Annotated in this window: 104 protein-coding genes and 2 tRNA genes (1 of these 106 cut by a window edge); 61 read left to right on the forward strand and 45 right to left on the reverse strand. The window is 62.5% G+C overall.

Features of this window, described 5'->3' with window-relative positions; all coding sequences use genetic code 11:
• Positions 1-133: 133 nt before the first annotated feature.
• The 3 genes from ABDB81_RS01570 to ABDB81_RS01580 form a co-directional block, all read right to left on the reverse strand.
• Positions 134-406, reverse strand: a complete 273-nt coding sequence (locus ABDB81_RS01570) for a hypothetical protein (RefSeq protein WP_137923201.1) — start codon at positions 404-406, stop codon at positions 134-136.
• Positions 407-480: 74 nt separating this feature from the next.
• The gene (locus tag ABDB81_RS01575; RefSeq protein WP_137923200.1) at positions 481-750 is read right to left on the reverse strand and encodes a hypothetical protein; all 270 of its coding nucleotides are present in this window, start codon (positions 748-750) and stop codon (positions 481-483) included.
• Positions 751-821: 71 nt separating this feature from the next.
• On the reverse strand, positions 822-1,097 hold the full coding sequence (locus ABDB81_RS01580) for a hypothetical protein (RefSeq protein ID WP_137923199.1): 276 nt from the start codon (positions 1,095-1,097) through the stop codon (positions 822-824).
• 420 nt (positions 1,098-1,517) lie between these two features.
• On the opposite strand from ABDB81_RS01580, the gene ABDB81_RS01585 reads away from it, so the two are divergent.
• Positions 1,518-3,632 (forward strand): serine/threonine protein kinase, encoded by a 2,115-nt coding sequence (locus tag ABDB81_RS01585; RefSeq protein ID WP_137923198.1) that lies wholly within the window; start codon positions 1,518-1,520, stop codon positions 3,630-3,632.
• 22 nt (positions 3,633-3,654) lie between these two features.
• Here ABDB81_RS01585 and ABDB81_RS01590 read toward each other — a convergent pair whose 3' ends face one another.
• Entirely contained in the window at positions 3,655-4,827 is a 1,173-nt protein-coding gene (locus ABDB81_RS01590) for a formylglycine-generating enzyme family protein (RefSeq protein ID WP_346809674.1), read from the reverse strand.
• A gap of 299 nt (positions 4,828-5,126) precedes the next feature.
• Between ABDB81_RS01590 and ABDB81_RS01595 the strand changes: the two genes are divergently transcribed.
• From ABDB81_RS01595 to ABDB81_RS01635, 9 genes are all read left to right on the forward strand, one after another.
• Entirely contained in the window at positions 5,127-5,567 is a 441-nt protein-coding gene (locus ABDB81_RS01595; RefSeq protein ID WP_137923196.1) for a DUF4399 domain-containing protein, read from the forward strand.
• Positions 5,568-5,594: 27 nt separating this feature from the next.
• The gene (locus tag ABDB81_RS01600) at positions 5,595-6,119 is read left to right on the forward strand and encodes a DUF4399 domain-containing protein (protein WP_160472767.1); all 525 of its coding nucleotides are present in this window, start codon (positions 5,595-5,597) and stop codon (positions 6,117-6,119) included.
• Between the two features lie 376 nt (positions 6,120-6,495).
• Positions 6,496-6,762 carry a hypothetical protein gene (locus ABDB81_RS01605; RefSeq protein WP_137923194.1) on the forward strand — a complete coding sequence of 89 codons (267 nt, stop codon included), beginning with the start codon at positions 6,496-6,498 and terminating at the stop codon, positions 6,760-6,762.
• A 275-nt stretch (positions 6,763-7,037) separates the two neighbouring features.
• Positions 7,038-8,489, forward strand: coding sequence for an efflux transporter outer membrane subunit (locus tag ABDB81_RS01610; protein WP_346809676.1), 1,452 nt, complete (start codon positions 7,038-7,040; stop codon positions 8,487-8,489).
• 210 nt (positions 8,490-8,699) lie between these two features.
• Positions 8,700-11,279: an FHA domain-containing protein gene (locus tag ABDB81_RS01615; protein ID WP_346809490.1), complete on the forward strand. Its 2,580-nt coding sequence runs from the start codon at positions 8,700-8,702 to the stop codon at positions 11,277-11,279.
• Complete coding sequence (locus tag ABDB81_RS01620; RefSeq protein ID WP_137923192.1) at positions 11,276-12,658, forward strand: HlyD family efflux transporter periplasmic adaptor subunit; 1,383 nt, start codon at positions 11,276-11,278, stop codon at positions 12,656-12,658. Before ABDB81_RS01615 ends, ABDB81_RS01620 begins: the two co-directional genes overlap by 4 nt.
• A 45-nt stretch (positions 12,659-12,703) precedes the next feature.
• Positions 12,704-13,456: a peptidylprolyl isomerase gene (locus ABDB81_RS01625; protein ID WP_137923191.1), complete on the forward strand. Its 753-nt coding sequence runs from the start codon at positions 12,704-12,706 to the stop codon at positions 13,454-13,456.
• A complete protein-coding gene (locus ABDB81_RS01630; RefSeq protein WP_160472765.1) occupies positions 13,437-16,529 on the forward strand; it encodes a peptidase domain-containing ABC transporter in 3,093 nt (1,030 codons plus the stop codon). Before ABDB81_RS01625 ends, ABDB81_RS01630 begins: the two co-directional genes overlap by 20 nt.
• A gap of 12 nt (positions 16,530-16,541) precedes the next feature.
• Positions 16,542-17,879 carry a sigma 54-interacting transcriptional regulator gene (locus ABDB81_RS01635; RefSeq protein ID WP_346809492.1) on the forward strand — a complete coding sequence of 446 codons (1,338 nt, stop codon included), beginning with the start codon at positions 16,542-16,544 and terminating at the stop codon, positions 17,877-17,879.
• 6 nt (positions 17,880-17,885) lie between these two features.
• Here the strand turns inward: ABDB81_RS01635 and ABDB81_RS01640 are convergent, their stop codons facing one another.
• The 7 genes from ABDB81_RS01640 to ABDB81_RS01670 form a co-directional block, all read right to left on the reverse strand.
• Positions 17,886-18,428, reverse strand: a complete 543-nt coding sequence (locus tag ABDB81_RS01640) for a DUF6714 family protein (RefSeq protein ID WP_346809494.1) — start codon at positions 18,426-18,428, stop codon at positions 17,886-17,888.
• 72 nt (positions 18,429-18,500) lie between these two features.
• On the reverse strand, positions 18,501-19,037 hold the full coding sequence (locus ABDB81_RS01645) for a DUF6714 family protein (protein WP_346809495.1): 537 nt from the start codon (positions 19,035-19,037) through the stop codon (positions 18,501-18,503).
• A 64-nt stretch (positions 19,038-19,101) separates the two neighbouring features.
• Positions 19,102-19,590, reverse strand: coding sequence for a DUF6714 family protein (locus ABDB81_RS01650; protein ID WP_160472763.1), 489 nt, complete (start codon positions 19,588-19,590; stop codon positions 19,102-19,104).
• Between the two features lie 123 nt (positions 19,591-19,713).
• A complete protein-coding gene (locus ABDB81_RS01655) occupies positions 19,714-19,959 on the reverse strand; it encodes a hypothetical protein (protein ID WP_137923187.1) in 246 nt (81 codons plus the stop codon).
• 2 nt (positions 19,960-19,961) lie between these two features.
• Complete coding sequence (locus tag ABDB81_RS01660) at positions 19,962-22,496, reverse strand: DUF6531 domain-containing protein (protein WP_346809497.1); 2,535 nt, start codon at positions 22,494-22,496, stop codon at positions 19,962-19,964.
• Positions 22,497-22,694: 198 nt separating this feature from the next.
• On the reverse strand, positions 22,695-23,471 hold the full coding sequence (locus ABDB81_RS01665) for a protein phosphatase 2C domain-containing protein (RefSeq protein WP_346809499.1): 777 nt from the start codon (positions 23,469-23,471) through the stop codon (positions 22,695-22,697).
• Between the two features lie 105 nt (positions 23,472-23,576).
• The gene (locus ABDB81_RS01670) at positions 23,577-23,867 is read right to left on the reverse strand and encodes a hypothetical protein (RefSeq protein ID WP_160472760.1); all 291 of its coding nucleotides are present in this window, start codon (positions 23,865-23,867) and stop codon (positions 23,577-23,579) included.
• A gap of 412 nt (positions 23,868-24,279) precedes the next feature.
• Here ABDB81_RS01670 and ABDB81_RS01675 point away from each other — a divergent pair, with 412 nt between their 5' ends.
• On the forward strand, positions 24,280-24,744 hold the full coding sequence (locus ABDB81_RS01675) for a lecithin retinol acyltransferase family protein (protein ID WP_346809501.1): 465 nt from the start codon (positions 24,280-24,282) through the stop codon (positions 24,742-24,744).
• A gap of 255 nt (positions 24,745-24,999) precedes the next feature.
• A tRNA-Arg gene (locus ABDB81_RS01680) sits at positions 25,000-25,074 on the forward strand.
• 353 nt (positions 25,075-25,427) lie between these two features.
• On the opposite strand, the gene ABDB81_RS01685 is transcribed toward ABDB81_RS01680, so the two are convergent.
• Positions 25,428-26,855: a hypothetical protein gene (locus ABDB81_RS01685; protein WP_346809503.1), complete on the reverse strand. Its 1,428-nt coding sequence runs from the start codon at positions 26,853-26,855 to the stop codon at positions 25,428-25,430.
• 7 nt (positions 26,856-26,862) lie between these two features.
• Entirely contained in the window at positions 26,863-28,476 is a 1,614-nt protein-coding gene (locus tag ABDB81_RS01690; protein ID WP_346809504.1) for an MBOAT family O-acyltransferase, read from the reverse strand.
• Between the two features lie 537 nt (positions 28,477-29,013).
• Between ABDB81_RS01690 and ABDB81_RS01695 the strand changes: the two genes are divergently transcribed.
• Positions 29,014-30,132: an acyltransferase gene (locus tag ABDB81_RS01695; protein WP_346809506.1), complete on the forward strand. Its 1,119-nt coding sequence runs from the start codon at positions 29,014-29,016 to the stop codon at positions 30,130-30,132.
• Positions 30,133-30,752: 620 nt separating this feature from the next.
• Here ABDB81_RS01695 and ABDB81_RS01700 read toward each other — a convergent pair.
• From ABDB81_RS01700 to ABDB81_RS01710, 3 genes are read right to left on the reverse strand one after another with little or no spacing between them, the layout of a single operon-like run.
• A complete protein-coding gene (locus tag ABDB81_RS01700) occupies positions 30,753-31,682 on the reverse strand; it encodes a glycosyltransferase family 2 protein (protein WP_346809508.1) in 930 nt (309 codons plus the stop codon).
• Positions 31,683-31,702: 20 nt separating this feature from the next.
• Positions 31,703-32,404: an FkbM family methyltransferase gene (locus ABDB81_RS01705; RefSeq protein WP_346809510.1), complete on the reverse strand. Its 702-nt coding sequence runs from the start codon at positions 32,402-32,404 to the stop codon at positions 31,703-31,705.
• On the reverse strand, positions 32,401-33,291 hold the full coding sequence (locus tag ABDB81_RS01710) for a hypothetical protein (protein ID WP_346809512.1): 891 nt from the start codon (positions 33,289-33,291) through the stop codon (positions 32,401-32,403). The genes ABDB81_RS01705 and ABDB81_RS01710 overlap by 4 nt, the downstream gene beginning before the upstream one ends.
• Before the next feature lie 194 nt (positions 33,292-33,485).
• Between ABDB81_RS01710 and ABDB81_RS01715 the strand changes: the two genes are divergently transcribed.
• Positions 33,486-33,797, forward strand: coding sequence for a hypothetical protein (locus tag ABDB81_RS01715; protein WP_346809514.1), 312 nt, complete (start codon positions 33,486-33,488; stop codon positions 33,795-33,797).
• Between the two features lie 21 nt (positions 33,798-33,818).
• Here ABDB81_RS01715 and ABDB81_RS01720 read toward each other — a convergent pair whose 3' ends face one another.
• Positions 33,819-34,148, reverse strand: coding sequence for an SMR family transporter (locus ABDB81_RS01720; RefSeq protein WP_346809516.1), 330 nt, complete (start codon positions 34,146-34,148; stop codon positions 33,819-33,821).
• Positions 34,149-34,508: 360 nt separating this feature from the next.
• Here ABDB81_RS01720 and ABDB81_RS01725 point away from each other — a divergent pair, with 360 nt between their 5' ends.
• The gene (locus tag ABDB81_RS01725; protein WP_346809518.1) at positions 34,509-35,033 is read left to right on the forward strand and encodes a hypothetical protein; all 525 of its coding nucleotides are present in this window, start codon (positions 34,509-34,511) and stop codon (positions 35,031-35,033) included.
• A gap of 20 nt (positions 35,034-35,053) precedes the next feature.
• Here the strand turns inward: ABDB81_RS01725 and ABDB81_RS01730 are convergent, their stop codons facing one another.
• Together ABDB81_RS01730 and ABDB81_RS01735 are read right to left on the reverse strand one after the other, a co-directional pair.
• Positions 35,054-36,244 (reverse strand): benzoate/H(+) symporter BenE family transporter, encoded by a 1,191-nt coding sequence (locus ABDB81_RS01730; RefSeq protein ID WP_137923176.1) that lies wholly within the window; start codon positions 36,242-36,244, stop codon positions 35,054-35,056.
• A gap of 95 nt (positions 36,245-36,339) precedes the next feature.
• Positions 36,340-37,275 carry an amino acid ABC transporter substrate-binding protein gene (locus ABDB81_RS01735; protein WP_160472755.1) on the reverse strand — a complete coding sequence of 312 codons (936 nt, stop codon included), beginning with the start codon at positions 37,273-37,275 and terminating at the stop codon, positions 36,340-36,342.
• On the opposite strand from ABDB81_RS01735, the gene ABDB81_RS01740 reads away from it, so the two are divergent.
• Together ABDB81_RS01740 and ABDB81_RS01745 are read left to right on the forward strand one after the other, a co-directional pair.
• Positions 37,274-37,504 (forward strand): hypothetical protein, encoded by a 231-nt coding sequence (locus tag ABDB81_RS01740; protein WP_137923174.1) that lies wholly within the window; start codon positions 37,274-37,276, stop codon positions 37,502-37,504. The two genes, ABDB81_RS01735 and ABDB81_RS01740, sit on opposite strands and share 2 nt — an antisense overlap.
• Before the next feature lie 294 nt (positions 37,505-37,798).
• The gene (locus ABDB81_RS01745) at positions 37,799-39,721 is read left to right on the forward strand and encodes an ATP-binding cassette domain-containing protein (RefSeq protein WP_346809520.1); all 1,923 of its coding nucleotides are present in this window, start codon (positions 37,799-37,801) and stop codon (positions 39,719-39,721) included.
• A gap of 55 nt (positions 39,722-39,776) precedes the next feature.
• Here the strand turns inward: ABDB81_RS01745 and ABDB81_RS01750 are convergent, their stop codons facing one another.
• On the reverse strand, positions 39,777-39,902 hold the full coding sequence (locus tag ABDB81_RS01750) for a hypothetical protein (RefSeq protein WP_283205132.1): 126 nt from the start codon (positions 39,900-39,902) through the stop codon (positions 39,777-39,779).
• 1 nt (position 39,903) lies between these two features.
• Complete coding sequence (locus ABDB81_RS01755) at positions 39,904-41,112, reverse strand: MFS transporter (RefSeq protein ID WP_346809522.1); 1,209 nt, start codon at positions 41,110-41,112, stop codon at positions 39,904-39,906.
• A 251-nt stretch (positions 41,113-41,363) separates the two neighbouring features.
• Here ABDB81_RS01755 and ABDB81_RS01760 point away from each other — a divergent pair, with 251 nt between their 5' ends.
• The 3 genes from ABDB81_RS01760 to parC all read left to right on the forward strand — a co-directional run bounded on the left by ABDB81_RS01760 (position 41,364) and on the right by parC (position 46,662).
• Complete coding sequence (locus ABDB81_RS01760; protein ID WP_346809678.1) at positions 41,364-43,358, forward strand: DNA topoisomerase IV subunit B; 1,995 nt, start codon at positions 41,364-41,366, stop codon at positions 43,356-43,358.
• An 88-nt stretch (positions 43,359-43,446) separates the two neighbouring features.
• The gene (locus ABDB81_RS01765; RefSeq protein WP_346809680.1) at positions 43,447-44,196 is read left to right on the forward strand and encodes a lytic transglycosylase domain-containing protein; all 750 of its coding nucleotides are present in this window, start codon (positions 43,447-43,449) and stop codon (positions 44,194-44,196) included.
• 138 nt (positions 44,197-44,334) lie between these two features.
• Complete coding sequence (gene parC / locus ABDB81_RS01770) at positions 44,335-46,662, forward strand: DNA topoisomerase IV subunit A (protein ID WP_137923170.1); 2,328 nt, start codon at positions 44,335-44,337, stop codon at positions 46,660-46,662.
• Positions 46,663-46,726: 64 nt separating this feature from the next.
• On the opposite strand, the gene ABDB81_RS01775 is transcribed toward parC, so the two are convergent.
• The 7 genes from ABDB81_RS01775 to ABDB81_RS01805 form a co-directional block, all read right to left on the reverse strand.
• Entirely contained in the window at positions 46,727-47,371 is a 645-nt protein-coding gene (locus tag ABDB81_RS01775; protein WP_137923237.1) for a glutathione S-transferase family protein, read from the reverse strand.
• 42 nt (positions 47,372-47,413) lie between these two features.
• Complete coding sequence (locus ABDB81_RS01780) at positions 47,414-48,601, reverse strand: PLP-dependent aminotransferase family protein (protein ID WP_346809524.1); 1,188 nt, start codon at positions 48,599-48,601, stop codon at positions 47,414-47,416.
• Between the two features lie 130 nt (positions 48,602-48,731).
• Entirely contained in the window at positions 48,732-49,187 is a 456-nt protein-coding gene (locus ABDB81_RS01785) for a RidA family protein (protein WP_346809526.1), read from the reverse strand.
• Between the two features lie 12 nt (positions 49,188-49,199).
• Complete coding sequence (locus ABDB81_RS01790; protein ID WP_346809528.1) at positions 49,200-50,168, reverse strand: DMT family transporter; 969 nt, start codon at positions 50,166-50,168, stop codon at positions 49,200-49,202.
• Positions 50,165-50,800, reverse strand: a complete 636-nt coding sequence (locus ABDB81_RS01795; RefSeq protein ID WP_137923166.1) for a LysE family translocator — start codon at positions 50,798-50,800, stop codon at positions 50,165-50,167. The genes ABDB81_RS01790 and ABDB81_RS01795 overlap by 4 nt, the downstream gene beginning before the upstream one ends.
• 5 nt (positions 50,801-50,805) lie before the next feature.
• Positions 50,806-51,522 carry an alanyl-tRNA editing protein gene (locus tag ABDB81_RS01800; protein WP_137923165.1) on the reverse strand — a complete coding sequence of 239 codons (717 nt, stop codon included), beginning with the start codon at positions 51,520-51,522 and terminating at the stop codon, positions 50,806-50,808.
• A 30-nt stretch (positions 51,523-51,552) separates the two neighbouring features.
• Positions 51,553-52,230, reverse strand: coding sequence for a VOC family protein (locus ABDB81_RS01805; RefSeq protein ID WP_346809530.1), 678 nt, complete (start codon positions 52,228-52,230; stop codon positions 51,553-51,555).
• Between the two features lie 156 nt (positions 52,231-52,386).
• Between ABDB81_RS01805 and ABDB81_RS01810 the strand changes: the two genes are divergently transcribed.
• The 3 genes from ABDB81_RS01810 (at position 52,387) to ABDB81_RS01820 (ending at position 56,465) form a co-directional block, all read left to right on the forward strand.
• Entirely contained in the window at positions 52,387-53,850 is a 1,464-nt protein-coding gene (locus ABDB81_RS01810) for a PLP-dependent aminotransferase family protein (protein ID WP_346809682.1), read from the forward strand.
• A gap of 106 nt (positions 53,851-53,956) precedes the next feature.
• Entirely contained in the window at positions 53,957-55,858 is a 1,902-nt protein-coding gene (gene htpG / locus ABDB81_RS01815) for a molecular chaperone HtpG (protein ID WP_346809532.1), read from the forward strand.
• Between the two features lie 112 nt (positions 55,859-55,970).
• Positions 55,971-56,465: a DNA-deoxyinosine glycosylase gene (locus tag ABDB81_RS01820; RefSeq protein WP_346809533.1), complete on the forward strand. Its 495-nt coding sequence runs from the start codon at positions 55,971-55,973 to the stop codon at positions 56,463-56,465.
• A gap of 68 nt (positions 56,466-56,533) precedes the next feature.
• Here the strand turns inward: ABDB81_RS01820 and ABDB81_RS01825 are convergent, their stop codons facing one another.
• Positions 56,534-57,025: a hypothetical protein gene (locus ABDB81_RS01825; RefSeq protein WP_160472745.1), complete on the reverse strand. Its 492-nt coding sequence runs from the start codon at positions 57,023-57,025 to the stop codon at positions 56,534-56,536.
• A 167-nt stretch (positions 57,026-57,192) separates the two neighbouring features.
• Between ABDB81_RS01825 and ABDB81_RS01830 the strand changes: the two genes are divergently transcribed.
• The gene (locus tag ABDB81_RS01830) at positions 57,193-57,963 is read left to right on the forward strand and encodes a tetratricopeptide repeat protein (protein ID WP_137923159.1); all 771 of its coding nucleotides are present in this window, start codon (positions 57,193-57,195) and stop codon (positions 57,961-57,963) included.
• A 29-nt stretch (positions 57,964-57,992) separates the two neighbouring features.
• Positions 57,993-58,913: a spermidine synthase gene (locus tag ABDB81_RS01835; protein ID WP_171020305.1), complete on the forward strand. Its 921-nt coding sequence runs from the start codon at positions 57,993-57,995 to the stop codon at positions 58,911-58,913.
• A 74-nt stretch (positions 58,914-58,987) separates the two neighbouring features.
• Here the strand turns inward: ABDB81_RS01835 and ABDB81_RS01840 are convergent, their stop codons facing one another.
• Positions 58,988-60,583: an ABC transporter substrate-binding protein gene (locus ABDB81_RS01840; protein ID WP_346809535.1), complete on the reverse strand. Its 1,596-nt coding sequence runs from the start codon at positions 60,581-60,583 to the stop codon at positions 58,988-58,990.
• A gap of 106 nt (positions 60,584-60,689) precedes the next feature.
• Here ABDB81_RS01840 and ABDB81_RS01845 point away from each other — a divergent pair, with 106 nt between their 5' ends.
• Entirely contained in the window at positions 60,690-61,358 is a 669-nt protein-coding gene (locus ABDB81_RS01845) for a methyltransferase domain-containing protein (protein ID WP_171020304.1), read from the forward strand.
• A 73-nt stretch (positions 61,359-61,431) separates the two neighbouring features.
• On the opposite strand, the gene ABDB81_RS01850 is transcribed toward ABDB81_RS01845, so the two are convergent.
• From ABDB81_RS01850 to ABDB81_RS01875, 6 genes are all read right to left on the reverse strand, one after another.
• Positions 61,432-62,634: a DUF2863 family protein gene (locus ABDB81_RS01850; protein WP_137923156.1), complete on the reverse strand. Its 1,203-nt coding sequence runs from the start codon at positions 62,632-62,634 to the stop codon at positions 61,432-61,434.
• 85 nt (positions 62,635-62,719) lie between these two features.
• A complete protein-coding gene (locus ABDB81_RS01855) occupies positions 62,720-62,863 on the reverse strand; it encodes a hypothetical protein (RefSeq protein ID WP_171020303.1) in 144 nt (47 codons plus the stop codon).
• Between the two features lie 184 nt (positions 62,864-63,047).
• Positions 63,048-65,753 (reverse strand): aconitate hydratase AcnA, encoded by a 2,706-nt coding sequence (acnA, locus tag ABDB81_RS01860; protein ID WP_346809538.1) that lies wholly within the window; start codon positions 65,751-65,753, stop codon positions 63,048-63,050.
• A 253-nt stretch (positions 65,754-66,006) separates the two neighbouring features.
• Positions 66,007-66,561, reverse strand: a complete 555-nt coding sequence (locus tag ABDB81_RS01865; protein WP_160472742.1) for a hypothetical protein — start codon at positions 66,559-66,561, stop codon at positions 66,007-66,009.
• A 228-nt stretch (positions 66,562-66,789) separates the two neighbouring features.
• A complete protein-coding gene (locus ABDB81_RS01870; RefSeq protein ID WP_160472741.1) occupies positions 66,790-67,770 on the reverse strand; it encodes a CoA ester lyase in 981 nt (326 codons plus the stop codon).
• 139 nt (positions 67,771-67,909) lie between these two features.
• Entirely contained in the window at positions 67,910-68,893 is a 984-nt protein-coding gene (locus ABDB81_RS01875; protein WP_137923152.1) for a malate dehydrogenase, read from the reverse strand.
• A gap of 420 nt (positions 68,894-69,313) precedes the next feature.
• Here ABDB81_RS01875 and ABDB81_RS01880 point away from each other — a divergent pair, with 420 nt between their 5' ends.
• A complete protein-coding gene (locus ABDB81_RS01880; protein ID WP_137923151.1) occupies positions 69,314-70,183 on the forward strand; it encodes a GntR family transcriptional regulator in 870 nt (289 codons plus the stop codon).
• On the opposite strand, the gene ABDB81_RS01885 is transcribed toward ABDB81_RS01880, so the two are convergent.
• Positions 70,165-70,548: a hypothetical protein gene (locus ABDB81_RS01885; RefSeq protein WP_137923150.1), complete on the reverse strand. Its 384-nt coding sequence runs from the start codon at positions 70,546-70,548 to the stop codon at positions 70,165-70,167. The two genes, ABDB81_RS01880 and ABDB81_RS01885, sit on opposite strands and share 19 nt — an antisense overlap.
• Before the next feature lie 17 nt (positions 70,549-70,565).
• Between ABDB81_RS01885 and sdhC the strand changes: the two genes are divergently transcribed.
• From sdhC to ABDB81_RS02025, 28 genes are all read left to right on the forward strand, one after another.
• A complete protein-coding gene (gene sdhC / locus ABDB81_RS01890) occupies positions 70,566-70,976 on the forward strand; it encodes a succinate dehydrogenase, cytochrome b556 subunit (RefSeq protein ID WP_137923149.1) in 411 nt (136 codons plus the stop codon).
• A gap of 11 nt (positions 70,977-70,987) precedes the next feature.
• Positions 70,988-71,353: a succinate dehydrogenase, hydrophobic membrane anchor protein gene (gene sdhD, locus ABDB81_RS01895; protein WP_124683765.1), complete on the forward strand. Its 366-nt coding sequence runs from the start codon at positions 70,988-70,990 to the stop codon at positions 71,351-71,353.
• A gap of 3 nt (positions 71,354-71,356) precedes the next feature.
• On the forward strand, positions 71,357-73,135 hold the full coding sequence (gene sdhA / locus ABDB81_RS01900) for a succinate dehydrogenase flavoprotein subunit (RefSeq protein WP_137923148.1): 1,779 nt from the start codon (positions 71,357-71,359) through the stop codon (positions 73,133-73,135).
• Positions 73,136-73,169: 34 nt separating this feature from the next.
• Complete coding sequence (locus ABDB81_RS01905) at positions 73,170-73,871, forward strand: succinate dehydrogenase iron-sulfur subunit (RefSeq protein ID WP_137923147.1); 702 nt, start codon at positions 73,170-73,172, stop codon at positions 73,869-73,871.
• Positions 73,872-74,017: 146 nt separating this feature from the next.
• The gene (locus tag ABDB81_RS01910) at positions 74,018-74,305 is read left to right on the forward strand and encodes a succinate dehydrogenase assembly factor 2 (RefSeq protein ID WP_171020309.1); all 288 of its coding nucleotides are present in this window, start codon (positions 74,018-74,020) and stop codon (positions 74,303-74,305) included.
• Between the two features lie 42 nt (positions 74,306-74,347).
• Positions 74,348-75,649, forward strand: a complete 1,302-nt coding sequence (gene gltA / locus ABDB81_RS01915; protein WP_137923145.1) for a citrate synthase — start codon at positions 74,348-74,350, stop codon at positions 75,647-75,649.
• A 530-nt stretch (positions 75,650-76,179) separates the two neighbouring features.
• On the forward strand, positions 76,180-77,307 hold the full coding sequence (locus ABDB81_RS01920; protein WP_137923144.1) for a branched-chain amino acid ABC transporter substrate-binding protein: 1,128 nt from the start codon (positions 76,180-76,182) through the stop codon (positions 77,305-77,307).
• Positions 77,308-77,445: 138 nt separating this feature from the next.
• Positions 77,446-78,372: a high-affinity branched-chain amino acid ABC transporter permease LivH gene (gene livH / locus ABDB81_RS01925; protein WP_137923143.1), complete on the forward strand. Its 927-nt coding sequence runs from the start codon at positions 77,446-77,448 to the stop codon at positions 78,370-78,372.
• Between the two features lie 9 nt (positions 78,373-78,381).
• Positions 78,382-79,635 carry a high-affinity branched-chain amino acid ABC transporter permease LivM gene (locus ABDB81_RS01930; RefSeq protein ID WP_137923142.1) on the forward strand — a complete coding sequence of 418 codons (1,254 nt, stop codon included), beginning with the start codon at positions 78,382-78,384 and terminating at the stop codon, positions 79,633-79,635.
• Positions 79,632-80,399, forward strand: a complete 768-nt coding sequence (livG, locus tag ABDB81_RS01935) for a high-affinity branched-chain amino acid ABC transporter ATP-binding protein LivG (RefSeq protein ID WP_346809543.1) — start codon at positions 79,632-79,634, stop codon at positions 80,397-80,399. The genes ABDB81_RS01930 and livG overlap by 4 nt, the downstream gene beginning before the upstream one ends.
• On the forward strand, positions 80,399-81,100 hold the full coding sequence (locus ABDB81_RS01940) for an ABC transporter ATP-binding protein (RefSeq protein ID WP_137923140.1): 702 nt from the start codon (positions 80,399-80,401) through the stop codon (positions 81,098-81,100). Before livG ends, ABDB81_RS01940 begins: the two co-directional genes overlap by 1 nt.
• Positions 81,101-81,499: 399 nt before the next feature.
• Positions 81,500-82,909: a 3-isopropylmalate dehydratase large subunit gene (gene leuC / locus ABDB81_RS01945; RefSeq protein WP_160472737.1), complete on the forward strand. Its 1,410-nt coding sequence runs from the start codon at positions 81,500-81,502 to the stop codon at positions 82,907-82,909.
• Positions 82,910-82,975: 66 nt separating this feature from the next.
• The gene (locus ABDB81_RS01950; RefSeq protein ID WP_130389614.1) at positions 82,976-83,107 is read left to right on the forward strand and encodes an entericidin A/B family lipoprotein; all 132 of its coding nucleotides are present in this window, start codon (positions 82,976-82,978) and stop codon (positions 83,105-83,107) included.
• Positions 83,108-83,117: 10 nt separating this feature from the next.
• Entirely contained in the window at positions 83,118-83,768 is a 651-nt protein-coding gene (gene leuD, locus ABDB81_RS01955; protein ID WP_160472736.1) for a 3-isopropylmalate dehydratase small subunit, read from the forward strand.
• Positions 83,769-83,802: 34 nt separating this feature from the next.
• Entirely contained in the window at positions 83,803-84,870 is a 1,068-nt protein-coding gene (gene leuB / locus ABDB81_RS01960; RefSeq protein WP_137923137.1) for a 3-isopropylmalate dehydrogenase, read from the forward strand.
• Positions 84,871-85,237: 367 nt separating this feature from the next.
• Entirely contained in the window at positions 85,238-86,374 is a 1,137-nt protein-coding gene (asd, locus tag ABDB81_RS01965) for an aspartate-semialdehyde dehydrogenase (RefSeq protein ID WP_160472734.1), read from the forward strand.
• Between the two features lie 336 nt (positions 86,375-86,710).
• Positions 86,711-89,512 carry a FimV/HubP family polar landmark protein gene (locus ABDB81_RS01970; protein ID WP_346809546.1) on the forward strand — a complete coding sequence of 934 codons (2,802 nt, stop codon included), beginning with the start codon at positions 86,711-86,713 and terminating at the stop codon, positions 89,510-89,512.
• Between the two features lie 168 nt (positions 89,513-89,680).
• On the forward strand, positions 89,681-90,520 hold the full coding sequence (gene truA / locus ABDB81_RS01975) for a tRNA pseudouridine(38-40) synthase TruA (RefSeq protein WP_346809548.1): 840 nt from the start codon (positions 89,681-89,683) through the stop codon (positions 90,518-90,520).
• On the forward strand, positions 90,510-91,220 hold the full coding sequence (locus tag ABDB81_RS01980; RefSeq protein WP_346809550.1) for a phosphoribosylanthranilate isomerase: 711 nt from the start codon (positions 90,510-90,512) through the stop codon (positions 91,218-91,220). The genes truA and ABDB81_RS01980 overlap by 11 nt, the downstream gene beginning before the upstream one ends.
• Positions 91,221-91,329: 109 nt before the next feature.
• Positions 91,330-92,523 carry a tryptophan synthase subunit beta gene (trpB, locus tag ABDB81_RS01985; RefSeq protein ID WP_137923132.1) on the forward strand — a complete coding sequence of 398 codons (1,194 nt, stop codon included), beginning with the start codon at positions 91,330-91,332 and terminating at the stop codon, positions 92,521-92,523.
• The gene (locus ABDB81_RS01990; protein ID WP_346809551.1) at positions 92,523-93,467 is read left to right on the forward strand and encodes a site-specific DNA-methyltransferase; all 945 of its coding nucleotides are present in this window, start codon (positions 92,523-92,525) and stop codon (positions 93,465-93,467) included. Before trpB ends, ABDB81_RS01990 begins: the two co-directional genes overlap by 1 nt.
• 17 nt (positions 93,468-93,484) lie before the next feature.
• Positions 93,485-94,282: a tryptophan synthase subunit alpha gene (gene trpA / locus ABDB81_RS01995; protein ID WP_137923130.1), complete on the forward strand. Its 798-nt coding sequence runs from the start codon at positions 93,485-93,487 to the stop codon at positions 94,280-94,282.
• A gap of 173 nt (positions 94,283-94,455) precedes the next feature.
• Positions 94,456-95,328 (forward strand): acetyl-CoA carboxylase, carboxyltransferase subunit beta, encoded by an 873-nt coding sequence (gene accD, locus ABDB81_RS02000; protein WP_346809553.1) that lies wholly within the window; start codon positions 94,456-94,458, stop codon positions 95,326-95,328.
• A gap of 79 nt (positions 95,329-95,407) precedes the next feature.
• Entirely contained in the window at positions 95,408-96,718 is a 1,311-nt protein-coding gene (folC, locus tag ABDB81_RS02005) for a bifunctional tetrahydrofolate synthase/dihydrofolate synthase (protein WP_137923128.1), read from the forward strand.
• 70 nt (positions 96,719-96,788) lie between these two features.
• Positions 96,789-97,520 (forward strand): SPOR domain-containing protein, encoded by a 732-nt coding sequence (locus ABDB81_RS02010; protein ID WP_346809555.1) that lies wholly within the window; start codon positions 96,789-96,791, stop codon positions 97,518-97,520.
• Between the two features lie 84 nt (positions 97,521-97,604).
• Positions 97,605-98,102 carry a CvpA family protein gene (locus ABDB81_RS02015; RefSeq protein ID WP_137923126.1) on the forward strand — a complete coding sequence of 166 codons (498 nt, stop codon included), beginning with the start codon at positions 97,605-97,607 and terminating at the stop codon, positions 98,100-98,102.
• A gap of 142 nt (positions 98,103-98,244) precedes the next feature.
• The gene (purF, locus tag ABDB81_RS02020; protein ID WP_137923125.1) at positions 98,245-99,771 is read left to right on the forward strand and encodes an amidophosphoribosyltransferase; all 1,527 of its coding nucleotides are present in this window, start codon (positions 98,245-98,247) and stop codon (positions 99,769-99,771) included.
• 36 nt (positions 99,772-99,807) lie between these two features.
• On the forward strand, positions 99,808-101,016 hold the full coding sequence (locus ABDB81_RS02025; RefSeq protein ID WP_346809557.1) for an O-succinylhomoserine sulfhydrylase: 1,209 nt from the start codon (positions 99,808-99,810) through the stop codon (positions 101,014-101,016).
• Between the two features lie 173 nt (positions 101,017-101,189).
• On the opposite strand, the gene ABDB81_RS02030 is transcribed toward ABDB81_RS02025, so the two are convergent.
• The 6 genes from ABDB81_RS02030 to fdxA all read right to left on the reverse strand — a co-directional run bounded on the left by ABDB81_RS02030 (position 101,190) and on the right by fdxA (position 105,680).
• A complete protein-coding gene (locus tag ABDB81_RS02030) occupies positions 101,190-102,041 on the reverse strand; it encodes an ABC transporter permease (protein WP_283205131.1) in 852 nt (283 codons plus the stop codon).
• 33 nt (positions 102,042-102,074) lie between these two features.
• Positions 102,075-103,019 (reverse strand): nodulation factor ABC transporter ATP-binding protein NodI, encoded by a 945-nt coding sequence (nodI, locus tag ABDB81_RS02035; protein WP_346809558.1) that lies wholly within the window; start codon positions 103,017-103,019, stop codon positions 102,075-102,077.
• A gap of 129 nt (positions 103,020-103,148) precedes the next feature.
• On the reverse strand, positions 103,149-103,361 hold the full coding sequence (gene rpsU, locus ABDB81_RS02040) for a 30S ribosomal protein S21 (protein ID WP_008648415.1): 213 nt from the start codon (positions 103,359-103,361) through the stop codon (positions 103,149-103,151).
• A gap of 438 nt (positions 103,362-103,799) precedes the next feature.
• Positions 103,800-103,875, reverse strand: a tRNA-Asn gene (locus ABDB81_RS02045).
• Positions 103,876-104,118: 243 nt separating this feature from the next.
• Entirely contained in the window at positions 104,119-105,222 is a 1,104-nt protein-coding gene (locus tag ABDB81_RS02050; protein WP_137923122.1) for an NAD(P)/FAD-dependent oxidoreductase, read from the reverse strand.
• Between the two features lie 134 nt (positions 105,223-105,356).
• On the reverse strand, positions 105,357-105,680 hold the full coding sequence (gene fdxA / locus ABDB81_RS02055) for a ferredoxin FdxA (protein WP_137923121.1): 324 nt from the start codon (positions 105,678-105,680) through the stop codon (positions 105,357-105,359).
• Between the two features lie 358 nt (positions 105,681-106,038).
• Between fdxA and ABDB81_RS02060 the strand changes: the two genes are divergently transcribed.
• The 6 genes from ABDB81_RS02060 to rmuC all read left to right on the forward strand — a co-directional run bounded on the left by ABDB81_RS02060 (position 106,039) and on the right by rmuC (position 112,655).
• Positions 106,039-106,587: a hypothetical protein gene (locus tag ABDB81_RS02060; RefSeq protein WP_249359044.1), complete on the forward strand. Its 549-nt coding sequence runs from the start codon at positions 106,039-106,041 to the stop codon at positions 106,585-106,587.
• Positions 106,588-106,642: 55 nt separating this feature from the next.
• Positions 106,643-107,821 (forward strand): nicotinate phosphoribosyltransferase, encoded by a 1,179-nt coding sequence (pncB, locus tag ABDB81_RS02065; protein WP_137923120.1) that lies wholly within the window; start codon positions 106,643-106,645, stop codon positions 107,819-107,821.
• Positions 107,822-107,859: 38 nt separating this feature from the next.
• Complete coding sequence (locus tag ABDB81_RS02070) at positions 107,860-108,552, forward strand: lactate utilization protein C (protein WP_346809561.1); 693 nt, start codon at positions 107,860-107,862, stop codon at positions 108,550-108,552.
• Between the two features lie 233 nt (positions 108,553-108,785).
• Entirely contained in the window at positions 108,786-110,216 is a 1,431-nt protein-coding gene (locus ABDB81_RS02075) for a sodium:proton antiporter (RefSeq protein WP_160472725.1), read from the forward strand.
• Between the two features lie 5 nt (positions 110,217-110,221).
• Positions 110,222-111,217 (forward strand): D-glycerate dehydrogenase, encoded by a 996-nt coding sequence (locus ABDB81_RS02080; RefSeq protein ID WP_346809563.1) that lies wholly within the window; start codon positions 110,222-110,224, stop codon positions 111,215-111,217.
• A 49-nt stretch (positions 111,218-111,266) separates the two neighbouring features.
• The gene (rmuC, locus tag ABDB81_RS02085) at positions 111,267-112,655 is read left to right on the forward strand and encodes a DNA recombination protein RmuC (protein ID WP_160472724.1); all 1,389 of its coding nucleotides are present in this window, start codon (positions 111,267-111,269) and stop codon (positions 112,653-112,655) included.
• A 57-nt stretch (positions 112,656-112,712) separates the two neighbouring features.
• Here the strand turns inward: rmuC and ABDB81_RS02090 are convergent, their stop codons facing one another.
• Both ABDB81_RS02090 and glp read right to left on the reverse strand, forming a co-directional pair.
• Complete coding sequence (locus ABDB81_RS02090) at positions 112,713-112,994, reverse strand: hypothetical protein (RefSeq protein WP_137923115.1); 282 nt, start codon at positions 112,992-112,994, stop codon at positions 112,713-112,715.
• 226 nt (positions 112,995-113,220) lie between these two features.
• Positions 113,221-114,345, reverse strand: the 3' portion of a protein-coding gene (gene glp / locus ABDB81_RS02095; protein WP_160472723.1) for a gephyrin-like molybdotransferase Glp. It continues 162 nt past the right edge of the window; only the last 1,125 of its 1,287 coding nucleotides appear in the window; its start codon lies off the right edge, out of view — the gene reads right to left on this strand; the stop codon is at positions 113,221-113,223.

Raw genomic sequence — 114,345 nt, forward strand, 5'->3', positions numbered from 1 at the left:
CTTGCCTCGGCCGGCCGGAACGGCGCCGGTCGGGCGGCGCCAGGGCAGGCGCGGGCCCGATTCAGTATAGGCAAGTGCAGTGGCCGCAGTGGTGCCCGCAATGCGTGGCACCACTGCGGCACGCTGGCCGGGCTCAGACTGCAGCCCAGTTGCCGCCCCATTGCGAGGGCTTCACGTTCAGCGCGATGTTGCCCAGGTCCACGCCGACGATCTTGTTGTTGTTGAACGCGGCGACGTTCACCTGCTGCAACTGCTGAACGTTCTGGTTGATGTTGATATTGACGTTGGCCAGCGGACCCATGTTGCCGGCCTGGCTGAGCCAGCTGTTGCCGCCACGGATGGCGGTAAGCGACTTGCGATCGAGTTCCTTGCTGGCGGCAAGGTCGCGGACGATGATCGATGACATGGTGAACTCCTTCAGGTGCGTGTTGCGGTGGCGCGCGGGGCTGCCGCGCGCCGGTGCGTGTCGATGACGATGTCTTAGCGCCAGACGTTGTTGGTGGCGTTCTGGTTCGTGTCCACCGTGTTGCGCATATGTTCCTGGAACGCCGAGCCGTTGGCGAAGGCGTTGTTCACGCTCTGCATCTGCTGGTTCTGCTGGTCGATCTTCAGGCTGGAGTCGAACGACAGCTTCACGGGGGCGTAGACGCTGGTCCACGGGGCGAAACCGAGGCCGCCGCGTACGGACTTCATGCCGGTGGTGTCGAGGGTGGCGGTGCTGGACAGGTCGAGGATGGTCAGGGTGCTCATGGCAGTCTCCAAATACTCAGGTGCGATGTGGTGTGCGAATTGCGTGTGGTGCGAGTGCGTGCGATGCCGGATCAGACGGCGCCGTAGACGTTGTTCTCGGCGTGCTGGTTCGTCGTCACGTTGTTGTGCATGTTGGCCTGGAACGCCGAGCCGTTGCCGAAGTAGCTCGTCACGTCCTGCATTTGCTGGTTCGACTGGTTGATCTTCACGTCCTTGTCGAAGGACAGCTTGAACGGGCTGTAGACAGTGGTGATGGGGGCGAAGGCAAAGCCACCGCGTACGGCATGCAGTGCGCGGGCGTCGAGGGTTTCGGTCGAGGACAGGTCCTTGATGGTCAGCTTGGTCATGATGGTCTCCAGAAACAGGTAGGTGAGGCTTCGGTGTGATGAGCATCGGGTTGGTGTCGCGCTCGGACCAGATATCGCAGGGAGCGTGCCAGCGCGTGCCACCTGCGCGAATAAATTTTCGAAAGCGTTGTGGCACAAGGCTTTGCGGGCGATGCACACGCGCTGGCATCACTGTGCGAGCGGGGCGGGGAGGGGGAGTGTGATGGCCGCGCGCCAACAGAAAGGTGTTGGGTGTTGGCGCGCCAGCGACGGCTGTGGGCGCCGCGCATCAGTGCGGCATTGCGAATGGCCGGAGTGCGCACTAGTATCCATCGAAGGCCCTGTGCCGTGATGCGACGGATTCGCGGCATGCGCGAGGCCGCAATATAGTCGGCAAGTAGTCAGCAACCCAGTCGGCAACCACTCGTCGGGATGCATCGGATGCCCAGCCTGACCGAACTCATCAGGAACTTTCAGCGCGGCAGCCTCTCGCGCGACGACTTCCTTGCATCGGTAGATCTGGCCCTCAAGGACGATCAAACCGACTCCACCCAGTTTGCCCGCGTGCTCACTGAGGAGCACACGCGCTTTCCCCTGCCTCCGGCGGTCTATGCCGAAGTGATGCACCGCATCGACTCCCATGTGGCCACGCAGTTCGATCCCGTCGACCGTGTCCAGGACATGCATGCTGGCAGTGCAGGCGAAGAGACACGCATCGAACCGGATCATGCGGATCGCAGCGCGCCGGCCACGGGACATCCCTATCAGACGGGCAGCAATACGGGAAGTCAAAGCGGCCACTTCACCGGCGGCCAGATTCCATCGGGTCCCACCAAGGGTGTGGGCGACACGCTCAATGGTCGCTTCGTATTGGAAGAGTGCCTGGGCGTGGGCGGCATGGGCACGGTCTACAAGGCGCTGGACCTGCGCAAGCTCGAAGCGTCGGATCGCAAGCCCTACATTGCGATCAAGGTGCTGAACCTGCAGTTCAGCGGGCATCCCAAATCGCTGATTGCGTTGCAGCGTGAAGCGCGCAAGGCGCAGCAACTGGCGCACCGGAACATCGTCACCGTCTACGACTTCGATCGCGATGGTCCGACTGTTTTCCTTACCATGGAGTATCTGCAGGGCAAGTCTCTCAATCGTGTGTTGCGCGCGCCCGAGTTCACGGGGCTGCCCTATATCAAGGCGATGCCGATCATCGTGGGCATGGGCAGTGCGTTGGCCTATGCGCACGAACGCGGCTTCGTGCATTGCGATTTCAAACCGGCCAATGTGTTTCTCACGGATCGCGGTGAAGTGAAGGTGATCGACTTCGGCATTGCGCGCGGCTTCCAGCAGCCTGCTGACGATGCCGACCAGACCGTCTTCGATCCGGGTTCACTCGGCGGCATGACTCCGGCGTACGCCAGCCCCGAGATGTTCGAGCATCGCGAGCCCGATCCACGCGACGATATCTACGCGCTGGCCTGCGTCAGCTATGAACTGCTGACGGGCAAGCATCCGTACGACCGGGTGTCAGCCACCGAGGCACGCGCACGCAACGTGAAACCCGCGCAGCCCAAGACGTTGTCGCGTACGCAATGGAAGGCGCTGCGCCAGGCGCTGTCGCTCGATCGCGCTACGCGCACGCCAACCGTGACGCGCTTTCTGGCGGGACTCGGCGGACAGCCGGAAAAGGCCAGCCCCGTGGTGCCGCTGCTCGTGGGCGCGGCGATAGCGGGTGTTGCCATCGCCACGGGCGTTGGGTATTACCTGTGGCGGGGCGATGTCAAGGACGGTGGGCAACCAGCGCCTCCGGTGGCGTCCACGCCGGCTACGCAACCTCCGCCTGCACCATCCATCGCCGAACAGGAAGCGCCCAAGCCACCGACAGCGGTGCCGCTCAAGCCAGAAGCCGTGGCCGCCGTGCTCGCTGCCACGCCATGCGCGCTGCTCAATGCCGATATCAAGGGCAATGTGCTGCAGGTGGATGGCTATGTGGCGGAGTCGGCTATCGGCGGATTACGTGACAAGCTCGGCAAGCTGGGCGGCGTGAAGACGCTGAAGCTCGACGCGCAGCCGCTGACAGCGGACAAGTGCGATGTGGTACGCATGATCGCGCCGTACTGGTCAGGCAACCGCAAAGCGGGAGAGAAGGGGGGCGTCGCCTTGCTCCATACGCGCGGCGGCACGCAGTTGACCGAAGGCACACCGCTGGTGCTCGACCTGAAAACGCCGCCGCATGAAAGCTACGTCTATGTGGATTACTTCGTGGCCGATGGCAAGGTGGCGCATCTGGTACCAAGCGCACGCGTGCAAGGGCATCAGGCACCGGCCAGCTACAGCGCGACGATTGGTGATAGCGGCGACTGGGTGATATCGAAACCGTTCGGCACGGAACTGGTGGTGTTGCTGACCACGCCCGAGCCGCTGTTCAAGTCGCGGCGTCCCGATTTCGAGACGCGCCAGGAATATCTGCGCGCACTGGAGAAGCCGCTCGCGCAGATGGCGAGCAAGCATGGGCGCGATCAGGTCAGCGTGGATCTTGTGCAGATCGCCACGCGCGCGAAGTAGCGCACGCGGCATCCATCAGACATCAATTTGCATCGCGCGCCACGCGGAAGCCATTCTGCGATTGCCGCACGCTCGTGCTGTATTTGAAGCGTGTGGAAGAAACCATGTAGCTGGCCCCTTCACGCCATGAACCGCCGCGTATCACGCGGGATGTGCACGCGGGCTCTTCCCAGGCGCGCCCATCGACGGGGGCACCCTTGTACGAGCTGTGCCAGCAATCCGCCACCCATTCCCAGACGCTGCCATTCATATCGTGCAGGCCGAAGGGATTGGCGGTGAACGATCCCACGTTGGCCGGCGCGGCATCGCTCCACGGATCGCCGCAGTCCTTGCAGTTGGCGTTGCCCTTGCTCATCTTGTCGCCCCACCAGAATGCGGAACTGGTGCCGCCACGCGCCGCGTATTCCCATTCGGCTTCGGTCGGCAGACGGTAGGGCTTGCCCGTGGTCTTCGATAGCCATCCTACGTATTGCTGCGCGTCATCCCAACTGATGTCGCGCACGGGTGCGTTCTTCATATCGGCATTGTTGGTGGCGATGCGCGGGCACACGTTCGCATCGGCACACGCGTTCCATTGTTCGATCGTGACTTCGAACTTGCCGATGGCGAATGGCTTGTTCACCACTACGTGATGCGGCGGGCGCTCGGCGGGGTCACTGGTGCTGCTGCCCATCGTGAACGAGCCGGGCCGGATGGTCACCATGACCGGGCACTGCGGACAGTCGCGACTCTCGCCACCGCGTGCTTCGCCGGGTTTGGTTGCAGCAGGTGGTGGAGTCTCCTTGCCTTCGTTCGCCATCGTGACCGTGCCTTGCGAGATCGCGCCGCCCGCGCGCGAACGCGGTTGATTGCTGGCGGCGGGCGGTGTGGATGGCGATGGCGCCGAAGGTGGCGCGGACCGCGCAGCGGGCGGCGGTGTGGGTGCCGGAGCGGGCTTGGCCTCGGCCTTGGGCTCGGGCTTTGCGGCCGGTGCGCTGGGCGCGGCCGATGGCCCTGCCGCGCGGATGCGGTCGAGCCTGGACTTGGCCAGCGCCGCGAACTTGCCGTTCGGATACTGCTTCAGGTAAGCCTCGTAGTCGCCGGCGTAGTTGCTGTTCTTGATCGAATCCCAGAACGAGAGTTCGTACTGCTCGTCGCTGTTCTTGGGCAGGATGCCGGCTTCGGCGGGTGCCACGAGGAAATCGTCGATCCGCATGGCGCCGCCCGCAACGATCGCAACAACGATCGCAGGCAGCGACACCGCTAGTGCTTTCCGCCACATAATCAGCCCCCCTTGAAGCGAATCGGCACGCGGTGTGGAGTTGTCGTGACGTGGTGCCTGCCGTTTCAAGATAGCACAGCGTTTGTGCGGCGAAAGTTCGCTTTTTGCTGGTGGCCGCACTACGCTGAATGACAAATCGAAGCGCGCATCGGAAAGATCGATCAAGAAACCGCTCCCGCGCAACGCATCTCGCGCGGCGTGTGCAGCGGACAGTTCTCCCGGGAGGAGCCGCCATGCCCAGACGATCCCTGTGCCGTGTGCTTGCGGCTGCGCTGCTCGCCACGGGTGCCGCGCTATTCTCCACACTCGCCATTCCGCTGACACCGGCACCCAAGGGTGCCGAGACCTACATCATCTGGCCGGGCGACGGTGCCGTCATCGAGGGCGGAAAACTGTGGGTGCGCATGGGCCTGAAAGGCATGGGCGTGTGTCCCAAGGGCATCGAGCGTCCGAACTGCGGACACCATCACCTGCTGATCGATGTCGAGCTGCCGCCGCTCGACAAGGAAATCCCGAACGACCGCAACCACCTGCACTTCGGCGCGGGGGAGACCGATGCCCGCATCGAACTGCCACCCGGCAAGCACACGTTGCAACTGCTGCTGGGTGACAGCAAGCACGTACCGTTCGATCCGCCGATTTACTCGAAGAAGATCACGATCACCGTGCGCTAGCGCACACGGACTTCAGCGGAGAGCGCCATGACAAAGATCGGACCGAAGCTGTATGGATCGCTGGTGATCGCGACGGTGGCGTGGCTCGGTGCCGGCGCCGTCCACGCGGCCGATGCATCGGCACCTGGCGCCTCAGGTGCGCATGCCGGCCATGCGTCCACGCCCGCCGCCAGTAGCGCGAGCGGAACGGGCCCCACGGCGGCACCGAAGAATGCCTATCTCTATATCGGCTACCCCAACAACAACCAGACGATGCCTGCGGGCAAGCCGATCAAGGTGTGGTTCGGCCTGCGCAACATGGGCGTGGCACCCAAGGACGTGAAGTTTCCGAACACGGGCCACCACCATCTATTGATCGACGTGGACCTGCCGCCGCTGGACAAGGAAATCCCCAACGATCGCAACCACCTGCACTTTGGCGCGGGCGAAACAGAGACCACCATCGAACTGCCACCGGGCAAGCACACGCTGCAATTGTTGATGGGCGACGAGAAACATATCCCGACCAACCCGCCCATCTACTCGAAGAAGATCACCATCTACGTCAAATGACCCGGAGCGATAGAGGCGGGGCGGTCCGCCTGTCTCCGGCGCGGCGCACAGCGATGTGCGCCGTTTTTTTTGTGAGCGTGCCGATGCGCTTTCTATCCCGATTGTTTTCTCCCCTCTCCCGCAACGCGGGAGAGGGGAGAAAACCAGAGGGGAGCAAAAAATGTGGGAAGTAAAACGACACCCCCAACACCACCTGTCTCTCCACACCAAACACCCTGCCGCTCGGCAAACCACCCCCATCACCCGCAATCCCTTACCCCACAACGATTTCCACTTTTTTCAAAGACCTGGCACGCTCCCTGCGATATATGGTCCGAGCGCGACACCAACCCGATGCTCATCACACTGAAGCAACTTTCCTCTCTAGGAGACCATCATGACCACGCTGACCATCAAAGACCTGTCCTCGACCGAAACCCTGAGCGCCTCGTCGCTGCAAGCCGTTCGCGGCGGCACGCTGTTTGCCCCGCGTACGTCGATCTTCACGCCGGTGAGCATTTCGTTCGACAAGGACATCAAGATCAACCAGTCGAATCAACAAATGCAGGACGTGACGAGCTACTTCGGCAACGGCTCGGCCTTCCAGGAACACCTCAGCAACACGGTGCGCACGAACCAGAACGCACACAACAACGTGTACTGATTTGCAGAATGCGCGCGGCACCGGCGTCAAAGTCCGCAAGACGCCGCAAGCCGCACGGGGAGCTTACGCCGGGGAGATTCCTCCACCCCGGCGATTTTTTTGCCCATGCATTGCGTGACGATGCATGCGGGGGTTGCGCTCCGCCAGCGCCGCACCACAATACAGATCGAACGCCAGGACGCACTGCCACGGTCCACTGGCGCTCGGAGCAGGATGCCATCGTGATCGATTTCGCCTTTGCCTCGCGCCGCCCGTTGCCGCATATCGCGGCATCCCTGACCGTGGTGCTGTCCGTGATCGGGATGTCCGGCTGTGCCGACTTCCGTCCTCCCGAATACAAGCGTCCCGATGTGCCCGGCAAGGCCGCGTGGTCACCGAGTGAGTCCGTGACCGTATCGCCTGCCGAGACCATCGTGCCCGACTGGTGGAAGGGTTTTGGCGATCCCTACCTCGACCAACTCGTGGCCCGCGCGTTGAGCGGCAACTACGACATCAAGGTGCTGGCCGCTCGTATCCGCGTGGCCAATACGCAGATTGCCGAAGCTCGCGCGGGTGCGCTGCCGGTATTCGACATCGGCGCGGGTCTCGATGTGAGCAAGACCACCGGCCAGGCTGTCTCGAAGACGTACAACCTGGGTGGCACCGTGAACTGGGACATCGATGTATGGGGCAAGGTGGAGAAGGGCGTGCAGGCGCAGACCGCCGAGTTCCGCGCCACCGAGGCCGACTGGCGTGCGGGATATCTGGCGCTGGCCTCCGATGTATCCATTACGTACTTCACCATCCTGCTGCTCGACGAACAGGTGGAGCAGCAGCGCCGCACGCTGGGCCGCAACAGCGACATCCTCGGCACCTACAAGGCGATGCTGGCCAATGGCCTGCTACCGCAGATCCGCGTGATGCAGCAGCAGGCGGAAATCAATCGGCTGACCACGGATCTGATCGAGCTGCAGCGTTCGCGCAATGTGGCCGAGAATGCGCTGGCCACGCTGGTGGGCACGCCGGCTGGCGAATTGAAAGTACCACCGGGGCGCTTGCAGGACCGCGTGAAGTTGCCTGCCGTACCGGCTGGCCTGCCGTCGCAATTGCTGGCGCGCCGCCCGGACATCATCGCGGCCGAGTACCGCGTGCTGGCCGCGTACAACCTCGTCGGGCAGGCCCGGCTGGCGCAACTGCCGAGCATCAGCCTGACCGCGCGCGGCGGCACGGCCAGCTTTGCGTTATCGGATCTCATGAAATCCTTCACGTTCGGCTTCATGCCGAGCATCAACCTGCCGATGCTCGACCCCAGTGTGAGGGCCCGCGTGAAGACCACCGAGGCCAATGTCGGCGTGGTGGAGAACGAGTACGGCCGCACTGTGATGACCGCGTTCGAGGAAGTGGAAAGCTCGCTCGTGAACGTGGATGCCCACAAGAAGCAGCGCATCGAGTTGCAGCAGCAGGTTGACCAGTTGCGCGTGGTCGGTACGCAGATCGAGGCACAGGCGCGCGAGGGCATTGTTTCGCAACTCGAAGTGTTCGAGTCGGAGCGTTCGCTGCTGAGCGCGCAGCAATCATTGTTGGCCGTCCACCAACAAATCCTGGCCGATACCGTCACGCTCTACAAGGCGCTCGGCGGCGGATGGTCGGACGTCAATGTTCGCAATGCGCCGCCTGCTGATGCTGCAAGCTCGACGGCTGGCCCGGCGACACCCGCCGCCGTCCGCGCGCCGAACGCGGCGCGTTAGCCGCAACACCGCACAAACCGTTTCATCTTTGAAACCCGCACCGTGCGTGCGTTTGCGCAACGCTGCGGCGCAGCGCATTGACTCCCTTCAGGCGTGGCCTACTATGTTCTTACCCGTGACCTGCCGCCTTCGTTCGATGTCTGCCACTGCGCGTGGCGGTGTCGCGTTGCGGATGCGCGCCACGGGCTCCACTGTTGGTTCCGCTGAGACATGACGCGCGACGAAGCACCCTTCCTCGATGTGCCGGTGATGGCGCCGAAAGCGGGTCAGGTGTTCGACGTCCTGCTGATGCCGGTATCGCGCCCCGAGCTCGGCGAGATCCGCATCGACGAGGACCTCTTCGCGATTGGTCGCGGCGAGGCGCCGTTCGCGGCGTATCCCACCGAAGCGGTCTCGGTGCTGTCGCGCCGCCATGCACGCATCTTCTCCGAGGATGGCGCGGTCTATGTGGCTGATCTCGGCAGCAAGAACGGCACGCACGTCAATGGCGATGCCGTGGCGCAGCAGCCCGCCGTGCTGCGTGATGGCGACGAGGTCAGCTTTGGTGCGGGCCTCGCCTATCGCGTGCGCCTATACCCACGGCCCGCAGAACCGGAACCGCCTCGCGTGGCGGTTACCCTGGCGCCGATGCGCGAGGATCTCGGGCTGCAGCCGGTGATCGTGACGGGCTTTCCGTTCATGGTCAGCAAGGCCGATGACACCTTTGCGCGCTATCGCGACGACTATCCGCATCAGGTGAACTACCTGTCGCGCCGCCATGCGCACCTGTTCCTGAAACAAGGCGTGCCGTGGATCGAAGATCTCGGCAGTACCAATGGCACCTTCGTCAATGGTGTGCGGTTGCGCGAGCAGTCGATCCGCCTGGAGCCCGGCGACGTGCTGGCCTTCGGCGGCAGCCATTTCGTCTACCGCGTGCAGATCGAGTACGAAGCGGACGCCGATGCCACGGCCACGAAGACGTCGCTGTTCGTCGCGCCGGTCGCATCGCCCGAGGCGCCCCAGTCGACAGGCGCGGCGGCGCTGCCGGTCGACGTCGATCCCGACAAGACCACGTTCGTGGGTGCGGCGGATTCGTTCCTCGATATTTTCTGCGTGGATTACCGCGCCGCGCAGGAAGACGAGATCAATCCCGAGTCGCCGCCCGATACCTCGGCCGATGCGGCACATCGTCCCGCCCCGCGCGGCAAGGTGACGATGATGCTCGTCGAGGCGATGCGCAGCTTCGGCATTCGGGATCGCCATCAACTGGAACGCGCCGCGCGCGTGGCGATCCTCGTTGTGGCGGTGGTAGTCATTGGCGGTGCATACATCTGGTGGCGCGGAGCACCGGATCGCTCGCTGCAGGAACTTGTCGATCAAGGCAAGTACGTGCGCGCAGCCGAAGTGGCGGACAAGGTACTGTCCCGCCACCCCGACAACGCGCAGTACCAGACGCTCGGCGCCGAAGCGTTGATGCGGGGCTATGTGCCGCAATGGTCGGCACGCCTGCAAGCCAATGATTTCGACGGCGCCGCAACGGTTGCCGGCGAGATGCGCGCGCGCAGCCAGAATAATCGCGATGGGCAGGCATTGATCGCGCAACTGGCATGGGTGAGCGACCTGGAGCGTTATATCGCGGCGCGTGGCGGTGTGGAAGGGCCGGTGAAGATGTACGCCGATGCATCGAAGATTCGGGAACTCGTGCGTTGGTGGGATGAGGACACCGCATCGCATCAGCGCCTGCTTGGCCGCATCGCTAACGATGTGCCCGCCTTCCGAGATGTCTATGCGCGCGCCTTGAGCGATCTGCGCCGGCTGCGCAATGATGATTCGGTGTATCTGGCAGCAATCGATCGACTCGATGCTGCGGTGGCGACCGAACTTGGTCGCGACCAGCCCGAGGCATTGCAGCCGATGCTGGCGGAATACAAGGACAAGTATCCGCGCCTGTCCGGTCTGGATCGCGTGGAATCGGATCTGAAGCAATACACGGGTCTGGTGCAGTCGCTGCGCGCCCGCGCGCCCGGTGCACTCGTGGCGCAGATGCAGAAGCTGAACCTGACCACACCGCCGTTCCAGGCGCAGTACCAGAAGCTCAAGTCGAAGCTGCCCGCCGACGATGTGCAGCGGCAGTACGCGCTGGCGAACAAGGCGTGGGAGCAGGGCGACAGCACGCAGACCATCACGGCGTTGAAGGCCATCGGTAGCGGGCCATGGGCGGACGATGTGGCGAAGGATGCCGCGCACAAGGAACAAGTTGCCACGCAGTTCGCCGCCGTGAAAGCGGCAAAGGGTGCGCCCGGCTACGAGGAGCAGTTGTTGGGCTTCTATGCATCGCTAGATCCCGAAGCCGATGCGTATTACGTGAAGACCATCGACGCCGATGTGCAGGCGATTCGCGATGTGGCGCTGCGGCGCGCCAACCAGTTGCTGAATCGCGCAGCCACAAGCTGGCGCCAGTATCGCAATAACGGATTGATTGCCGGCGAGCAGCGGCTGGATGCAGGTATCTCCGCAAAATTCCGCAGCCAGGCGAAGTTGCTGGCCGATGCGCAGGCCGATGCGCGGCAGGGGCTACGCATCTACGCGCAACTGAAGATCGAGGATTCCACGCAGTGGGACACGATTCGTGACGACATCCAGTCCGAGATCGATTCGCAGCGGCGCTCGCTCAATGATTTGCGCATGGTGCTCGATCCGGCGGTGCTCAAGACCAAGCTGTCATTGGTGGGCGAGGGCAGCAAGGGCGATGGCACCGAGAGCAAGGATGCCAGCAAGGAAGTCAATGTAGGGGCGGGAGGCAAGCCATGAAGGACGACAACCGCGACAGCCAGCTTCGCCCGTTGACCGAGGCACTCGAAGATCACAGTGCAGAAGGCATCGCATTGCTCAGTGCAGAACCGCGCCGGCTCACGCTGCTGACGGTGGTCGCCACCGCCGGGTTGCTGCTCTGCGCATTGATCTGGTCGTTCTTTGGGCATGCCGATGTCATCGTCACTGCGCAGGGAACGCTGGCACCGGAATCCGAGGTGCGGCGCTTCTATGCACCCGTCGATGGCGAACTGGCCGATCTCTATGTGGCCGAGGGACAGCCGGTATCGAAAGACGACGTGGTGGCGCGGCTCAACGCGCGCGGTGCCATCGAAGCGGCGGCCAACGCGTTGCAGGCGCAACTGAAACTCGAAGATGCCGAGCGCGAATGGAAGCAGTTTCCCGAGCGCAAGGCATTGCTGGAGCGTCGCGCGCTGGCGCTGAAGCAACAGATCGAACTGGGCACGCGTCAACACGAAAACCGTTTGGCCGAGGGCACGACGCGGCTCGCGGAGCAGCAGCGCGCGCAACTGGCCGAAGCGCGCAGCAATCTCGACAATGCACGACGCGCGCGCGATTTCGCGCGTCAGGAGCAGGATCGCTACGCACGGTTGTTCGCCCTGCCGGCAGGCGGTGGGGTGTCGCAGTCGCAGGTGGAAGCCAAGCGCGCCACCACGCAGCAAGCCGAGAACGATCTACGTGTGGCGCAATCGCGGTTGAGCGAACTCGACGCACGGCTGGCGCAGCAATACACGCAGGCCAGTGCACAGTTGGAAGGCAGCGGCCAGGAGCTGGCTAGCCTGCGCGTGCAATACGATGCGGCCGCTCGCGAGATCAGCACCACCGAAGACAAGCTGCGGCTGCAGGTGCAGACCGCGAGGCTGGTGGCCGAGGCCGCGGCGCGCATCAAGTTCGAGAACATCGACAAGGACAACTTCCTGCTGATCCTGGCGCCGGTGTCGGGCGTGATCACGGATGTCACGTCGACGCAGCGTGGCGACAAGATCCAGGCGAATGCGCCGCTCGGTGGTATCGCGCCCAAGGATGCGCGGCCAATGTTGCGTATCGAGATCGCCGAGCGCGACCGCGCGTTTCTGCGCGAGGGCTTGCCAGTGAAGCTCAAGTTCAGCGCGTTTCCATACCAGCGCTATGGACTGATCGCGGGCACGCTCGAATATATCTCGCCCGCCACCAAGCCATCGGGCCCGGACAAGCAGCCCGTGTACGAGGGCCGTGTGCGGCTCGCGCAGGACTTCTACAGCGTGGGCAGCAGCAAGTATCCGCTGCGCTACGGCATGACGGCCACGGCGGAAGTCGTCGTGCGCGAGAGGCGCTTGATCGATCTGGGACTGGACCCGTTCCGCCAGGTGGCCGGCTGAAGAGTATCCGAGACATAGCGACAGAAAAAGGAAGAGGAGCGAGCCATGACCGCCATCGTCCGTATCGACGAAGAAGTGATCGGCGTCGATGAATTCGTGAGAGTGCTGAAGCTGACGGGGCAGTTCGAGCCGCTGGTGGAGCAACTGGTGCGAGACAAGCTGACCGCGCACGCGGCGCGGCGCCATGGCATCCAGCTCGCGCCCGAGGATGTGCAGGAGCGCGCCGACCAGTTCCGCCGCGTACACGGCCTGCATCGTGCTACCGACATGAATCACTATCTCGACGCGCTGAACATCACGCTCGATGAATTCGAAACCTTCATCACGGACAGCCTGTATCAGGAGAAGATGCTGGATCAGGTGGGCACCGACGCCGCCGTGGAAACGTACTTCCAGTTGAATTCTCCGAAGTTCGACAGCATCGAGGTCAGCCACATCGTGGTGGATACCGAAGGCAAGGCGCGCGAGCTGGTGTCGTACCTGCAGGATGATCCCGAGAGCTTTGACGAGATGGCACGTGAACATTCGATTGCCGATACGCGCGAGCAGGGTGGCGATATCGGCAAGGTGCTGCGCGGCTCCCTCAAGGGCGATATCGAGGCCAAGGTCTTTAACGCCGAGCCGGGCGATCTGCTCGGGCCGTTCCCCGCACCGGATCGTTCGTTCTTCGAAGTCTTTCTGGTGCGCGCGAAACATCCCGCAAGGCTCGATGCCGATGTGGCCGTGGAGATCAAACGGCTATTGCGTGAGGAATGGCTAATGGCGAGGGCGCAGGAACATGTCATCGAAGCCCGCTAGCGAGCCGGTCAGCCCGGCATCGTCGGTTGCCGCGCTGCCGTTGGCCGACTTCCTCGCGACGGTGGAGATCCTGACGCCACTGACGCGTGACGAGATCGAGCGGCTGGCCGCCAGTGCGCGCACGCTGACGTTTGGCTTCGGTGACACGGTGTGCAATGCGGGCGAACCGGCCGATGGCATCTTCATCGTGCGCAGCGGCTCCGTGCGCGTGTTCAACGAGGAGCACGGCAAGGAAATCAGCATGGGTGTTCGCAAGACCGGCGAGGTGTTCGCCGACATTGCGCTGCTGCGCGAGTATCGGCACGAATCGTCGGTGCGTGCGTCGGGCAAGACTGAACTGATCATGATTCCGCGCGCGGTCTCCGAGCCCGTGGTCGGCGGCAATCCGGCGGCGCTCGCATTTATCACCAGCTATGTGGCCATCAGTTCGGCAGGTGGCTTCGTGGCGCGGTTGTTCGACCTGCGCGGCAAGCTCGACAAGACCGAGCTGGAAGATGCCGTGCGCAGCGTCGGTGTGAAACGCGTGACGGCGGGCAAGCCGATTCTTCAGCAGGATGGCCGCGACGATCGGCGGCTCTATGTGGTGCGGCAGGGCACAGTGCGCATCGAACGCGAAGAAGATGGCGACACGTTCGCACTGGCCACGCTGGGGCAGGGCGATATCTTCGGTGAGCGCGCATGCGTGATGCGGCAGGAGCAGATCGCATCGGCCATCGCCGAGACCGATGTGCGGCTGCTGGTGATCCCGGAGAAGACCGTGCAGTTGATCCTCGAACGCAACGCGCGGTTGCGCGAGGTGCTCGAAGACCGCATCCGCGTGGTGGATCGCGAACTGCATCGGCAGAAGAAACTTGCGGAACGGCGCAAGCGGCCTGTGCTGCTCGACCTGCATTCCAAGCCCGAGATGGGCGAACGGTTGATCCGCCGCTTCGCACTGGTGGAGCAGGCCGAGGAAATGGATTGCGGTGCCGCGTGCCTGGCGATGATCTGTCGCCACTACGGCATTCCGATGACGCTCGGCAAGCTGCGCGAACTGGCGAACGTGACCACCGCGGGCGCCACACTCGACAGCCTGGCGCGTGCAGGCGAATCGCTTGGCTTTACTGCGCGCGGTGTGCAATGCACGCGTGATGCACTCGAAGGATTCGAGCTGCCGTTCATCATCCACTGGGAGGGTTACCACTACGTGGTGGTCTATGGTGTGTCGAAGCGCCATGTCTGGGTGGCCGATCCGGCCATCGGCTTCCGCAAGATGAGCGCCGAGGAATTCGAGCGCGGCTGGAGCGGCACATGCCTGCTGTTCTCACCTGGTGCGCAGATGACCGAGCTGGCGGTGTCGCGCTCGCCGTGGCTGCGCTTCATCAGCTATCTGGCACCGTACAAGCGCATTCTCGCGCATCTGTTCCTCGCCACGTTTGTGATTCAGCTACTGGGCGTGGTGCCGCCGCTGATCATCCAGAACATTCTCGATGGCGTAGTAGTGCATCAGAACGTGGGGCTGCTGCACCTGCTGATACTGGGGCTGATCATCTCGAACCTGTTCACGCAGTTGATGGTGACCATACGTGCGTACCTGGCCAACTTCATGGTGCGCAACATGGATTTCGCGATGATGTCGCACTTCTTCAAGCACACGTTGTCGCTGCCGCTGTCGTTCTTCGCCAAGCGCAAGACCGGCGACATCTTCGCACGTTTCCAGGAGAACCAGACGATCCGCGCCTTCCTCACGGAATCGACGGTGACCACCGCGCTGAACCTGCTGATGGTGTTCATCTACTTCAGCATCATGTTTCTCTACAACGTGAAGCTGACGCTGCTGCTGATTGCGTTCGTGATCCCCATCGCGCTGCTGACCGTGCTGGTGACACCGAAGATCAAGAGCTATGCGCGCGAGGTGTTTGCCGCGTCAACCGATGCCAAGTCGTATCTGATGGAGACGCTCGGCGGTGCAGAGACCGTGAAGGGCATGGGCATCGAACGCCCCGTGCGGCTGCGCTGGGAACGCAAGTACGCCAAGGCGCTCGACAAGCAGTATCAGGCGCAATCGTTCCACATCCTCGTGGGGCTGGCGAGCCAGTTGCTCAATGCCGCTACGACGATCACGATCCTGTGGGTCGGGGCAACGCTGGTGTTGGAGCGTGAACTGACCATCGGGCAGTTGATCGCATTCAACGCCTTCATGGGCAGCGTACTCGCCCCGCTGATGGGATTGGTAGCGCTGTGGGGCCAATTGAACGATGCGGGCGTGGCAATGGAACGGCTGGGCGACGTGCTTGATCTCGAACCCGAACAGAAGCCGCAGGATGTGATGTCGCGCGTATCGCTGCCCGACCTGCAGGGCGAGATCCGCTTCGATGGCGTGTATTTCCGCTATGGCGGCGATGACACCGCGTACGTGCTGGAGAACATCAGCTTCCATATGCGGCCGGGCGAGATGGTGGCGATTGTCGGGCGCAGTGGGTCGGGCAAGACCACGCTCGCCAAGCTGCTCGTGGGCTTCTACAAGCCGAGTGAAGGAACGATGACGGTGGACGGCTACGACATGAACGTGATCGACACCGAGTTCTTCCGTGCGCAAGTGGGCTATGTGATGCAGAGCAACCTGCTGTTCTCGGGCACGGTGGCGGAGAACATTGCATGCGGCGATGACAGCCCCGACCGGCGACGCATCGAGGAAGTGGCGAAGATGGCCGATGCGCACGCGTTCATCTCCAAGCTGCCACTTGGCTACGAGCAGATGGTGGGCGAGCGTGGCATCGGTCTCTCCGGTGGGCAGATTCAGCGGCTATGCATCGCCCGTGCGCTGTATCACGATCCGCGCCTGCTGGTGTTCGACGAGGCCACGTCGGCGCTCGACACGCAATCGGAGAGCAACATCCTGGCGAACATGCAGGACATCCTGCGCGGCCGCACGGCGGTGATCATCGCGCACCGCCTCAGCACGATCATGCAGGCCGACAAGATCCTGGTGCTGTACGAAGGCGCCATCGTGGAGCAGGGTCGGCACGAGGAACTGATCGAGCGCCGGGGCATGTACTACCAGCTGGTGCAGAAGCAATTGAGCGCGGCGTGACGGGATGACACCATGAAGCTCTATAACCCCACCTCGTCTACATCGCCCGTCACGTCCTCCGTCACGTTCGCGGGACTGATCGAGAAGATCGAGATATTGCGCTCGACGCTGCGCTGGTCGTCGCGGCTCGAACGTCCCGAGATCGAGAAGCTGCTCAAGCAGGCCACCACGCTGCGCGACGAGGTGATGGGCCTCTCGCACAAGGAACGTTTCGTAGCGGCGGCCTCTGCCACGGGGGAAGCCGAAGTAGCCGAGGTGGAACCTGTGGAGATGTCGTCGCGCGAACGACGCCAGGCGCTGATGGAACGCAGCTTCATCTTCGAGGGCACCTTCGGCGACAACCCCAAGTTGCTGGAGGCACTGGAAATCGCAGAGAAGGCATCGCCTACCGACTTGCCCGTGTTGATCGACGGAGAAAGCGGCACCGGCAAGGAACTGATGGCGAAGGTGATTCACGCCAATGGCTCGCGCACCGACAAGCCGTTTATCTCGGTCAACTGCGGCGCCATTCCCGACAGCCTGCTCGAATCCGAGCTGTTCGGCCACAAGAAGGGCGCGTTCACGGGCGCCGCCAACGACCGTCGCGGCAAGTTCGAAAGCGCACATACGGGCACCATCTTCCTCGACGAAATCGGCGAGTTGCCGCTGACCGGGCAGGTGAAGTTGCTGCGCGTGCTGGAGGCGCACGAAATACAACGCGTGGGCTCCGACGAAGTGATCGCTGTCGATACGCGTATCGTCGCCGCCACGAACAAGGACCTGCGCAAGATGAGCGAGGAAGGCACGTTCCGCGAAGACCTGTTCTATCGACTCAGCGTAATCCACGTCACACTGCCCGCCCTGCGCGAACGCCGCGACGAAATCCCGCTACTGGTCTCCTACTTCGGCGACGAAGCGGCAGGCATGCTCAAGCGCCGCCCCATCAAACTCACACCACGCCTGCGCGACTTCCTGCTGCACTACGGCTACCCCGGCAACATCCGCGAACTGCGCAACCTGATGTACCGGCTCTCATGCCTGGCCGGAGACACTGCGGATTTCGTCCACCTGCCACAAGACATCCGCCCGAAGCCCGCCGGATTGCAAGCCGCCACCGGACCCGCGATCGCCGGGAAAGCCATCGTGACCGACATCGGCACCGCCCCATCGCTAAGCGAAGCCAAACGCGCCGCCAGCGACGAAGCCGAACGTGCGTTTCTCGAACGTGGTCTACAGGAAGTCGGCGGCACGGTAGCGGAACTGGCGCGCCGCTTCGACATGAACCGTTCGCATGTGCAGATGTTGCTGAAAAAGCACGGGATTCATTCGAAGGATTTCAGGAACAATAGTCGGCAGGTGGAGGGGAAGTAGGGAGGGTCAAACGTCAGGTGATGCACGCACCTGCATATTGCTGCGTGGTAGCCAGAAGTTTCTCAAGGCTTCCCTGATTAGCGGATACTCAAGCGGTTCACGTTTCCGAGGCTTCTCTATCTTGTGGGCAAGAAAATCGGCGATAGCCTTTGCCTGAGGCTTCGTCAGCGTCGAAAACCGGTAGATTGCGTTGTCCCACTCCGTAAGGGCACCATATCTGCGTGGATTGACAAGTTTGTCTCGTTGCTCGTCGGTCATCCCAAGCGTAAGCAGGAGAGTGAGGTCGTTGTTCTTGAAGTGATGTCCATCAAGCTCCCTCAACAGATAGGCGGGCAGGAAGTATAGAAACGACTCTGCAGAGAACAACAAGAGTGCTGGATAGCGATCCAGGTCGTTATCGGAAAGTTCATTCCATAGTTTTCCGATGAAAATTTTCTCCACCAGTGCCGGCTCGGGACCTTCCCCTCTTGCAACGACGCACCAATGGGGTGGAGGTTTGACTTTCCTGAATGCTTCGATGATTGCTGCGGCAACTTCCTGCTTGGTCATTCATTGCTCCGAAATCTGGCTTGATTGGTTGTGACGGAGACGTTCTCAATGACAATGAGAAAAACGGGTGGGTCACAGGCGCCATACAGGCAGTCCTTTGCTTCGGGGAAGCCAGTAATTTTTCATGGCTTCCGACATCAGCTGATGGCCATAGGAGTCATCCTCCCGAGATTCCTCTATCTTGTAGTCAAGGAAGGCGACAACTGCGTTGACTTGTTCTTTCGTCAGCGTTGCAAAGCGATGGATCGCGCGGTCCCAGGACGTCATGGCACCGTACCTGCATGGGTTGACGAGTTTGTCCTGCCAAACTTCGGTTAAGCCGCTCGTAAGAGTAAATGCAAGTTCGTTCTGCTGAAAGTAGTGTCCATCGAGTTCTCTCAGTAAATAGGCCGGCAAAAAATATCGAAAGGCCTCTACTGAGAAAAAACACAGCGCTGGATCGCGATCAAGCTCGTCATCGGTAAGTTCGTTCCACAGCCTGCCAGAGAAAGTTTTTTCAACGAGAGCGGGCTCGAAACCTTCGAGACTGTCGACGATATGCCACTCTGGTGGAGGTTCGACGCTGCTGAAAGCTTCAATGATCGCGACAGAAATATCCTGCTTGCTCATTCAGAAACACTCCAGATTTAGTTGAGTTGCCAATGAAGATCACTCGCCTGCAAACTAGAAATGCTCAGTTCCACAGCCCGCTCAACCCTGCATCTGCGCCATGCCATTCGCCACTCTCTGGGGGGCTGCTTTCCTTTACCCATTCAAGGAAGGCGACAATTGCCTCTGCTTGTTCAACGCTCAGGCTCGTGCGGAAGGCTTTCCATTCGGCGCGAGGCTCGTTCTTCGGGTTCGTGGGAAGCAGGGCGTCAAGTGCCATGTGCAAATAATCATCGCTTTGCATTACCGCGACCAGCAACGACGGTAGATAGTAGTTGAAGAATTCGCTGCTCGTCGCGAAACGAATGAACGATGGCGACACACAGCGATACCAGTGCTCAATCGATATCTCCGTCCACATCCGTCCATGGAATTTTTGAATGTCGTCATCGACTTCGTAGTCGGAGATGCTATCAGGTCGTCGATGTCCTTGAGGGATTGGAAAGATAGGGAAAGCAGAGCGAATGATTGATGCAACCTGAGCGGCTTGGCGATCGGGATCTAAGCGGTTCATGACAATGAGAAGAACGGGCCAGAAAGGTCGTCAGAGTTCATGAGGTGTTCCGGTGTATGGGAACTCGGGGCTCAGGTTAGAAGTAACCCGAGCCTGCAGGTCAATCGTTCGGCGTCTCGGAAGCTAGGATTTCTTCGGAGGCACAGTCCCGTCCTCAGACCACAGATAGTCCTTGAACATTTCATGATAAACAGGGTATTGCAACAGAACCTTCTCACCAATGAAGACAGCGGCTTGCTCGAATGTCATTTGGCTAAGCGTCTCATTTTTAATGGCGTTCGAAGGCGTCGAAAGCCTGTCAGGAAATCGGATAAGAAGGGCTTCCTGTTCCGGGTCGTAAGCGAATTCGATTCTTTTCAGATGGTTCATGGCTATAGCGGAGTATCAAATCCGGCCAAAGGTGTTGTAATACCTGCAGGACCTTTACGGAGACATTCTCCGTATCGCTGGGCTGCAGACGCCAAGCATATTTTGACTCCCGCGATCATGTAGCGAGCTTTCACGACACCTTGGCAGTTGCCGACATCGATATCGTACCGCCTGTCGCAGTCGCCTCCGTCACCGCCATCATCACAGACATTTAGCTTGGAGGCTCCATAGAATGTCCCTCCTATATGCCGGATCGTAGCGAGGACTGCGTCCCCGGCCCTGTTCGCGACTGAATCGATGTAGGACAGCAACGGGTCGTGCTTTGCGGCGTTGCCCTGCTCTAGTACGTCGGCAGGCGCTGGCCTGGGAGCCATACCGGGTCCCGATTGCCCACCCCCACGGTTAACCGGGTTTCTAACAAGAGGGGAACCAGCCTGCGCATTAGCGTCCGCAAACAACGACTCCAACCATGTCTTGAAGATATTCCAGATCGACCTAAGCCAACCAGCTTTTTGCTTCGACTGAGGTGCATTGGAGGGCGCGGCAGCGGCGCGGCCAAACGGATTGTCAGATATAGCGGAAAAGACCTCCGGCGTCACATCTGCAGGCAACCAATACGCTGCCACACGGTGTGCATCGTCGTACTCCAGCTCAAATCGAAACGTACCGGGCCCTGATACTGTCGTTAGGAATCCGACTTGGTTGTAAGCGTAGACGACCACATCGGTACCTCGTTGGTACCGTGTCATGTTGCCCCGGCTGTTGTACTGGATTTCAATCTGCCTGCCGGCCGTATCAATCGCAGTAAGGAGTCTTCCAGCGCCGTCGTAGCTGAGAGCCCTGCCGGTCTGCCCTCGGGGGTTCGTTAAGGTTGCCAGATTTCCTGCTGCGTCATATGTGTACGTCCATCGCGCAGTCTCCGCGTTGTCAACTGTATCCAGTGCTGTCACAGCAAGTCCGCTAGCGTCATACTCCCGGCGCATACCAGTGCGCTGGCCGATTTGGGCTGCACTGAACCCGGCAGCGCCGCTCTGATCGTTCGTCGCATTGGTGGAATAGCTGAGAGTTTGGCCCGAGGAATCGTAGGTGAAGAAGTCCATCCGCCCTGGTGAAGCAATCTTCAGCGGCAGATTCCATGTCGGATGCCACTCGGTGGTTGTGGTCTTAGCCGCCGCAGTCCCATACCCCTCGATGCGTTGTGTCTCACGACCCTGTGCGTCGTGGCTGTATCGGGTCTCATTGCCGTCGAAGCCAACTGTGCCGGAGATGTTGCCTGCGGCATCGTATGCAATGGATTTTGCGCCGCCTTCCTCGGGCACTGGACCTTCGATGGAAGAGGGTAGCAAGCGATTGCCGACGCGTGTCTGCTTGTAGAGCGTAGCGGGTGTGCCACGAGGATATGTGCGCGCGGTGGTGAGTTCATTGCTGTAGACCAGCGTGCGGTTGTTTACCCCTCCGGCCAGTTCTGTGCTGGTTACGCGGCCGTCTCCATCGTAGGTATAGGTCGAGAACCGGACGCCGGCTTCGTCGGTGATCCCTGTCAGGTATTTCGCATTCGTTGTCGAATAGCGCGACATTTCATAGTGATACGTCCGTCGTGTTCCGTCCGGGTGTGTCACGAACTCCAGCATGCCCCACTGGTTGTAGGCGTACTGGGTGGTCTGCTCCGTGGGATCGGTGATTGAGGTAATACGTCCTGCACCGTCGTACTGGAAGCGATAGCGCCGTCCGAAATGACTGACCACCTCTATCAGCTTTCCGCCCGGGTCGTAGCGCAGGTTGGTTGTCTGTCCATTTCGAGCGCTGATCGACAGTAGGCGGCCACGAGCGTCATAGATCTCGATGGAATCATCGTCGGCATGAAAGTATCGCCAGCCGATGGCACCGTTTGTCTGGGGCTCAGGTGTGATGGTGTCGCGCCCGGAGGTTGAAGCCCAGCCCGTCGCAGATTTTCGGAATGTTCTGGCCGAGCCGTCAGGGCGCAGCGCAGCAATCGTTTCGCTAGATGGAGTCGGAACCTGTATCTGCCTGTTCCATTGGTGTACCCAGTTGGGGCCGAAGGAATCTGAGGCGGCGAAGCGCACGTTTGAATGGTAGGAACGCTGAAGTGGCGCGACATGTTCCGTTCCGGGGATATCGATTTCTGTCTGGGCCTTTGCGCCAGTGCCAACCGAGACTGGATTGCCGATCTTGCAGCTGTCATCCTCGATGTCCCTGACAGGAGTGGTGACAGACCAGAAGAATGGTCCGCCACATCGCTCATTTTCCCGCGCGGCGCTGCGGGGCTCAGAGCCATCGGGTGCGCAACGTGGCGTGGAGTGAACGAACGCCCCATAAACACCGTCCCAGCAATCCCGATCGGCTTTGTGGTACTCCCATTTCCGGCTCGTATAGAAGTGACCATTCAGGTTGTCGCAAGCTTCCTCGGGGGTCTTAAAGTAGCCCGGGACTCCGGGGGTATAGAAGTACTCGACAGGCGCATAAGCAAAGGACACGCACGGCAACACCATGACGGCGCAGGCGAACAGACGGGCCATGCGCCGAAGCACACCAGCAAGTGGATGCATAGGGCAGAAGATCGCAGCAAGATTCGGAAACGATGCTGCGCTTGTCCTGCGAACGGACGGCAACACCACCGTCCGCTATTTCTGCTGAATCCGATACTGCTCGCAAGGAAAGACTGGCGTCGAGCCGCTGCAATTCGCAATGGCTTGCGTTCCATCAAACGCAGCCCCTCAAACCTCCGGATTCAACAACGTCATATCCGAGCCACCGCCCATATCCTCGGCGCGGATGACGACGATCGATACGTTGTCGCGTCCGCCATGGGCTAACGCGCTCTTGAGTAACGCATCGGCAGTGGTGACGGGTTCCTGGCCGAGGTCGAGTAGTTCGGCGATCTGCGCGTCTTCGACTTCGTTGCTCAGGCCATCGCTGCAGAGCAGGAACACATCGCCATCCCCGATTTCCAGCGTCAGCAACTCCAGGTCGAGCTTAGGGGCGGCGCCCACGGCGCGTGTGATGGTGTTGTGCGCGGGATGATGGCGGGCTTCCTCGGCCGTGATCAGCCCGCGTGCCTTGAGGCGTTCCACCTGGCTGTGGTCGCGCGTGAGTTGCTTGAGGTGGCCGTCGCGGAACAGGTAGAGGCGGCTGTCGCCCGCCCAGAGGCAACTGCAGCGGCGCTCGCAGGCCATCAGCATGACCACGGTGCTGCCGATCACGCGCACCTTCATGCGCTGCGCTTCGTCGATCAGCAACTGGTTCACGGTCTGAATGGCGATGCGCGCGTGCTCCACGGCGGCGTCGAGGTTCTCGGCCGCAGGCAGCGCCGTGAGCGCCTGGACGATCGCGCGGCTGGCGAATTCGCCGACGGCGTGGCCGCCCATGCCATCGGCTACTGCCCAGATGCCGCGCTCGGGGGCGTCGAGGCAGGCGTCCTCGTTGCGTTCACGCACCAGTCCGACGTCGGTGGACGCGGCGGAGATCCAGCGGAATTGCGATACGCAGGTCACGGTGTGCTCCGGCGCGGACCCATGAGTCGCCGCGCGAATGGCGCCCCCCGGGGCGGCCGTCAGGTGTTGGGGGTACCGCGAAGGTCCTGCTGTTTCATGCAGGACTCAGACCAATCGTCCCTTGTTCCGGGCGTCCATCGCAGCGTCGACTGTGATGGTCGAATTCGGCGCGTTGTTCTGGACGTTGACGTTCTGGAACTGATTGTTCATCTGATCAGCATAGAAGCTGTAATTGATCTCGTAAAAGTTCACGACGGGCAACGTGCTCGGACGCGCCGCGACGTAGGGCTGAATCCAGCCGAATACCCACGGCGCACCGCCGCCCCGGACAGCCGACATGGCGCGGAAATCGAGTGTGCGATGGGCAGCAAGATCGCGGATGGTGAGCGTGGCCATGATGGTCTCCTGAGGGGTTCTGGCGCGGGTATCCACTTAGCGCAAGCGCTGTGCCATGCGGTGCGGTGATGTTCTCGTTGCTTAATCTGGGCTTTGGAGATCAGGCGGCGCATAAACGGTTGGTCAGCGACCAACACCGTGCCAGTCGAAGGTGGATGGCAACCACCACCCCGTTGCAAAGGCGTATTCCATTGCGAGCTGCTGCGGTTTTCACCGCGGCTGGCGCAGGGAAACCAACACAATCGCCCATCATCTGTCGGCGCAATGCCGACGCTCCGCATGGGTCAAATCCGGGCAATCTCCCGCAAAGCGTTGTCCTGCCGTGATTTCCCTCACTGGCACGCTTGATGCGGTTGGTGTGGCAACAACGCAGCGCTGGCTGCCAGCCACAGACACCGAACCGAGAACCGCCATGAACACCCAAGACCAACAACAAGCCGAAAGCCAGGACCTCTATCTGGTGGGCGCCCATCTCGTGACGGAACGTAATGGCTACGTTCACCATGGCATCTACATCGGCAGCGGCCGGGTCATCCACTACGCCGGCTTCTGCCACACCCTGCACGCTGCCCCCGTCGAGGAAACCTCGATCGAGCAGTTCGCCGACGGCCACACGGTGGCGGTCAAGCTCGAACCCTGCGCCCGGTTCGTCGGCACCGAAGCCGTGTCCCGCGCCCGCAGCCGCCTCGGTGAAGACCACTACCACCTGCTGACCAACAACTGTGAGCACTTCTGCACGTGGTGCCTGCTCGGACAAGCCCGCAGCGAACAGGTGGAAACCTGCCTGCGTCACCCGCGCACCGCCGCCATCACCGTGCTGCACATGGTCCGCGCCCTGCTGACCGGCCGTCATGGCGGTGGCATGCAGGCCGCCTGAATCCATCCACATCGAAGAACGAAACCAGGGAGACCATCATGCCAGGACTGATCGATTGGGAAAGCTGCAACGCTCGCCGCGGCCGCGCCTGCCACCGCCTCAGCGCACCGGGCACCCGCAACGCCGCCAGCACCCGTCACGCAGCCGGTGCCGGCACCTCCCGCCGTGGCGGCAGGGTGGTCGAGTTTGCTATACTGCGCCCCGTCTCACCACAAGCCCGCCACCGCGCGGCCACCGTGGCATGCAGACGGTCCGCTCGCCGTAGTTCAATGGATAGAACGAGCGCCTCCTAAGCGCTAGATACAGGTTCGATTCCTGTCGGCGGGACCATAATCAAGTCGGGCCATTTCACCCGGTCCAGCTTGTCGCTCTCCCAGCAGCCCAATGTGGGCAGAGTTTTCTGATCCAGCGTCCTATTTCTCGACGGCCACTTCAATGAACATCGAGATACGGAAAGGGAGAAATTCGATCCCCCAATTTGCTAGAAGAAGCAAGAAGCTAACAGGATCAGGCGTCTGTTTAGGGGGGGCGAATCAGGGAGTTCGCAGGCTCGCAACAAAGTTGATGTTCCGTTGTCTGAGTCTGGTTCTGGCGACCTGCCGAGAGCTATATACCTGCGTTAGCGCGATGCAGAAAAAACACTACGCTTGGTGTGGTGGCGTCAACGCGCGCACGCACCGAGTTCAGTAGGCGACGGCTCGTTGAACCTCCGGTGATAGTGATAACCCCCTGAATAATGCGCTGATCCCCGTCTCGCTTGTTGATGTGGCGCTAGTCCAAATTGTGATTGTGCTTCGTCCACTATCGAGCGGGATCGCAATTGTGACGTTTTTGAACTCATCCGCGTTCCCTAGGTGGCCGGTATAAACCATTCGGCTATTCACGAAGACGGACAACGGCTGCCCATTTAAAATGGGAGCGGCGTCGATATTTAGAAGTCTCTCTCCCGCTTGCTCAGCGTCCACTTGCAAGCGCAGTTGGGGGGACCCCCAGGCTACCGCGGCCAGTTCGCGGTCGGGGTACGGACCCTCGAACGTCCTCAATCCTGCGATGGGCATCCAGCCGTTGAAGTGTCGTAGCACTTCGTCGACAGGGCTGCTGACCGATGCCGTTTGAAATCGGACATTCGTGCGTGCGGGGGGCAATTCACCATCGAGCCAGTTCAGCAGTAATTCGGTGTACTTGCGCTTTCCCACGTGATTGGTGTGATAGTTGGTATCAAAAAAAAGATCACGCTCGAACATCGCATCGTATGGGTCGCCAATATATGGTATGTCTATATCACGATAAATTTTCCGAAGGCGATCGAGACCATTTCGATAATCTGGACTTTGATAAGTGGCGAATCTCATGGTGGCCGGCGGAACCGCTATGAGCTTGATGCCCCTTGATTTGCACCATTCGGAGAACTCCGCCAATAACGACCAGTTATGCTGTTTGCGGGAAATGGCAGGAATCCGTTGCTCGACCAGCGCACCGGTTCGTCCCTTTCTCATGGTTTCGTTAAGAAAAACCAGATTGTTCGCATGAGTGTCGCCAAACGGCGAATAGGCAAAATCCGTGTAGACGCTGAAAGGATATATGCTGGCGTGAGGTAGCCACGACTCTTTCTTCGCGGTCAGCAGCCGCTTCAATGATACGTGACTTAGTATTTCGATTTTTTCGAATGGCTTTCGGGAGCGGAAGTACTCAGGATCCCGGGCGATAAGATAATCAAGGTAGGCGGTACTCAGACGTTCGTCGCTTGCGTAGTAAAGATATTCGAGTGCCAGTATTACGGTATCTCCACGGTGGAGGACCGGTTTTGCAGAATCAAGCATGTATTCCAGTGGAAGAATCGCATGCGTACCGAGGTTGACCGCCGGTACCCCTAGCTTTCCAGACATTAATTCAGCGTCAACGTTAAAGTTGCCGCTGGATCCTGCAATAATCGCGATCTTGTTTCCGCTTGTATTTGTCGCAGCGCTAAGCTTTTGAGTAACGAGCGCGCTGGTCCAATAACTGCTCGCGGTCGGTGAACCCAGTTGGTTGTAAAATAAGGCACACCATGCGGCGATCGCAATGAGACACCCACAAAGCATGGCTGCCAGGTAGTGACGGGCTTTGCTCATGATTCGATCAGAAATTGAAATACATAAACTCGGAAGGAGTGCCCGAGAACAGTCGCGCCAGCGTGAACACAGTGACGATGCCGATGGAAAACCCCACTCGTGGTGTCAGCGCAAAATGCCATCTCACTTTGATATGACTGACGTCGAGTCCGAGTGCAGGGTTGTACTTCCTGAAGATCTCGGTGGTGTTAGGGAAAAACCAGACGACGAGCAGGAGCGCAGTAATATTCGCAAGGGTGCCAACAGTGCCAAAATCAATTTTCTGTGCGGACAGCGTGAAAATAATGCCCCTCTGGAGCCAACTCAGCTCAGCGAGTTTGCTCACTTCCAGTGAGACTTCCTTGAGTGCGGCACTGATCGCGGCAAAATCCGTGGCTACCTGAAGGAACGAGAAGCCATTTTTTCCAAGCATTGCGGCAGCGATACTTGTCGCGGAGTGCAACGTGTCTGCCCTGAAGAAGACCCAGGCAAACACTGTGGCCAGAAAGGTGATGCCGACTGCTGACACCGTAACCAACGGCCGGACCAGTCGTGGCGGTTTGGTGCCGAACAGGTTGTTGCAGAGTGTGCGCCATGCATGATTGCAGACGAGATAGGTCCCGTGAAGCGCTCCCCATACTATGAAATTCAGGCTGGCTCCGTGCCAGGCGCCGCCCAATAGCATGGTCAACCAAAGGTTGATGTAACGGCGAAGAGGGCCTTTCCGATTTCCACCGAGTGCGATGTACAAATAGTCTCGAAGGAAGTTGGACAGGGTAATGTGCCAACGACGCCAGAAATCAATAATATTGTGCGCCTTGTATGGCGAGTTAAAATTGATCGGCAGCTTTACACCGAACAGCAACGACAGGCCAATTGCCATATCGGAGTAGCCGGAGAAATCAAAATAAAGCTGCAGCGTGTAGGATAAAGTGCTTATCCAGGATTGGAAAAAATCCGGATTTTCCATGCCGCTGGTGCCGGAGGTTCCATAAACGTTGGCAACACTTGCGCTCAGACTGTCGGATAGAATGATCTTCTTGAACAATCCGAAGATGAAGATCGCCAGTCCAACCGAGAATAGGTCAATGTTGAATTGCTGCCTTTCCCTTCTGAGAAATTGCGGCAAAAGTTCCTTGTGATGGACAATCGGTCCGGCGATCAGATGCGTAAAGAAAGTGACGAAGAGGCAATAATGGAGAAAATTGTATTCATTTGCCACGCCACGATACGAATCGACCAAAAAGGCGATTTGTGTGAAGGTAAAAAATGAGATGGCGAGCGGGAGGACGATGTGCTGGAGATTGAAGTCAGTGTTCAGGGAAGAATTCAAAGTACTCGCAAAAAAATCGTAATACTTGTAATAACCCAGTGCCGCGAGGTTTGCGATGACGCCAAATACGAGTCCACTTCTGCGAAACTTTCCAGGGTGGCTGATTAGTCGTCCTATTGTATAGTTGAAGGCGATTGATGCGGTAATTAGCCAGAGATGCGCGGGGTTCCACCAGCCATAAAAAACCAGCGAACACCCTGTCAGCCATGCAAGGGATAGCTCAGTGCGCGAGAAATACAATAAAGTATAATACCCTGCTAAAGTAATCGGCAGAAAAGCGAAAATAAATATCGCAGAATTGAAAAGCATCTTGTCTTGTTGTATTGATAGGAGTGCTGTCTTTCCGGCGCTCTTGTGGCCGTGATCGGTACATGCGGGGTCGCCGCATGTTTGTGGCGAAGTGGATAGGCGCCTCGCCAGCGGTGTTTTCCGGGCCGGAATTTACCACATTGGCGTCGTATCGCACTGAATTCCACACGGCCGCCGGCAGCGTGGTTTAGCTGCCGGGCACTGACCCGGGCCGTTGCCTTCGAGGCTCTTAAGCCAGCCGTAGCAGCTCAATAGCGCGCTAGACGGGCGCCATGCTGGGCGAAGGATGCGCCTTGTCCGTTGGCCATGATGCGCGGCGGAACGGATCCACGGTCCCAGTGCTTAGACGATCACTCCGGAGAAGGCGGAACGTCAGCAGGCCAGGCTTACAACCCATGAGGCTTGCCGGTCGTCCGCAGATTCCAACGCCGAATCACAGGCCCGCCCCGGTATCGCCTGATGCAAAAGAAGCAGGGTTGGGCGGTGTGACCCTGTTTGCGGGTAATATTCCGGCCGTCAACAACTCCGGGGTGTCTTTTGGCCACCAGATACAACGAAGAATTACAAGCCATTCGCGCTCTGGCCATTGGCATGGTTCTGATCGCGCATTCCGCTGGCCTGTTTATTTGGAATCAGGAAGGATGGGCGCAGATCGGCAAAGGTTTTCTGGTCGGCGTTGACCTTTTTCTTTGCCTCTCCGGTTATGTCATCACGAAAAGCGTTGCAACGACGCTTCTGAGAGCCGAGGGGATCGATTTCTGGCGGGCGACAGCGGCCTTCTGGGTAAGGCGGCTCTATCGCATCACCCCTTCTGCATGGCTATGGCTGGCCATACCCATGGCCGCATTCACGCTTCAACGAGGCTACTCGAGTGCGGACTTGGCCGACATCATTGCGTCAGTGATGCACATTCAGAATGTCCGCGTCTGGTTCTGCTTTTGGGCCAAGGAAGGCACATGTGGGTCGTTCGGGCTGTACTGGAGTCTTTCACTGGAAGAACAGTTCTATTTGCTGCTTCCGTTTGTTTTCCTGTTCTTCAGGCGCCGTCTCGCCCCGATTCTGGTCGTCCTGGTTGTGATTCAAGTGTTCTACCCGAAGCCCATCGGGCATTTCCTGGGAGCAGTGCGTACAGAGGCGTTGCTGATCGGTGTCCTTCTTGCGATTTGGTCGGACCGCGCAAGCTACGAGGTATTCAACCCGTCCCTGACCGCATCGAGATTGCGATTCATTCTGCCACCGCTGCTGTTGCTGTGTCTCATTGGCGTAGTACGGTACGCTTTCGTCCCGTTCTATTTTGGATTGGCTGCGGTGGTGGCGGGCGCGATCGTCTGGCTCGCCTCATACGACAGAGGCTATTTCATCCCTGCCGGCATTGTGCGGAGCGCGATGGTCTGGGTCGGTGAGCGCTCGTTCGCGATTTACCTGATACATCTGTTCGCATTCTGGCTGACAGCGCGCATCATGGAGCGTATCTATCCAGGCGTGTCTTTTAATGGAACCTTCACGCTTCGGTTCCTGTTGTTGGGAATGTCCCTCACATTCTTCCTTGCCGAGCTTAGTTACCGATTCGTCGAAGTTCCGTTCCGGAAAAAGGGCGCGATCCGTGCGACTCGGATACTGTCTAGGCAGTCAACGGTGAATCCCGCCGCTGCCTGACCGAGGGAAGCTTCCGCCGCGCATGAGCCACCCTGCCAGGGTGGTTCAACTTCGGCCGAAATCGCTTTGCACCGAAGGTGCGATCTTCAACTGAAGTTGGACCAGAACGTTTTGGGGCACGGCTGGGGCGGATTGGCGGTTTGCAGGGAGTCGCAACGATATCTGGCTGCATCGATCCGATCAGCAATGTACCCGTACCCGAGCAGGGCAATCAGCGCGAACGGGAATACGATGCCTGAGCGATCGTAGACTGACTTCAGATAGTTGAGGAGGTGCATGGGCTTGCGGCAAGTTGAGTGGGTAACTTGAAGCACCATCGTCGTGCTCCGCCTGCTGGCTGGGGGATGCAAAGTCCTCATAGGACGATTCAGGCTGTCCTGTCGACTTTCTCCTCCCATGGCGGAGCATGTCATGTGCGGCATGAATGCCGCATCGCCCAAATGGGGCGCAGACTATTCTGCATTGTCTGCCAGTGGCGTGCTCCGCGAAACGCGGCAGCCCATACTACCGTAGCCAGTTCCGCCAAGCGCTCAGACAACCTGTTCCCAATCAACAAGACCGCTTCGCACTGTCACGCAAGAGCGTGCAGGATGCGCATGCGGTCCTGAAACGGCAGCCACTCAGCTCTCGATCTTGTAGATATTCCGGATCACCGATACGGGGCGGTGCTTGGTCTGCAGGAAAATCTTGGCGACATAAATGCCGATGATCCCCAGGAACAGAATGACCAGGCCCCCGATCAGCCAGATGGACACGGCCAGGGTCGTCCAGCCGTCCACAGGAATGCCGAGGACGATTTTCTGGAAGACCAGCAGCAAGGCGTAGGCAAAGGATATTGCCGAGATAAGGAGACCGGAATAGAACACGATCTTCAGGGGCTTTTCGCTGAACGACGTCACGGCCGATGCGAATGCCGAGATCTTACGCTTTAGCGTATAGGTCGTGGTGCCCTTGTGCAGCTTCCGCATGGCAAGTGGCACCTGTCGATACCCAACCGCCGCCATGATGCCACCCAGGAACATGGTTTCTTCCTTGAACTGGATCAGCGACGAAACATAACGGCTGGACATCATGCGGGCAATCGTCCAGTTTTCAGGCACACGGGTGTCCGAGAGGTAATTGAACAGCTTGTAGAACAGTCCGCCGCTCACGCGTTCGAACCATTTTCCCTTCCGGGTTTCCTGGACGCCATACACGACGTCGCAGTCGCCCGCGTTGAAGCGTTCATAGAACTCGCCCAGCGTTTCCGGTGGCTCTTCCAGATCGCAATCGATCAGGAACACCCGTTGGCCACGGGCGTAGGTCAAGCCCTCCATGATGGCCTTGTGGTGCCCGAAGTTGCGCGAGAGATCGATGACCACGACACGGTTATCCGATCGTTGCAGGTCCAGGGCAAGATCGAGAGAGTCGTCGGGGGAGCCATCGTTGACCAGGACGATTTCGTAGCTGACCGCCAGCTTCTCCAGTTCCGCGACGATCCGCTGGTAAAAGCTGACGATATAAGGCGACGATTTGTACAGCGTGGTGACGATGGAGAGTTCGGGATTCAAATCTTTTCCTCCGGCCGTACTTAACGCTGCTTATGCCAGAGGCATTCGCCCCAGGCTGGAAATCGCCCAGTCTGATCGTAAAGCTCGTGGTAGATCGCCAGTTGTTTGGTGAAGCCGGCCGAAGCAAAGACGCGATCGATGTCCTCTTCCAGGGCACAACCCTCGTAGTTGCGGATCAGGTTGACTTCGCAGATCACGGCGTCCACCTGTTGCAGGAAGTCGCTGGCCCCGGATAGCGCCATCATTTCCGCGCCCTGGATGTCGAGCACCAGCAATCCGACGCGTGGTGCCAGGTCAAGCTTCCTGACCAGTTCGTCGATGGTGATCATCGGCACGCGATGGCGCACTTCGGAATCGAAAACCGGAACGATTTCTCCGAGCTTCTCGAGGTTGAGAAGGCCGGATGACTCCATCCCACCCTTCTTCGTCTTGTGCACGACGAATTCCGTTTCGCCTACGGTGTCTCCAACAGCCGTGGCAACGATGTGGATGTTTCCGGCTCCCGCGAATTTGGCTTCAAGGCCAGGGAGAACTTCCGGATTGGCCTCTACCAGGTAGATCGGCGCATAGCCGTGATCCTGGTAAGCCGGGACTTCCTCTCCCATGTGGGCGCCTACATGCAGGACCGCCCTTTTATCGCCCAGCATGCGCTGTTCATCGATCTCTTTCAAAAAGGTCCTGATGCAAAGATCGTGGTCGTCGATGAGGGTCAGCGTTTTCATTGCTTCGTGGTCCTTACAGGCTTGATCGACGGGTCTTTGACGTGGTCGGAATGAATAATGATGGGCATGATGATCCAGCGGCCCTTGGTGCTGTCCCATTGCAGGGGTTCGTCCGGATCGATCGGCGCGACTCCGTGCTTGACGCCCGGGGACGCGAGCACGAGATCCCCCTTCCTGGTCAGCGGGTCAACGCGGATGATGCCGAACTCGGGATCATTGATATAGAGGCCGCCCTCGTGATAATCGACGCCGGGGTCGGCGGCCTGGATGATGGTTTGCACCTTGGCGAATTCGGAAACGGGATCGATATGCTCTTCCTGTCCACCGCCGCCCGGCGGGTATTGATGACAGACGATCCGTGCGATCGGACCTTCCGACGGCAGATTGTTCATGAAATCCCCGGCATTGCCGCCAGCTGCCTTGGCTTTCAGCTCGAAGATTTCCGCAAGGCGCGAGAAGCCATCGAGCTGCCGGAAATGCTCGTTCCACGGGTGAAAATAATAGCCGTGCTGAGTCGATTTAACGTAAGCCTGGGGGTATTGATGGTGAATACGGTGGTAATCCGGGCAGCCATCCAGACATGGATGCCAGCTGGCTTCCTGCGCCTTCGAAAACTTCAGGCAGAAGGCCTTGAATGCATCGACGAGCTCCGGAGCCATGAAATTTCGGACGATGAACACTTCATTTTCAATGCGTCCAATCAAGCGATCCGGTTCAGCTACGAATTGCTTCCATTCCTCAATATTCACCAAGCTGATTTTCATTGTGAATAACCATCCAATAATGCCGTCGGCGCCGTCCCCCGGCACGATCAAGAGGGCGACGAACGCAAAAGTGTCAAGTGTACGGCATTTGTGGTGGTTGGAATCCTGCATGAGACTGCCCATGACACCCGTATCGTACGAGTCTCACTCGGTCTTCCAGCGTGAATCCCCGGCGCCGGTCGGTGTGTCCTCGTTCAGATGTCGCCGGTCGCTCTCAACAAACCGCTATGATGTAGCCCGCACGCCGCAGCGGCGGTGCTGCCTGATTCATATCATTCCAATCCATGCCCTTTTCCCGGACTTCACGGGTGCCCCGGATGCTTTTCCGATGGCTGCCCGCGCTTGCGTTGTTGGCTGCCGCCCCGGTCATGGCGTTGCAGGCCGCGTCCGATCCGGCGTTGGCGGACACGTCGGGCTGTTCGGCGCTGATCGATATCGTGCAGGAAAGCCTGCGTGGCGAGATCGAGGTGGCGTGTCCGAAGGAAGGCGGGGAAGTTTGCGAAGCGAAGAACGGGCAGGTTCGCGCCTTGCTCGACATCATCGAGCAGCGGCGGCGCCAGAAGGTGGACGAGTGCGACACGCTCGCACATGTCAACCGGTTGTTGCGGACGCTGCCGCCGAAGGGCTGAGCGCCGCGCCCCTCAACGCCCTCAGTGGCTCATTTTCGAGAACAGCTGGATCACGGCCACGCCGGCGATGATCAGGCCGATGCCCAGCCAGGCGGCAAGGTCAGGAATCTGACGGTAGAGGATCGACGCGATCAGGGTGACCAACACGATGCCGGCGCCGGACCAGATGGCGTAGGCCACCCCAACCGGCACGGTCTTCATGACCTGCATCAGCAGCCAGAACGCTGCGACATACCCCGACACGACCAGCACGCTAGGCCAGAACCGCGTGAAATTCTCGGCGGCCTTGAGGCTGCTGGTGGCGATGACTTCGGCAACGATGGCGAGGGTGAGGAGTACGTATCCGTTCATGGAATGCGGGGCGAGAGGGCGAAACGAAGGGAGGCACCGTAAAAAGCGACGCACGGGCCGCTTGAAAGAGGACATTATCCGATGCCTTGTTGCGTGGGGCCTGCAAACGCCGCGTCGGAACCGCGCTAACCCAAGCGGGGTAAAGGTTTCCGGCGGATGGATTACCCCTCTTTGCGGTGGTTGCGGTAGTCGCGCAAGCGGGCTTGAATGGTGGGACACACATTAAAACAAGGGCCGCTCGTAATAGTTGGTCGAGACGGCGACAATGCGTCGCGGTGATTTACAGGCCGTGGCCTGACCATGCCGGCATCAAAAAATCGCCGGTGGCGGGTTGTGGTGCAGACGGGTTAGGGGAGCATCATGAACAACGAACCGGACGCGGCCACGCAGTGGCCCGTCACGCGGCTAGCTGGCGTCGAGGGAACGCCGGATGCCCGCGAGGAGCCCCGAGACGGCGTTTGGCAGAACACGATTGCCGCCGCCGATCACGCGCTCGAAGAGGCGTCGCGCATCCAGCGCGGCGTCCAGCAGAACCTCAAGCTGATACAGGAAGTGCGCAGCGTGCGCGAGGAGTTGCGGCGCGCCCATGCCGAGATCGACCGCTACCGGGGAATGCATGCCCGCGTGGTGGTCAGCATGCGCCAGCTCGAAGAGGACCACAGCATGGAGATGGCCCAACTCCACGCCGAGAACGAGATGCTGCTCGTCCGCCATCGGGTCTACAAGCTGCTGGCTGAGCACTACGCCGTGTATGCGCTGCGCTTCGATCCACAAGTGTTTGCCGAACAGCGCGACCGCGTGCTGGAACATGTGCTGTTCCAGCGTCGGCGCGGCGTGCCTGTGTCGCAGATCCCGGCGTCCGAGATCGCCTTCCTGCTGCTGTAGGTTGCCGTTGCAGGGACGGTTCAGCTTGCTCGTTGCTCGCGCGGCTTGAGAATCAGCAGCGCGAGCATTCCGCCCACCACACCCCAGAAAGCCGAGCCGACTCCGGCCAGCGTCATGCCCGATGCCGTGATCATGAACGTCAGCAGCGCCGATTCCCGTTCGGCTGGCGTCTGCATGGCAACAGTCAGGCCATTGGCGATCGACCCCAGCAGCGCGAACGCTGCCACGCCCACCACCAGTGCCTTCGGAAACGCCGCGAATAGCGCTGCGATGCTCGCGGCCATCACGCCCATCACCAGATAGCCGATACCACAGACCACCGCCGCCATATAGCGGCGGCGCGGGTCGGCATCCGCTTGCGGACCGGTGCAGATGGCGGCGGTAATCGCTGCGAGGTTGATGCCATGCGAGCCAAACGGCGCGAGGATGGCCGATGCAACGCCCGTCACCGTAATCAGCGGGCTGGCCGGCACGTGGTAGCCATCGGCGCGCAACACGGCCAGCCCTGGAATATTCTGCGATGCCAGCGCCACGATAAACAGCGGCACGGCGATGCTGATGAATGCCGACAGCGAGAACGCCGGCGTGGTCCAAACCGGCAGCGCGGCGGCGAAGTGAAATTGCTCGAAGTGCAACTGGCCCAGCGCGCCAGCCAGCGCCACGCCAATGGCCAGCACCACCGGCACGGCGTAACGTGGCCACAGGCGGCGGCCCAGCAGGTAGGCGGCGAACATCACGAGCAGCAGCACGGTCTGGTGCTGTGCCTGGATAAAGACATCAACGCTGATCCGGAACAGGATGCCAGCGAGCAGCGCCGACGCGATGCTCGCCGGAAGCGCCTTCATGAGCCGGTCGAACCAGCCGGTCAGGCCAGCCGCCGTCATCAACAGTGCAGCCATCAAGAAGGCGCCGATGGCCTCGGGGTAGGGCACCCCGGGCAAGCTGGCGATCAACAGCGCCGCGCCGGGCGTGGACCATGCCACGACCACCGGCACGCGCATCGCCAGCGACAATCCAAGTGTGGTCACGCCCATTCCCACCGACAATGCCCAGATCCATGAGGCAATCTGTGCATCGCTGAGGTGGGCTGCCTGCCCGGCCTGGATCATCAGCACCAGTGAACTGGTGTAGCCGGTCAGCATGGCGATCAGGCCAGCAACTGCCGTGGAAACAGACAAGTCAGACAGTTTGATGGATGAGGCGGCAGTCATCGTGATCGTGCGAAAGGAGGGCGAAATGCGAGAGTTTGGCCGCTAGTTTCGCATGCCGGCCAGTCCGGCCATCCCGGCCGGACCTTGAGGCAGTCTCAGTCTGCCACCTTGTCGCTCGGGAACTTGAACGAATCGCGCAGCAGGTAGCTCATGGGAATATCGAGCGTGATGCCATTGGGCGGGATCGGCTGCTGGAACCACTTGCGGTAGAGCTTCTGCGTTTCCTGATCGTAGATCGCGGCGATCATTGCGCGGTCCACGATCTTCTTGAACTCGGCATCGTTTTTCGAAAGCATGATGGCGTACGGCTCGATGGTGAGCAGGTCGCCCGTCACTGTCAGGGCCGTCGGGTTCTTGGCGTTAGCGCGCAGGCCGTACAGCAGCACGTCATCCATGACGAAGGCGTCGGCCTTGCCCGCTTCCACCATGGCAAACGCCTCGGCGTGGTCCTTGGCTTCCACCACCTTCCATCCCATCGCGCCCGTTTCGTCCATCTTGCGGAGCATGGCCAGCGGCGTGGTGCCCGTGGTCGAAACCACGGTCTTGCCGCGCAGGTCGTTCCATTTGCGGATACCGGAATCGGACTTCACGATCATGCGGCTGCCTGCAATGTAGTGCGGGATGGTGAAGGCCACCTGGTCGCGCCGTTCGCGGTTATTGGTGGTCGATCCGCATTCAAGATCGGCCTTGCCGTCGACGATGGCGGGAATCCGCGAAGCCGGCGTCACCGGCACCCACTCCACCCGCAGTTGCGGCAGCTTGAGCTGGGAGCGCAGGGCATCGGCCACCTTGAGGCAGAGGTCCACGGCATAACCCATCGGCTTGCCGTCGGCCACGAACGAGAATGGCACCGAGCTTTCGCGGTGGGCAATGCGGATGACACCGCTTTGCTGGATGCGCAGCACCACGGAGTTGGGCGTGGCGGCCTGCACCGGCGGCGAGGCGGGCAGGCAGAGCAGCGCGGCAAAGGAAACTACGACAGACGCCAGACCTCGGATTGAGGCACGGCGCGGCAGGCCCGAATTGGTCATGAAAATACCCGTCGAAAAATTGTCAGGAAATAACCCAGGCGGCATGTTTGCCGCCGATGGCCGGATGGTTCCGGCTCTGATGCTGCTTTCGTACTGGTGCGGCCGTTGCGCGGTCGGAGAAACCGATGGCGCCGATTGTTCCACGGGCCACGTGCAAGGCACAACAGCATCAGCTAGTGGCGATCTTCAACGTTCCCGGCGCGCAACGCTTTGCGCCATCGCAGGTTGACGGGGACTTTCCCTTAAGGATTTGTCCGACTTCTGGCGCAGCGTGCGGCTGGCTATCCTTCAGACGTGCCTTGCGAGCAGGGCACCGAGGAGAGACTCTTGGGGCCCGTTCAACCGAACGGGCCTTTTCTTTTTCGTGGCCGCCACTGCGTAACCAGAGGCGCCCTTCGGTCTGATGCCGCAGCCGCCCACCACACTCGTCTACAATTCGGGCCTGCCTTTCGCGCGTCCGCACCCTGTGCCGGCGCTCCCCGCGCCGCACCCAGGCATCGCGCTCACCCGTCTCCTTCGCACCATGGCCCTGTTTTCCATTACCGATGCCCAACTGGCCTTTGGCCACGTGGCATTGCTTGACCACACCGATTTCTCGCTCGAAGCCGGCGAGCGGGTCGGCCTGATTGGCCGCAACGGCAGCGGCAAGTCCTCGCTGCTGCGGATCATTTCCGGGGCGTCGGCGCCGGATGACGGCCTGATTTCCCGCCAGAGCGGCGTCACCTCGGCCTATGTGGCGCAGGAACCACAGTTCGCGCCGGGCCTGACCGTGTTCGATGCGGTCAGCCTGGGCATGGGCGAGGCACATGACCTGCTACTGCGCTACGACGCCGCGCTGGCCAAGCTCGACACCCATCACGACGAGGCCACGCTGGCCGAGTTGCATGATGTGCAGGCCGAACTCGATGCGGCCAACGCCTGGCACCTGCGCACGCGTGTGGAAACCACGCTGGCCCGGCTCAACCTCGATCCGCATGTGCGGGTAGACGCGCTCTCGGGCGGCCTGCAGAAGCGCGTGGCGCTGGCGCAGGGTCTCGTGGCCGAACCGGACATCCTGCTGCTGGACGAGCCGACCAACCACCTGGACGTCGAGGCAATCGGCTGGCTCGAAGACCTGCTGCTGAACTTCCGCGGCAGCGTGCTGCTGATTACCCACGATCGCGCCTTCCTGGACCGCGTGGCCACGCGCATCGTCGAACTGGATCGTGGCAAGCTGCTGTCGTTCCCGGGCAATTTCGAGGCATACCAGGTGCGCAAGGCCGAACTGCTGGCCAACGAGGCCGTGGAACAGGCCAAGTTCGACAAGCTGCTGGCGCAGGAAGAAGTCTGGATCCGCAAGGGTGTGGAAGCGCGCCGCACGCGCAGCGTGGCCCGCATCCAGCGGCTGGTGACGATGCGCAGCGAGCGTGCCGCGCGCCGTGACGTGCAGGGCAACGTCAAGCTGGAAGTCTCGCAGGCGGACCGCTCGGGCAAGATCGTGGCCGAACTGACCGATGTGTCGAAGTCGTACGGCGAGAAGGTCGTGGTGCGCGACTTCACGGCCACGATCATGCGCGGCGACAAGGTGGGTTTGATCGGTCCCAACGGCGTGGGCAAGACCACGCTGCTGCGCCTGATCCTGGGTGAGCTGGCGCCGGATTCCGGCACCGTGCGCAACGGCAGCAACCTGCAGGTGGCGTACTTCGACCAGATGCGTGCGTCGCTGGACCTGGAGAAATCGCTGGCGGATACCATCAGCCCGGGTAGTGACTGGGTGGAAGTCAACGGCCAGCGCAAACACGTGATGAGCTACCTCGGCGATTTCCTGTTCGCGCCGGAACGCGCGCGTTCACCGGTGAAGTCGCTCTCCGGCGGCGAACGCAACCGCCTGCTGCTGGCGCGGCTGTTTGCGCGGCCGGCCAATGTGCTGGTGCTGGACGAACCGACCAACGACCTCGACATCGACACACTGGAACTGCTTGAGGAACTGCTGGAGGAATACAGCGGTACGGTCTTCCTGGTATCCCACGATCGGGCGTTCCTGGACAACGTGGTGACATCGACTATTGCCGCCGAAGGCGGCGGGAATTGGCGCGAGTCCGTGGGCGGCTATTCGGACTGGCTGGAGCAGACGGCGCGCGCCAAGGCGCTCCAGGCCAAGCAGGCGAAGCAGGCCGAGCAGAAGCCCGTCGAATCGGCGACCAGCAACCGCGATAACCGCAGCGGTGGCCGGACCGTCAAGCTCTCGTACAAGGAACAGCGCGAACTGGACAGCCTGCCTGAGCGTATCGCCGCGCTGGAGACCGAGCAGAAGACGCTCTCCACGCAGTTGGCGGACGGCAGCCTATACGCTTCGGACCCCGCCCGCGCCGCCGAACTGGCCACGCGGCATGACGGCATCGAGATGGAATTGCTCGAAGCGCTGGAGCGGTGGGAAGTGCTGGAGAAGAAGACGAAGGGGGAGTGACCTACCTTTTGTTCGGTTTTCTCCCCTCTCCCGCATGGCGGGAGAGGGGAGAAAACTACCCACACCAGGCCAGCACCATATTCGTCAGATCCACCATGAAACCCGGCCGCAGGTACGCCAGGAATCCCAGCGTCAGCACCACCGCCAGCGCCAGATAGCCCAACCCACGTGCCCAGGCCATGTCAGACCGCCACCGGTTGCGGACGCACCAGCGCCTGTTCGCGGATCGGCAGGTTGACCAGTGCAGCCACCACACCCAGCGCGATAGCGATCAGCCAGACCGTGTTGTACGTGCCGGTGCGGTCGTACAGGAAGCCACCCAGCCACGCGCCCAGGAAGCTGCCGATCTGGTGCGAGAAGAACACCACGCCGGACAGCATCGACAGGTACTTCACGCCAAACACCTGGGCGATGATGCCGTTGGTCAGCGGCACCGTGGACAGCCACAGCAGGCCCATCAGCGCGGCGAAGACCCACGTGCTCCATGCGGTCAGCGGCAGCAGCAAATAGCCGGCGATGACCACAGACCGCGTGATGTAGATCGAGGAAAGCAGGTAGCGCTTGGGCATGCGCTGACCCAGCGCGCCGGCGGTGTACGTGCCGAAGACGTTGAACAGGCCGATCAGGGCCAGCGCCACGGTAGCGACCTTGATATCCACCAGCCCGCGATCCTTCAGGTACGGCGCCAGGTGCACGCCGATAAACACCACCTGGAAGCCGCAGACAAAGTAACCCAGCGTCAGCAACTGGAAGTTGCGATTGCCGAATGCCTCGCGGGCGGCTTCGCCAATGCTCTGCTGGGGGCCTGTGCTCGGCGCCATCTTCGGCTCGCGCAGCGTCAGGGCCAGCGGCAGCATGAAGCAGGCGAGGAAGGCCAGGATCAGCAGCGCGTTCTGCCACTCGACCGTGGAAATCAGCGTCTGCTCCACCGGAATCATCAGGAACTGGCCGAACGACCCGGCTGCGGCGGCGATCCCCATCGCCCAGACCCGTTTCTCGGCACTGGCCACGCGGCCGATCACGCCATAGACCACACTGTACGTCGTGCCCGACTGCGCGATGCCAATCAGCACGCCGGCACCGGTGGCAAAGCCGGTGCCGCTCGTAGCCATGGCCATGACGATCAGGCCGGCCACGTACAGGGCGATGCCGATCAGCATGATACGCATGGCGCCGAACTTGTCGGCCAGCGCGCCGGCGATGGGCTGGCTGGCGCCCCACATCAGGTTCTGCAGCGCCAATGCAAAGGCGAAGGTTTCACGGTTCCAGCCATGCGCCTGGGTGATCGGCATGTTGAACAGGCCGAAACCATGCCGGATGCCCATGGACAACGTGACGAGAAGACCGCCGCATACAAGTACGGTGGTCAGGGAGAGTTTGCGGTCGGTCATGTCGAGGGCTCGTTATTGTCTTGATATTGTCTCTGTAATGTCTCTTTCCGCTCGACGTGGGCACGGTGGGGAGGGGGAGCGTCACGGCGGCTGGCCGACGAGTTTACCCCCGGCCCCGGATTTGTGCCTGACTCCATTCCGCCCCGGCGGGAGCGGTGAACGCCCGGCAACGTCGATCCATTACAATGCAGCGCAAACCGGCCGCCCCTGGCCGCCAGACCTTCTATCCGCCTTACATCCGCATCGACTCCATGGCGAGCAAAACCAGTCAGTACAGCGAATCCTCCATCCGGGTCCTCAAGGGCCTGGAGCCGGTCAAGCAGCGCCCCGGCATGTACACCCGCACCGACAATCCCCTGCATATCGTGCAGGAGGTGATCGATAACGCCTCGGACGAAGCGCTGGGCGGCTATGGCACCGAGATCCTCGTCACGTTGCACCGTGACGGCAGCATCAGCGTGGAAGACGACGGCCGCGGCATTCCGGTGGGTATCCACCCCGAGGAAGGTGTGCCCGTGGTGGAAATCGTCTTCACCCGGCTGCACGCGGGCGGCAAGTTCGACAAGGGCAAGGGCGGCGCCTATGCCTTCTCGGGCGGCCTGCACGGCGTGGGCGTGTCCGTCACCAATGCGCTGGCTACCCGTCTCGACGTCACGGTGTGGCGCGATGGTTCGCAGTCCACGCTGACCTTCGAGCACGGCGGCGAAGTCACCAAGCCGCTGCAAAGCCGCAAGCTCGAACGCGGCGAGAAGAAGAACGGCACGCGCGTGCAGGCGTGGCCCGATCCCAAGTATTTCGATTCGGCCGCGATTCCGATGGCCGAACTCCAGCGCCTGCTGCGCTCCAAGGCCGTGCTGCTGCCGGGCGTCAAGGTGACGCTCGTGATCGAGAAGACCGGCGAGCAACTGGTGTGGCAGTACGAGCAGGGCCTCAAGGGCTATCTGGTCGAGGCGCTGGCGCAAGGCAGCGGCGCAGAACTCGTCATTCCGATGTTCGAAGGCGAGCACTATGCCGATCCGGACAAGGTTGTCGGCGAGGAAGGGTTTGCGGAGGGCGAGGGCGCATCGTGGGTGGTGGCCTGGACCGAAGACGGCGCCCCGGTGCGCGAATCGTATGTGAACCTGATTCCCACGCCCGCTGGCGGCACGCACGAGTCCGGTCTGCGCGAAGGTCTGTTCCTGGCCGTGAAGAGCTTCATCGAGATGCACTCGCTGCAGCCCAAGGGCGTGAAGCTGATGAGCGAAGACGTGTTCGCGCGCGCCTCGTTCGTGCTCTCGGCCAAGGTGCTCGATCCGCAGTTCCAGGGCCAGATCAAGGAACGGCTGAACAGCCGCGACGCCGTGCGTCTGGTTTCCACGTTCAGCCGTCCGGCGCTCGAACTGTGGTTGAACCACCACGTCGATTTTGGCAAGAAGCTGGCCGAACTGGTGATCCGCCAGGCGCAGGCCCGTACGCGTGCCGCACAGAAGGTGGAGAAGAAGAAGGGCTCCGGCGTGGCCGTGCTGCCCGGCAAGCTGACCGATTGCGAATCCACTGACATCACACGCAACGAGATCTTCCTGGTGGAAGGTGACTCGGCGGGCGGTTCGGCCAAGATGGGTCGCGACAAGGAATTCCAGGCCATCCTGCCGCTGCGCGGCAAGGTGCTCAATACGTGGGAAACCGAGCGCGACCGCCTGTTCGCCAACAACGAAGTGCACGACATGGCCGTTGCCATCGGCGTGGACCCGCACGGTGCGGACGATGAGCCGGACCTGTCGAACCTGCGCTACGGCAAGATCTGTATCCTGTCCGACGCGGACGTGGACGGCGCGCACATCCAGGTTTTGCTGCTGACGCTGTTCTTCCGTCACTTCCCGAAACTCATTGACCTCGGACATGTCTATGTCGCACGGCCACCGTTGTTCCGGGTGGACGCTCCGGCACGTGGCAAGAAGCCGGCACAGAAACTCTACGCGCTGGACGAAGGCGAACTCGAGGCCATCCAGGACAAGTTGATGAAGGATGGCGTCAAGGAAGGTGCGTGGCAGATCTCACGTTTCAAGGGCCTGGGCGAAATGAACGCCGAGCAGCTCTGGGAAACGACGATGAACCCCGATACGCGCCGTCTGCTGCCAGTGCAGCTAGGCGAATATGACCTGCCCCAAACCATCAGCATGATGAACATGCTGATGGGCAAGGGCGAGGCGTCACAGCGGCGTAGCTGGCTCGAAGAGAAGGGCAACGAGGTCGAGGCCGACATCTGATCGGTCTCGGCACTATCTGGAGAATTGGACGATGCAGGCACGAACAGGGCAATCGCGGTGGAAAGGACAGGCAAGGCGCCTGGCCTGCATGCTGGCCGCGCTCGGTTCGTTCTGCATCGCCATGCCGGCGCACGCCGAGTTGTGGGGCTATATCGACAAGGATGGCGTGGCGCACTTTGCGGATGCCAGGCTCGATGAGCGCTACAAGCTCTTCATGAAGGACGGCGGCCAGTTCGATTCGACGAACCTGGGTCATCGTGGCGCGGTGTCGCTGGAGGGCAAGTCCACGCCGGAGCGCGACAAGCTGTTCCGCACCATGCTCAACCACCCGAACCTGCGGCGCGTCGATCCGATCATCGAACGCGTGGCCGGGGCGCATGATGTGGACCCGGCGCTGGTCCGGGCGGTGATGGCCGTGGAAAGCGGCTTCAACGCTGGCGCGGTGTCGCCCAAGGGCGCCATCGGCCTGATGCAGGTCATTCCGGACACCGGCGCGCGGTTTGGCGTGGCGGCGGACAAGCGTGGCTCGATCGAGCAGAAGCTGGCCGATCCCAAGCTCAATATCGCCGCTGGCGTGCGCTACCTGCGCTTCCTCATGCAGATGTTCCCGGGCAACCTTGAGCTCGCGTTGGCCGCGTACAACGCGGGCGAAGGGGCGGTGCAGCGCTACAACAACCAGATTCCGCCTTACGCCGAGACCCGCCAGTACGTGAAGACCGTGCTGGAGTTCTACCGGCTGTACCAGCCGGCAGGCGCCGATGGTCCGCGCGTGCTGCGCACCGGCGTGGCCGCCGAGCGCGTCCAGATGGTGATCGGCGGACGCCGGCCGATGCCTTGAGGCGAGGCGCGCCACAAAGGACGATGCTATTTGCGGCGGCATCGTCATCCACATCCATTAGAATCCCACGCTGATTGCAACAGCCGGTGGACGGTGCCCTGAGTTTTCCGGGAGCTGGCCGCCGCACCCTTGCCCACCATGGATCAAGCAGATACTACGTTTCAGCCCGAAGAGCCGGCGGATTCGCTGACGCTCGCGCGGTACGCCGAGCGCGCCTACCTCGACTACGCCGTGAGCGTGGTGAAGGGCCGCGCGCTGCCCGAAGTGGCCGACGGCCAGAAGCCCGTGCAGCGCCGCATCCTGTTCGCCATGCAGGCGATGGGGCTGCGCGCCGATGCCAAGCCCGTGAAGTCGGCGCGTGTGGTCGGTGAGGTGCTCGGTAAATTCCACCCGCACGGCGACCAATCCGCGTATGACGCGATGGTGCGCCTGGCGCAGAACTTCTCGCTGCGCTACCCGCTGATCGACGGCCAGGGCAACTTTGGCTCGCGCGACGGCGACGGCGCGGCGGCCATGCGCTACACCGAAGCGCGCCTCACGCCGATCTCGCGGCTGCTGCTCGACGAGATCGACATGGGCACGGTGGATTTCCTGCCCAACTACGACGGCTCGGAAGAAGAGCCCAAGCTGCTGCCCGCGCGTCTGCCGTTCGTGCTGCTCAACGGCGCGTCCGGTATCGCGGTGGGCATGGCCACGGAAATCCCGCCGCACAACCTGCGTGAAGTCGCAGGTGCCGCAGTGGCGATGATCCGCAATCCGAATATCTCGCTGGCCGAACTGCTGGCGATCATGCCGGGACCGGACTATCCGGGCGGTGGCCAGATCATCTCGCCCGCTTCGGAAATCGCGCAGATCTACGAGAACGGCCGTGGCAGCCTGAAGGTGCGCGCGCGCTGGACCATCGAGGAAATGGCGCGCGGCCAGTGGCAGATGGTGGTGACCGAACTGCCGCCGGGTACGTCGTCGCAGAAGGTGCTCGAGGAAATCGAGGAAATCACCAATCCGAAGATCCGCACCGGCAAGAAGGCGCTGACCCCGGAACAGACCCAGCTCAAGACCACGTTGCTGGGCGTGCTCGATGCCGTGCGCGACGAGTCCGGCAAGGACGCGCCGGTGCGCCTGGTGTTCGAACCCAAGAGCAAGAACACGGACCAGCAGGACTTTATCCAGACGTTGCTGGCGCATACCAGCCTGGAGTCCGGTGCGCCGATCAACCTGGTGATGATCGGCACCGATGGCCGGCCGCGCCAGAAGGGTTTGCAAGACATCCTGCGCGAGTGGATCGCGTTCCGTTTCGAGACGGTGACCCGGCGTTCGCGCTTCCAGCTGAACAAGGTTGAGGACCGTATCCACATCCTCGAAGGCCGGATGCTGGTGCTGCTGAACATCGACGAGGTGATCCGCATCATCCGCGAAAGCGACGATCCCAAGCCCGCGCTGATCGAGGCGTTCCGCCTCAGCGACCGGCAAGCCGAAGACATCCTGGAAATCCGCCTGCGCCAACTGGCGCGATTGGAAGCCATCAAGATCGAACAGGAACTGGCGAAGCTGCGCGACGAGCAGGCCGAGCTGGACGTGCTGCTGAAGTCCGAAACCATGATGCGTCGCAAGATCATCAAGGAGATCGAACAGGACGCCAAGCAGTACAGCCCGGAGGACAAGGACCCGCGCCGCACGATGATCCAGGAAGCGAGCCGCGCGACTGCCGAAGTGAAGGTGGTGGACGAGCCAGTGACCGTGATCGTCTCGGGCAAGGGTTGGGTGCGTACGCGCCAGGGCCACGACCACGATCCGTCGCAGTTCACGTTCAAGGCCGGTGACAACCTGTATGGCACGTTTGAATGCCGCACCGTCGATACGCTGCTGGCGTTTGGCAGCAATGGCCGGGTCTATTCGGTGGCCGTCTCCGGCCTGCCGGGCGGGCGCGGTGATGGCGTGCCCGTGACCACACTGATCGATCTGGCTGCGGGTTCGCAGATCGCCCATACGTTCGCGGGCAGCGCGGAGCAGCGCATGCTGATCGCCACGGCGGGCGGCAACGGTTTCGTGACCAAGGTAGGCGACATGATCGGCCGCCAGAAGGCCGGCAAGGCGTTCGTGACGCTCGACGATGGCGACGCGATCCTGCAGCCGGCGCCCGTAGGCGAAGATGCCACGCATGTGGCGTGCTTCTCGGCCAATGGGCGTCTGCTGCTGGTGGGTCTCGATGAGGTGAAGGTGCTGTCTGCCGGCGGCCGTGGCGTGATCCTGATGGAACTCGAATCCAAGGAGACGCTGGAACAGGCGGTAGCCGTGGGCGCACCGGGGCTGATCATTTCCGGTACAGGCATGCGCGGCGGGAAGCTGCCTCCGCAGAAGCTCGCGGGCAAGACGTTGCTGCCCTACGTGGGCAAGCGCGCCCGCAAGGGCAAGGCGATCGAACCGAGGCTGAAGGAAGTGAAGCTGGAACCGGTGAAGGCCGGGTAAGTCCCGCCTCCCGCACCGGTTTATTCCCCTCTCCCGCATACGGGAGAGGGGAGTCCGAACACCGTTACTGCAACGGCAACACCAGAATACTCAACGCCGCGGGCCTGGCCCGCATCGCCGCCAGCCATCGCTCCAGATTCGGGCGCGGCAAATGCTTCACCGGCGAACCCATCCAGCGGTGCGCCGCGCAGGCCAGTGCGATATCGGCCATCGTGAAGCGGTCGCCGCCGATGAATTCCCGATCTGCCAACGCCTCGTCGAGCATCTTTGCCAGTGGCTCCGTGCGGGCGCAAGACTGGGCGATGATGGCCTCGTCGCGCTGATCGGCGGGACCGCGCACCGTCTGCAGGAACGCCTGTACCATGGCCGGGCTGAACGCCGTGGTCTGCCAGTCCATCCAGCGATCGGCCGAGGCACGCGCCTTGACGTCGGCAGGCCAGAGCGTGCCTTCACCATAGCGTGCGCACAGGTAGCGCACGATGGCATTGGACTCCCACAACACGAATGGCTCGCCGGCCACGTCGGTGTCACGAAAATCCTCGATGACCGGGATCATCCGGTTCGGATTCAGCCGGATATAGGCTTCGGTATCCAGCTCGCCTTTCTGATGACCGATGTCGATGCGCTCGTGGTCCAGGTGCAGCTCTCGCGCGCACCAGACCACTTTCTGCACATTGATCGACGACAGCCGGCCCCAGATGCGCAGCAGGCTTTGCGGCTCGTACGGTTCCAGGGTCGGCATCGGCTTTCCTCAGGCGGCGTGCGGTTGCGGCGACGCCTTGGCGATGGCTTCGCGGAACAGTTCGCCCAGCACCGTCATGCCTTGTTCGATCCGCTCCGGCGGCACCGTCACAAAGGCCAGGCGCAGCGTGTTCATGCGCGGGTTGCCAGCGTAGAACGGCGCACCCGGCACGTAGGCCACATTGCGGCGCACGGCTTCCTCGAGGATCGTCATGCTGTTCAGGCCCTCGGGCAACTCCACCCAGATGAACATGCCGCCTTCCGGCACATTCCACGTTACGCCTTCCGGCATATGGCGCTTCAGGGCGTCGAGCATGTAGGCGCACTGCTTGCCGTAGAGCTCGCGGATGGTGGGGATGTGCGTGTCGAGCAGGCCGTCCTTGATGGTCTCGTACGCAATGCGCTGCGTGAAGGTCGGCGTGTGCAGGTCAGATGCCTGCTTGGCCTGGCACAGCTTGAAGTGCAGGTCGGGCGGGGCGATCACAAAGCCCAGGCGCATGCCGGGGGCCAGGATCTTCGAGAACGAACCCATGTAGATCACGCCGCCCGGATTCATCGACAGCAGCGTCGGCAGCGTGTTGCCGGTGTAGCTCAGTTCGCCGTAGGGATCGTCCTCGACCAGCAGCAGGTTCAGGTCCTTCGCGCGTTGCACCAGTGCCTGGCGGCGCTCCAGAGGCAGGCGGCAGCCCGTGGGGTTCTGGAAGTTCGGCAGCGCGTACAGGAAGCGCGCGCCAGCGGTCAGTTCGGGTGTCAGCGCTTCGGGGATCAGGCCGCGCTCGTCGGTCGGCACCGAGACGAACTCGGGTTCGAACAGCGAGAACGCCTGCAGCGCGCCCAGATAGCTCGGCGTTTCCACCAGCACGGGGCTGCCCGGATCGATCATGACCTTGGCGATCAGGTCCAGCGCCTGTTGCGAACCCGTAGTGATCAGCACGCGCTCGACGCCGACGTTGTAGCGCTTTGCCACAAACTCGCGCAGCGGCAGGTAACCCTCGGTGGCCGCGTATTGCAGCGCGCCCTGCGGGTTATCGGCGAATACACGGGCCACCGCCGCTTCCATGGCCGCTACCGGGAACGACGCCGGGGAGGGCAGGCCGCCGGCGAAGGAAATGACTTCCGGACGCTCGGTGACTTTCAGGATTTCGCGGATGGCCGAGCTGGTGAGTTGCTGTGCCCGGCGGGAGATGGCCCATTTCATGATTGGTTCTCTTGGGTGGGGTAAATCGCGTTTCATATGCGCCGGGCCTTGGGGCGTTGACTGGCAGGCCGGCCCGGCGTTTGTCTCTGTACTGAGTATCTTCGTATCAGGCGATCAAGCCATCAAGCGATCAGGCAATCTCGACGATCATCTCGATCTCGACGCAGGCGCCCAGCGGAATCTGCGCCACGCCGAACGCGCTGCGCGCGTGCTTGCCTTTCTCGCCGAACACTTCGGCCAGGAACTCGGAGCAGCCATTGGTCACCAGGTGCTGCTCGGTGAATTCCTGCGTGGAGTTCACCAGGCTCATGACCTTGACGATGCGCGTGACGCGGTTCAGGTCACCGATATGACCATGCAGCGTGGCCAGCAGATCGATGGCGATGCCGCGTGCCGCCTGTTGGCCGGCCGCGGTATCGATATCCTTGCCGAGCTTGCCGGCCCACGGCTTGCCGTCGCGGCGGGCGATGTGGCCCGACAGGAATACGGTGTTGCCGGTGGTGGCGGCCATGACATAGGCGGCAGCCGGGGCGCCGGCGGTGGGCAGTTCCACGCCGAGGCGGGCAAGGGTGTCGTAGACGGACATGCGTGACTCCTGTCAGTGAATGCGTCCTGGAAGAATAGGGGGCGTTTCTCCAGCGGGGGCTGGTGCGGAGGCGGGTGCGGTGTTGCGCACGGCGGCGCGTCGTCCCAGGGCTACCACACCAATCACCGCCACGGCAAAAGCGACGGTGGCGGCATCGAGCGGCTCGGCCAGGATCAGGGCGCCGCCCGCCAGCGTGAGGAACGGCTGCAGCAATTGTATCTGTCCTACGCGGGCCACGCCGCCCTTTGCGAGCCCGGCGTACCAGAACAGGAAGCCGATAAACATCGAGAAGACCGACACATAGGCCATGCCGAGCCACGCACGTGGCGATGCGGCAGCGATTTCTGGCGCGTGCGCCATGGCTAGCCAAGCCACTACGGGCAGCAAAAGTGGCAGCGAAACCACCAACGCCCAACTGATCGTTTCCAGTCCGCCCAACTCGCGCGACAGCTTGCCGCCTTCTGCATAGCCCAGCGCACCCAGCACCACGGCCAGGAACAGGAACCAGTCCGCGTGCTGCAGGCCACCCGCGCCCTGCCAGAAGGCAAAAGCCACCACCAGCGCGCTACCGGCGAGTGCCGACAGCCAGAACGCCAGCGACGGGCGCTCCCCGCCGAACCACGCCGCGAACACGGCTGTTGCCAGCGGCAACAGGCCGATCACGATAGCGCCGTGCCCGGCAGGCACCTCGCGCATGGCCAGCGAAGAAAATAGCGGGAAACCCACCACCACACCCAGCGCGGTCACGGCCAGCCGCAGCCACTGACGGCCACGCGGGCGCCGCTCCGATGCCATCGCGCCGCGCGCGGCCAGCAGTGCCACGGCCAGCACGGCGGCGATCACGGCACGCGCCAGTGCCACAAACGTGGCGTCGAGTTCGGCCACGGCCATGCGCGTGAACGGCAGCGTCTGGCTGAAGATCGCCACGCCGATGAAACCGAGCAGCATGCCGCCGGAGGGAGCAGGGGAACGTGTGGTCATGACGTATGGGGTGCGCCGGCGATGGCGATCCAGACTGCCGTGAGTGCCAGCGCCAGCCCCATCGCCCCATTGAACCAGCGCACGCGGTTGCCGTGCATCAGCCATTGCCGCAACGATGCGCCGAGCACGCCATAGGCGCCGTTGCTGAAGAAGCCGAACGTGGCGAACAGCACGCTGACCAGCAGCACGCGCTGCGCCAGCGACGGCGCGCCTTCGGTGTACGAAGCCGCCACGGCCAGCGCCAGCATCCACGCCTTGATGTTCGCGTACTGCATCAGTACCGACTGCCACACGTTCATCGGCTTGAGCACGCTTTTCTCGGCCAGCGATGCACTGCGCGCAATGCGCCAGGCCAGCCACAGCAGATAGAGCACGCCTGCCACGCGGATGATCGCGGCCAGCGTCGGGCTCGCCATCACCAGCGCGCCGATGCCGCTGGCACACAGCGCGATCACGCTGGCGAAGCCCACCGCCACACCCACGCAGTGCGGCAGCGTGGCGCGAAAGCCGAAGTTGGCGCCGGTGACCGCTGCCACCGTGGTGTTGGGGCCAGGCGTGAACGCGCCCACCGCAAGCAGCGTGACCAACGCCAGGAACTGGGCCATCGACAGGCCGGTGAGCCACGCTTCCATGCCGGTCACGCGAAGTTGACGACCACGCGCCGGTTGGTACGACTCTTCTTCTCGATTTTGGTGACCACCATGGCGCCGATCTCGCTTGTGTTGGCCACGTGCGTGCCGCCGCAGGGTTGTCGGTCAACGCCCGGAATCTCGATGATGCGGATAGTCGACGTACCGGCTGGCGGCGCCGCGCCCACCGTGCGCACCAGATCCGGCTGGGCGGCCAGTTGCTCGGGCGTGATGCGGTCGATGCCCACCGGGGTTTTCGCCTCGATCAGCGCGTTGAGCTGTTCGGTCAGCACCGCCTTGTCGAGCGTGGATTCGGGCAGATCGAAATCAATGCGCGCAGAGTCAGGCGAGATGCTGCAGCCCGTAACCGGTACGGGAATCAAGGAGCCGAGCAGATGGAGGCAAGTATGCAGGCGCATCAGCCGATGGCGGCGGGCCCAGTGGATGTTCACTGTCACGCGGTCGCCCGGCTGCAGCGCTGGCATGTCGGCTGCCGGCACGTGCAGGATGCGCGTGCGGTCTTCGGCGTAGACCGTATCGGCCAACGTGATTTCGCGGCCATCGGGTGTGGTCAGCGTGCCCGTGTCGCCTGCCTGACCGCCGCTGCGGGCGTAGCAGACGGTCTGGTCCAGTTCGATGCCCGCCTCGCTGACTGCCACGACTGTGGCCTCGCAGTGATCGAGGTAAGCGTCGTCGTCGAAGCGCTTCAGCGTGGTGGCGGACATCGGTGGGGGCTCCTTGGGTGTCGTTTCGGGTCAGCGCAGGGTCTTGAGCCCTGTCGGGGTTTCGATCTCGGCCAGCAGGGCGGGCGGGCCGTCAGTCTGTTCGATGTCGATCAGCGACGCGGCGCCGATCCATGCCAGCCCCTGGCGCAGCAATTCGGCATGCGGATGCTGGCCACGCAGGCGGCGCAATGCCAGATCCTGTCGAGGCAGGCTGATACCGGGGTGATTCTGCACGTCCCACTGGATCAGCGTCGGAAACAGGCCCTCGCCAGCGCTGGCTGCCTCGCCTTGCCAAGCGGGCAGGCTGCCATCGTCAGGCACCGTCAGGCGCCAGTGCAGCGCGCCGCGATCCATCGGAATGGCCGGGGCGATCCTGTCCGGGTACTGCGCCTGCCAGCGCGACAGGTCGGCCGGACGTTCGACACGGGCTGCCCAGTGTGCGAGGAAGGGGCCATCGCGCAGACGCTCGCGCACGGCCTCGCTGTCGAGGCCGAACCAGCGCGCCCGCTCGGGTGCAGACGCGGCAGGGTCGATGGCAATCACTTCCAGATACATCCCGCCAAACATCCCCAGCACGCGGTTATGCGTGCCCATGCGTGGATGGGCGCCGCCGGCCTGCGGCGCAATGCCGAGCATGCTGGCGACATGTTCGCTACCCGCGTCAAGGTCGGGTGCGGCGATCACGAGATGGTCAATGGCGAGATTCATGGATGGTTGATGGTAGTCAAGGTAGTCGGTACAGTACCGATACAGTTGAGCAAATCGTCTTCAGTACAGTTGCGGGAGCGCCACATGGACGGCAGCGAGAAGCATAGCGGGAATTCAGAAAGTGCCGTAAGCGGCACGAGACCTTTGCGTCTTGTGATGCCATCGAGCGGACAAGCGCGTCTGCCGGACCCGATCCCCTCGGCCCAAATGACGCTGGTCGAACAGCTCACCGAATGGGCGCGGTTGCGCATCGACGAGCGCGTGTTCCGGGCCGGCATGCGCATGCCGTCGATCCGCCAGCTCGCGTCGGAGAAAGGGATTTCGCGCTTTACTGTGGTGGAGGCGTATGAGCGGCTCGTGGCGCTGGGCTATCTCGAATCGCGCCGGGGCTCGGGCTTCTACGTGCGGGATCGGCTGCCGCATCCGTCGGTGGTGGTGCCGCCCACGTCGCCGGCCATCCGCAATGTGGATGTCACCTGGCTGCTGCGCAGCATGTTCCACTCCGCCGAGAGCCACAAGGCGCCGGGCTGGGGATTCCTGCCCAATGAATGGCTCGATGGCGAACTGTTGTCGGGCGCGATGCGCAGCCTGGGCCGGCAGCCGGGCGGGCATTTCCTGTCGAGTGGCACGCCGCTTGGGTTCTTGCCGCTGCGCCAGCAACTGCGTACCCGTCTGGAGGAACTGGAGATCGGCGTCACGCCCGACCAGATCGTCATGACCTCGGGCATCACGCAGGCATTCGACCTGATCGCGCGGCAATTCCTGCAACCCGGCGATACGGTGGTGGTGGGCGACCCCGCGTGGTTCGTGATGTTCGCGCGCTTTGCCACGCAGGGTGCCAACGTGATCGGTGTGCCTTATACCGCCGACGGCCCGGACCTGGAGGCGCTGGAGCGCATCGCCCAGGCGCACCGTCCCAAGCTGATCGTCGTCAATTCGGTGCTGCACAATCCCACCGGGACCTCGCTATCCGCCGCGCGCGCGTTCCGGTTGCTGCAACTGGCCGAGCAGTACAACTTCACCATCGTCGAGGACGATATCTATTGCGACCTCTGCCCGCCGGGGCACGCCGCCACGCGGCTGGCCAGCCTGGATCAGTTGAAGCGCGTGATCTATCTGGGAAGTTTCTCAAAGACATTGGCGGCAAACCTGCGCGTGGGCTTTATCGCCGCTAGCCCGGGCCTGGCTGTTTCGCTGACCGACAGCAAGCTCGTCACCGGCATGGCCACACCGGAAATCAACGAGCGCGTGGTCTACAAGGTGCTGACCGAGGGGCACTACCGCAAACACACCGAGCGTGTGCGGGTGCGACTGGAGCGCGCCCGCGACGAGACCCGCGCGCGGCTTGAGCGTCTAGGCGTTCGGATTTTTCCGGGGCAGGTGGCCGGCATGTACATGTGGGCCGATACGGGCGTGGACACCAATGTGATTGCTACGGCTGGGCACGAGGAAGGCTACCTGTTCGCGCCCGGCAGCCTGTTCTCGCCCTCGCAGATGCCTTCCACCTGGACGCGCTTCAATGTGGCCAGCAGTGCCGATCCGGGCATGCTGCGCTTTCTGGCGGATCAGATGGAGCGGCTTTCCGGGCTGCCGGCGGGCTCCGGCACCTCCGGCCCTTGAAATAAGCCGTTCCCGACCCTATTTCCTGCGCCAACGATCCCGCTCCGGAACCACGGGGCGGGGCACCTTTGCGCAGACCCGTTTTTCGATATTCAAGAGGAGAACCATGACCGCACCGCACGAAACGATGAGCTTCCAGGCGGAAGTGAAGCAGTTGCTGCACCTGATGATCCACTCGCTGTACAGCAACAAGGAAATTTTCCTGCGCGAGCTGGTTTCGAATGCTTCCGACGCCACCGACAAGCTTCGCTTCGAAGCGATTGCGAATCCGGCCCTGCTTGAGAACGATGCCGACCTGGCCATCAAGATCGAAACGGACCCGGCCGCCCGCACGCTGAAGATCACCGACAACGGCATCGGCATGAGCCGCGACGAGGCGATCCGCAACCTGGGCACCATCGCGCGCTCGGGCACCAAGGAGTTCTTCCAGCAACTGTCCGGCGACCAGCAGAAGGACGCCGCGCTGATCGGCCAGTTCGGCGTGGGCTTCTACTCGGCGTTCATCGTCGCGGACAAGGTCACCGTGGAAACGCGTCGCGCCGGCCTGGCCGCGAGCGACGCCGTGCGCTGGGAAAGCACTGGCGATGGCGAGTTCACGATCGATGCGATCGACCGCGCCGAGCGCGGCACCACGATCACGCTGCACCTGCGCGAAGGCGAGGACGATTTCCTGTCGTCGTACCGCGTGCAACACATCATCCGCAAATATTCGGACCATATCTCGCTGCCGATCCGCATGCCCAAGGAAGAGTGGGATGCCGAAGCGCAGACGCAGAAGCAGACGGGCGAATGGGAAAGCGTGAACCAGGCCAGCGCGCTCTGGACGCGCAGCAAGTCGGACATCACCGACGAGCAATACCAGGCGTTCTACCAGCACATCGCGCATGACCAGGAAGCCCCGCTGGCGTGGACGCACAACCGCGTGGAAGGCCGCAGCGAATACACGCAACTGCTGTACATCCCCGCGCGTGCACCGTTCGACCTGTGGGATCGCAATCACAAGGCGGGCCTGAAGCTGTACGTGAAGCGCGTATTCATCATGGACGACGCCGAGCAGCTGCTGCCGTCGTACCTGCGCTGGGTCAAGGGCGTGGTGGATTCGGCGGACCTGCCGCTGAACGTCTCGCGCGAACTGCTGCAGGAAAGCCGCGACGTGAAGGCGATCCGTGAAGGCTCCACCAAGCGCGTGCTGTCGATGCTCGAATCGATGGCCGAGAGCGAGGACGAAGCCGAACGCGCCAAGTACAAGACGTTCTGGGAGCAGTTCGGCCAGGTGCTCAAGGAAGGCATGGGCGAGGACAGCGCCAATGCCGAACGCATCGCCAAGCTGCTGCGCTTTGCCTCCACGCACAACGACACGGCCGAGCAATCGGTGTCGCTGGCTGACTACGTGGGCCGCATGAAGGAAGGCCAGGACAAGATCTACTACGTAACTGCCGATACGTGGTCCGCCGCCAAGTCGAGCCCGCACCTCGAAGTCTTCCGCAAGAAGGGCATCGAAGTCATCCTGCTGACCGAGCGCGTGGATGAGTGGATGCTGTCGTACCTGCGCGATTTCGACGGCAAGGAACTGGTGTCCGTGGCGCGTGGCGATCTGGACCTCGGCGCGCTGGCCGACGAAGCCGAGAAGGCCGAACAGGAGAAGGCGACCACCGAATGGAAGGACGTGGTCGACCGCGCGACCGCCGTGCTGGAAGGCAAGGCCAAGGAAGTGCGCGTGACCCTGCGCCTGACCGATTCGGCATCGTGCCTCGTCTCCGACGAAGGCGACATGAGCGGCTACCTGCAGCGCCTGCTGAAGCAAGCCGGCCAGAAAGCGCCGGACGCCCAGCCGATCCTCGAACTGAACCCCGAGCACGCACTGGTGAAGAAGTTGCGCGACGTGGCAGACGACGCTGCATTCGGCGACCGCATCCGCGTACTCTTCGACCAGGCCCTGCTGGCCGAAGGCGGCATGCTGGAAGATCCGGCCGCCTACGTGCAGCGCGTGAACCGGTTGCTGGCTTGACGTACTGCGGGATGTCTAGTCATCCCGCCCGTTCTCTCCCCTCTCCCGCTCGCGGGAGAGGGGCAGGGGGTGAGGGCAAACCTCTCCGCCACCGCTATCGCAAATCCAATCGATGACCACCAAACGCTGCTTCCCCCCGGTCGTCGACCCCCACACCCGCATCCTCATCCTGGGCAGCCTGCCCGGCGAAGTGTCCCTCGCGCAATCGCAGTACTACGCGCATAAGCAGAACCGCTTCTGGCACCTGATGAGCGACGTCCTTCAAGTGGATCTCGTCAATCTCGCCTATGAAAACCGCCTCGCCACGCTACGCCAACACCGCGTCGGCCTCTGGGACGTCGTCGCCGAAGCCCGCCGCGACGGCAGCCTCGACAGCAATATCAAGGATCACCAAGGCAACGACCTCATCGGCCTGATCGCCACGTTGCCGCAGCTGAAAGCGATCGCCTTCAACGGCGGCACAGCGGCAAAGATCGGCATCAAAGTCCTGGGCGAGCATGCCGACCGGCATACCATCGTGAACCTGCCGTCGAGCAGCCCGGCTTATACGTTGGCGTATGCGGAGAAGTTGGTGAGGTGGCTGGGGTTGCGGGAGTGGCTGATGTAGGAGGTGAGCGTGCGCGCCGCCGGCAGCAAATGCCGGCGGAGCAGGCTTCCCTTCCAGAATCCGGCCGTTCAGGCCGTCGTATGGACGATGTTGCCCGTGCTGGAGCCTGACTGTTCCTGATAGGCAGCGGCCAGCTTGGACATGGCGGCGGACAGTGCGGCCTGCGTGGACGTCACGCCGGCTTGCAGCGTGGCGACGGTAGTAGCCTTGGTCCGGTCGTCGGTGGGCGCGTCCTGTGCGGCCTGGAGTTGCGCAGTCTGCGCGGCCAGTTGTTTCTGGAGCGCTTCGATCTGTTCCTTCAGCGTCTGGATGACCACCGATTCGCTGTCATCCGAACTGCTTTCGGCGCCGCCGGCACCACCGCCCTTTCCCACGCCGGCTGGGCCCTCGATGCGGCTCTTGTCGCCAGTTTCGGTACTGGACGATACAGCCGAGGTGGCCTGGTCTTCCGTGGTCTGGGTTGTCGTTTCGTCCGCTGTCTGGGTGAAGCGATGCGTGTTGGTGACCGTCGCGTCACTGGCAACGGCGATACGCGGGGCAATGCTGTTGATTGATGTCATTCTTCTTTTTCCAATCGAAGGGCGATGAAGGGAGAGCCCTCATCTACATCGGCCGGTCGTGCGAAAACTTAAGGGGCGTACCGGGGTCTTACCGGATTGCCGGCCGCATCTGTCACAATCGCGGCCATGTCTGACCTTTACTGCAACCTCGAAGGGCTTCATTGAATATGTTGAATCTCGGGAATCTTGGAATTGGCGGCATCGGCCTGCACGTCATCGTGGCGATCTTTTTCGCCGTGCATGCAGTCCGTACCCACCAGAACATGTACTGGCTGCTGTTGCTGTTTATCTTCCCGGGACTGGGCAGCATCGTCTATTTCTTCGCCATCTACCTGCCCAGCCTGCGCCAGACGCGCGGCGCGCGGGCGGCCTCTCGGGCGATCAAGCAGATCGTCGATCCGAACCGGGCCGTGCGGGAAGCGCGCGATGCCTTCGACCGCGCGCCGACTGTCGATCACCGCATGCGCCTGGGTGCCGCGCTGCTTGATGCCGGTAATGCGCCCGAGGCGCTGGAGCACTATCAGGCGGCGGCCAATGGGCCATTCGCTTCCGATCCGGCGCTGCTGGAAGGGCTGGCGCGCGCGCAACTGGCCACGAACCGTCCTGCCGATGCTCAGGCCACGCTGGAGCGGTTGTTCGCGGCCAATCCGCAGGCTGCGAACCAGTCCGATCCGTCGCTGATGTATGCCCGCGCGCTAGCTGCCGTGGGCGCGCCGGGTACGCGCGACGCGTTCGAGCGGGCGCTCACTAACGCCAGCGACGTGGCGGCACGTTGCCTGTTTGCGGACTGGCTGGCGCAGCAGCCCGATGCGGCGGATCGCGAGCGCGCCAAGGCGCTCTATACCGAAATCGTCCACGACGCGCGCCACTGGCCGCGTCATGCCCGCGAACACAATCGCGAATGGCTGCAGCGCGCCCAGGTCGCGCTGGGCCAATGATCCGCGCCATTGGCGCACTCTTTTGTTCTATGACGCTTCTGAAACGCAAATCGATCGAGGCCGTGGCCTCGCGCCGCCCCGCGCGCGGCGAACGCAAATCCTCCCGCCCCCATCGTGCTGATCGTGCGAACGATTTCCATGAGGAATCCGATCCCACGGACCGCACTGACGAGCGCCGCATGACGCCGCGCTTCGCTCCCGTGACCTTCTCGGAAATGGATGGCGTGCGCTATCTCCATTTCGGGACCGAGTGGGTGCAGGGTGCCATGCGTCTGCGCAAGCCCGACGCCATCGAACTCGAATACGCACAGCAGATGATGGCGTGGCTGCTGTTCCTGTCGCCCGCAACCGAAGGCTTCCACGTGGCGCAGCTCGGCCTCGGCGCCGCTGCACTGACCAAGTTCTGCTATCGGCATTTCGCGAAAGCGAAAGTCACGGCAGTGGAACTGAACCCGGCAGTGATCGTCGCCGGACGCAGCATGTTCGGCCTGCGCGACGACGACGCACGATTGACCGTGCGCGAGCAGGATGCGTGGGACTACGTCATGGATGGCGCGCAGACCGCCGCGCTGGATGCGCTGCAGGTGGATCTTTACGACGCCACGGCACGCGGCCCCGTGCTCGACACCACGGCGTTCTACCGTGCCTGCCGCCGTGTGCTGAAAGCACCCGGCGTGATGACGATCAACCTGTTCGGTGACCACGACAGCTTCCCGAAAAACATCGAGCGCATCTGCGATGCCTTCGATAACCGGGTGCTGGTGTTTCCGGAAGTGCACGACGGCAACGTCATCGCGCTGGCTTTCAACGGCCCGGCCATCGACGTGTCATGGGAAACGCTGGAAGCGCGCGCGGAAATCGTCGAGACAGCGACGAAGCTGCCGGCGAAGGACTGGGTGAAGAAACTGCGCGCGGCGAATGCGCGGCAGGAGGAAAGGTTGGTGATTTAGTTGCTTACCGCTGGTTTGTTCCCCTCTCCCGCAAGGCGGGAGAGGGGAACAAACCGGGAGGCAGAGTGAAACCCTCACTCTTTCCCAAAAAACTGCGCCAACGACCATTCATCCGTTCGCGCCTCATACTTGATGCCCTTGCGCATCGCCCACATCGCCAGCTGGCTGTGCGACGGAATGATCGCGTGGTCATCCAGTGCGAACTTCGCGGCCACGCGGGCGTTCTGCTCGCGGTCTTTCTCGCTCGATACCGTCGTCAGCGATTTCTCGATCAGCGGATCGAGCTTCGGATTGCTGTACTTGCCCCAGTTCCACGTGCCATAGCCGGTCTTCGGGTTCGGCGTGCCAGTGATCGAACGCAGTGCCACGTCGGCGGCGGCCGAGCCCCAGCCAAGCATTTCGAATGCGAAATCGCCTTGCCGCGCGCGCGTGAAGTACGCCGCCACGGGCAGCGTTTCCACCTTGGTCTGGATGCCGATGCGCGTCAGCATGCCCGCCGTGGCCTGGGCCACTTGCGCGTCGTTCAGGTAACGGTTGTTCGTGGCGTGCAACGTGAGTCCGAAACCATCCGGATAGCCGGCCTGGGCCAGCAGTTTCTTGGCGCCTTCGGGGTCGTAGGCATCCGGCTTGGAGCCCGGGTGGCCGAAGATCGGCGGCGAGACAATCGACGAGGCCGGTACGGCAAGCCCTTCCATGATGCGGCTGACAATGGCGTCACGGTTGATCGCCTTGCTGATGGCGGCACGCACGCGAGCATCCTTGAACGGATTCTTGCCGAGCGGCTTGCCGGACTTGTCGGTGACGAACGGCGGGTTGTCGCGCGACTGGTCCATCTGCCAGAAGATGGTGCGCCACGAGACTGTCTGCTCGATCTTGAATTTCGGATTCTGCTTGAGCTTCGCCACGTCCGCAGCCGGGATGGTCTCGATCACGTCGACGTCACCGGCCAGTAGTGCCGCAGTCCGCGCACCGTTATCGGTCAGGATGCGGAAGATCGCGCGGTCGAATACGGGCTTCGGTCCCCAGTAGTCGGGGTTCTTCGTCATCACGATTTCCTGGCCGCGCGCGAATCGGACGAACTTGTACGGGCCTGTGCCGATCATTGCCTTGCCCGAATCGAAATCGGCCTGCGTCAGCGTGGCCGCGATCTTCTTCGGCATGATCGGTACGCTGTTCAGGTCGTTGGCGAGGTTGGCGTAGTTCGGCACGCTCATGGTCAGCCGCACGGTCAGCGCGTCGGGCGTGTCGATGCGGGCGATCGGCTTGGTGTAGCTCGTGAACGAGCCCGGTGCGTTGGTCAGTTTTTCGGGACGTTCGAGCGATGCCTTGACGTCCTCGCTCGTGAACGGCGTACCGTCATGCCATTTCACATTGGGACGCAGCTTGATTTCCCACGTAATGGCATTGATGGGCTTCCACGAGAGCGCCAGGCCGGGGATGTAGCGCGCGTTCTTGTCCATGAACACGAGCGATTCAAAAACGTGCAGCGCGATGGCGTTGTTCGGGCCCGCGTTGTTCCAGTGCGGGTCCATCGAAGTCACGTCGGCGGCCAGACCGATACGCAGGTCTTCAGCATGAGCAACGTTGGCGGGCAGCAGCGTCAACGCGCTGGCGCCGAGCACGAGGGATAGCGAGGCTTTCAGCAGCGTGCGGCGGATGCGTTGGATCATGGACGGGACTCCTCGTACGTTGGTGGGCGCGGATTGGCCGTTATTGTGCCGCCAAATGACCTTCCATGTCCGATACATGCTGGGGCATGCCGGTACAATCGCGCCCATGTTCGCCAATTCCCGCACTGTCCTGTCGGCCCAGACCGGCATCCACGATCATCTCGCCACGCTGCTGCAGCGTCACCTGGATGAGCCGTTCCGCAAGCCGATCGGCTTTCCGACCCAACGCGCGTTCGATATCGCCATCGACGCCTGGCAGCGCGCTGGCGGCCAGCCGCTGATCATCGATGCGGGATGTGGAGTGGGAGAGAGTACGCTGCGATTGGCGACCACGTTTCCTGATCACTATGTGATCGGGATCGACCAGTCGGAAAAGCGTCTGACCGCCGGCAAGGATTGGTGGGAAGCGGAGATGCCCGGCAATTTCCACTGGGCGCGCGCCGATCTCGTTGATTTCTGGCGCCTGCTGCAGGATGGCAAGGTGCCCGTGAAGCGCCACTATGTGCTGTATCCGAACCCCTGGCCCAAGATCGGCCACCTGTCGCGGCGTTGGCAGGGCCATGCCGTGTTTCCGGCGCTGGCAGCGTGCGGCGACTATCTCGAATGTCGGAGCAACTGGAAGATCTACATCGACGAATTCGCCGCGGCGTTGTCGATGGTGGGACGTCCGACGCAGACGGCGGTGTGGCAGCCGGAAACACCGATGACGCCGTTCGAACGCAAGTACGGGGCGTCAGGGCATGAGCTGTGGAGATGTGTGAGCGTGCGGGAGTAGCTTGATTTCCCGCTAGACGTTCCCCTCTCCCGCGTTGCGGGAGAGGGGAGCAAAACAAAGAGGCGAGCGTGCCTCAATGAAACAGCGGCTGCTGCGTCGGCGCGTCTTCCGGCAACTCGGCATGCACAATCTCGCCCGAGCGGTCTGCGTAGAGCGGCGTACCGCAATCCTCGCAATACTCGGGATCGAACAGCGCGGCGTGGCGGAAGATGTCTTCCACACCCGCGTTGCGCAGTTCCTCGCAGATCTGCTCGACGGGGTTACCCTTTTCCTCGGCATCGACCTCGCCGGACTCGCGGCCATAGACTGGCCAGACGATGCCGTAGATCACATCCTTCTCGCCGCGCATGGTGAAACCGACGCGGTATTCCTCGACCACTTCCTCGCCGAAACCTGCCACCACGGCGGAAAGCTGGCCAGCCGGAACGTCGAGCGTGCCGCAGAGGTAGTTCACTGCGGCGCGCACCGTCAGCGGACGGATGCTCTTGTCCGATTCGCGGCACGACAGGAAGAAGGCATCGGGCAGCAGCAGTTCGAATTCGCAGCCCGGCAGCAGCACGGCCACGGTGGGCTGTACCTGCTGGCGCCATTGTTCAAGGCAGACCGAGCGCTCCGCGTGATGTTCCTTGGCATCTTCCTGCCAGCGGAACAGCGCGCCTTCATGCGGCGCCACCACCACGGCCAGCAGGTAACGCGGATCGGCCAGGATCGGTGCCGTTTCGGGCAGGTCCTTCAGATCGACCTTGGGTACGACGCCGGCCATGGCCGCCGAGGCCAGCTTGTGCGTGAGCGCAAACGTGTCGCTATGGCTGCGCGGCAGTTGGTCGATGCTGTAGAGATAGGGGGACAGCGCCACCTGCGTGTCCTTGGCCAGGACGTGCGCCTGCAGGTGAACAGCCAGCGTCTGCGCCAGTTCGGGCTTCAATGCACCCGAAGGAATGGCGTAGCGCGTGTGAGCCAGGATCGGCGCGGCGATCAGCAGGGCATCGTGCTTGACGCCATCGATCTCGACCGTGGCGGATTCCGCCAGCGTCTCGGCCTGTTCGGCAAGCACGTCGGACGCATCGGCGTTGTGCTTGAACAGGTGTTCGAGAGCCGCGTCGAGCGCGGTCTGGCTGCCGTTTTTCAGCAGGCGGTGAAGCCGCTGCGACAGCCGCCGCTCCCAGTACCCATCCTCCATGCGGCTACCCGATGCATCCAGGGCGAGCGCGTCGGCCACGAGCCGCTCGGCATCGGGCGAGAGTCGGGAAGAAGACTTGGGGCGAAAACCTGCCATAGGTGAAGACGTCCGTTTTTACGTAAAACGGTATTCTACTCGCTGCGTTGACAGGCGCAGTGCTGGCGAACCCTTGCCTTGTGGATTACTTCTGTGCAGCCGGGGCGGCCGGGGCGTGGGATTCAGTGGTGTGCGATTCGCCCGCCATCGATACCTCGCCGCCGCCCTTGGTGAGCAGGTACAGGCATGCGCCAGCTACAACGATGAAAGCGATCAGGATCTTGACCATGATTTGTCTCCAAACTGTGATTCTGTAGGTATAGGTAACGCTGCAAAGCGTGGAGACGAGTCTGGCAGGGCAGGCTTGCGCAGAACTTACGGGGGAGGGTGGGGATTACCCGGAAGGGTTTTGTGAGGGTGCTGCGGGTTTGCTCCCCTCTCCCGCACGCGGGAGAGGGGAGAACAACCAAACATCAAGCCACCAGCAACTGCCGCAGCACAAACGGCAGAATCCCGCCGTGGTTGTAGTAGTCGACCTCGATCGGCGTATCGATGCGCAGCAGCACCGGCACGCGCTGCGTGTCGCCATTGTTGCGGTGGATCACGAGCACCACGTCCTGCTGGGGCTTCAGTTCGCCCTCGATACCTTCCACGTCGAAGGTTTCGTTGCCGATGATGCCAAGCGACTGCACGCTGTCGCTGCCCTTGAACTGCAGCGGCAACACGCCCATGCCCACGAGGTTCGAGCGGTGAATACGTTCGAAGCTGCGCGCGATCACGGCCTTCACGCCGAGCAGTTGCGTGCCCTTGGCTGCCCAGTCACGCGACGAACCCGTGCCGTACTCCTCGCCGCCGAACACCACAGTCGCCGTGCCTTCGGCCACGTACTTCATCGCGGCATCGTAGATCGACATCTGATCGCCCGTGGGCTGGTGCAGCGTGATGCCGCCTTCCACGCGCGAGCCATCGGCCTTCGGCGGGATCATCAGGTTCTTGATCCGCACGTTGGCAAACGTGCCGCGCATCATGACCTCGTGGTTGCCGCGGCGCGAACCATAGCTGTTGAAGTCAGCCTTGAGCACGCCATGATCCAGCAGGTATTTGCCTGCGGGCGAGGTGTCCTTGATCGAACCGGCCGGCGAGATGTGGTCGGTCGTGACCGAATCGCCAAACACGCCAAGTGCACGCGCGCCACGTACCGTCACGGCCTCGTTGCTGGGCTCGATCGTGAAGTCCTGGAAGAACGGCGGCTCGGCGATGTAGGTCGAGGTCGGCCAATCGTAGACCTGGCCCTTCGTCCCCTTGATATTCGCCCACAGCTTGCTCGGTTTCTTGACCTGTTCGTAGTTGCCCTTGAACACCTGCGCGTCGAGCGCGAACTTGAGCAGTGCCTGGATTTCTTCGGAAGTCGGCCAGATGTCGCCGAGCCAGATGTCCTTGCCGCCACGGCCCTTGCCAACCGGTTCGGTCATCAGGTCGCGCGTGACATTGCCGGCGATGGCGTAGGCCACGACCAGCGGCGGCGAAGCCAGGAAGTTGGCGCGAATGTTCGGGTGGATGCGGGCCTCGAAGTTGCGATTGCCCGAGAGCACGGCGGCAGCCACGATGTCGTTGTCGACGATGGATTCGTTCAGCGCCGGCGTCAGGTCACCGGCATTGCCGATGCACGTCGTGCAGCCATAGGCGGTCACGCCGAAGCCGAGCTTCTCGAGGTAGGGCAGCAGGCCCGTGGCCGTCAGGTACTCGGTCACCACGCGGCTGCCCGGGGCCAGCGACGTCTTGATATGCGGCGCCACGTTCAGGCCGGCTTCCACGGCCTTCTTCGCCAGCAGGCCGGCGGCCAGCAGCACGCTCGGGTTCGATGTGTTCGTGCACGACGTGATGGCGGCGATCAGGATGTCGCCGTTATGCACCTTCACGCCGTCGGCGTTGACGTATTCCTTGTTCAGATCGGCCGGGTCCTTGTTGAAGCCGTTCTCGGCCACCGGCTTGCTGAACAGCGACGCAAACGTGCTCTTCACGTGTCCGATCTCGATACGGTCCTGCGGACGCTTCGGACCCGCCAGAGACGGCGCCACGGTGCCCAGGTCCAGCGTCAGCGTCGTGGAGTAGTCGATGTCGCCTGCCTTCGGCACGCCAAACATCTGCTGCGCGCGGAAGTAACCTTCGAATGCAGCGATTTCCTCGTCGGTACGACCCGTGCCGCGGAAGTAGTCGATGGTCTTCTCGTCCACCGGGAAGAAGCCCATCGTCGCGCCGTATTCCGGTGCCATGTTGCCGATGGTGGCGCGGTCCGGCGTGGTCAGGCTGGCCGTGCCTTCGCCGAAGAACTCGACGAACTTGCCCACGACCTTCTCGCGGCGCAGCATCTCGGTGATTGTCAGCACGAGGTCGGTGGCGGTCACGCCCTCGCGCAGGCGGCCCTTCAGTTCCACACCCACCACATCGGGCGTCAGGAAATAGACCGGTTGGCCCAGCATGCCGGCTTCTGCCTCGATGCCGCCTACACCCCAGCCCACCACACCGATACCGTTGATCATCGTGGTGTGCGAATCGGTGCCGACGAGCGTGTCCGGATAGTAGACGCCATCCCGGTTATGCACGCCACGCGCCAGATATTCGAGGTTCACCTGGTGAACGATGCCGAAGCCCGGCTGCACCACGCCGAACGTGTCGAACGCCTGCATGCCCCACTTCATGAACTGGTAGCGCTCGTTGTTGCGCTGGAATTCCAGCTGCATGTTCAGGTCGAGCGCCTTCTTCTCGCGGAAATGGTCGATCTGCACCGAGTGGTCCACCACGAGATCCACCGGCACGAGCGGCTCGATCTTCTTGGGGTTCTTGCCCATCTTCTCGGCCACGTTGCGCATGGCGGCCAGGTCGGCCAGCAGCGGCACGCCGGTGAAGTCCTGCAGCACCACGCGTGCCACGACAAACGGAATCTCGTCGACGCGCTCGGCATTGGGCTTCCAGCTGGCAAGCTGGCGGATATGTTCCTCGGTGACTTTCTTGCCGTCGCAATTGCGCAGCACCGACTCCAGGACCAGACGAATCGATACAGGCAGGCGCTCGATCTTGATGCCCAGGGCCTTTCCGAGCTGTGGCAGCGAGTAGTACTGGCCGGAGCCGCCCGTGGCGAGCTTGAATTCTTTGAGAGTGTTATTGAGATTGTGGGGCATTACCTGACTCCAATCGAGGGATGACGCGGGAGATGCTCTTATTCTTCAGACCCCGGTACGCGATAGGGTTCCGCCGCAAACCTCGCGGCGCGCCAGACCGACCTGAAACGCGCACCGTACAGCAACGTGATGACTGCCGTGTGTGAGGGCAATCGTGCAAGGCAATTCGATGCTGGCGATCTTCTGACGGCCAGCATCGAATTGCCGCGTGCGGCCGGCAAACCGTCGCACGCGGACAAGGCAAGATGAGACTTTACTGCTTCGGCGCGGCTTGTGCAGCAGGGGCCGGCTCGGCAGGGGCCGGTTGGGCGGCGGGCGCCATCAGCAGTGGCGTGGACACCGGGGCGCGCAGTGCGCCGGCCTGGGTCGGGGCAGAGCCGCCTGCGAGCATGTCGGCGCTCTGGCATTCGTCGGCCAGGCGCTGGCCCAGGTTCTTGTTGAACAGCATGGCCTTGCTCGGGATCACGACCAGGTCCAGGCCCGATTGCGCATCGTAGTAGCGGTCAGCGCCGGTCACGGTGGACTGGCGCGGCAGACGGTAGTCCTTGCCCGACCAGTGCACGGTCAGCACCTCATCGCGCAGCATGTTGCCGTTGATGTAGATGACATTGCCCAGTTCGCACTGCCACTTTTCGCCCGAAGGCACGACGGCCGGCGCGGCGGCGGCAGCCTTGGTGGACTTGGAGCTCTTCTTGGCGGGTGCCTTCTTGGTGGCAGCCGGCTTCTTGGCGGGTTCCTGGGCCAGCGCGGCGCCAGCGGAGGACAGGGTCAAAGCGCCAATGCAGGCCGCCAGCACGAGTTTGTTCATTTGTGATTCCTTCCGGATTACGTGGATAGTCAAAAAGGTGGGGGCTTCGTTGTGTCGAACAGTCCGGGGCGCTTGCCATGACATGGCGCTCCGGCAACTTTCCGCCGCTATTCTCTACGATTTGTCCAAAGCGGCGAAGTCAGTCCGATATTCGTTACATAATCAGGCGCAACCGGTTTGCCATCGGCCACTTGGCGACAAAAATGAGCAGTTTTCGCTTGATTGCGGCTAGTCAAAGAAAAGATCGGTGGCAGGAGCCGGGATCGCCGTGCCGGTGGCATGTGCACGCTGCAGCAGCGACCAGTAGTAGCGATAGCTGGCCCGGTCGTGCAGCTGGCCGTCGTGGCGGATCGGCGCCCAGTTGTTCTCATGCGCCGCCAGCAGGATCTGCGTCGCCGTGCCGATTTCGGTATCGCTGGGCCGAAAGGCCGTCACGATGGGCTCGATCTGGCCCGGATGGATGCTCCACTTGCGCAGGTAGCCGAACTCCGCGCGTGCGCGACTCGCGTCGTGACCGGCCTGGTCCGGGTTCTGCACATCGGTACTGACATTGTGCGACGGCACCTTGCCATGACGATGGCAGGCCGCCGAGATCTCCAACATCGCGCGCCGGACGAGCGGATGCTCGAACTGGCCGGGCGAGCGCATCGCGTCGGCCGGAATGGCGCCGTGGTGGGCCGACACGAAATCCATCAGCCCGAAGCTGAGGCATTCCACCTGCACCAGCGAGGCAATTTCGAAGACCTGCTCAAGTGCAGAATGGGTTTCTATCAGCACGTGAACAGGAATGTGGCGCGCAATGCCGGCGGCGCGCGCCACGTGGTTCACATGGTCGGTCATGCGGGCGACCTCGACCACATCGGTCACTTTCGGCAGCACCACATAGGCCAGCCGCGCCCCGGCGGCGGAAACCAGCACGTCCACGTCGTCGCGCCAGCTCGGATGCGCGGGGTCGTGAATGCGCACGCCCACGCGGTTGTGGGCGTTGTCCGCGCTGTTGACCAGTTGCGCGCAGAGCTCGGCGTGTTGACGCTCAAGGCCAACGGCGGCGCCGTCCTCGCAATCGAAGGTGATGTCGAACACGGGCCCGAGCGACTGCTGCAGGGCCAGCGATTTGCGCATGAGCTTCTCGCTGCCCGCGTAGTGGTCGCAGACCGGCAGCTGGACGGGAATGGCTTCTCCCTGGAACAGGACCTCGGATGGATGCACGTTGGTTTGCGTAAGACGTATGAAGCAGGGGGTTAATGAGAAGACAAGGCGAGCGCCCAAAGAAAAACCGGGGTCCGCGCCGATTCTGCAATCGATGCGGACCCCGGTTTCATGAGCGGGTAGCTCCTGGTACTAGAGATCAGCCCAGCAGGTGTTGCACGCCGGCACGCTCTTCTTCCAGTTCCTTCAGCGTGATGTTGATCTTTTCCTGGCTGTAGGCGTCGATCTCGAGACCTTGCACGATTTCGTACTTGCCGTTGGCCGTAGTCACCGGGTAGCCGAACATGACGTCCTTCGGAATGCCGTATTCGCCGTTCGACGGGATGCCCATCGTGACGACCTTGCCGTTCGAGCCCAGGACCCAGTCACGCACGTGGTCGATGGCGGCGTTGGCAGCCGAAGCGGCCGACGACAGGCCACGTGCCTCGATGATGGCGGCGCCGCGCTTGCCGACGGTCGGCAGGAACACGTCGTTGTTCCAGACCTGGTCGTTGATCAGGTCCTTGACGCTCTTGCCGTCGACGGTGGCGTAGCGGTAGTCGGCGTACATCGTCGGGCTGTGATTGCCCCAGACGAACAGCTTCTCGACCGACGACACCGGCTTGCCGGTCTTGGCGGCGATCTGCGACAGCGCACGGTTGTGGTCCAGGCGCAGCATGGCCGTGAAGTTCTCGCGCTTCAGGCTCGGCGCGGACTTCATGGCGATGTAGGCGTTGGTGTTGGCCGGGTTGCCCACGACCAGTACCTTGACGTCGCGGCTTGCCACTTCGTCCAGGGCCTTGCCCTGCACCGTGAAGATCTGGGCGTTGGCTTCGAGCAGGTCCTTGCGTTCCATGCCCTTGCTACGCGGACGGGCACCCACCAGCAGGGCAACGTCGGCGTCCTTGAAGGCAACCTTGGGGTCGTCGGTGATGACCACGCCAGCCAGCAGCGGGAACGCGCAGTCTTCCAGTTCCATCACCACGCCCTTGACGGCGGTCTGGGCTTGCGGGAGGTCGAGCAGTTGGAGGATGACCGGCTGGTCTTTGCCGAGCATGTCGCCGTTGGCGATGCGGAACAGCAGGGAATAGCCGATCTGGCCAGCGGCGCCGGTGACTGCGACGCGCATTGGGGCTTTAGCCATGAGTAAGTCTCCAAACGAAAAGAGGGGGTAACCGTTCGATGGCGGCTGGCCGTCCAGGGGTTGGAGCAGGCCGGCGCGTCACCGGGTGCTGGTCTCGTGTCGCCACGGGGCAGGCGGGCATCCGCCGGCAGCCCGCAATACAAGGCCCGGGGGCCGCAACGAGGAGCGCGCGGGCCATGGGCATGCGTCGAGGGCGACAAGGCGTAAGTCTACTACTGCTATGTGGTGCGCCGCATCCGCTAAGTGCTCGGGCCTTGGGGCGGGACAGCCCCATGCGGGAGCCTGGGCGAGGGCGGCGGCACGGACTGCGCGAGTTTAGGGTGCGCCCCGATTGATGTCAATTCATATGTCTTATATAAGACATAAGACATTTCATAGCGTGCTGGACGCGATTCCGGAATTTGTGGTTGAATCCGGGCTATGTCATCCCTGCCTACGTCCCCGTCCGCCACGGCTGCCAACGGTTCGCCGGAATCGGTCGCCCCCCGGAGCGCCGGGACGCAGCCGTCCGCTACGCCGCAGGGCGCCAGTCCGGCGCCTGCAACGCCCGCCGCCGCGCCTGCCTCCGTCCCATCCCCCACGTTCAGTCCGCTGTACCAGCAGATCAAGGCTTTGATCATGCAGAGCCTGCAGACGGGCGAATGGAAGCCGGGTGAGATGATTCCGAGCGAAATGGACCTGGCCGCCCGCTACAAGGTTAGCCAGGGTACGGTGCGCAAGGCCATCGACGAACTGGCTGCCGACAATCTTGTGGCGCGGCGCCAGGGCAAAGGCACCTTTGTGACCACCCACCATGAGGACGTGGTCAAGTTCCGCTTCCTGCGGCTGGTGCCCGACGAGGGCGAACCCCATTACGGCGCCAGCCGCGTGCTCGAATGCAAGCGCCTGCGCGCACCGGCCGAGATCGCGCGACTGCTCGATATCCGCACCGGTGACAGCGTGGTGCAGATCCGTCGCGTGCTGAATTTCTCGAACGAAGCCACGGTGCTGGACGAAATCTGGCTGCTTGGCGCCAACTTCAAGGGCCTGACGGCCGAGAAGCTCAACGAGTGGAAGGGCCCGATGTACGCGCTCTTCGAAGCCGAGTTCGGCACCCGGATGATCCGCGCAACAGAAAAGATTCGCGCAGTTGCTGCCGATAACACGGCGGCGGAGTTGCTTTCCGTGGAGCCCGGTACGCCGTTGTTGTCGGTGGAGCGGGTCTCATTTACATATGGCGACCGCCCGGTGGAAGTCCGTCGTGGTCTTTATGTCACGACCCGGCACTATTATCAAAACGACTTGAGCTGATGCGCGATGGCGATGGAAGGACTGTCCTGGAAGCCGATTATTGCGGCATGCGCATGGGGCCGTCCGCCAGCATTGTCGCGCGTGGCAGGAATCGTCCGATATATCGCGTCCGGAGTGGTGCGCGCATTGTCGCGTGCGATTGTCGCGCACGCCGCGTTGGTGCGTGATAGTCGAAAATTATTGGTGCGCTGCGCAACAAAGGCGCTAAAATCACGCCGATTTGCTCCTGCATTCATTTGCATCCAGCGCCCCCACACGTTCGATGCAGGGTTAGACGCAATCCGGTGCATCCACGGTAACCGCTGTGGCAAGCCGATGCAATGGGGAGTAATGGCAGTGTCGTTCTTTTGCAGTTTTCTTTTCACAGCAAATGGGGTCTCGCATGGCTGAAGCCGCCAAACAAGCCAGGCCGGAGTTCCGGAATATCGGTATCGCGCAAATCTCGCGCTACCGGTTGCCCTGGGCCGGCAAGGTATCCATCCTGCATCGCGTCAGCGGTGCCTTGATGTTCCTCCTCCTTCCGTTCGTTCTGTATCTCTTCGAGCAGAGCGTCACCTCCGAACTGAGCTACGCGAAGTTCTCGGCCCTGCTGTCCAACGGCTTCGTCAAGCTGGTGATCCTGGCCCTGATCTGGGGCTATCTGCATCACTTCTGCGCCGGTATCCGTTTCCTGCTGCTCGACGTGCACGTCGGCGTGACCAAGCCCGCCTCCGCCACCTCGGCCAAGATCGTGCTGGTCGTAAGCCTGCTGCTCACCGTGGTGTTCGGGCTCAAGCTGTTTGGCCTGTTCTGAGGAGAGTGAAGGTGGCAAACAATAATATCGGTCCCAAGCGTCTTGTCGTCGGTGCGCACTACGGTCTCAAGGACTGGCTCGCGCAACGCGTTACCGCAGTCATCATGGTGGTGTTCACCGTGGTGCTCGCCGGGGTGTATCTCGCCTTCGGCAATCCTTCGTACGAAGGCTGGTCGGGTCTCTTCGCCAACCAATGGATGAAGCTCCTGACGTTCCTGACGGTTCTGTCCCTGCTGTTCCACGCGTGGATCGGCATTCGCGACATCTGGATGGACTACGTGAAGCCGATGGCCGTGCGCCTCGTGCTGCAAGTTCTTACGATTCTGTGGCTCGTTGGTTGTGCGGGCTACGCTGCTCAGATTCTCTGGAGGGTGTAATAAATGGTCGCAGTCAAGACTGGATTGCCGCGTCGCAAATTTGACGTGGTCATCGTCGGGGCGGGCGGCGCCGGGATGCGCGCATCCCTCCAGCTCGCGGAAGCCGGCCTGAACGTGGCCGTGCTGTCGAAGGTTTTCCCGACCCGCTCGCACACCGTTGCGGCGCAGGGCGGTATCGGTGCCTCGCTCGGCAACATGAGCGAGGACAACTGGCACTATCACTTCTACGACACCATCAAGGGTTCCGATTGGCTGGGTGACCAGGACGCCATCGAATTCATGTGCCGTGAAGCCCCGAAGGTCGTGTACGAGCTCGAACACTTCGGCATGCCGTTCGACCGCAACGCCGACGGCACGATCTACCAGCGCCCGTTCGGTGGTCACACCGCCAACTACGGTGAAAAGCCCGTGCAGCGTGCCTGCGCTGCGGCTGACCGTACCGGCCACGCACTGCTGCACACGCTGTACCAGCGCAACGTCCGCGCCAAGACCCACTTCTTCGTGGAGTGGATGGCGCTGGACCTGATCCGCGACGAAGAAGGCGACGTGCTGGGCGTGACCGCACTGGAAATGGAAACCGGGGAAGTCTATATCCTCGAAGCCAAGACCACGCTGTTCGCCACGGGCGGTGCCGGCCGTATCTATGCCGCGTCCACCAACGCCTTCATCAACACCGGTGACGGGCTGGGCATGGCAGCGCGCGCAGGCGTGCCGCTGGAAGACATGGAGTTCTGGCAGTTCCACCCGACCGGCGTGGCCGGCGCGGGCGTGCTGATCACGGAAGGCGTGCGCGGCGAAGGCGGCATCCTGCGTAACAAGGATGGCGAGCGCTTCATGGAGCGCTATGCCCCGACGCTGAAGGATCTGGCGCCGCGTGACTTCGTGTCGCGCTCGATGGACCAGGAAATCAAGGAAGGCCGCGGTTGTGGCCCGAACGGCGACTACGTGCTGCTCGACCTGACTCACGTCGGTGCCGAGACCATCATGAAGCGCCTGCCGTCGATCCGCGAAATCGGCATGAAGTTTGCCAACGTGGACGCCATCAAGGAACCGATCCCGGTCGTGCCGACCATCCACTACCAGATGGGTGGCATTCCGACGAACTTCCACGGTCAGGTCGTGGTGCCGAAGAACGGCAACCCGAACGAAGTGGTCAACGGTTTCTACGCCATCGGCGAATGCTCCTGCGTGTCGGTGCACGGCGCCAACCGCCTGGGTACGAACTCGCTGCTGGACCTCGTGGTGTTCGGCCGTGCCGCCGGCAACCACATCGTCGCCAACGCGTCGAAGCAGAAGGAACACAAGCCGCTGCCGGCAGACGCCGCCGACCGCGCCATGGCGCGCCTGGCCAAGCTGCAGGGCACGACCTCGGGTGAGTACACCCAGGACGTGGCCAACGACATCCGCCGCAACATGCAGTCGCATGCTGGCGTGTTCCGTACGCAGAAGCTGATGGACGAAGGCGTCGAGCGCATTCTGGAAGTGGCAGAGCGTGCCGACAACATCCACCTGAAGGACAAGTCCAAGGTCTTCAACACCGCACTGGTGGAAGCCCTGGAAGTGGCCAACCTGGTGGAAGTGGCCAAGGCCACGATGATCTCGGCCGCTGCCCGCAAGGAATCGCGCGGTGCGCACGCGCACAGCGACTTCCCGAATCGCGACGACGACAACTGGCTGAAGCACTCGCTGTTCTACAGCGAAGGCAACCGCCTCGACTACAAGCCGGTGAAGATGCAACCGCTGACGGTGGAATCGGTTCCGCCCAAGGCCCGTACGTTCTAAACGGCGCATCGTAGAGAAAACAGGACCCACAGAAATGAAGCGTATTTTCGAAGTCTACCGCTACGATCCGGACAAGGACGCCGCACCCCGCATGCAGACCTACGAGGTGGAACTCGACGGTCACGAGCGCATGCTGCTGGACGCACTGGTCAAGCTGAAGAAGCTCGACGAGACGATCTCGTTCCGTCGTTCGTGCCGCGAAGGCGTGTGCGGCTCGGACGCGATGAACATCAACGGCAAGAACGGCCTGGCCTGCCTGACGAACATGCGCGAGCTGCCGGACCGCATCGTGCTGCGTCCGCTGCCCGGCCTGCCGGTGGTGCGCGACCTGATCGTCGACATGACGAACTTCTTCAAGCAGTACAACTCGATCAAGCCGTTCCTGATCAACGACGAGCCGCCGCCCGAGAAGGAGCGTCTGCAGTCGCCGCAAGAGCGTGACGAGCTGGACGGCCTGTACGAGTGCATTCTTTGCGCAAGCTGCTCCACGTCGTGCCCGTCGTTCTGGTGGAATCCGGACAAGTTCGTCGGCCCCGCCGGCCTGCTGCAAGCCTACCGCTTCATCGCCGACAGCCGCGACCAGGCTACCGGCGAGCGTCTGGACAACCTGAACGACCCGTACCGCCTGTTCCGCTGCCACAGCATCATGAACTGCGTCGACGTGTGCCCGAAGGGTCTCAATCCGACGAAGGCGATTGGCAAGATCAAGGAATTGATGGTTCGCCGCGCTGTTTAATCGGCGGGTATAAACTGCCTGATGCGTCCGAGTCTTACGCGGCGCATCAGGCAGTCTGCAACGGATCGAAGTTGATTTAGCAGTTGATGTAAGCGACGTGTCAGCCCGGTGCAGTATCCAGTCGGGTGGCCGCCGTTCAAAGAAGGCTGACCATGAGTCAATCCACCACATTCTCCCATCAGGCTGATCCGCACAAGCGTGCCCGGCTTCGCTGGCGCGCCCGCCGCGGCCTCCTGGAGAACGACATCATCGTCGAACGTTTCTTCAATCGTTACGAGGAGAGCCTGTCTGATGAAGACGTGGCTTCGCTGGGTGAGCTGTTCGAGCTCAGCGACAACGATTTGATGGACCTGCTGCTGGTCCGCAAGGAACTGGACGGTGAGCTCGATACGCCCCCGATGCAACGGGTACTCAGCCTGCTGCGTTCGGTCTGAGTTTGGTCAACAACATTATTCACAGTATTTGAAGGAATCGACATGACGCCGTCCGATGTGAAAGCCACGCTATCGTTTTCCGATGGTTCCCCCAGCGTTGAGCTGCCGATCTACCAGGGTACCGTTGGCCCGGACGTGATCGACATTCGCAAGCTGTACGGACAGACCGGCAAGTTCACCTATGACCCGGGGTTCATGTCGACTGCTTCGTGCAACTCCAAGATCACCTACATCGACGGTGACAAGGGTGAACTGCTGTATCGCGGTTACCCGATCGAGCAACTGGCGCAGAAGTGCGACCACCTCGAGACCTGCTACCTGCTGCTGAAGGGTGAACTGCCCAACGCCAAGCAGAAGGAAGAATTCGTTGGCTCGGTGATGAACCACACGATGGTTCACGAGCAACTGCAATTCTTCATGCGCGGTTTCCGCCGCGACGCCCACCCGATGGCTGTCCTGACGGGCCTGGTGGGTGCCATGAGCGCGTTCTACCACGACGCCATGGATATCGACGATCCGCACCAGCGCGAGATCTCGGCCATTCGCCTGATCGCCAAGATGCCGACCCTGGTCGCCATGGCGTACAAGTACAACATCGGCCAGCCGTACATCTACCCGCAGAACGACCTGTCCTACTCGGGCAACTTCATGCGCATGATGTTTGGTACGCCGTGCGCACCGTACACCGTGAACCCGGTGCTGGAGCGCGCACTGGATCGCATCTTCATCCTGCACGCCGACCACGAGCAGAATGCATCGACCTCGACCGTCCGCCTGGCCGGTTCGTCGGGCACGAACCCGTTCGCAGCCATCGCCGCCGGCGTGGCCTGCCTGTGGGGTCCGGCCCACGGCGGCGCGAACGAAGCCGCGTTGAAGATGCTGGAAGAAATCGGCAGCGTCGATCACATCAACGAGTTCATCAAGCAGGTGAAGGACAAGAACTCGGGCGTGCGCCTGATGGGCTTCGGTCACCGCGTGTACAAGAACTACGATCCGCGCGCCAAGCTCATGCGCGAAACCTGCCATGAAGTGCTGAACGAACTGGGCCTGCACAACGACCCGCTGTTCAAGCTCGCCATGGAACTGGAAAAGATCGCGCTGGAAGACGAATACTTCGTCAGCCGCAAGCTGTACCCGAACGTGGACTTCTACTCGGGTATCGTGCAGCGCGCACTGGGCATCCCGACCTCGCTGTTCACCTGCATCTTCGCCCTGGCGCGTACGCCGGGCTGGATCTCGCAGTGGGAAGAGATGATCACCGATCCGGAATACAAGATCGGCCGCCCGCGCCAGTTGTTCAACGGCTCCGCCGCTCGCGACGTGCCGGACATGGCCAAGCGCTGATCCGTCTGCTGTGCCGCTGTAGAGAAGACGCCCTGGGAAACCGGGGCGTTTTTTTTGCGAGCAACCCTGCACGCACTAGTGTTGTGAAACGGCTTTTCCACGACGCTTCCTGCTCATGTGCGGTTGCAACAAGCTGCATAAGTTGTCAGATTTCCGCCAAATATGGATAACTTCGCTCTGTCGGGTTGCAACTTTCGCCCTATAATGCCCGCTGCTTTGCCGACCGGCAGCCGGGCCACCCTTCCGGCATGTCGGGTTCGGAAAAGCGGGGCAGGCGAAGCGCTTGCGCAATAGAGAACGCATCAACGTTGTCTTTCCGAACTTACGGCGTACGCCGCTTCCCTGAGGGAAATGCGCGCGCGCCGGCACATGCCGGGCCCCGCATCGCTTTACGTCGTCACCGCTGGCCCGACTTCCGCTTTGGGCCGTCTGCCGTTCGCCGTCTGCCATATTCCCGCGGGTGCTGTTCGATTGCGCCGGTCATGCCGACTCTGCCCGGAATGACCCATACATAAATCGAGGAGCTCCTGATGACGTTTTCCCGTCTCTCGTCCACTGCCATGGCCGCCGTGCTCGCCACTGCCGGCCTCGCTGCCTTCACTTCGGCCAACGCCGAAACCGTCAAGATCGCCATCGCCGGCCCCATGAGCGGCTCCGTCGCGCAGTACGGCGACATGGTCAAGGCCGGTGCGCTGACCGCCATCGAGCAGATCAATGCTGCTGGCGGCGCCAATGGCAACAAGCTCGAAGCTGTGCTGCTGGACGATGCCTGCGAACCGAAGCAAGCCGTGGCCGTCGCCAACAAGGTCGTCAGCCAGGGCATCCACTACGTGATTGGTCACGTGTGCTCGGGTTCGACGATTCCGGCATCGGACATCTACGAGAACGAAGGTATCGTGATGGTTACGCCGTCGGCCACCGCGCCGCAGCTGACCGAGACGAAGAAGCGCAACTTCATCTTCCGCACGATTGGCCGTGATGACCAGCAAGGTCCGGCGGCTGCCCAGTACATCATCAACAAGGTCAAGCCGAAGAAGGTTGCCGTGCTGCACGACAAGCAGTCGTACGGCCAGGGCATTGCCAGCTCGGTGAAGAAGGACCTGGAAGCGGCCAAGATTCCCGTAGCCGTGTTCGAAGGCATCAACGCCGGCGATTCCGACTATTCGGCCGTGATCACCAAGCTGAAGTCGCAAGGCGTGGACTTCGTCTACTTCGGCGGCTATCACCCGGAAATGGGCCTGCTGCTGCGCCAGGCGCGCGAGCAGGGCGTGAAGGCCACGTTCATGGGTCCGGAAGGCGTGGGCAACAAGGACGTGACGGCCATCGCCGGTCCGGCTTCGGAAGGCATGCTCGTGACGCTGCCGGCCGACTTCTCGGCCGATCCGGCCAACGCGGCGCTGGTGAAGGCTTTCGCGGACAAGAAGCGTGATGCCAACGGCCCGTTCCAGATGCCTGCCTACGCGGCCGTGAAGATCATCGGCGACGCTATCGCCGGCGCCAAGAGCACGGACCCGACGAAGGTGGCCGCTTACATGCACAAGAACGCGTTCACCACGCCGATCGGCAAGGTCGAGTACGACGCCAAGGGCGACCTGAAGTCGTTCAAGTTTGTCGTCTACACGTGGCACAAGGACGCCACCAAGACTGCCGCCAACTAAACCCGGCGCCATCCTGGCGAAACGCCCCGCGGCCAACCGGCTCGCGGGGCGTTTTGGTATCGGTTCGATGTCGGTAATGCGCCACATAAGGGCGAGCGGCATCGCGCATCGGACTTCCCGATCCACAAGGTCCCCCGCATGAACGAATTCCTTCCACAATTCACCCAGCAGCTGGTCAATGGCCTGACGCTGGGTGCGATCTATGCGCTGATCGCCATCGGCTACACGATGGTCTACGGCATCATCGGCATGATCAACTTTGCCCACGGCGAGATCTACATGATCGGCGCCTACGTGGGTCTCGTGACGCTGACCGCCATTGGCGCGCAAGCTGGCTATCCGCTGCCGCTCGTGTTGGGCGCGGCGTTGATCGTCTCCGTGGCCGTGACAGGCTGCTACGGCTATGCCGTGGAGCGCGTGGCCTATCGACCCCTGCGTGGCGGTCCGCGGCTGGTGCCGCTGATCTCGGCCATCGGGATGTCGATTTTTCTCCAGAACTATGTCCAGATCGGGCAGGGCGCACGTGACGTGTCCGTGCCGCTGCTGATCTCGGGTGCCATCGAATTCCAGATGGGCAGTGACTTCACGGTGACCGTGCCGTACTCGCGCCTGCTGATCGTGGGCGTGACGCTGGTGCTGATGATTGCGCTGACGCTGTTCATCGGGCATTCGCGCATGGGTCGCGCGTGCCGTGCCTGCGCGGAAGACATGCGCATGGCCAACCTGCTTGGCATCGATACGAATCGCGTGATCTCGTTCACGTTCGTGCTCGGCGCGATGCTGGCCGCCGTGGGCGGCGTGCTGATCGGACTGACCATCGGCAAGCTCAATCCGTTCATCGGCTTCATCGCCGGCATCAAGGCATTCACGGCCGCGGTGCTGGGCGGCATCGGCAGCATTCCGGGCGCGATGCTCGGTGGCGTGCTGCTGGGCCTGGCCGAGACATTCGCCGCCGGCTACATGCCGGCCGAGTACAAGGACGTGGTGGCCTTCGGCCTGCTGATTTTGGTGCTGCTGTTCCGTCCCACCGGGCTGCTTGGCAAGCCTGATGTGGAAAAGGTGTAAGGGGGCCCCATGACGCAATCGATTTCGCAAACGCAGCCAGGCGCCAACCTGAAGAACGCGGTGACGGCCGCCGTGATGACGGCCATCCTGACGATCCCGGTCCTGGGCCTGCAACTCAAGCTCGACGGCTACAAGGTCGTGCTCGAACCGCACTGGCGCCCGGTCTGGATCGCCGTGGCACTCGTCTTCCTGTTCCAGTTGTTCAAGCCGATGCTGACGCGCGCGCGCAGCGCGGTGAAGTTGCCGACGGTGCCCGCCATGGGCGCGAAACAGCAGCGCGTGGCGGTGTGGGTGCTGCTGGCCGTGGGCCTGGTGTTCCCGTTCTTCGGTACGCGTGGCGCCGTGGACGTGGCCACGCTGGCGCTGATCTACGTGATCCTTGGCCTGGGCCTGAATATCGTGGTCGGCTATGCCGGCCTGCTCGACCTGGGCTACGTCGGTTTCTATGCGGTAGGCGGCTATACCTACGCACTGCTGAACCAGTATTTCGGCCTGACTTTCTGGGAATGCCTGCCGCTGTCGGCTGGCTTCGCGGCGCTGTTCGGCTTCGTGCTCGGCTTCCCGGTGCTGCGGCTGCGCGGTGACTACCTCGCCATCGTGACGCTGGGCTTCGGGGAAATCATTCGCCTGCTGCTCAACAACCTGACTAGCCTGACCGGTGGTCCGGATGGCGTGTCGGGCATTCCGAAGCCGACCGTGTTTGGTATCGAGATGGCGCGCAGTGCAAGCGTGGAAGGTGCAAAGACCTTCCACGACCTGATCGGCATCCCGTACACCGGCCAGCACATGGTGATCTTCCTGTACCTGCTGGCGCTGCTGCTGGTGGGTTTCACGCTGTTCGTGACGAGCCGCCTGATCCGCATGCCGATGGGGCGTGCGTGGGAAGCGCTGCGCGAGGACGAGATCGCCTGCCGCTCGCTGGGGCTGAACCCCACGCGCATCAAGCTCTCGGCGTTCACCCTGGGCGCTTCGTTCGCCGGCCTGGCCGGTGCATTCTTCGCGGCGCGCCAGGGCCTGGTCAATCCGGAGTCGTTCACGTTCATCGAATCGGCGCTGATCCTGGCCGTGGTGGTGCTGGGTGGCATGGGCTCGCAACTGGGCGTGATCCTCGCGGCCATCCTGCTGACGATCCTGCCCGAAGTGGCGCGTGATTTTGCCGAGTACCGCATGCTGATTTTCGGCCTGGTGATGGTGCTGATGATGATGTGGCGTCCGCAGGGCCTGCTGCCCGCGAGCCGTCCCCACGTGGAGTTGCCGCGATGAGCGCTGAAATGCTGAAAGTATCCGGCCTGCAGATGCGCTTCGGCGGCCTGCTGGCCGTCGACGGCATCGAGTTCGATGTGCGTCGCGACGAGGTCTTTGCCATCATCGGCCCGAACGGCGCCGGCAAGACCACCGTGTTCAATTGCGTGGGCGGCTTCTACAAGCCTACGGCTGGCGAGGTGATGCTCGACGGCCATTCGATCGCACGCCAGCCCAGCCACGTGGTGGCGCGCCATGGTCTGGTCCGCACGTTCCAGAACATCCGCCTGTTCCGTCAGCTGACCGTCGTGGAGAACCTGATGGTCGCGCAGCATCGGCAGGTGAAGGCCGGACTGCTGCACGGCCTGCTGGCCACCCCGGCCTATCGCCGCGCCGAGCGCGAGGCGCTGGGTCGTGCGGCTGAATGGCTCGAACGGATGGGACTGACGAGCGTGGCCAACCGGGAGGCGGGCACGCTGTCGTATGGCCACCAGCGCCGGCTGGAAATCGCGCGCTGCATGATCACCAAGCCGCGCCTGCTGATGCTCGACGAACCCGCGGCGGGTCTGAATCCGCAGGAAAAGATCGAACTGCAGCAACTGATCGACAGCCTGCGTCGCGAGTTCAACATCTCGGTGCTGCTGATCGAGCACGACATGAGCCTGGTAATGGGTGTGTCAGACCGCATCCTGGTGATGGAGCACGGCAAGCCCATCATGATCGGCAAGCCCGACGAAGTGCGCAACGACCCGCGCGTGATCAAAGCCTATCTGGGAGAGGACTGATGCTGAAGCTGGAAAACGTCCACACCCACTATGGTGCCGTGGAGGCGCTGTCGGGCGTGTCGATCGAAGTGAATCAGGGCGAGATTGTCACGCTGATCGGCAGCAACGGCGCGGGCAAGACCACGCTGATGATGACCGTGTGCGGCACGCCGCGCGCTTCGTCCGGCCGCGTGCTGTTCGAAGGACAGGACATCACGGCGCGGAACACGCACGAGATCATGCGCATGGGCATGGCCATCTCGCCGGAAGGCCGCCGCGTCTTCCCGAGCCTGACCGTGCTGGAGAACCTCAAGATGGGCGGTTTCTTCTCCAGCCGCCAGGAGATCGAGGCAGGCATCGAGCACGTGTTCAAGCTGTTCCCGAGACTGAACCAGCGCGCCAGCCAGCGCGCCGGGACGATGAGCGGTGGCGAGCAGCAGATGCTGGCGATTGGCCGCGCGCTGATGAGCAAGCCGCGCCTGCTACTGCTGGACGAGCCCACGCTCGGCCTGGCCCCGCTGATCATCGCGCAGATCTTCGACATCATCCGCACCATCCGCGAGGAAGGCGTGACCGTGTTCCTGGTGGAGCAGAACGCCAACAAGGCGCTACAGGTGGCCGATCGTGGATATGTGCTGGAGACCGGCAAGGTGGTGCTGGCCGATACGGGCGCGAACCTGCTGGCGAATGACCGGATTCGGGCGGCCTATCTGGGCGGTTGAGTTTTACTCCCCTCTCCCACTGGGAGAGGGGCAGGGGGAGAGGGCTAGCGGTTCTGCTTGCCGACTGATCGCAGTTTGAGCCTCTGGCCCTCTCCCCCGACCCCTCTCCCGCCCTGCGGGAGAGGGGAGCAAGACCCGGCATCAGTAACCCCCTTCGCCATCCACGAAATCCCCCTTTCGCCAATGACCGCCGCCCGGGTGGTCTGGCCGGCCCGTCGGCGGCTGGCGCACATGGCATAATCGCTTGCGATGTCAAGCAATTACCGGTCCCGTCGGAAAAGCAGCAAAATAGCTGCCGGACCCGAGACGGCGCGACGGCATCCGGATAACAAATTCCCCTGCAAACCAACGCGCGGACACGGCTGGCTCCTGTGAGTCGGACGTTCTGCCCCCCGCATCATGGCCAAGACGCTTTACGACAAACTTTGGGATGACCACACCGTCCACGTCGAGGAAGACGGCACCACGCTGCTCTACATCGACCGCCACCTGCTGCACGAAGTCACGAGCCCGCAGGCGTTCGAGGGACTGAAGATGGCGGAGCGTCCGGTATGGCGCATCAGCGCGAACCTGGCCGTGTCCGACCACAACGTGCCGACCACCGACCGCACGCATGGTATTGCCGATCCTATCTCGAAGCTGCAGGTCGATACGCTCGACACCAACTGCGACGCCTTTGGCATCACCCAGTTCAAGATGAACGATCACCGCCAGGGCATCGTGCACGTGATCGGGCCGGAGCAGGGCGCCACGCTGCCGGGCATGACCGTGGTCTGCGGCGATTCGCACACCAGCACGCACGGCGCGTTCGGCGCGCTGGCGCATGGCATCGGCACCTCCGAAGTGGAGCACGTGCTGGCTACCCAGACGCTGCTGGGCAAAAAAGCCAAGAACATGCTGATCAAGGTGGAAGGCAAGCTGCCGCGCGGCTGCACCGCCAAGGACATCGTGCTGGCCATCATCGGCAAGATCGGCACGGCCGGCGGCACGGGCTATACGATGGAATTTGCCGGCTCGGCCATCCGCGACCTGACGATGGAAGGCCGCATGACGGTCTGCAACATGGCGATCGAGGCCGGCGCGCGTGCGGGTCTGGTAGCTGTGGACGATGTCACGCTCGAATACGTGAAGAACCGTCCGTACGCGCCCACGGGCGTGGAGTGGGAGCAGGCCGTGGCCTACTGGCGCACGCTGCACACCGATGCCGGTGCCCACTTCGACAAGGTGGTGGAGCTGCGCGCCGAGGAGATTCAACCGCAGGTCACCTGGGGCACGTCACCCGAAATGGTGGTGAGCATCCAGGACCGCGTGCCCGATCCGGAGAAGGAAAAGGATCAGAACAAGCGCAACGCCATGGAGCGCGCGCTGGAGTACATGAACCTCCAGCCGAACGTGCCGATGGAATCGATCAGCATCGACAAGGTGTTCATCGGCTCCTGCACCAACAGCCGCATCGAGGACATGCGCGCCGCCGCGTGGGTGGTGCAGAAGCTGGGCCGCAAGGTAGCTGGCAACGTGAAGCTGGCCATGGTGGTGCCGGGTTCCGGGCTGGTCAAGGAACAGGCCGAGCGCGAAGGGCTGGACAAGGTCTTCAAGGCTGCCGGATTTGAATGGCGCGAGCCGGGCTGCTCGATGTGCCTGGCGATGAACGCGGACCGCCTGGAGCCGGGCGAGCGCTGTGCATCCACCTCGAACCGCAACTTCGAAGGCCGTCAGGGCGCCGGTGGCCGTACGCACCTGGTGAGCCCGGCCATGGCCGCCGCCGCTGCCATCGAAGGGCATTTCGTCGACATCCGCAAGCTCGGCTGAGGCTTCGGCCAACGCGGAGCAGGGTCAGGTTGTATCGTTCAACACATCTTTTCGAATAGAGAAAACATGAAAAAGATCGTGATCACGCTGCTGGCATGCCTGGGCATGCTGCAACTGGCTGGCTGCAATACCGTGGCCGGATTGGGCAAGGACACGCAGGCTGCCGGGCAGGCACTCGAGAACGCCGCCCGGAAGTAAGGAAATCATCATGGACAAGTTCACTGTACACAGCGGCATTGCAGCGCCGCTCGATCGTGAGAACGTCGATACCGACGCGATCATCCCGAAGCAGTTCCTGAAGTCGATCAAGCGCACGGGCTTCGGTCCGAACCTGTTTGACGAATGGCGGTACAAGGATGTGGGCCAGCCGGGCCAGGACAACAGCAACCGTCCGCTGAACCCGGACTTCGTGCTGAACCAGCCGCGCTACCAGGGCGCGTCGATCCTGCTGGCGCGCAACAACTTCGGCTGCGGCAGCTCGCGCGAGCACGCGCCGTGGGCGCTGACGCAATACGGCTTCCGCGCCGTGATCGCGCCGAGCTTCGCCGATATCTTCTTCAACAACTGCTACAAGAACGGCCTGCTGCCGGTGGCGCTGACCGAGCAACAGGTGGACCACCTGTTCAACGAGACCAACGCGTTCCCGGGCTACCAGTTGACGATCGATCTCGACAAGCAGGTCGTCACCACGCCGGGTGGCACCAGCTATCCGTTCGACATCGCTCCGTTCCGCAAGTACTGCATGCTGAATGGCTTCGACGATATCGCCCTGACGCTGCGCCACAACGACAAGATCAAGGCGTACGAAGCCGAACGCCTGACCAAGATGCCGTGGCTCGGCAACCGTCTGGTCGGCTGATCCAGCAACGCACAGGTAAAAAAGGAAACACGAGATGAAGATTGCAGTCCTGCCGGGCGATGGCATCGGCCCCGAGATCGTTGCCGAAGCTGTCAAGGTGCTCAATGCCCTCGACGAGAAGTTCGAGATGGAAACCGCGCCGGTGGGCGGCGCCGGCTACGAGGCCGAAGGCCATCCGCTGCCGGATAACACGCTGAAGCTGGCACAGGAGGCTGACGCCATCCTGTTCGGCGCCGTGGGCGACTGGAAGTACGACAGCCTGGAGCGCCCGCTGCGCCCGGAGCAGGCCATCCTGGGCCTGCGCAAGCACCTGCAGTTGTTCGCCAACTTCCGCCCGGCAATCTGCTATCCCGAGCTGACTGGCGCATCGAGCCTGAAGCCCGAACTCGTGGCCGGCCTCGACATCCTGATCGTGCGCGAACTGAACGGCGACATCTACTTCGGCCAGCCGCGCGGCGTGCGCGAAGCCCCGGACGGCTTGTTCAAGGGCGCCCGTGAAGGCTTCGACACGATGCGTTACAGCGAGCCTGAAATCCGCCGCATCGCCCACGTGGCCTTCCAGGCCGCCGCCAAGCGTGGCAAGAAGCTGTGCAGTGTGGACAAGGCCAACGTGCTTGAGACCTTCCAGTTCTGGAAGGACATCGTGATCGAGGTCAGCAAGGAGTATCCGGATGTCGAGCTGTCGCACATGTACGTGGATAACGCCGCGATGCAACTGGTGAAGGCGCCCAAGAGCTTCGACGTGATCGTCACGGGCAACATGTTCGGCGACATCCTGTCGGATGAAGCCGCCATGCTGACGGGTTCCATCGGCATGCTGCCGTCGGCCTCGCTGGATGCGAACAACAAGGGTCTGTACGAGCCGTCGCACGGCTCGGCACCGGACATCGCCGGCAAGGGCGTGGCCAATCCGCTGGCCACGATCCTGTCCGCCGCCATGATGCTACGCTACTCGCTGAATCGTGCCGAACAGGCCGACCGCATCGAGAATGCCGTCAAGAAGGTGCTGGCCCAGGGCTACCGCACCGGCGACATCCTGACGCCGGGCTGCAAGCAGGTGGGCACGAAGGAAATGGGCGAGGCAGTGCTGGCGGCGCTGTAAGCACCGCGGTTTCCTGCCCGTCGGTTTGCTCCCCTCTCCCGCATGCGGGAGAGGGGAGTAAGGTAGCGAAACGCTACAAAACGCCGCAATTCCGCCCGCGGCATCACCGCAAATTCGTGTAGACTCTCCCGTCATGGCCCGAATCCCCCAGTCCTATCTGACTGTTTCCGCTGCAGCCGCCACTATCATTACAGTGCGTGGCGCGATCGGCATGGATTCGCACAGCCTGGCGGTTACCGCCACGACGATTAAAACCATTACCAAAACGATCCCCTAAGATCGTTCGTCGTGCCTGCCCGTCTTCCCCGCGCAGCCACGCCGGGCGAGGAAAATGGCGGGGAAGTTTACATCACATCCGAGGTAAGTCATGATTGTAGGTCTCGTCGGTTGGCGAGGAATGGTCGGCAGCGTCCTGATGCAGCGCATGCAGGAAGAGGGCGATTTCGACCATATCGAGCCCATTTTCTTCAGCACGTCCAACGCAGGCGGCAAGGCCCCGGCGATGGCGAAGAATGAAATCACGCTGAAAGATGCGAACGACATCGAGGCACTGAAGAAGTGCGACGTGGTGCTCACCGCCCAGGGTGGCGACTACACGAACGATGTGTTTCCGCGCCTGCGCGCCGCTGGCTGGAACGGCTACTGGATTGATGCGGCTTCGTCGCTGCGCATGAAGGACGATGCGATCATCGTGCTGGACCCGGTCAACCTGGGTGTGATCAAGGATGCGCTGTCGAAGGGCGTCAAGAACTTCATCGGCGGCAACTGCACGGTCAGCTGCATGATGATGGGTCTGGGCGGTCTGTTCGAAGCCGACCTGATCGAGTGGATGACCTCGATGACGTACCAGGCCGCCTCGGGCGGCGGTGCCCAGCACATGCGCGAGCTGCTGACGCAGTTCGGCACGCTGAACAACGCGGTCAAGCCGCTGCTGGACAACCCGGCGTCGGCTATCCTTGAGATCGACCGTCAGATCCTGGCTACCCAGCACGGCCTGTCCGCCGATGAAACGAAGCAGTTTGGCGTGCCCCTGGCTGGCAACCTGATTCCGTGGATCGACAAGGACCTGGGCAACGGCGTTTCCAAGGAAGAATGGAAGGGCGGTGCCGAGACCAACAAGATCCTGGGCCGCGGCGAAGGCTTCGTGGGCGCCACTGGCGCGGCCCCGATTGCCGTGGACGGCCTGTGCGTGCGGATTGGCGCAATGCGCTGCCACTCGCAAGCGCTGACCATCAAGCTGCGGAAGGATGTGCCGCTGGACGAGATCGAAGGCATGCTGGCCGCCAACAACCAGTGGGCCAAGGTCGTGCCGAACACGCGCGAAGCCAGCATGAAGGATCTGACGCCGGCCGCCGTGACGGGCACGCTGACGATTCCGGTCGGTCGCTTGCGCAAGATGCAGATGGGTGGCGAGTACCTGTCGGCCTTCACCGTGGGCGACCAGCTCCTGTGGGGCGCTGCCGAACCCCTGCGTCGCATGCTGCGCATTCTGATCGAGGGTTGACCCTGAGAGTGACCTCTCCGCATCGTTGCGGGGAGGCAACAGAATACGTCGCTTTGCCAGCAACGCCGCGCCCCAGCGCGGCGTTGTCGCATCTGGAGACCTTTTTTCGGCAGGCTTGGTTCACAATACAGCCGGCATGCGCTTGGCTACGGGGTCGTCGTCACCCTGCGTCCGGGGAGGTTTCCGGTTGCGCCGGGAGGCGGTATGGACGAGAGGCAGGGCAGGGACGAAGTCCGACAAAATATCGGAACTCCGTGCTGCACCGGCATCCGTCTGCCAGCCAGCCATTTTGGGGTCGGGTTACTTTATCGCTACTAAAAAATAATGGAGCACAAGGTGAGTGTGAGCCTACATCGCCGGAAAGATGCGCCTACTGTCCGTCAGCGCTGGTCAACGCTGGCCGTCACGGCATTCGGTTTGCTGCTTGCGCAGCCTGCCGCCTATGCTGCGGGGTTCGGGCAATTGCGGGTCCAATCCAATCTGGGTCAGCCGCTCCAGGCTGAAATCGATATCACCGGCGTCACGGCCGAGGAAGCCGACGGCCTGGCCGTCAAGCTGGCCCCGCCGTCCGCCTATACGCGTGCGGGGCTGACGTACCTGCCGGCGATCTCGGGTGTGAAGCTCGACATCCAGCGGCGTGCGAACGGCACCTACGTTGCCACCGTCCGCTCCAGCCAGCCACTCAGCGAGCCGTTTGTCGACATCCTTGTCGACATGACATGGTCCAGCGGTAAGGTCACGCGAGCCTACACGTTCTTGCTCGACCCGGCTGGCGCCAAGCCTTCCAACCAGGCCTTCGCGCCCACCACGGTCGTCCAGGCTGCCACGCCTGATGCATCGCCGGCCGCCGCGCCGACGCAGGCGCCGGCACCTGTTGCCGCTGCACCCACACCCGCCCCGTCCGCACAGATCCAGCGTCCGACGCCGACCCGCCAGCCGAACCGCGCCGCTGCGCCGGCTGCCGAAGGCACCACGGCCAGCACTGCCAACGGCCAGTACACCGTCCAGCGCGGTGACACGCTCTACACGATCGCCGGCGATGCCGCGCAAGGCCAGGATGCCGTGTCGCTAGAGCAGATGCTGCTCGCGCTGTATCGCAACAATCCCAATGCCTTCATCGGCGGCAATATCAACCGGATCAAGTCCGGTGCCGTGCTGAAGGTGCCGAGCACCCAGCAGGCGCAGTCGGTCAGCCCCAGGGAGGCCCGCCGCGAAGTGGTCGCTCGCACGCAGGGCTTCGACAGCTATCGCAGCCGCCTGGCCGCTGCTGCCGCCGCCAAGTCGGTGGATGCCGGTTCGGGCCGCCAGCAATCGGGCAATGTCACGGCACGCGTGCAGGACACGACGGTGCCCGACGCCGGACAGCGCGATGAGCTGAAGCTGTCGAAGGCCGACAAGGGCGCCCAGGCCAAGGCGCAAGCCCAGGCCGAGGCCGACGTGGCAACGCAGCGCAAACTGAAGGAAGCCGAGTCGCGCGTGACGGAGCTGGAGAAGAATATCTCCGACATGCAGCGCTTGATGGAGCTGAAGAATGCGGAGATCGCCAAGCTGAACCAGGCGAACCAGGCCGCGAAGGCAGCTACTCCGGCAACTCCGGCCGCCGCGCCTAAGGTTGCCGAGACCGCCGCCGCACCGGCGCCGACCGTCGTAGCACCGGAACCGGCCAAGCCGGCCGAGGCCACCAGCACGGCCACGCCGGAGCCGGCGCCTGCTGCTACCGCTGCGGTTGCCGCGGCATCTGCTCCGCAAGCGACTGCCGCTTCCGTTCCGCAGGCTGCAACTGCTTCGGCGCCGCAAGCCGCAGTCCCGGCTTCGGCACCTGTCGCAGCCAAGAAGAAGCCGCCTGTTATCCAGCCCGTGCCGGAGCCTTCGTTCGTCGACGAACTGCTCGCCAACCCGATGCTGCTGCCCGGCGCAGGTGTGCTGGTTGCGTTGCTTGGCGGATATGCGTACTATCGCCGCCGCCAGAAGCAGAAGGCGGGCGAGAATACGGGTTTTGGCGACAGCATCCTGTCCCAGGAAAGCACGGTCATGGCCGGCGGGCATTCGCTGTTCGGCACGGCCGGTGGCCAGAGCGTCGATACCTCGCAGCACAGCGTGTTTGGTGCCGACTTCCGCATTGGCAACAATTCGCACGAGGCAACGGAAGTGGATCCGATTGCCGAGGCCGAGGTGTATATCGCCTACGGACGCGATGTGCAGGCCGAAGAGATCCTGCGCGAAGCGTTGCAACAAAGTCCGGAGCGTCAGGCCATTCGCCTGAAACTGCTGGAGATCTATAACACTCGCCAGGATGTGGAAGGTTTTCGGGTGATTGCAGAAGAAATGTTCACCCAGACGGGCGGGCAAGGTGCGGACTGGCTCCAGGCCGCGGAAATGGGGCGCAAGCTCGATCCCAATACGGCGCTGTATTTGTCTGTCGCGCCTGACACGATCGTGGAAGCCGATACGACCACGCCCGCCGCGGACCAGTGGCGCACGCAGGATCCGGCACAGGCGCAGGGCATGGTGACCGGCGGCATGCCGGATCTGGCGCTGCCGCTCGACGCGTTCCCCGCGCCAGCGGCTGGCGAACCCATCGTGGCGCCGGAATCGGCCGCGCTGGTGTTCGGCCATGATGCGTCGCAACCGGTAGCACGTCTCGACGACATCCTAGATGCGTCCCTGGACGATGCCGATGCGCACGCCGGTGTGCCGCCGCTCGACGCTCCGACTCGCTCGCGTCCGCTCGAGTTCGACATGTCGAGCCTGTCGCTGGACCTGAATCCGGCGAAGTCCGATATGCCGGCCACTCCGGAAGCGGCGCCGATCGGGTTCGATGTGCCGTCGTTGACGGAATCGACGCTGCCGCTGCCCGCGACCACGATGCTCCAGAACGGCCGGCTCGCCGAGCCGATCGACCTGAGCCGCGTGACGTCGGAAGGTATGGGCGATGCCACGCATGGTGTTTCGGCCAGTACGTTGTCGGCCACTGGCATGGATGGGGGCCGCGACATGCAGATCAAGCTCGATCTGGCGCGCGCCTATATCGAGATCGGCGACAAGGAAGGTGCCCGCGAACTGCTGCAGGAAGTGGTGGACCAGTCGCAAGATCCGCTGCAAACCGAAGCCCGTACGCTGCTGCGCGAGGTGGCCTGAAAGCAGGGTAGGGACGCTGTGCGGCCTGAGGTCAGATCGAAAGATCCAATCCAAAGGCCGGTATGATGCAGGGTTTGCGGCGTGCCGGAGTCATGGCCCGCCGCGGCCCGAAGCGATGCGCCGGAAGCGTCCCTTCCGGCGCATTTTGTTTTTGGGCATCCGATATTCATGAACCGTATCGCCATCGGCCTCCAGTACGACGGATCGGCTTTCTCGGGCTGGCAGTCCCAGCCCCACCGCAATACCGTGCAGGATCATCTCGAAGACGCCATAGAGCGTTTCGCTGGCGTGCGCCTGCTGACCACGGTGGCGGGGCGGACCGACACGGGTGTCCATGCGCTCGGTCAGGTGATCCATCTCGACACCGAACTGAACCGCGACAAGTTCTCGTGGGTGCGCGGGGTCAATGCCTTCTTGCCGCAGTCCATTGCGCTGCAATGGGCGGAGCCGGTCGACGATGGTTTTCACGCGCGTTTCCTGGCCTACGAGCGCATGTATTACTACGCGCTCTACACGGGACCGCACCGGGTGCCGATGATCCACGGCCGGGCGGGCTACCAGATGCTGCCGCCGGGGCAGCGGCTGGACGTGGCGGCGATGCGCGCTGCCGCTGGCTGCCTGATCGGCGAGCACGATTTCTCGGCATTCCGGGCTGCCGAATGCCAGGCCAAGTCGCCGGTCAAGACGATGTACGACGTCACGATCGAGGCCGACGGCAACTGGGTATTTCTGCGCTTTCGAGCCAGTGCCTTCCTGCATCACATGGTGCGCAACCTGATGGGTTGCCTCGTCGCCGTGGGGCGCGGACGTTATCCGGCGGAATGGATGGCTGAGGTGCTGGCAGGCCGCAACCGTCAGAAGGCCGCGCCGACCTTCATGCCGGACGGCCTCTATCTGGTGGACGTCAAGTATCCTGAGCCGTACCAGCTGCCCCGCGCGGACCGCTCGGCCAGCTTCTTCCACGGCGTGTTTCCCGACAATTCCCAAGGACCCGATCATGGCGCCTGATTCCGACCGCGTACCTGCCCGTACGCGCATCAAGATCTGCGGACTGACGCGCGCCGAAGACGTGCGCGCCGCCGTTGACGCGGGCGCCGATGCGATTGGCCTGGTCTTCTACGACAAGAGTCCTCGCCATGTGGATGTGGCGCGCGCGGCGGCGCTGGCCGAGCAGGTGTCCCCATTCGTGACCGTGACCGGCCTGTTCGTCAATGCCGATGCCGAGGAAGTGGCCCATGTGACCGAGCGTGTGCCGTTGACGTTGCTTCAGTTCCACGGCGATGAGACGCCGGAGCAATGCGCCGCCATTGCCCGGCGCTGTCGGCTGCCTTTCGTGCGAGCGGCCCGTGTTCGGCAGGGCCTCGATTTGGTAGAATTCGCCGATCTGTACCGTGACGCTGCCGGCCTGTTGCTCGACGCCTTCGTCGAAGGCTATGGCGGTGGCGGCCACGTCTTCGACTGGACCCTGATTCCTGCTCAATGGCTTCCGCCCGATCCTGCTATCCCACCCGCCAGCGACGCTCCTCGCATCGTTTTGAGTGGTGGGTTGAACGCGCAAAACGTCGCTGGCGCGATTGAACGCGTGCGCCCCTATGCCGTGGATGTCAGCAGCGGCGTGGAGGCGTCCAAGGGTGTGAAGGACCACGCCCGCATTGCCGCATTCGTGCGCGCCGTGCGACTGGCGGATGCAGGGCAGGCCGGTAGCTGATTCGCTTGCCGATTGGCTGCCTCCCTCCCTTCGCCACACCGGCCGCCCGATTCCCGTTTTCCGCACTCCGCCGCCAAGACCGCGCGGAGCGCCACCTGAGAGCCTGGACATGTACGACCTGCCCGATCAACGCGGCCACTTCGGCCCCTATGGCGGTACCTTTGTTTCCGAAACGCTGGTCCACGCACTGGACGAACTGCGCGATGCCTATGCGCACTTCCAGAAGGACCCGGAGTTCGATGCCGAATACCGGCGCGAACTGAAGCACTTTGTTGGCCGGCCTTCGCCGATCTATCACGCACAACGCTGGAGCGAGACGCTCGGCGGCGCGCAGATCTACTTCAAGCGCGAAGACCTGAATCACACCGGCGCGCACAAGATCAACAACGTGATCGGCCAGGCGCTGCTGGCCAAGCGCATGGGCAAGAAGCGCGTGATTGCCGAAACCGGCGCCGGCCAGCACGGCGTGGCCACGGCCACGATTGCCGCGCGATTCGGCATGGAGTGCGTGGTGTACATGGGCTCCGAGGATGTACGTCGCCAGGCGGCCAACGTCTACCGCATGAAGCTGCTCGGCGCCACCGTGGTACCCGTCGAGAGCGGCTCGAAGACGCTCAAGGACGCCCTCAACGAAGCCATGCGCGACTGGGTGACCAACGTGGAAACCACGTTCTACATCATTGGCACCGTGGCGGGTCCGCACCCGTACCCGATGATGGTCCGCGACTTCCAGTGCGTGATCGGCGAAGAGTCCAAAGTCCAGATGCCCGAGCTGACCGGCCGTCAGCCCGACGCCGTGATCGCGTGCGTGGGCGGCGGCTCGAATGCGATGGGGATTTTCTACCCGTATATCGATCACAAGGACGTGGAACTGATCGGCGTGGAAGCGGCCGGCGATGGCCTGGAGACGGGTCGCCATGCGGCGTCGCTCACTGGCGGCTCGCCGGGCGTGCTGCACGGTAACCGCACCTACCTGCTGCAGGACGAGAACGGCCAGATCATCGAGACGCATTCGGTCTCGGCCGGCCTGGACTATCCAGGCGTAGGTCCCGAGCACGCATGGCTCAAGGACCTGGGCCGCGCGCAGTATGTGCCGATCACCGATGAAGAGGCGCTGCGCGCCTTCCACGATTGCTGCCGCATCGAAGGCATCATCCCGGCGCTGGAATCGAGCCATGCCATCGCCTATGCCTGCAAGCTGGCGCCGACGTTGCCGAAGGACAAGCTGCTGCTCGTGAACCTCTCCGGCCGTGGCGACAAGGACATGCATACGGTGGCCGAACGTGGAGGCTTGAAGCTGTAATGCGCGCGCTGCCCCCTGACTCGACTGCATCTCAAGCGGAAGCGGGCGGCGCTGCGGCGCCGTTCGATATCCTCGATACCGAGGCCGTGCGTCTCTACCAGGAAGACGCGCTCGACGGCATCCAGCGGATCGCCGACGGCTCGGTGGACCTGATCGTCGCCGATCCGCCCTATGGACTGGGCAAGGACTACGGCAACGACTCGGACCTGCTGTCCGGCGATGCCTATCTGGAATGGTCCGAGCGCTGGATGGACGCGATCATTCCGAAGCTGGCCCCGCGCGGCACGCTGTACCTGTTCTGCACCTGGCAATACTCGCCTGAACTGTTCGTGATGCTCAAGAAGCGTCTGACGATGATCAACGAGATCATCTGGGATCGCCGCGTGCCGAGCATGGGCGGCACCACGCGCAAGTTTTCGTCGGTGCACGACAACATTGGTTTCTTCGCTCGCCAGCGCGACTATTACTTCGATCTCGATCCGGTGCGTATTCCTTACGATGCCGAGACCAAGAAGGCGCGCAGCCGTCCGCGCTTCGAAGGCAAGAAGTGGCTGGAAGTGGGCTACAACCCCAAGGATCTCTGGAGCGTGCCGCGTATCCACCGGCAGGACCCCGAGCGCGCCGATCACCCGACTCAGAAGCCGCTGGAGATCGTGGAGCGCATGGTGCTGTCGAGCTGCCCGCCCGGTGGTGTTGTGCTGGACCCGTTCACGGGCAGCGGCACCACGGCCGTGGCGTGTGTGCGCCATGGCCGGCGTTTTGTCGGTTTCGAGATGAATCCGCAATATGCCGGGCTGGTGCGTGACCGCGTGACGGCCGCGCAGCCTGTGTATGCGCAGATTCGCCCCGATAGCGAAGCTGCCGCATCCGCCGAAACTTCCGACCTGACCCCGGACGCTGCCAACGACGAAGCCGATGCTTCGCCGGTGCAGCGCCTCATCTGACGCCGATGGCCACAGACATGTCCCGTATCCAGACGACTTTCGCGGCACTGGCCGCGCAGAACAAGAAGGGCCTGATTCCGTTTATCACGGCGGGCGACCCCGAACCCGGCCTGACCGTAGCGCTGATGCACGCGCTGGTGGAAGGCGGCGCCGATGTGATCGAACTCGGCGTACCGTTCTCGGACCCGATGGCCGACGGTCCTGTGATCCAGCGTGCGTCGGAACGCGCGCTGGCACAGGGCGTGTCGCTCAAGCACGTGCTGGAGTGGGTAGCCGAGTTCCGCAAGACCGACAATGCCACGCCCGTGGTGCTGATGGGTTATGCCAACCCGATCGAACGCATGGGCGAGGAGACCTTTGCCCGCGCCGCTGCCGCAGCGGGTGTGGACGGTGTGCTCGTGGTGGACTATCCCCCCGAGGAGTGCGAGTCGTTCGCCGGACTGATGCGCGAGCACAGCATGGACCCGATTTTCCTGCTTGCGCCAACCTCTACCGACGATCGCATCGCTGCCGTGGCGAAGGTGGCCAGCGGCTATCTTTACTATGTGTCGCTGAAGGGCGTGACCGGTTCGGCCACGCTCGACCTCGACAGCGTGGCAGCGCGTCTGCCGCTGATCAAGCAGCACGCCAACCTGCCGGTCGGTGTCGGTTTCGGCATTCGCGATGCGCAGACCGCTCGCGCTATCGGCAGCGTGGCAGACGCCGTAGTGATCGGTAGTCGCCTGGTTCAACTGCTCGAAGATGCACCGCGCGATCAGGCCGTAGCGGCGCTGCGTACGTTCATCGGCGGCATCCGCGAGGCACTGGACGCCTGAAAACGTGTCCAACACCCCATGAATCGGTGAAAAATCACGCTCCAATTGTGTCTTTCAATGCACAATTGGCGCGTTTTGCTTCGATCCGACTGTCCGGGCATGGTAAATTCGCGGCCTGATTCCCTGCCGCCGCAGTGTGACAAGCGTGCGGCAGCTATCCGAAAGGAGCTTTCATGAGCTGGTTGGATAAACTCCTCCCTCCCAAGATTCAACAGACCGACCCCTCCACCCGCAAGGGCATTCCGGAAGGGCTGTGGGTCAAGTGCCCGTCGTGCGAGTCCACGCTGTACCGCACGGACGTCGAGGCCAATCTGCACGTCTGCCCGAAGTGCGACCACCATATGCGCATCCGCTCGCGCGAGCGGCTGGACAAGCTGCTGGACGCCGAGGGCCGCTATGAAATCGGCCAGGAAATCGTGCCGGTCGATGCGCTGAAGTTCAAGGACACCAAGAAGTATCCGGACCGCATCAAGGCCGCCATGGAAGACACCGGCGAGACCGACGCGATGGTGGTCGTGGGTGGTGCGATCCACACGATTCCCGTGGTCGTGAGCTGCTTCGAATTCGAGTTCATGGGCGGTTCGATGGGGTCGGTAGTGGGCGAACGCTTCGCTCGTGGCGCCCAGGCTGCGCTCGAACAGAAGGTGCCGTTCATCTGCATTACCGCCACGGGCGGTGCGCGTATGCAGGAGAGCCTGCTGTCGCTGATGCAGATGGCCAAGACCACGGCCATGCTGAATCAGCTGTCGAACGCCAAGCTGCCGTTCATCAGCGTGCTGACCGATCCGACGATGGGTGGCGTGTCCGCCTCGTTCGCCTTCCTGGGCGATGTGGTGATTGCCGAACCGAAGGCGCTGATCGGCTTTGCCGGCCCGCGCGTGATCGAGCAGACCGTGCGCGAGAAGCTGCCGGAAGGCTTCCAGCGCGCCGAGTTCCTGCTGCAGAAGGGCGCCATCGACATGATTGTCGACCGCCGCCGCCTGCGCGCGGAACTGGCGCAACTGCTGGCACTGCTGCAGAAGCAGCCGGCCGACGCGGTAGCCTGACGCGGTAGCGTGATTTGCAGGACAATGGCGCGGGTGCCATCACCCGCGCCATTTTCTTTTTGTGTGTCGTCCATCAGCAATGCCCATCTTCCACACTCTCCCCGACTGGCTGCAACACCTCGAAACCGCCCATCCTGTGGGCATCGACATGGGTTTGACGCGGATTTCGCGCGTCAAGGAGGCGCTGGGCCTGCGCATCGACGCCGTGGTCTTCACGGTGGGCGGCACCAACGGCAAGGGTTCGACCTGCGCGATGCTCGAACGCATCCTGCTGGAAGCCGGCTACAAGGTGGGCCTGCATACGTCGCCGCACCTGATTTCGTTCAACGAGCGTGCGCGCCTGAATGGCGAGCAGGCCACCGATGCACAACTGCTGCCGCACTTCGAGGCCGTGGAACGCGCCCGGACGAGCTTTGCCGATCCGGTCAGCCTGACGTATTTCGAATTCACGACGCTTGCGATCATCCACATGTTCGCCAACGCTGGCCTCGACGCCATCGTCCTTGAAGTGGGGCTGGGCGGCCGGCTGGATGCCACGAACGTGATCGATACGGATTGCGCGGTGATTACCAGCGTCGACATCGATCACACCGAGTACCTGGGCGACACCCGCGAGAAGATTGGCTACGAGAAGGCGGGCATTTTCCGCCCGAATGTGCCGGCGATCTGTGGCGACCCCGTGCCGCCCCAGTCGATGATCGACCACGCGGAAGCGATCGGCGCCGATCTCTGGCTGGTAGGGCGCGACTTCCGCCATCAGGCCGCGCCGGGGCAGGAGCGCCAGCAGTGGGACTGGACTGGCCGCGAGCGCAAGCTCAATGGTCTCGGCTATCCGGCCTTGCGCGGCGCGAACCAGTTGCTGAATGCGTCGGCGGCGCTGGCAGCGCTGCAGGCCATGCGCCCGCACCTGCCGGTGAGCGCGCAGGAAGTGCGCAATGGCCTGGCATTCGTCGAACTGCCGGGACGATTCCAGGTGATGCCGGGTCGTCCGGCTGTCATCCTCGATGTGGCACATAATCCGCATGCCTCGGCCACGCTGGGCCAGAATCTCGACAACATGGGATTCTTCCGCTACACGTACGCGGTGTTCGGCGCGATGGCGGACAAGGACATTGCCGGGGTATTGCAGCAGGTGGCCGACAAGGTGGATCACTGGTGCATGTGCGACCTGCCCACGCCGCGTGCCGCGAGCGGCGCCGACCTGCGGGCTGCGCTCGACACCACCGGCTTCCACGAAGGTCCCGACAACACGGTAGCGTTGTTCCCTAGCCCGGAATTGGCCTATCGCGATGCCATCGGGAGAGCCACCGAGAATGATAGAATCCTGGTCTTCGGGTCGTTCTACACCGTAGCGGGCGTGCTGGCCTACCGTGCCACGCAGGCCAACTAATTCGCTGACGGCGCTGCCACCCCATCGGCAGCCTGAATGACATCGCACCGAACACCAACATTGGGCATCTATGGGCCTGCTTTCGCTGTTTTCGTCCCGCAAGGGCAATGACCCGGCTCCCGAACGCGGTCGCCGCACACGGGCAGATTCCGGCTCCGGCATCGGTGCATCGCGCCGTACGGCGGACGACTACGCCGACCGGGCCGACGACAGCCTCGACCCCGACTTCCCGCAAAAGCAACGCGCCCGCCGCCGTTTGATCGGCGCCGTGGTGCTGCTGGCCGCGGCGGTCATCGTGCTGCCGATCGTGTTCGAGCACAAGCCGCGCCCGGTCTCCGAAGACGTGGCCGTCAAGGTTGCCAACGGGCAGGGCGGCATGCAGAAGCCGAAGGTCGAGGCGCGCAAGGCTGACCCGCTGCCGCCCCAGGCATCCAGCGGCCGTAACGATGCGGCGCTCGATGTCGGCGAGGAAATCGTCAATGCACCTGCACCTGCCGCTGACAAGGGCAAGGCCGATGCCAAGGTTGCAGAGGCCAAGCCGGCGGACAAACCTGCTGCCAGCGCCAATGCCAACACCAAGTACCTGATTTTGATCGGCGCGTTCTCGTCGGAAGAGCGTGCGCGCGGCTGGTTGGCCAAGCTCAAGGAGAGCAAGGTGCCGGCCTACGTGGAAAAGAAGACCCTCTCCGATGGGGATCGCATCCTGCTGCGTGCCGGCCCGTTCAATAGCCGCGATGCCGTGGATGCAGCTGACAAGAAAGTACGTGCCATCGGGCTGACCTCGAAAGTGGTCGAGCAATAACACGGTGGAGCGGAGCGATTTGCGAAGCCTTGCCGTTGCAGGGCCGCGGACCGCCCCCATCTGACAGGGATCGAAGTCCGACGCATGGCATTTACTTTTTTCGACTATGGGGTGGCTTTCATCCTCGTGGCATCGGCATTGATTGGCGTGTTGCGGGGCCTCGTACGCGAGGTGCTGGCGCTGGTGGGCTGGGTAGTGGCCTTCGTGCTGGCCTACCATTTCGGTGGAATGGCCGCGCAATGGATGCCGGAATCGTTGCCGGGTGGCGCGCTGACGCGCAGTGCGCTGGGATTTCTGGCGGTGTTTTTCGGCACGTGGATCGTGGCGGCATTGGCAGGGGCCATCCTGGGCCAGTTACTGGAGACCACAGGCCTGAAACCTGCGGATCGCGGCTTGGGGTTTGTGTTTGGATTGGCGCGCGGCGCGCTGATCGTCATGCTTGTGGTCGTGGTGGCCGGACTGACGAAGCTGCCCGAGGAGCCGTTCTGGCGCGATGCGCTATCTCGGCCCTACGTCGTGCAGGCCATGAACGAGTTGCGGCAATGGCTGCCGCCCGACCTGGCGAAGTATGTGAAGACCTGAGATTGAAGGTCGGAAGTTGAAAACCTGATCAAGACGCGGGCGCCCGGACTTCGGCGCGCGCGCGGTGTAGTACCAACGCAGTTCCGTCGCGTACATGACGGAATCGCGCCCCTGAATTATTTGCCTTTCCTGGGAGTTCGGCATGTGCGGTATCGTCGGCGTGGTTTCCACCAGCCCTGTCAACCAATTGATCTATGACAGCCTGCTGCTGTTGCAACACCGCGGACAGGATGCAGCCGGCATCGCCACGGCCAATGGCAGCACCTTCCACATGCACAAGGCCAACGGCCTCGTGCGCGATGTGTTCCGCACGCGCAATATGCGCGGCCTGCCGGGCACTTCGGGCATCGGGCAGGTTCGCTACCCGACCGCCGGCTCCTCCAGCGAGGAAGAAGCCCAGCCGTTCTACGTGAATGCGCCGTACGGCATCATGCTGGCCCACAACGGCAACCTGACCAATTCGGAACAGCTTCGCGAGGAAATGTTCCGCCGCGACCGTCGCCACATCAACACGCATTCGGACTCCGAAGTGCTGCTGAACGTGCTGGCCGACGAGCTGCAACGGGCCAGCGGCGGCAAGGCGCTGGACCCGGAGATGATCTTCACGGCTGTGGCCGGTCTGCACCGCCGCGTGAAGGGCGCCTATGCGATCACGGCACAGATCTCGGGTTACGGCTTGCTGGCCGTGCGCGACCCGTTCGGCATCCGTCCGCTGTGCATCGGCAGCATGGATACCCCGACGGGCAAGGAATACCTGGTGGTGTCGGAGTCGGTAGCCCTGGAAGGCATGGGCTACACGATGGACCGTGATGTGGCCCCGGGCGAGGCGCTGTTCATCGACCTCGACGGCAAGCTGCACAGCAAGCAATGCGCCGAGAATCCGCAGTTGACGCCTTGCATCTTCGAATATGTCTACCTGGCCCGTCCGGATTCGTGCATCGACGGCGTGCCCGTCTACGATGCGCGCATGCGCATGGGTGACTATCTGGCCGAGAAGATCCGCCGCGAAGTGCCGGCAGGCGACATCGATGTGGTCATGCCGATTCCCGATTCGAGCCGTCCGGCCGCCATGCAGGTAGCCAATGCACTGGGCGTGCCGTACCGCGAGGGTTTCTTCAAGAATCGCTACGTTGGCCGTACCTTCATCATGCCGGGGCAAGCGGTGCGCAAGAAGTCGGTGCGCCAGAAGCTCAACGCGATGGGCGTGGAGTTCAAGGGCAAGAACGTGCTGATCGTCGATGACTCGATCGTGCGCGGTACGACGTCGTTCGAGATCGTGCAGATGGCACGCGACGCCGGCGCCAAGAAGGTGATCTTTGCCTCGGCTGCGCCGCCGGTGAAGTTCCCGAACGTGTATGGCATCGACATGCCGACGCGCAGCGAGCTGGTGGCCCATGGCCGCACCGACGAGGAAGTGGCCAAGATGATCGGCGCCGACCAGCTTGTCTATCAGGATGTGGAAGCGCTGAAGCAGGCTCTGCGCGATATCAACCCGAACCTGCGTGACTTCGATGCCTCGTGCTTCGATGGCAAGTACGTGACGGGGGATATCGACGAGGCTTACCTCGATCGCCTGGAGGCTTCGCGCACGACGGCAGACCGTGAAGGCCCGAGCGGTGAAACCGAGCGTTCGCAGCTTCACCTGCAGCGTTCGAGCAACAACGAATAACAACCAGAACAACCAACATTGGGTAGTGATTGCAGCATGAGCGAACCGTTCCAACCCGAGTCCTACGGCATCGACACCCTCGGCGTGCGCGCCGGCACCCTGCGTTCCAGCGATTTCATGGAGCATTCCGAGGCGATGTACCTGACCTCGAGCTTCTGTTTCGACAACGCCGCCCAGGCGGCCGAGCGGTTCGCGAACTCGGAAGAGGCGTACACGTATTCGCGCTTCACGAATCCGACGGTGTCGATGTTCCAGTCGCGGCTGGCCGCGCTGGAAGGCGCCGAGGCTTGCATGGCCACGGCATCGGGCATGAGCGCAATCCTGTCGGTGGCGCTGGCGTCGTTGCAGTCGGGTGACCATCTGGTCAGTTCACGATCGATCTTTGGATCGACGATGACGCTGTTCAACACGATCCTCGCCAAGTTCGGCGTGGAGACGACCTATGTGGACAGCAGTGACCTGTCCGCATGGCGTGCGGCAGTCAAGCCCAATACCAAGCTGTTCTTCCTGGAAACGCCGTCGAACCCGCTGACGGAAGTGTCCGATATCGCCGCCATTGGCGATATCGCGCACAACGCCGGCGCGCTGTTCGTGGTGGATAACTGCTTCTGCTCGCCAGCGCTGCAACAGCCGATCAAGTTCGGTGCGGACGTGGTGGTGCATTCGGCCACCAAGCATATCGACGGGCAGGGTCGCGTACTTGGCGGCGCCGTGGTGGGCAAGCACGACTACATCATGGGCAAGGTCTTCCCGTTCGTACGGACGGCGGGCCCGACGATGTCAGCGTTCAATGCGTGGGTCATGCTCAAGGGCATGGAGACGCTGGCCATCCGCATGGAGCGCCATTCGCAGAGCGCGCTGGAGATTGCCAGTTTCCTTGAGTCGCATCCGGCCGTGAACCGCGTGTTCCATCCGGCGCTGAAGTCGCACCCGCAGTACGAGATCGCCCAACGCCAGCAGAGCGGCGGTGGCGCGATTGTTTCATTCGAACTGAAGGGCGATACGCCGGAGCAGATGCGCGCGAATGCCTGGCGAGTGATCGACAGCACGAAGCTGTGCTCGATCACCGGCAACCTGGGCGACACGCGGACCACGATCACGCATCCGTTCACCACCACGCATGGCCGTGTGGCCCCTGAGGTCAAGGCCGCTGCAGGGATCAGCGAAGGGCTGATCCGCTTGGCCGTGGGACTGGAAACGGTGGGTGATTTGAAGGCGGATCTGCTGCGGGGGCTGGGGCAGTAACAGCGCTCCCCCTGCCACGGGTTTTCTCCCCTCTCCCTATGGGAGAGGGGCGGGGGAGAGGGCTGGAGGTTCTGCTTGCCGAAATCGTCGCAACTTGAACCGCTGACCCTCACCCCCAACCCCTCTCCCGCTGCGCGGGAGAGGGGAGCCGGCTTCCGGCAAGTATCAAACACTCACCGCAACATCCTCCTCCGTAGCAGCACCAGCGCCGCCACCAGCGCCACCACCGCATAGATCGCCAGCACCACGACGTGCAGCGCGGCGTTTTCCACGGGCCTTCCCAGCATCAACGGACGAATCAGTGCCACGGCATGTGCGAGCGGCAGGACTTGTGTCGCCTTCTGCGCGCCTTCTGGCAGTTGCTCCAGTGGGAAGAACACGCCGGAGAGCAGCAGCATCGGCGTCATGACCAGCGTCTGGTAGAACATGAAGAAGTCGTAGCTCGGGGCAAGGGCCGTCACGATCATCGCCAGGCTCGCGAACGTGATGCCGGCCAGGACGATGACCGGCAGGGCCGCCAGTGCGCTCGGGAACTGCGCGTAGCCCAGCACGCCTGCCACCAGCATGATGGCCGATCCTGATAACACCGCCTTGCTCGCCGCCCAGAGTATTTCGCCCAGGACCACGTCACCGAGCGTCAGGGGCGCATGCATGATGGCTTCCCAGGTGCGCTGGACATGCATGCGCGAAAATGCCGAATACATCGACTCGAAGCTCGCGGACATCATCACGCTCGATGCCGTGGTGCCGGCCGCCAGGAAGGCAATATACGAGACCCCGTTGACCTGCCCGACCAGCAGCCCAAGGCCCAGCCCCAGTCCGAACAGGTAGATCATTGGGTCGGCCAGGTTGCCGATCATCGACGGGATGGCCAGCTTTTTCCAGACCATGTAGTTGCGATACCAGACCATCATCCAGTTGCGCATATTGCGCGGCAGCAGGGGCTGGGGATAGTGTTGGCGAGCAGGTACAGAAGGGGTGCCACCCAGGGCGACGCCGGGACTATGTGGATCGTGTTCGCTCATCTCAATCTCTCGTCGGTCGCATCAACGTTCGCATTAGTCGCGCATTTCCCGGCCGGTCAGCTTAAGGAACACATCCTCGAGGTTGGCTGGCCGATGCAGGTAGCGCACGCCGCCCTTGCCATGGAGCGCGGCCAGAAGCGGATCGGGTTCCCGCACGTAGCAGAAGAGTGTCTCGCCGCGCATCTCGGTGCGTTCGGATAGTGGCGTCAGCGTGTGGCGTAGCGGCTCCAACTCGTCGCCGTAGATTTCCACGACATCGCACCCGATTTCTCGGTCGATCAGCTCGTGCGGCTTGCCTTCGGCAATCTTGCGCCCGGCGTCGATCACGCAAAGGTGGTCGCAGAGCCTCTCCGCCTCTTCCATGAAGTGCGTGGTCAGAAGGATCGTCTTTCCCGCTGCCAGCAGGGAACGAAGCCGCTCCCAGATCAGGTGCCGGGCCTGCGGGTCCAGGCCGGTGGTGGGTTCGTCCATGACGAGCAGGTCAGGGTCGTTGATCAGCGCACGCGCCACCGCCAGGCGCCTTCGCATGCCGCCGGACAACTCGCGGACCTGGGCATTGGCTTTGCTTTCGAGTCGCGCGAACTCCAGCAGCTTCGGCACGCACGCAGCAATCTCGGCAGACGAGAGGCCGAAGTAGCGGCCAAAGATCCGCAGGTTCTCGATCACGGAGAAGTCCGGGTCGAGGTTGTCGAACTGCGGCACCACGCCCACGCGCATGCGCGCTTGTGGTGCGCGCTGAGGAATCGGCTCGCCGCAGAGTGTCAGGGTGCCCGAGGCGGGTGTGGTGAGCCCCAGCAGCATGCGCAGCGTGGTGGTCTTGCCGGCGCCGTTGGGGCCAAGCAGTCCGAAGCACTGCCCGGGATGGACCTCGAGGTCGAGGTCGTTGACGACAACGGTGTCGCCGTAGAGTTTGCGCACATTGCGCATCTGCAGAATGGCAGTCAAGGCTAGGGTTCCCCGAAAGCGGTGTTCCGCCATTATGCCGGCCAACGTGTGCCCGATTGTTGGCGCTTCGCATTCACTCCATTCCATCCGGTGGCGGGGCGTGGAGTCTGGGCGAAAAAAAACCGCCAGGTGAACTGGCGGTTTTTTAGGGCAGTGCGCGAATCAGTAGAGCTTCTTCGGCAGCATTTGCATGCGCAGACGCTTGCGCAGGCGAGCCTCGGCAGCCTTCTTCTTGCGCTTGCGCTCGGTCGTCGGCTTTTCGTAGGCGGTGCGGCTCTTCAGTTCCACGATCAGGCCAGTCTGCAGAATGGCGCGACGGAAACGACGCATTGCAACTTCAACGGGCTCGCCCGGTTTCAGAACGATCTTAGTCAATTCAGTCCTTCAGGATGACCGCCACAGGGGCGGGTAGGTTCATAGAGGGGAAACGGTGCCACATCGGGCTCCGGAGCCTTCTGCGACGGTGGTAATCGCACGCGCCGGCTGATGCCGGGGTGCGCCCCCTAGAACAACCTGCCTGTGGACCGAGATCCGTACTGCCAGTGTCAGGGGTGACGGGCCAAATTTTCCTAGCTAGGTAAAAACTTGGTGGACTACCTGTTTCCGTGAATATTGCGCAAGAAATACGCCGGTAACCTTTTACAGGTATACCGGAGGTCAGTCAAGTACATCAGGGCAATCGGGCATTCTACCGCAGAAAGCGCGGCAAGGGGACGGCGTGGGGGAAGGGTGTGCGGAGCCTGGTGTGGTTCGACGGCGAACCACAAAGGAAAAAGGCCGATACTTTCGTATCGGCCTTCACCTTGAATTTTTTGGCTCCCCGACCTGGGCTCGAACCAGGGACCTACGGATTAACAGTCCGGCGCTCTACCAACTGAGCTATCGGGGAACAGCTGAGAAAGAAATTATAACCAGCTTCTCTTCGTTTCGTCAACAACTTTTTAACGTTTTGTTTTCGTCAGAAGGTTGTCGCTAAAACTCTGGTTTGCTCTGGAACTGGCCTGCAGCAAGCGTTTCCGCCCTTTGCTGCGTTGCCGTATTCAACAGCGAGGCCGCATTATAGCCAGCTTTTTGATTTGTGCAAACAAAAAAATCGCCCGGAGGCGACTTTTTTGCGATCGACCAAAAACGATCAGTCGAAGACCGGCGATTCCACGCCCAGCACCTTGTGCAGCTTCGGCGAGGTGGTGGTGTATTGCATGTGGATCTTCTTGTCCGGGAAGATGTACGGCGCGGCGCCGAACGCTGCCAGGGCGGCTTCGTGGAAGCCCGACAGGATCAGCTTCTTCTTGCCCGGGTACGTGTTGATGTCGCCCACGGCAAAGATGCCCGGGATGTTCGTTTCGAACTTCTCGGTATCCACCTTGATCTGCTTGCGTTCGAGTTCCAGGCCCCATTCGGCGATCGGACCCAGCTTCGGCGACAAGCCAAAGAAGACCAGCACGTCGTCCACGGGCAGGCGGCGCGTCACGCCGTCACCGCCGGTCACCTTCACTTCGGTGAGAACGCCGTCCTTCTCTTCATAGCCGCCAATCTGGCCGACCAGGAACTGCATTTCCATCTGTTCGCACAGCTCGCGCATCTTGGCCACCGATGCCGGCGCGGCACGGAAACCATCGCGGCGGTGGATCATCACCACCGACTCGGCCTTGCCAACGAGGTCCAGCGTCCAGTCCAGCGCCGAATCGCCACCGCCCACGACAACGAGGTTGCGGCCGTGGAAGCGGCTCGGATCCTTCACGCGGTAGAACAGTTGCTTGCCATCGAACTTGTCGATGCCTTCCACCTTGAGCGTACGCGGCTGGAACGACCCCACGCCGGCAGCGATGAAGATGGTTTTGGTGATGAAGCGCGTGCCGGTCGACGTTTCCACGAAGAAGCGGCCGTCTTCACGGCGCTCCACCACGGCCACTTCCTGGCCCAGGTGGAATGTCGGCGAGAACGGTTCGATCTGCTTGAGCAGGTTGTCGGTCAGTTCCTGGCCGGTGCAGATGGGCACGGCCGGGATGTCGTAGATGGGCTTGTCCGGATACAGCTCCACGCACTGGCCGCCCACTACCTTGAGCGAGTCGATCACGTGGGCCTTGATTTCGAGCAGGCCCAGTTCAAACACCTGGAACAGCCCGACCGGGCCTGCGCCAACGATCAGCGCATCGATTTCCAGCGGCTGGCCACCGGTGTTGCCGCCAGCCTGCTGCGTTGCGTCGGCCACGGGATTAGGAATGCTCAAGTCCATATTCGTCCTGATACGTTTGGGGGCAATGGCGTGCCCGGTATTACGGGAAAGCGCGTGGGGACGGGCTTTCTTTGACGCTGGCCAGCCGCTCAGGCTGAATCCGCCGGAGTCTATGCTGGCGCGTCGATCTTCTCTTATCGCTGCAGGTACTGCAGCTTGTCGGTCGCGTCCTTCCATTCCTCGGCCTCGGCCAGCGGGGCCTTGGTCTTGGTGATGGACGGCCAGCTGCGCGACAGTTCGGCGTTCAGCTCGATGTATGCCTGCTGATCGCCGGGGACGTCTTCCTCGGCGTAGATCGCGTTCACCGGGCATTCGGCCACACATACGGCGCAATCGATGCACTCGTCGGGATCGATGGCCAGGAAGTTCGGGCCTTCGCGGAAACAATCGACCGGACACACATCAACGCAGTCGGTGTAACGGCAACGGATGCAGGCTTCGGTGACAACGTGAGTCATTTCGGTTCCAGAAAAACGGATCGGTCTTCGATGGGGATTTGTCCAGGGCCGCTTCTTGCCGCCGCTCTTGCGAAGTTGCCCGCTACGCGTCGAACGACGTGTATGTCAATCGGGGTAACTTGGGGCGAACGGGGGCCGTGGCCTTTCAAAGACCGATATTGTAGCTGAGCCACTCCGCAAGGATAGCGAGTCTATATAGCCGGGTAAGATAGTTTTCTTATTTCTTTATGTACTTTCCATCCCCTCCGGTGCCGAAATCGGCCCGCCATGCGGTTTTCGGGCGGTTGACTGGTCGCGGAGCCCGGACGGAAAGACTACTATTCCCACGTCTCATGCGTGGCTATCTGGAGAGTGAAACGTGACCGGACGAGCGAAGTTGGCCATGGCGGCGCATACCGTGCTGGGCGTGCTTTGTGGCGTAGGCATCATGTCGGCCAGTTTGGTCACTGTGCCGGCGATGGCGCAGTCGCCGCAGGCAGCGGTGCCTCGGGGCGACATGGCAGGCAGCGTCGTCTCGCGACTGGTGGCCTCGCGTGCACAGTCGGACCAGCCCGTGGCACTGGCGTCCCTGACAACGTTCGAATGGGACAGCTTCAGCGTGGAACGTACACCGGCCGGTGTCGCGATGGCCAACTGCAACCGCGACGGGCTGGTGCCTTGCGAAAAAGATCTCCAGCCGTCGCCCGATACCTTGATCCAGGTCCTTCGCTTCGATCAGGCGGGCAAGGCGGTTTATCAGGAGCGGATCATCGTGGCATCGGGCAACTTTGCCGAACCGCTGCCCGCCGCAGTGCCGCGCGGCCAGGCCATGCTTGTCACGTGCGCGGACGGGCGGGGCGGGCAGCTCTGGTGCCTGCAATCCGCGCCGCGTGCGCCATTGCGACTCATGGGACTCGATGGCGCGTGACTTTCGGTTAGCATGAGGGCCTGTCATCGGCACGCCGTGCGCCCCGCCCCCCGCTATGATCATTCGCTCCCTGCTCGACACCGACCTGTACAAATTCACGATGATGCAGGTGGTGCTGCACCATTTCCCGCAGGCCCAGGTCGAGTACCGTTTCAAGTGCCGCAACGTGGGCGTGGACCTTACGCCCTATGTCGATGAGATCAGGGCCGAGCTTGCCAGCCTTTGCGAGTTGCGTTTCAGCGACGACGAGCTGGAGTACCTGCGCGGCATGCGCTTCATCAAGAGCGATTTCGTCGATTTCCTGGCGCTGTTTCACCTGAACGAGAAGTACGTGATGGTGCAGCCATCGCCGTCGGGCAACGGCGAGATCGACATCGAGATCCGTGGTCCGTGGCTGCATACCATCCTGTTCGAGATCCCGCTCCTGGCCATCGTCAACGAGGTGTATTTCCGTCGGACGCAGCCGCAGCCCGATCTGCAGGAAGGGCGCCGCCGGCTGGAAGAGAAGCTGGACCTGCTCAAGGTGCCGCAATACACAGACTGCGTGATTGCCGACTACGGCACGCGCCGCCGCTTCTCGCGTGACTGGCAGGAGGAGGTTCTCCTGTCGATGCGATCGATCCTTGGCCCGCAACTGGCGGGCACCAGCAACGTCCATTTCGCGCGGCTGCACAACATGACGCCGCTCGGCACGATGGCGCACGAGTACCTGCAGGCGTGCCAGGCGCTGGGGCCGCGACTGCGCGATTCGCAGGTCTACGCGCTGGAGAACTGGGCGCGCGAGTACCGTGGCGATTTGGGCATCGCGCTTTCAGACACCTATGGGTTCGATGCCTTCCTGCGTGATTTCGATTTGTTCTTTTGCAAGCTGTTCGATGGCGTACGCCACGATTCCGGCGATCCGTTCGAATGGGGCGAGCGCATGCTGGCTCACTACGCGGCCAACCGCGTGGATCCCCGCAGCAAGACGCTCATCTTCAGCGACGCATTGCATATCCCGAAGGTGATCGAGCTCTACGAGCGGTTCCGGCACCGCTGTAAGCTCGCATTCGGCGTAGGAACCAACCTGACCAACGACCTGGGCTACACGCCGTTGCAGATCGTCATCAAGATGGTCCGCTGTAACGGCCAGCCCGTTGCCAAGCTTTCGGATACCCCGGAGAAGACCATGTGCGACGACCCCGGCTACCTGTCTTATCTGCGGCAGGTATTCGAGGTCAGCGCGGGTCGCTGATCGATTCATCGTACAAGCCGTTATCTCTACACATCGACATGGAAACCAACGACGCCCGTGACCGCATCTTTGCCCGCATCCGTGCCGCCCAGGGCAGGGGCGCGAAGGTGACCGATGGCGAGCGCCAGGCGGTGGCCGACTATCTCGAGCGTCATCCGCAAGGACCGCAACCCGCCATCGATGGCGATCTGGCTGAAGCATTCAGCCTGCAGGCGCAGAAGATGGCGTCGACCGTGGACCGCGTTGCCACGCTGGCCGATGTGCCGGGTGCCGTGTCGCGCTATCTCGATGGCCTGAAACTCGTGCGCCGCGCGGTGGTGTGGGCCGCTCTGGAAAACCTGCCATGGGCCGAGTCGGGACTGACGGTGGAATGCCGTCCGCCGCTGCGCGATCCGCAGGGAGATCGGGATCATGGCGATCTCGTTGGCATCACAGGGTGCTTCGTGGCGATTGCCGAGACCGGCTCGCTGATGCTGCTGTCAGGGCCCGACACCTTTGCTTCGGCAGCGCTGCTGCCCGAAACGCACATCGCGGTGGTGCCGGTCTCCCGCATCGTCCCGAATCTGGAAGCAGCCTTTGCACGCATGCGCGCCGAGCACGGCCAGTTGCCGCGCGCCACCAACATCATCAGCGGTCCCTCCCGCACCGGAGATATCGAACAGACGATCGTACTGGGTGCGCATGGCCCGTATCGGGTCCACGTGGTGCTGGTGGAGCAGGATGCCGTGTGAAGGGCGACATGACCCAATACCGCAGCCGGATACATTGAGACCTTTCTCAAAGGGCTTTGCTTTACACTGACCGCTTCGTTGCGCGCTGACGTTCCACGCCCTGGTGAAAATCCGGACGCGCGCGCGTTTCGTCATCCAGTTCATCGCCGGCAACGCCTGGGAAGTCCCAGGTCCGCTGCGTTTCACGCACGACGGGCCGCGCGAGTGGTTCAAGAATAAGGAGTCCTCATCCGATGCGTCGTGTTGTCACGCTGCTTCCTCAGATTCTGTTTGCCTCGACATTGCTGTTTCCTGCGTGGGCGCAGGCGGCGGATCTCGACGGCGCCACGCTTTCCGCAGTCTGGGGCGTGCCCTTCGCCGGCACTCTCCTTTCGATTGCCCTGTTCCCGCTGATCGCGCCGAAGTTCTGGCATCACCATTACGGCAAGGTCGCGATGGCCTGGGGCGCACTGTTCCTGGTCCCGTTCGCCATGCAGTTCGGCCTGCACACGGCTGTGGCCAACACCGTCCACGCGCTGCTGGGCGAATACATCCCGTTCATCGTGCTGCTGACCGCGCTCTACGTGGTGGCGGGCGGCATCTGCGTGCGCGGCAACCTGCATGGCACGCCGAAACTGAATACGACCATCCTGGCGTTGGGCACGGTACTGGCCAGCCTCATGGGCACCACGGGCGCGGCCATGTTGCTGATCCGCCCGCTGCTTCGCGCGAACGATAACCGCAAGCATGTGGCACATGTAGTGGTGTTCTTCATCTTCCTCGTAGCCAACGCCGGCGGTGCGCTGACGCCGCTGGGCGATCCGCCGCTGTTCCTGGGCTTCCTCAAGGGTGTGGAATTCACCTGGACGCTGCGCAACCTTCTGCCGGAGACGTTGTTCATCTGGGTTGTGCTGCTGAGTCTGTTTTACTTCGTTGACCGGCATTACTTTCTGAATCGCGAGGAGGAGTTGCCGCGTGGGCAGGACCCCACGCCGGACTCGGCGGGCATCCGCATCGATGGCAAGATCAATTTCCTGCTGCTCGTGGCGGTGGTTGGTCTCGTGCTGATGAGCGGACTCTGGAAGCCCGGTGTCGTCTTCGACGTGATGGGCACGGAGGTGCCGCTGCCGGCGCTGGTGCGCGATGTGTTGCTGGTGATCGTGACGATCCTGTCGTTGATCTTGACGCCGGCGTCGGCGCGCAGTGGCAATGAGTTCAACTGGGAGCCGATGCTCGAAGTGGGCAAGCTCTTTGCCGGCATTTTCCTGACCATCATCCCTGTGATCGCGATGCTCAAGGCCGGTACGGACGGCGCATTCTCCGGTGTGATCCGTACGGTCAGCGACAGCAATGGGCAGCCCATCGACAGTATGTATTTCTGGGCCACCGGCATCCTGTCGTCGTTCCTCGATAATGCGCCGACCTATCTTGTATTCTTCAACACGGCCGGCGGCGACGCCGCTACGCTGATGACGCGCGATGCCTCTACCCTGGCGGCGATTTCGGCCGGCGCCGTGTTCATGGGCGCGAATACCTATATCGGCAACGCGCCCAACCTGATGGTGAAAGCGATTGCGGAGAGCCGCGGCGTGCGCATGCCGAGTTTCTTCGGCTACATGGCGTACTCGTGCGCCGTGCTGGTGCCGCTGTTCCTGCTGATGACGTTCCTATTCTTCCGAGTCTGACTACCATGAAGCCCTCCGTCCTGGTGACCCGTGCCATCTTCCCCGATGTCATCGAACGTCTTTCGCAGTATTTCGATGTCGATGACAACCAGCAGGATCTGGTGCTGGATGCCGCGGCGCTACGCACGCGGCTGGCCGGCAAGGCTGGCGTGCTGGCCAATGCCGCCGATCGGATCGATGGAAATGTGGTTGGCGCGCTGCCGCAGTTGCGTGCGGTCTGCAACATGGCGGTGGGCTACAACAATCTCGACCTGCCGGCGTTGACGGCGGCGGGCATTGTCGCGACCAATACGCCCGATGTGCTGACGGAAACCACGGCCGATTTCGGATGGGCGCTGCTGATGGCTACGGCGCGGCGGGTGACCGAGGGCGAGCATTATCTACGGGCCGGCAAGTGGGAGCGGTGGAGCTACGACATGCTGGTCGGCATGGATCTTCATGGCAGCACGCTCGGCATTCTCGGCATGGGACGCATCGGGCAGGGCCTGGCGCGCCGTGCGTCAGGCTTCGACATGCAGGTGCTGTATCACAACCGCAGTCAGTTGCCCGCCGAGATCGAACAGTCGCTCAACGCACGCTATGTCAGCAAGGCCGAGCTACTGCAGCAGTCGGATCACCTCATCCTGGTGTTGCCGTACAGTGCGGAGAGTCACCACACCATCGGCGCGGCGGAACTCTCGCAAATGAAACCAACGGCCACGCTGGTGAATCTGGCGCGCGGCGGTATCGTCGATGATGCGGCACTGGCAGCAGGGTTGCGCGCGCGCACGATTTTCGCGGCAGGGCTGGATGTGTTCGAAGGCGAGCCGAGCGTGCATCCCGACCTGCTGACGGTGCCGAACGTCGTGCTGACGCCGCATATCGCAAGCGCCTCGGAGAAGACGCGACGCGCAATGGCCAATCTGGCGGCGGATAACCTGATTGCAGCGCTCGATCTGGGCCCGCAGGCGGGCAAGCCGCCGACCGTCATCAATCCCGACGTCATGGTTCGTCGCCGCTGAAAGCTTGTCGTTGATACCTCATCGCTGACATCACCCGCTCTTCCTCTCCATGTCCTTGATTTCGTGGCTCACGCTCGCAGCCGCCATCGTCTCGGTGGTACTGCTGGCGATCCTCCTTGTGCGCATGCCCCGCAAGGGGTCTGCCGACCTGTCACCGCAGCTTGGCGAACTGCGCGACGACGTGCGCGAAGACACGTCGCGCGGTCTTGAGCGGCTGGAGCGCGAGTTGCGTCTGGAGTTGGCAGAGATGGCACGGGGCAATCGCGGTGAGGCGGGCCAGCAGATGCTGCGTTTCCAGCAGCAACTGTCGGCGCAATTGACAAGCATCGCCACGGTGCAACAGCAGCAACTGGCGCAGATGTCCGAGTCCAACGAGCGACGGCTGGCCGATGTGCGCGCCACGCTCGAACAGAAGCTCCGCGATATCGAGGCCAACAATGCGGCCAAGCTCGAAGAGATGCGACGCACCGTGGACGAGAAGCTGCATGCCACGCTGGAGCAGCGGCTGGGCGAATCGTTCAAGCTTGTCTCGGATCGGCTGGAACAGGTGCACCGCGGGTTGGGCGAGATGCAGGTGCTGGCGCAGGGCGTGGGCGATCTCAAGCGGGTGCTGACCAATGTGAAGTCGCGCGGAACCTGGGGCGAAGTGCAGCTCGACATGCTGCTTGAGCAGGTGCTGACACCGGAGCAGTACGGCAAGAATGTGGAAACCGTGCGCAACTCGGGCGCACGCGTGGAGTTCGCGATCCGGCTGCCGGGCCGCGATGCCGGTGCGGCGCCGGTCTGGCTGCCGATCGACGCCAAGTTCCCGAAGGAGCAGTACGAGCGATTGATTGACGCGCAGGAACGCGGGGATGCCGAGACCGCCCAGGCAGCCAGCCGTGAGCTGGAAGTGGCCGTGCGGCGCGAGGCTCAGCGCATCGCCGAGAAGTATCTGTCGCCACCGGCGACCACTGATTTTGCAATCCTGTTTCTGCCGACCGAGGGACTTTATGCCGAAGTACTGCGCCGCCCCGGATTGACCGATCAGTTGCAGCGCGATTTCCGTGTGACCGTGGCGGGTCCGACAACACTGACGGCCCTGCTCAACAGCCTGCAGATGGGATTCCGCACGCTGGCGCTGGAAAAGCGGTCAAGCGAGGTCTGGGAGGTGCTGGGCGCCGTAAAGACGGAGTTCGGCAAATTCGGTGAAGTACTCGCCAAAACGCGCGATACGCTGGTGCGCGCCGCGCGCAATATCGAGCAGGCGGAAGTCCGTACGCGGCAAATGGAGCGCAAGCTGCGCACCGTGGAGGCATTGCCGGGAGAGTTGGCGGAGCAGTTGCTGGGCACGTCCGGACCGGTGGCGCCGGACGAAGCCGGTCAGATGGTCGGAGCAGCTAGTTCGCAGGAAGCCGTGCAGGAGAGCGGGGAAGGGCAGGAAGACCGCCTGGTCTGATCCGATGGCGGTCCGTCTGTGCTGCGGAGGCGACGGCGCGGGATGACTTGCGCGCGACTACTGCCGATCTTCGGGGGTGAGTTCGCGGATGTGAACTTCGATGCCGCCGAATCGGGCAGCCACCCAGTTATAGGCGCGACAGCCGAGCCACAGCAGGCCAAAGCCGATCAGCGCGTTCAGGATCAGGGCCGTGAAGACCGCGATGCCGGGCAGATCACCGTAGCGTACAAACGCCACAAACAGGCCCATGGCGACGATTGGTACCGAGAAGCACAGATACACAAGCACCAGCGCACGAGCTGTCTTGACGGGGTGGAGATAGGCGATCTCCTGGTTCATGACGACAGACACAATGTTGGGGGAAATCGGTTTTTCGTGGTGCAAGTGTAGCGACTGCAAAGTACGTCGCATAGTCTGCCTGACTGGCAGAGCAGGCATTTTAGGAATCGGTGCGTGCTTTCCGCGCAGAGTGCGGCACAAATACGACACCGCACACGAGAACCGAAAGCGCGGTATTGCTTAGGCCGCGCGTTGGTCGTTCCGCCAAGCGGCCAGACACTGCCGGTCAGACCAGCCCGTCGAACAGCATTACGCTGACCAGGTCGCCAGCCGCCACCGATGTTTGATCGTGATCAAGCACGATAAAGCCGTTGGCCTCGCTCATCGAACGCAGCACTCCCGAACCCTGTTCGCCTGTGACGCGGACTTCCAGTTCGCCGTCCGGACCGGGTGCCACAATGCCGCGTTGGTATTCGGTACGGCCCGGGCGTTTCCGAATCGGCGTAGCGCTGCGTACGCGGATGCGCGGCAACGGCGCCACATCGGCCCCCATCAGTCGGTGCAGCGCGCCGCGCACGAAATTGTAGAAGGTGACCATCACGGCTACCGGGTTGCCTGGCAATCCGAACAGCACGGCTTCATGGCCGCCCGAGGCAATCCGGCCAAAGGCCATGGGCCGGCCGGGCCGCATGGCAATCTTCCAGAAACTGACGTCTCCGAGACGGGCCATGATCTGCTTCGTATAGTCTGCATCGCCTACCGATACACCCCCGGAAGTGATGACGGCATCGGCAACTTCGCAGGCGGTGCGGAATGCAGCTTCCATGATTTCCGGATCGTCGCGCACCACGCCCATATCGATCAGTTCGACATTGAGTCGTTGCAGCATGCCATGCAGGGTGTAGCGGTTCGAATCGTAAACGCAGCCAGGGTCCAGCGTTTCGCCAATCGAGCGCAGCTCGTCACCCGTGGAGAAAAACGCGACGCGCAGGCGCCGGCGTACCTTGACCTCGGCCACGCCGAGAGAAGCCATCAGGCCCAGGTCTGCCGGGGTCAGGATGCGGCCGGCCCGCAAGGCGGCTTGTCCACGCGCCAGATCCTCGCCTTGACGACGGCGGTTGTCGCCAGCACGAACCGCGTCCGGGCGAAATCGAACTTGATTGCCACCGGCCTGGATCTCGACGAATTCCTGTGGAATGACGGTGTCGCAGCCCGCCGGCATGACCGCGCCAGTCATGATGCGCACGGCCTGTCCCGCCTTTGCTTCGCCATCGAATGCATTGCCCGCATACGCGGTGCCGCTGACTTCCAGGACGACATCGCCATCGCCTTGATTCAGCATCGCGCCGGCAAACGCGTAGCCGTCCATGGCCGAGTTGTCGTGTGCGGGCACGTCGATCGACGAGATCAC

The organism is Cupriavidus sp. DL-D2 (assembly GCF_039710735.1).
Taxonomy (GTDB): domain Bacteria; phylum Pseudomonadota; class Gammaproteobacteria; order Burkholderiales; family Burkholderiaceae; genus Cupriavidus.

Excerpts from the sequence above, each read along its gene's own strand:
- ABDB81_RS01570 (WP_137923201.1), bottom strand. The coding sequence starts at position 406 with ATGTCATCGATCATCGTCCGCGACCTTGCCGCCAGCAAGGAACTCGAT.
- ABDB81_RS01575 (WP_137923200.1), bottom strand. The coding sequence starts at position 750 with ATGAGCACCCTGACCATCCTCGACCTGTCCAGCACCGCCACCCTCGAC.
- ABDB81_RS01580 (WP_137923199.1), bottom strand. The coding sequence starts at position 1,097 with ATGACCAAGCTGACCATCAAGGACCTGTCCTCGACCGAAACCCTCGAC.
- ABDB81_RS01585 (WP_137923198.1), top strand. The coding sequence starts at position 1,518 with ATGCCCAGCCTGACCGAACTCATCAGGAACTTTCAGCGCGGCAGCCTC.
- ABDB81_RS01590 (WP_346809674.1), bottom strand. The coding sequence starts at position 4,827 with ATGCGGATCGACGATTTCCTCGTGGCACCCGCCGAAGCCGGCATCCTG.
- ABDB81_RS01595 (WP_137923196.1), top strand. The coding sequence starts at position 5,127 with ATGCCCAGACGATCCCTGTGCCGTGTGCTTGCGGCTGCGCTGCTCGCC.
- ABDB81_RS01600 (WP_160472767.1), top strand. The coding sequence starts at position 5,595 with ATGACAAAGATCGGACCGAAGCTGTATGGATCGCTGGTGATCGCGACG.
- ABDB81_RS01605 (WP_137923194.1), top strand. The coding sequence starts at position 6,496 with ATGACCACGCTGACCATCAAAGACCTGTCCTCGACCGAAACCCTGAGC.
- ABDB81_RS01615 (WP_346809490.1), top strand. The coding sequence starts at position 8,700 with ATGACGCGCGACGAAGCACCCTTCCTCGATGTGCCGGTGATGGCGCCG.
- ABDB81_RS01620 (WP_137923192.1), top strand. The coding sequence starts at position 11,276 with ATGAAGGACGACAACCGCGACAGCCAGCTTCGCCCGTTGACCGAGGCA.
- ABDB81_RS01625 (WP_137923191.1), top strand. The coding sequence starts at position 12,704 with ATGACCGCCATCGTCCGTATCGACGAAGAAGTGATCGGCGTCGATGAA.
- ABDB81_RS01630 (WP_160472765.1), top strand. The coding sequence starts at position 13,437 with ATGTCATCGAAGCCCGCTAGCGAGCCGGTCAGCCCGGCATCGTCGGTT.
- ABDB81_RS01635 (WP_346809492.1), top strand. The coding sequence starts at position 16,542 with ATGAAGCTCTATAACCCCACCTCGTCTACATCGCCCGTCACGTCCTCC.
- ABDB81_RS01640 (WP_346809494.1), bottom strand. The coding sequence starts at position 18,428 with ATGACCAAGCAGGAAGTTGCCGCAGCAATCATCGAAGCATTCAGGAAA.
- ABDB81_RS01645 (WP_346809495.1), bottom strand. The coding sequence starts at position 19,037 with ATGAGCAAGCAGGATATTTCTGTCGCGATCATTGAAGCTTTCAGCAGC.
- ABDB81_RS01650 (WP_160472763.1), bottom strand. The coding sequence starts at position 19,590 with ATGAACCGCTTAGATCCCGATCGCCAAGCCGCTCAGGTTGCATCAATC.
- ABDB81_RS01655 (WP_137923187.1), bottom strand. The coding sequence starts at position 19,959 with ATGAACCATCTGAAAAGAATCGAATTCGCTTACGACCCGGAACAGGAA.
- ABDB81_RS01660 (WP_346809497.1), bottom strand. The coding sequence starts at position 22,496 with ATGGCCCGTCTGTTCGCCTGCGCCGTCATGGTGTTGCCGTGCGTGTCC.
- ABDB81_RS01670 (WP_160472760.1), bottom strand. The coding sequence starts at position 23,867 with ATGGCCACGCTCACCATCCGCGATCTTGCTGCCCATCGCACACTCGAT.
- ABDB81_RS01675 (WP_346809501.1), top strand. The coding sequence starts at position 24,280 with ATGAACACCCAAGACCAACAACAAGCCGAAAGCCAGGACCTCTATCTG.
- ABDB81_RS01685 (WP_346809503.1), bottom strand. The coding sequence starts at position 26,855 with ATGAGCAAAGCCCGTCACTACCTGGCAGCCATGCTTTGTGGGTGTCTC.
- ABDB81_RS01690 (WP_346809504.1), bottom strand. The coding sequence starts at position 28,476 with ATGCTTTTCAATTCTGCGATATTTATTTTCGCTTTTCTGCCGATTACT.
- ABDB81_RS01705 (WP_346809510.1), bottom strand. The coding sequence starts at position 32,404 with ATGAAAACGCTGACCCTCATCGACGACCACGATCTTTGCATCAGGACC.
- ABDB81_RS01710 (WP_346809512.1), bottom strand. The coding sequence starts at position 33,291 with ATGGGCAGTCTCATGCAGGATTCCAACCACCACAAATGCCGTACACTT.
- ABDB81_RS01715 (WP_346809514.1), top strand. The coding sequence starts at position 33,486 with ATGCTTTTCCGATGGCTGCCCGCGCTTGCGTTGTTGGCTGCCGCCCCG.
- ABDB81_RS01720 (WP_346809516.1), bottom strand. The coding sequence starts at position 34,148 with ATGAACGGATACGTACTCCTCACCCTCGCCATCGTTGCCGAAGTCATC.
- ABDB81_RS01725 (WP_346809518.1), top strand. The coding sequence starts at position 34,509 with ATGAACAACGAACCGGACGCGGCCACGCAGTGGCCCGTCACGCGGCTA.
- ABDB81_RS01730 (WP_137923176.1), bottom strand. The coding sequence starts at position 36,244 with ATGACTGCCGCCTCATCCATCAAACTGTCTGACTTGTCTGTTTCCACG.
- ABDB81_RS01740 (WP_137923174.1), top strand. The coding sequence starts at position 37,274 with ATGAAAATACCCGTCGAAAAATTGTCAGGAAATAACCCAGGCGGCATG.
- ABDB81_RS01735 (WP_160472755.1), bottom strand. The coding sequence starts at position 37,275 with ATGACCAATTCGGGCCTGCCGCGCCGTGCCTCAATCCGAGGTCTGGCG.
- ABDB81_RS01745 (WP_346809520.1), top strand. The coding sequence starts at position 37,799 with ATGGCCCTGTTTTCCATTACCGATGCCCAACTGGCCTTTGGCCACGTG.
- ABDB81_RS01750 (WP_283205132.1), bottom strand. The coding sequence starts at position 39,902 with ATGGCCTGGGCACGTGGGTTGGGCTATCTGGCGCTGGCGGTGGTGCTG.
- ABDB81_RS01755 (WP_346809522.1), bottom strand. The coding sequence starts at position 41,112 with ATGACCGACCGCAAACTCTCCCTGACCACCGTACTTGTATGCGGCGGT.
- ABDB81_RS01760 (WP_346809678.1), top strand. The coding sequence starts at position 41,364 with ATGGCGAGCAAAACCAGTCAGTACAGCGAATCCTCCATCCGGGTCCTC.
- ABDB81_RS01765 (WP_346809680.1), top strand. The coding sequence starts at position 43,447 with ATGCTGGCCGCGCTCGGTTCGTTCTGCATCGCCATGCCGGCGCACGCC.
- parC (WP_137923170.1), top strand. The coding sequence starts at position 44,335 with ATGGATCAAGCAGATACTACGTTTCAGCCCGAAGAGCCGGCGGATTCG.
- ABDB81_RS01780 (WP_346809524.1), bottom strand. The coding sequence starts at position 48,601 with ATGAAATGGGCCATCTCCCGCCGGGCACAGCAACTCACCAGCTCGGCC.
- ABDB81_RS01785 (WP_346809526.1), bottom strand. The coding sequence starts at position 49,187 with ATGTCCGTCTACGACACCCTTGCCCGCCTCGGCGTGGAACTGCCCACC.
- ABDB81_RS01790 (WP_346809528.1), bottom strand. The coding sequence starts at position 50,168 with ATGACCACACGTTCCCCTGCTCCCTCCGGCGGCATGCTGCTCGGTTTC.
- ABDB81_RS01795 (WP_137923166.1), bottom strand. The coding sequence starts at position 50,800 with ATGGAAGCGTGGCTCACCGGCCTGTCGATGGCCCAGTTCCTGGCGTTG.
- ABDB81_RS01800 (WP_137923165.1), bottom strand. The coding sequence starts at position 51,522 with ATGTCCGCCACCACGCTGAAGCGCTTCGACGACGACGCTTACCTCGAT.
- ABDB81_RS01805 (WP_346809530.1), bottom strand. The coding sequence starts at position 52,230 with ATGAATCTCGCCATTGACCATCTCGTGATCGCCGCACCCGACCTTGAC.
- ABDB81_RS01810 (WP_346809682.1), top strand. The coding sequence starts at position 52,387 with ATGCCATCGAGCGGACAAGCGCGTCTGCCGGACCCGATCCCCTCGGCC.
- htpG (WP_346809532.1), top strand. The coding sequence starts at position 53,957 with ATGACCGCACCGCACGAAACGATGAGCTTCCAGGCGGAAGTGAAGCAG.
- ABDB81_RS01820 (WP_346809533.1), top strand. The coding sequence starts at position 55,971 with ATGACCACCAAACGCTGCTTCCCCCCGGTCGTCGACCCCCACACCCGC.
- ABDB81_RS01825 (WP_160472745.1), bottom strand. The coding sequence starts at position 57,025 with ATGACATCAATCAACAGCATTGCCCCGCGTATCGCCGTTGCCAGTGAC.
- ABDB81_RS01830 (WP_137923159.1), top strand. The coding sequence starts at position 57,193 with ATGTTGAATCTCGGGAATCTTGGAATTGGCGGCATCGGCCTGCACGTC.
- ABDB81_RS01835 (WP_171020305.1), top strand. The coding sequence starts at position 57,993 with ATGACGCTTCTGAAACGCAAATCGATCGAGGCCGTGGCCTCGCGCCGC.
- ABDB81_RS01840 (WP_346809535.1), bottom strand. The coding sequence starts at position 60,583 with ATGATCCAACGCATCCGCCGCACGCTGCTGAAAGCCTCGCTATCCCTC.
- ABDB81_RS01845 (WP_171020304.1), top strand. The coding sequence starts at position 60,690 with ATGTTCGCCAATTCCCGCACTGTCCTGTCGGCCCAGACCGGCATCCAC.
- ABDB81_RS01850 (WP_137923156.1), bottom strand. The coding sequence starts at position 62,634 with ATGGCAGGTTTTCGCCCCAAGTCTTCTTCCCGACTCTCGCCCGATGCC.
- ABDB81_RS01855 (WP_171020303.1), bottom strand. The coding sequence starts at position 62,863 with ATGGTCAAGATCCTGATCGCTTTCATCGTTGTAGCTGGCGCATGCCTG.
- acnA (WP_346809538.1), bottom strand. The coding sequence starts at position 65,753 with ATGCCCCACAATCTCAATAACACTCTCAAAGAATTCAAGCTCGCCACG.
- ABDB81_RS01865 (WP_160472742.1), bottom strand. The coding sequence starts at position 66,561 with ATGAACAAACTCGTGCTGGCGGCCTGCATTGGCGCTTTGACCCTGTCC.
- ABDB81_RS01875 (WP_137923152.1), bottom strand. The coding sequence starts at position 68,893 with ATGGCTAAAGCCCCAATGCGCGTCGCAGTCACCGGCGCCGCTGGCCAG.
- ABDB81_RS01880 (WP_137923151.1), top strand. The coding sequence starts at position 69,314 with ATGTCATCCCTGCCTACGTCCCCGTCCGCCACGGCTGCCAACGGTTCG.
- sdhC (WP_137923149.1), top strand. The coding sequence starts at position 70,566 with ATGGCTGAAGCCGCCAAACAAGCCAGGCCGGAGTTCCGGAATATCGGT.
- sdhA (WP_137923148.1), top strand. The coding sequence starts at position 71,357 with ATGGTCGCAGTCAAGACTGGATTGCCGCGTCGCAAATTTGACGTGGTC.
- ABDB81_RS01905 (WP_137923147.1), top strand. The coding sequence starts at position 73,170 with ATGAAGCGTATTTTCGAAGTCTACCGCTACGATCCGGACAAGGACGCC.
- gltA (WP_137923145.1), top strand. The coding sequence starts at position 74,348 with ATGACGCCGTCCGATGTGAAAGCCACGCTATCGTTTTCCGATGGTTCC.
- ABDB81_RS01920 (WP_137923144.1), top strand. The coding sequence starts at position 76,180 with ATGACGTTTTCCCGTCTCTCGTCCACTGCCATGGCCGCCGTGCTCGCC.
- livH (WP_137923143.1), top strand. The coding sequence starts at position 77,446 with ATGAACGAATTCCTTCCACAATTCACCCAGCAGCTGGTCAATGGCCTG.
- ABDB81_RS01930 (WP_137923142.1), top strand. The coding sequence starts at position 78,382 with ATGACGCAATCGATTTCGCAAACGCAGCCAGGCGCCAACCTGAAGAAC.
- livG (WP_346809543.1), top strand. The coding sequence starts at position 79,632 with ATGAGCGCTGAAATGCTGAAAGTATCCGGCCTGCAGATGCGCTTCGGC.
- ABDB81_RS01940 (WP_137923140.1), top strand. The coding sequence starts at position 80,399 with ATGCTGAAGCTGGAAAACGTCCACACCCACTATGGTGCCGTGGAGGCG.
- leuC (WP_160472737.1), top strand. The coding sequence starts at position 81,500 with ATGGCCAAGACGCTTTACGACAAACTTTGGGATGACCACACCGTCCAC.
- ABDB81_RS01950 (WP_130389614.1), top strand. The coding sequence starts at position 82,976 with ATGAAAAAGATCGTGATCACGCTGCTGGCATGCCTGGGCATGCTGCAA.
- leuD (WP_160472736.1), top strand. The coding sequence starts at position 83,118 with ATGGACAAGTTCACTGTACACAGCGGCATTGCAGCGCCGCTCGATCGT.
- leuB (WP_137923137.1), top strand. The coding sequence starts at position 83,803 with ATGAAGATTGCAGTCCTGCCGGGCGATGGCATCGGCCCCGAGATCGTT.
- asd (WP_160472734.1), top strand. The coding sequence starts at position 85,238 with ATGATTGTAGGTCTCGTCGGTTGGCGAGGAATGGTCGGCAGCGTCCTG.
- truA (WP_346809548.1), top strand. The coding sequence starts at position 89,681 with ATGAACCGTATCGCCATCGGCCTCCAGTACGACGGATCGGCTTTCTCG.
- ABDB81_RS01980 (WP_346809550.1), top strand. The coding sequence starts at position 90,510 with ATGGCGCCTGATTCCGACCGCGTACCTGCCCGTACGCGCATCAAGATC.
- trpB (WP_137923132.1), top strand. The coding sequence starts at position 91,330 with ATGTACGACCTGCCCGATCAACGCGGCCACTTCGGCCCCTATGGCGGT.
- ABDB81_RS01990 (WP_346809551.1), top strand. The coding sequence starts at position 92,523 with ATGCGCGCGCTGCCCCCTGACTCGACTGCATCTCAAGCGGAAGCGGGC.
- trpA (WP_137923130.1), top strand. The coding sequence starts at position 93,485 with ATGTCCCGTATCCAGACGACTTTCGCGGCACTGGCCGCGCAGAACAAG.
- accD (WP_346809553.1), top strand. The coding sequence starts at position 94,456 with ATGAGCTGGTTGGATAAACTCCTCCCTCCCAAGATTCAACAGACCGAC.
- folC (WP_137923128.1), top strand. The coding sequence starts at position 95,408 with ATGCCCATCTTCCACACTCTCCCCGACTGGCTGCAACACCTCGAAACC.
- ABDB81_RS02010 (WP_346809555.1), top strand. The coding sequence starts at position 96,789 with ATGGGCCTGCTTTCGCTGTTTTCGTCCCGCAAGGGCAATGACCCGGCT.
- ABDB81_RS02015 (WP_137923126.1), top strand. The coding sequence starts at position 97,605 with ATGGCATTTACTTTTTTCGACTATGGGGTGGCTTTCATCCTCGTGGCA.
- purF (WP_137923125.1), top strand. The coding sequence starts at position 98,245 with ATGTGCGGTATCGTCGGCGTGGTTTCCACCAGCCCTGTCAACCAATTG.
- ABDB81_RS02025 (WP_346809557.1), top strand. The coding sequence starts at position 99,808 with ATGAGCGAACCGTTCCAACCCGAGTCCTACGGCATCGACACCCTCGGC.
- ABDB81_RS02030 (WP_283205131.1), bottom strand. The coding sequence starts at position 102,041 with ATGAGCGAACACGATCCACATAGTCCCGGCGTCGCCCTGGGTGGCACC.
- nodI (WP_346809558.1), bottom strand. The coding sequence starts at position 103,019 with ATGGCGGAACACCGCTTTCGGGGAACCCTAGCCTTGACTGCCATTCTG.
- ABDB81_RS02050 (WP_137923122.1), bottom strand. The coding sequence starts at position 105,222 with ATGGACTTGAGCATTCCTAATCCCGTGGCCGACGCAACGCAGCAGGCT.
- fdxA (WP_137923121.1), bottom strand. The coding sequence starts at position 105,680 with ATGACTCACGTTGTCACCGAAGCCTGCATCCGTTGCCGTTACACCGAC.
- pncB (WP_137923120.1), top strand. The coding sequence starts at position 106,643 with ATGATCATTCGCTCCCTGCTCGACACCGACCTGTACAAATTCACGATG.
- ABDB81_RS02070 (WP_346809561.1), top strand. The coding sequence starts at position 107,860 with ATGGAAACCAACGACGCCCGTGACCGCATCTTTGCCCGCATCCGTGCC.
- ABDB81_RS02075 (WP_160472725.1), top strand. The coding sequence starts at position 108,786 with ATGCGTCGTGTTGTCACGCTGCTTCCTCAGATTCTGTTTGCCTCGACA.
- ABDB81_RS02080 (WP_346809563.1), top strand. The coding sequence starts at position 110,222 with ATGAAGCCCTCCGTCCTGGTGACCCGTGCCATCTTCCCCGATGTCATC.
- rmuC (WP_160472724.1), top strand. The coding sequence starts at position 111,267 with ATGTCCTTGATTTCGTGGCTCACGCTCGCAGCCGCCATCGTCTCGGTG.
- ABDB81_RS02090 (WP_137923115.1), bottom strand. The coding sequence starts at position 112,994 with ATGAACCAGGAGATCGCCTATCTCCACCCCGTCAAGACAGCTCGTGCG.